This is a genomic window from Luxibacter massiliensis (assembly GCF_900604355.1).
Classification (GTDB): domain Bacteria; phylum Bacillota; class Clostridia; order Lachnospirales; family Lachnospiraceae; genus Luxibacter; species Luxibacter massiliensis.
This window is the reverse complement of record NZ_UWOE01000001.1, coordinates 630,445-745,787: the sequence shown is the minus strand read 5'-3', so window position 1 is coordinate 745,787 and position 115,343 is coordinate 630,445. Positions and strand designations below refer to the sequence as shown.

105 protein-coding genes, 2 tRNA genes, 2 riboswitches and 1 other annotated feature (2 of these 110 only partly in view) are annotated in these 115,343 nt (G+C 45.6%); of the genes, 22 read left to right on the top strand and 85 right to left on the bottom strand.

What is annotated here, in order from left to right:
- The 12 genes from EFA47_RS03645 to EFA47_RS03590 all read right to left on the bottom strand — a co-directional run.
- Nucleotides 1-2,075: the 5' portion of a heavy metal translocating P-type ATPase gene (locus EFA47_RS03645; protein ID WP_122642060.1), read on the bottom strand. Its footprint begins 25 nt before the window's first position; only the first 2,075 of its 2,100 coding nucleotides appear in the window; the start codon lies at nucleotides 2,073-2,075; its stop codon lies off the left edge, out of view.
- Between the two features lie 173 nt (nucleotides 2,076-2,248).
- Complete coding sequence (locus tag EFA47_RS03640; RefSeq protein ID WP_122642059.1) at nucleotides 2,249-2,554, bottom strand: DUF6110 family protein; 306 nt, start codon at nucleotides 2,552-2,554, stop codon at nucleotides 2,249-2,251.
- A gap of 247 nt (nucleotides 2,555-2,801) precedes the next feature.
- Nucleotides 2,802-4,460, bottom strand: a complete 1,659-nt coding sequence (locus tag EFA47_RS03635) for an amino acid ABC transporter ATP-binding/permease protein (RefSeq protein ID WP_122642058.1) — start codon at nucleotides 4,458-4,460, stop codon at nucleotides 2,802-2,804.
- Nucleotides 4,461-6,194 carry an ABC transporter ATP-binding protein/permease gene (locus EFA47_RS03630; RefSeq protein WP_122642057.1) on the bottom strand — a complete coding sequence of 578 codons (1,734 nt, stop codon included), beginning with the start codon at nucleotides 6,192-6,194 and terminating at the stop codon, nucleotides 4,461-4,463.
- Nucleotides 6,184-6,387, bottom strand: coding sequence for a hypothetical protein (locus EFA47_RS03625; RefSeq protein WP_122642056.1), 204 nt, complete (start codon nucleotides 6,385-6,387; stop codon nucleotides 6,184-6,186). The genes EFA47_RS03630 and EFA47_RS03625 overlap by 11 nt, the downstream gene beginning before the upstream one ends.
- Nucleotides 6,374-6,742, bottom strand: coding sequence for a nitrous oxide-stimulated promoter family protein (locus tag EFA47_RS03620; RefSeq protein WP_122642055.1), 369 nt, complete (start codon nucleotides 6,740-6,742; stop codon nucleotides 6,374-6,376). Before EFA47_RS03620 ends, EFA47_RS03625 begins: the two co-directional genes overlap by 14 nt.
- Entirely contained in the window at nucleotides 6,735-7,136 is a 402-nt protein-coding gene (locus EFA47_RS03615; protein ID WP_122642054.1) for a YbaN family protein, read from the bottom strand. The genes EFA47_RS03620 and EFA47_RS03615 overlap by 8 nt, the downstream gene beginning before the upstream one ends.
- Before the next feature lie 146 nt (nucleotides 7,137-7,282).
- A complete protein-coding gene (locus EFA47_RS03610) occupies nucleotides 7,283-7,750 on the bottom strand; it encodes a transcriptional repressor (protein ID WP_122642053.1) in 468 nt (155 codons plus the stop codon).
- Nucleotides 7,689-7,829, bottom strand: coding sequence for a FeoB-associated Cys-rich membrane protein (locus EFA47_RS03605; RefSeq protein ID WP_122642052.1), 141 nt, complete (start codon nucleotides 7,827-7,829; stop codon nucleotides 7,689-7,691). Before EFA47_RS03605 ends, EFA47_RS03610 begins: the two co-directional genes overlap by 62 nt.
- 105 nt (nucleotides 7,830-7,934) lie before the next feature.
- Entirely contained in the window at nucleotides 7,935-10,127 is a 2,193-nt protein-coding gene (gene feoB, locus EFA47_RS03600) for a ferrous iron transport protein B (protein WP_122642051.1), read from the bottom strand.
- Nucleotides 10,128-10,369: 242 nt separating this feature from the next.
- Nucleotides 10,370-10,591 (bottom strand): FeoA family protein, encoded by a 222-nt coding sequence (locus tag EFA47_RS03595; protein ID WP_122642050.1) that lies wholly within the window; start codon nucleotides 10,589-10,591, stop codon nucleotides 10,370-10,372.
- 16 nt (nucleotides 10,592-10,607) lie between these two features.
- Nucleotides 10,608-10,823 carry a FeoA family protein gene (locus EFA47_RS03590; protein ID WP_122642049.1) on the bottom strand — a complete coding sequence of 72 codons (216 nt, stop codon included), beginning with the start codon at nucleotides 10,821-10,823 and terminating at the stop codon, nucleotides 10,608-10,610.
- Nucleotides 10,824-11,593: 770 nt separating this feature from the next.
- Between EFA47_RS03590 and EFA47_RS03585 the strand changes: the two genes are divergently transcribed.
- From EFA47_RS03585 to EFA47_RS03570, 4 genes are all read left to right on the top strand, one after another.
- Entirely contained in the window at nucleotides 11,594-11,953 is a 360-nt protein-coding gene (locus tag EFA47_RS03585; protein ID WP_122642048.1) for a metal-dependent transcriptional regulator, read from the top strand.
- A gap of 265 nt (nucleotides 11,954-12,218) precedes the next feature.
- Nucleotides 12,219-12,731, top strand: a complete 513-nt coding sequence (locus EFA47_RS03580; RefSeq protein WP_122642047.1) for a ferritin — start codon at nucleotides 12,219-12,221, stop codon at nucleotides 12,729-12,731.
- Between the two features lie 93 nt (nucleotides 12,732-12,824).
- On the top strand, nucleotides 12,825-14,888 hold the full coding sequence (locus EFA47_RS03575) for a diguanylate cyclase (RefSeq protein WP_122642046.1): 2,064 nt from the start codon (nucleotides 12,825-12,827) through the stop codon (nucleotides 14,886-14,888).
- A gap of 354 nt (nucleotides 14,889-15,242) precedes the next feature.
- Entirely contained in the window at nucleotides 15,243-15,548 is a 306-nt protein-coding gene (locus tag EFA47_RS03570; protein ID WP_122642045.1) for a hypothetical protein, read from the top strand.
- Between the two features lie 501 nt (nucleotides 15,549-16,049).
- Here the strand turns inward: EFA47_RS03570 and EFA47_RS03560 are convergent.
- The 7 genes from EFA47_RS03560 to ssnA all read right to left on the bottom strand — a co-directional run bounded on the left by EFA47_RS03560 (nucleotide 16,050) and on the right by ssnA (nucleotide 27,527).
- Nucleotides 16,050-16,754, bottom strand: coding sequence for a DUF975 family protein (locus EFA47_RS03560; protein ID WP_122642043.1), 705 nt, complete (start codon nucleotides 16,752-16,754; stop codon nucleotides 16,050-16,052).
- A gap of 137 nt (nucleotides 16,755-16,891) precedes the next feature.
- Nucleotides 16,892-19,456 (bottom strand): selenium-dependent xanthine dehydrogenase, encoded by a 2,565-nt coding sequence (gene xdh, locus EFA47_RS03555; RefSeq protein ID WP_122642042.1) that lies wholly within the window; start codon nucleotides 19,454-19,456, stop codon nucleotides 16,892-16,894.
- 43 nt (nucleotides 19,457-19,499) lie between these two features.
- On the bottom strand, nucleotides 19,500-20,858 hold the full coding sequence (gene yqeB / locus EFA47_RS03550) for a selenium-dependent molybdenum cofactor biosynthesis protein YqeB (protein ID WP_122642041.1): 1,359 nt from the start codon (nucleotides 20,856-20,858) through the stop codon (nucleotides 19,500-19,502).
- Entirely contained in the window at nucleotides 20,855-21,622 is a 768-nt protein-coding gene (yqeC, locus tag EFA47_RS03545) for a selenium cofactor biosynthesis protein YqeC (RefSeq protein WP_164689912.1), read from the bottom strand. Before yqeC ends, yqeB begins: the two co-directional genes overlap by 4 nt.
- A gap of 73 nt (nucleotides 21,623-21,695) precedes the next feature.
- Entirely contained in the window at nucleotides 21,696-23,075 is a 1,380-nt protein-coding gene (gene hydA, locus EFA47_RS03540; RefSeq protein ID WP_122642039.1) for a dihydropyrimidinase, read from the bottom strand.
- 30 nt (nucleotides 23,076-23,105) lie between these two features.
- Nucleotides 23,106-26,099, bottom strand: coding sequence for a putative selenate reductase subunit YgfK (gene ygfK, locus EFA47_RS03535; RefSeq protein ID WP_122642038.1), 2,994 nt, complete (start codon nucleotides 26,097-26,099; stop codon nucleotides 23,106-23,108).
- A gap of 96 nt (nucleotides 26,100-26,195) precedes the next feature.
- Nucleotides 26,196-27,527 carry a putative aminohydrolase SsnA gene (gene ssnA / locus EFA47_RS03530; RefSeq protein WP_122642037.1) on the bottom strand — a complete coding sequence of 444 codons (1,332 nt, stop codon included), beginning with the start codon at nucleotides 27,525-27,527 and terminating at the stop codon, nucleotides 26,196-26,198.
- A gap of 270 nt (nucleotides 27,528-27,797) precedes the next feature.
- Here ssnA and EFA47_RS03525 point away from each other — a divergent pair, with 270 nt between their 5' ends.
- From EFA47_RS03525 to arcC, 6 genes are all read left to right on the top strand, one after another.
- Nucleotides 27,798-28,448: a helix-turn-helix transcriptional regulator gene (locus tag EFA47_RS03525; protein WP_122642036.1), complete on the top strand. Its 651-nt coding sequence runs from the start codon at nucleotides 27,798-27,800 to the stop codon at nucleotides 28,446-28,448.
- A 23-nt stretch (nucleotides 28,449-28,471) separates the two neighbouring features.
- Nucleotides 28,472-29,677, top strand: coding sequence for a diaminopropionate ammonia-lyase (dpaL, locus tag EFA47_RS03520; protein WP_122642035.1), 1,206 nt, complete (start codon nucleotides 28,472-28,474; stop codon nucleotides 29,675-29,677).
- Between the two features lie 113 nt (nucleotides 29,678-29,790).
- Complete coding sequence (locus tag EFA47_RS03515; RefSeq protein ID WP_122642034.1) at nucleotides 29,791-31,101, top strand: YgeY family selenium metabolism-linked hydrolase; 1,311 nt, start codon at nucleotides 29,791-29,793, stop codon at nucleotides 31,099-31,101.
- 92 nt (nucleotides 31,102-31,193) lie between these two features.
- Nucleotides 31,194-32,387, top strand: coding sequence for a knotted carbamoyltransferase YgeW (gene ygeW, locus EFA47_RS03510; RefSeq protein ID WP_122642033.1), 1,194 nt, complete (start codon nucleotides 31,194-31,196; stop codon nucleotides 32,385-32,387).
- 194 nt (nucleotides 32,388-32,581) lie between these two features.
- Nucleotides 32,582-32,965, top strand: a complete 384-nt coding sequence (locus tag EFA47_RS03505; protein ID WP_122642032.1) for a RidA family protein — start codon at nucleotides 32,582-32,584, stop codon at nucleotides 32,963-32,965.
- Between the two features lies 1 nt (nucleotide 32,966).
- Entirely contained in the window at nucleotides 32,967-33,920 is a 954-nt protein-coding gene (arcC, locus tag EFA47_RS03500) for a carbamate kinase (protein WP_122642031.1), read from the top strand.
- Between the two features lie 163 nt (nucleotides 33,921-34,083).
- Here arcC and xdhC read toward each other — a convergent pair whose 3' ends face one another.
- From xdhC to EFA47_RS03455, 9 genes are all read right to left on the bottom strand, one after another.
- Entirely contained in the window at nucleotides 34,084-34,581 is a 498-nt protein-coding gene (xdhC, locus tag EFA47_RS03495; protein WP_122642030.1) for a xanthine dehydrogenase subunit XdhC, read from the bottom strand.
- Entirely contained in the window at nucleotides 34,574-35,461 is an 888-nt protein-coding gene (gene xdhB, locus EFA47_RS03490) for a xanthine dehydrogenase subunit XdhB (protein ID WP_122642029.1), read from the bottom strand. The genes xdhC and xdhB overlap by 8 nt, the downstream gene beginning before the upstream one ends.
- An 18-nt stretch (nucleotides 35,462-35,479) precedes the next feature.
- Complete coding sequence (gene xdhA, locus EFA47_RS03485; protein ID WP_122642028.1) at nucleotides 35,480-37,777, bottom strand: xanthine dehydrogenase subunit XdhA; 2,298 nt, start codon at nucleotides 37,775-37,777, stop codon at nucleotides 35,480-35,482.
- Between the two features lie 72 nt (nucleotides 37,778-37,849).
- Complete coding sequence (locus tag EFA47_RS03480; RefSeq protein WP_122642027.1) at nucleotides 37,850-39,130, bottom strand: amidohydrolase family protein; 1,281 nt, start codon at nucleotides 39,128-39,130, stop codon at nucleotides 37,850-37,852.
- 50 nt (nucleotides 39,131-39,180) lie between these two features.
- Nucleotides 39,181-39,276: riboswitch (purine riboswitch) on the bottom strand.
- Nucleotides 39,277-39,417: 141 nt separating this feature from the next.
- Complete coding sequence (locus EFA47_RS03475; RefSeq protein ID WP_122642026.1) at nucleotides 39,418-40,434, bottom strand: molybdopterin-binding protein; 1,017 nt, start codon at nucleotides 40,432-40,434, stop codon at nucleotides 39,418-39,420.
- 22 nt (nucleotides 40,435-40,456) lie between these two features.
- Nucleotides 40,457-42,379: an NAD(+) synthase gene (locus EFA47_RS03470; protein ID WP_122642025.1), complete on the bottom strand. Its 1,923-nt coding sequence runs from the start codon at nucleotides 42,377-42,379 to the stop codon at nucleotides 40,457-40,459.
- Between the two features lie 140 nt (nucleotides 42,380-42,519).
- Nucleotides 42,520-43,395: an Hsp33 family molecular chaperone HslO gene (hslO, locus tag EFA47_RS03465; RefSeq protein WP_122642024.1), complete on the bottom strand. Its 876-nt coding sequence runs from the start codon at nucleotides 43,393-43,395 to the stop codon at nucleotides 42,520-42,522.
- Between the two features lie 5 nt (nucleotides 43,396-43,400).
- A complete protein-coding gene (locus EFA47_RS03460; protein ID WP_122642023.1) occupies nucleotides 43,401-44,183 on the bottom strand; it encodes a class I SAM-dependent DNA methyltransferase in 783 nt (260 codons plus the stop codon).
- A 92-nt stretch (nucleotides 44,184-44,275) separates the two neighbouring features.
- Nucleotides 44,276-45,517 (bottom strand): [Fe-Fe] hydrogenase large subunit C-terminal domain-containing protein, encoded by a 1,242-nt coding sequence (locus EFA47_RS03455; RefSeq protein WP_122642022.1) that lies wholly within the window; start codon nucleotides 45,515-45,517, stop codon nucleotides 44,276-44,278.
- A 270-nt stretch (nucleotides 45,518-45,787) separates the two neighbouring features.
- Nucleotides 45,788-45,955, top strand: a riboswitch (M-box (ykoK) riboswitch).
- 190 nt (nucleotides 45,956-46,145) lie between these two features.
- Between EFA47_RS03455 and mgtE the strand changes: the two genes are divergently transcribed.
- Nucleotides 46,146-47,477 (top strand): magnesium transporter, encoded by a 1,332-nt coding sequence (mgtE, locus tag EFA47_RS03450; RefSeq protein ID WP_122644396.1) that lies wholly within the window; start codon nucleotides 46,146-46,148, stop codon nucleotides 47,475-47,477.
- 62 nt (nucleotides 47,478-47,539) lie between these two features.
- On the opposite strand, the gene EFA47_RS03445 is transcribed toward mgtE, so the two are convergent.
- The 8 genes from EFA47_RS03445 to EFA47_RS03410 all read right to left on the bottom strand — a co-directional run bounded on the left by EFA47_RS03445 (nucleotide 47,540) and on the right by EFA47_RS03410 (nucleotide 55,885).
- Nucleotides 47,540-48,565 (bottom strand): branched-chain amino acid aminotransferase, encoded by a 1,026-nt coding sequence (locus EFA47_RS03445; protein WP_122642021.1) that lies wholly within the window; start codon nucleotides 48,563-48,565, stop codon nucleotides 47,540-47,542.
- A gap of 204 nt (nucleotides 48,566-48,769) precedes the next feature.
- A complete protein-coding gene (ilvN, locus tag EFA47_RS03440; RefSeq protein ID WP_122642020.1) occupies nucleotides 48,770-49,279 on the bottom strand; it encodes an acetolactate synthase small subunit in 510 nt (169 codons plus the stop codon).
- A gap of 10 nt (nucleotides 49,280-49,289) precedes the next feature.
- On the bottom strand, nucleotides 49,290-51,008 hold the full coding sequence (ilvB, locus tag EFA47_RS03435) for a biosynthetic-type acetolactate synthase large subunit (RefSeq protein WP_122642019.1): 1,719 nt from the start codon (nucleotides 51,006-51,008) through the stop codon (nucleotides 49,290-49,292).
- A 63-nt stretch (nucleotides 51,009-51,071) separates the two neighbouring features.
- Nucleotides 51,072-51,320, bottom strand: a binding site (T-box leader).
- Between the two features lie 635 nt (nucleotides 51,321-51,955).
- Entirely contained in the window at nucleotides 51,956-52,585 is a 630-nt protein-coding gene (locus tag EFA47_RS03430; RefSeq protein WP_122642018.1) for a lysoplasmalogenase family protein, read from the bottom strand.
- A gap of 33 nt (nucleotides 52,586-52,618) precedes the next feature.
- Nucleotides 52,619-53,113 (bottom strand): dihydrofolate reductase, encoded by a 495-nt coding sequence (locus EFA47_RS03425; RefSeq protein WP_122642017.1) that lies wholly within the window; start codon nucleotides 53,111-53,113, stop codon nucleotides 52,619-52,621.
- A 14-nt stretch (nucleotides 53,114-53,127) separates the two neighbouring features.
- The gene (gene thyA / locus EFA47_RS03420) at nucleotides 53,128-53,976 is read right to left on the bottom strand and encodes a thymidylate synthase (protein ID WP_122642016.1); all 849 of its coding nucleotides are present in this window, start codon (nucleotides 53,974-53,976) and stop codon (nucleotides 53,128-53,130) included.
- Nucleotides 53,977-54,067: 91 nt separating this feature from the next.
- Complete coding sequence (locus EFA47_RS03415) at nucleotides 54,068-54,502, bottom strand: MarR family winged helix-turn-helix transcriptional regulator (protein WP_122642015.1); 435 nt, start codon at nucleotides 54,500-54,502, stop codon at nucleotides 54,068-54,070.
- A gap of 87 nt (nucleotides 54,503-54,589) precedes the next feature.
- Nucleotides 54,590-55,885, bottom strand: coding sequence for a homoserine dehydrogenase (locus EFA47_RS03410; RefSeq protein ID WP_122642014.1), 1,296 nt, complete (start codon nucleotides 55,883-55,885; stop codon nucleotides 54,590-54,592).
- 341 nt (nucleotides 55,886-56,226) lie between these two features.
- Here EFA47_RS03410 and EFA47_RS03405 point away from each other — a divergent pair, with 341 nt between their 5' ends.
- The 4 genes from EFA47_RS03405 to EFA47_RS03390 all read left to right on the top strand — a co-directional run bounded on the left by EFA47_RS03405 (nucleotide 56,227) and on the right by EFA47_RS03390 (nucleotide 59,655).
- On the top strand, nucleotides 56,227-56,901 hold the full coding sequence (locus EFA47_RS03405) for a response regulator transcription factor (RefSeq protein ID WP_122644395.1): 675 nt from the start codon (nucleotides 56,227-56,229) through the stop codon (nucleotides 56,899-56,901).
- Nucleotides 56,902-57,026: 125 nt separating this feature from the next.
- Nucleotides 57,027-57,938, top strand: coding sequence for an ABC transporter ATP-binding protein (locus EFA47_RS03400; protein WP_122642013.1), 912 nt, complete (start codon nucleotides 57,027-57,029; stop codon nucleotides 57,936-57,938).
- Entirely contained in the window at nucleotides 57,931-58,743 is an 813-nt protein-coding gene (locus EFA47_RS03395) for an ABC-2 transporter permease (RefSeq protein ID WP_164689911.1), read from the top strand. The genes EFA47_RS03400 and EFA47_RS03395 overlap by 8 nt, the downstream gene beginning before the upstream one ends.
- Before the next feature lie 9 nt (nucleotides 58,744-58,752).
- Nucleotides 58,753-59,655, top strand: coding sequence for a sensor histidine kinase (locus EFA47_RS03390; protein ID WP_122642011.1), 903 nt, complete (start codon nucleotides 58,753-58,755; stop codon nucleotides 59,653-59,655).
- Nucleotides 59,656-59,664: 9 nt separating this feature from the next.
- Here the strand turns inward: EFA47_RS03390 and EFA47_RS03385 are convergent, their stop codons facing one another.
- The 16 genes from EFA47_RS03385 to argS form a co-directional block, all read right to left on the bottom strand.
- Nucleotides 59,665-60,234: a GNAT family N-acetyltransferase gene (locus tag EFA47_RS03385; RefSeq protein WP_178043401.1), complete on the bottom strand. Its 570-nt coding sequence runs from the start codon at nucleotides 60,232-60,234 to the stop codon at nucleotides 59,665-59,667.
- Between the two features lie 262 nt (nucleotides 60,235-60,496).
- Nucleotides 60,497-62,125, bottom strand: coding sequence for an IS1182 family transposase (locus EFA47_RS03380; RefSeq protein WP_122641496.1), 1,629 nt, complete (start codon nucleotides 62,123-62,125; stop codon nucleotides 60,497-60,499).
- Nucleotides 62,126-62,232: 107 nt separating this feature from the next.
- Nucleotides 62,233-62,305: transfer RNA gene (locus EFA47_RS03375), tRNA-Gly, on the bottom strand.
- 184 nt (nucleotides 62,306-62,489) lie between these two features.
- Nucleotides 62,490-63,248, bottom strand: a complete 759-nt coding sequence (locus tag EFA47_RS03370) for a copper homeostasis protein CutC (protein WP_122644393.1) — start codon at nucleotides 63,246-63,248, stop codon at nucleotides 62,490-62,492.
- Nucleotides 63,249-63,393: 145 nt separating this feature from the next.
- Nucleotides 63,394-64,518: an N-acetylglucosamine-6-phosphate deacetylase gene (gene nagA / locus EFA47_RS03365; protein WP_122642010.1), complete on the bottom strand. Its 1,125-nt coding sequence runs from the start codon at nucleotides 64,516-64,518 to the stop codon at nucleotides 63,394-63,396.
- A gap of 268 nt (nucleotides 64,519-64,786) precedes the next feature.
- Nucleotides 64,787-65,491: an SIS domain-containing protein gene (locus EFA47_RS03360; RefSeq protein ID WP_122642009.1), complete on the bottom strand. Its 705-nt coding sequence runs from the start codon at nucleotides 65,489-65,491 to the stop codon at nucleotides 64,787-64,789.
- 39 nt (nucleotides 65,492-65,530) lie between these two features.
- The gene (locus tag EFA47_RS03355) at nucleotides 65,531-66,343 is read right to left on the bottom strand and encodes a PTS system mannose/fructose/sorbose family transporter subunit IID (RefSeq protein WP_122642008.1); all 813 of its coding nucleotides are present in this window, start codon (nucleotides 66,341-66,343) and stop codon (nucleotides 65,531-65,533) included.
- Complete coding sequence (locus EFA47_RS03350; RefSeq protein ID WP_122642007.1) at nucleotides 66,324-67,127, bottom strand: PTS mannose/fructose/sorbose/N-acetylgalactosamine transporter subunit IIC; 804 nt, start codon at nucleotides 67,125-67,127, stop codon at nucleotides 66,324-66,326. The genes EFA47_RS03355 and EFA47_RS03350 overlap by 20 nt, the downstream gene beginning before the upstream one ends.
- Nucleotides 67,128-67,142: 15 nt before the next feature.
- Nucleotides 67,143-68,048, bottom strand: coding sequence for a PTS mannose/fructose/sorbose transporter subunit IIAB (locus tag EFA47_RS03345; RefSeq protein WP_122642006.1), 906 nt, complete (start codon nucleotides 68,046-68,048; stop codon nucleotides 67,143-67,145).
- Nucleotides 68,049-68,061: 13 nt separating this feature from the next.
- Nucleotides 68,062-69,435: an alpha-L-fucosidase gene (locus tag EFA47_RS03340; RefSeq protein WP_235853199.1), complete on the bottom strand. Its 1,374-nt coding sequence runs from the start codon at nucleotides 69,433-69,435 to the stop codon at nucleotides 68,062-68,064.
- A gap of 179 nt (nucleotides 69,436-69,614) precedes the next feature.
- Nucleotides 69,615-70,853 (bottom strand): MFS transporter, encoded by a 1,239-nt coding sequence (locus tag EFA47_RS03335; protein WP_122642005.1) that lies wholly within the window; start codon nucleotides 70,851-70,853, stop codon nucleotides 69,615-69,617.
- A gap of 27 nt (nucleotides 70,854-70,880) precedes the next feature.
- A complete protein-coding gene (locus tag EFA47_RS03330) occupies nucleotides 70,881-71,993 on the bottom strand; it encodes a Gfo/Idh/MocA family protein (protein WP_122642004.1) in 1,113 nt (370 codons plus the stop codon).
- Between the two features lie 246 nt (nucleotides 71,994-72,239).
- A complete protein-coding gene (locus tag EFA47_RS03325) occupies nucleotides 72,240-73,097 on the bottom strand; it encodes an AraC family transcriptional regulator (RefSeq protein ID WP_122642003.1) in 858 nt (285 codons plus the stop codon).
- Nucleotides 73,098-73,173: 76 nt separating this feature from the next.
- Nucleotides 73,174-74,106, bottom strand: coding sequence for a CPBP family intramembrane glutamic endopeptidase (locus tag EFA47_RS03320; protein WP_122642002.1), 933 nt, complete (start codon nucleotides 74,104-74,106; stop codon nucleotides 73,174-73,176).
- Nucleotides 74,099-75,271: an alanyl-tRNA editing protein gene (locus EFA47_RS03315; RefSeq protein ID WP_122642001.1), complete on the bottom strand. Its 1,173-nt coding sequence runs from the start codon at nucleotides 75,269-75,271 to the stop codon at nucleotides 74,099-74,101. Before EFA47_RS03315 ends, EFA47_RS03320 begins: the two co-directional genes overlap by 8 nt.
- Nucleotides 75,272-75,278: 7 nt before the next feature.
- Nucleotides 75,279-77,045 carry an arginine--tRNA ligase gene (gene argS / locus EFA47_RS03310; RefSeq protein WP_122642000.1) on the bottom strand — a complete coding sequence of 589 codons (1,767 nt, stop codon included), beginning with the start codon at nucleotides 77,043-77,045 and terminating at the stop codon, nucleotides 75,279-75,281.
- A gap of 210 nt (nucleotides 77,046-77,255) precedes the next feature.
- On the opposite strand from argS, the gene EFA47_RS03305 reads away from it, so the two are divergent.
- The 4 genes from EFA47_RS03305 (at nucleotide 77,256) to EFA47_RS03290 (ending at nucleotide 80,123) form a co-directional block, all read left to right on the top strand.
- Nucleotides 77,256-78,170: a deoxyribonuclease IV gene (locus tag EFA47_RS03305; RefSeq protein WP_122644391.1), complete on the top strand. Its 915-nt coding sequence runs from the start codon at nucleotides 77,256-77,258 to the stop codon at nucleotides 78,168-78,170.
- Between the two features lie 87 nt (nucleotides 78,171-78,257).
- Nucleotides 78,258-78,671 carry a GntR family transcriptional regulator gene (locus EFA47_RS03300; RefSeq protein WP_122641999.1) on the top strand — a complete coding sequence of 138 codons (414 nt, stop codon included), beginning with the start codon at nucleotides 78,258-78,260 and terminating at the stop codon, nucleotides 78,669-78,671.
- Complete coding sequence (locus EFA47_RS03295; RefSeq protein WP_122641998.1) at nucleotides 78,628-79,326, top strand: ABC transporter ATP-binding protein; 699 nt, start codon at nucleotides 78,628-78,630, stop codon at nucleotides 79,324-79,326. The genes EFA47_RS03300 and EFA47_RS03295 overlap by 44 nt, the downstream gene beginning before the upstream one ends.
- A complete protein-coding gene (locus EFA47_RS03290; RefSeq protein ID WP_122641997.1) occupies nucleotides 79,320-80,123 on the top strand; it encodes a hypothetical protein in 804 nt (267 codons plus the stop codon). The genes EFA47_RS03295 and EFA47_RS03290 overlap by 7 nt, the downstream gene beginning before the upstream one ends.
- A 25-nt stretch (nucleotides 80,124-80,148) precedes the next feature.
- Here the strand turns inward: EFA47_RS03290 and EFA47_RS03285 are convergent, their stop codons facing one another.
- The 10 genes from EFA47_RS03285 to speB all read right to left on the bottom strand — a co-directional run bounded on the left by EFA47_RS03285 (nucleotide 80,149) and on the right by speB (nucleotide 88,383).
- Entirely contained in the window at nucleotides 80,149-80,481 is a 333-nt protein-coding gene (locus EFA47_RS03285) for a branched-chain amino acid transporter permease (RefSeq protein ID WP_122641996.1), read from the bottom strand.
- Nucleotides 80,472-81,176: an AzlC family ABC transporter permease gene (locus EFA47_RS03280; RefSeq protein ID WP_122641995.1), complete on the bottom strand. Its 705-nt coding sequence runs from the start codon at nucleotides 81,174-81,176 to the stop codon at nucleotides 80,472-80,474. The genes EFA47_RS03285 and EFA47_RS03280 overlap by 10 nt, the downstream gene beginning before the upstream one ends.
- Before the next feature lie 67 nt (nucleotides 81,177-81,243).
- Nucleotides 81,244-81,315: transfer RNA gene (locus tag EFA47_RS03275), tRNA-Arg, on the bottom strand.
- A gap of 248 nt (nucleotides 81,316-81,563) precedes the next feature.
- Nucleotides 81,564-82,487 (bottom strand): DUF5688 family protein, encoded by a 924-nt coding sequence (locus EFA47_RS03270; protein WP_122641994.1) that lies wholly within the window; start codon nucleotides 82,485-82,487, stop codon nucleotides 81,564-81,566.
- A 242-nt stretch (nucleotides 82,488-82,729) separates the two neighbouring features.
- Entirely contained in the window at nucleotides 82,730-83,287 is a 558-nt protein-coding gene (gene efp / locus EFA47_RS03265; protein WP_122641993.1) for an elongation factor P, read from the bottom strand.
- Between the two features lie 81 nt (nucleotides 83,288-83,368).
- Nucleotides 83,369-83,881, bottom strand: a complete 513-nt coding sequence (locus EFA47_RS03260; RefSeq protein WP_122641992.1) for a YqeG family HAD IIIA-type phosphatase — start codon at nucleotides 83,879-83,881, stop codon at nucleotides 83,369-83,371.
- Nucleotides 83,881-84,666, bottom strand: coding sequence for a shikimate kinase (locus EFA47_RS03255; protein ID WP_122644390.1), 786 nt, complete (start codon nucleotides 84,664-84,666; stop codon nucleotides 83,881-83,883). Before EFA47_RS03255 ends, EFA47_RS03260 begins: the two co-directional genes overlap by 1 nt.
- A gap of 213 nt (nucleotides 84,667-84,879) precedes the next feature.
- The gene (locus EFA47_RS03250; protein WP_122641991.1) at nucleotides 84,880-85,554 is read right to left on the bottom strand and encodes a peptidoglycan recognition protein family protein; all 675 of its coding nucleotides are present in this window, start codon (nucleotides 85,552-85,554) and stop codon (nucleotides 84,880-84,882) included.
- Nucleotides 85,555-85,848: 294 nt separating this feature from the next.
- The gene (locus EFA47_RS03245) at nucleotides 85,849-87,255 is read right to left on the bottom strand and encodes a YfcC family protein (protein WP_164689910.1); all 1,407 of its coding nucleotides are present in this window, start codon (nucleotides 87,253-87,255) and stop codon (nucleotides 85,849-85,851) included.
- Nucleotides 87,256-87,447: 192 nt separating this feature from the next.
- Nucleotides 87,448-88,383 (bottom strand): agmatinase, encoded by a 936-nt coding sequence (speB, locus tag EFA47_RS03240; RefSeq protein ID WP_122641989.1) that lies wholly within the window; start codon nucleotides 88,381-88,383, stop codon nucleotides 87,448-87,450.
- Between the two features lie 137 nt (nucleotides 88,384-88,520).
- Between speB and EFA47_RS03235 the strand changes: the two genes are divergently transcribed.
- Nucleotides 88,521-88,976, top strand: coding sequence for an Lrp/AsnC family transcriptional regulator (locus tag EFA47_RS03235; protein ID WP_122641988.1), 456 nt, complete (start codon nucleotides 88,521-88,523; stop codon nucleotides 88,974-88,976).
- A 297-nt stretch (nucleotides 88,977-89,273) separates the two neighbouring features.
- On the opposite strand, the gene guaB is transcribed toward EFA47_RS03235, so the two are convergent.
- The 8 genes from guaB to EFA47_RS03195 form a co-directional block, all read right to left on the bottom strand.
- Nucleotides 89,274-90,728, bottom strand: coding sequence for an IMP dehydrogenase (gene guaB, locus EFA47_RS03230; protein ID WP_122641987.1), 1,455 nt, complete (start codon nucleotides 90,726-90,728; stop codon nucleotides 89,274-89,276).
- Between the two features lie 305 nt (nucleotides 90,729-91,033).
- A complete protein-coding gene (gene groL / locus EFA47_RS03225; protein ID WP_122641986.1) occupies nucleotides 91,034-92,659 on the bottom strand; it encodes a chaperonin GroEL in 1,626 nt (541 codons plus the stop codon).
- Between the two features lie 70 nt (nucleotides 92,660-92,729).
- The gene (locus tag EFA47_RS03220) at nucleotides 92,730-93,014 is read right to left on the bottom strand and encodes a co-chaperone GroES (protein WP_122641985.1); all 285 of its coding nucleotides are present in this window, start codon (nucleotides 93,012-93,014) and stop codon (nucleotides 92,730-92,732) included.
- A 154-nt stretch (nucleotides 93,015-93,168) separates the two neighbouring features.
- The gene (locus tag EFA47_RS03215; RefSeq protein ID WP_122641984.1) at nucleotides 93,169-93,495 is read right to left on the bottom strand and encodes a hypothetical protein; all 327 of its coding nucleotides are present in this window, start codon (nucleotides 93,493-93,495) and stop codon (nucleotides 93,169-93,171) included.
- A gap of 216 nt (nucleotides 93,496-93,711) precedes the next feature.
- Nucleotides 93,712-94,491 (bottom strand): GTP-sensing pleiotropic transcriptional regulator CodY, encoded by a 780-nt coding sequence (codY, locus tag EFA47_RS03210; protein ID WP_122641983.1) that lies wholly within the window; start codon nucleotides 94,489-94,491, stop codon nucleotides 93,712-93,714.
- Between the two features lie 96 nt (nucleotides 94,492-94,587).
- Nucleotides 94,588-96,660: a type I DNA topoisomerase gene (topA, locus tag EFA47_RS03205; protein WP_122641982.1), complete on the bottom strand. Its 2,073-nt coding sequence runs from the start codon at nucleotides 96,658-96,660 to the stop codon at nucleotides 94,588-94,590.
- A gap of 44 nt (nucleotides 96,661-96,704) precedes the next feature.
- The gene (gene dprA, locus EFA47_RS03200; RefSeq protein ID WP_122641981.1) at nucleotides 96,705-97,787 is read right to left on the bottom strand and encodes a DNA-processing protein DprA; all 1,083 of its coding nucleotides are present in this window, start codon (nucleotides 97,785-97,787) and stop codon (nucleotides 96,705-96,707) included.
- Between the two features lie 3 nt (nucleotides 97,788-97,790).
- A complete protein-coding gene (locus EFA47_RS03195; RefSeq protein ID WP_122641980.1) occupies nucleotides 97,791-99,323 on the bottom strand; it encodes a YifB family Mg chelatase-like AAA ATPase in 1,533 nt (510 codons plus the stop codon).
- A gap of 293 nt (nucleotides 99,324-99,616) precedes the next feature.
- On the opposite strand from EFA47_RS03195, the gene sigK reads away from it, so the two are divergent.
- Nucleotides 99,617-100,234, top strand: coding sequence for an RNA polymerase sporulation sigma factor SigK (gene sigK / locus EFA47_RS03190; RefSeq protein ID WP_122641979.1), 618 nt, complete (start codon nucleotides 99,617-99,619; stop codon nucleotides 100,232-100,234).
- Nucleotides 100,235-100,443: 209 nt separating this feature from the next.
- Here the strand turns inward: sigK and EFA47_RS03185 are convergent, their stop codons facing one another.
- The 9 genes from EFA47_RS03185 to mtaB form a co-directional block, all read right to left on the bottom strand.
- On the bottom strand, nucleotides 100,444-101,805 hold the full coding sequence (locus tag EFA47_RS03185) for an alanine/glycine:cation symporter family protein (RefSeq protein ID WP_122641978.1): 1,362 nt from the start codon (nucleotides 101,803-101,805) through the stop codon (nucleotides 100,444-100,446).
- 214 nt (nucleotides 101,806-102,019) lie between these two features.
- A complete protein-coding gene (locus EFA47_RS03180; RefSeq protein ID WP_122641977.1) occupies nucleotides 102,020-103,264 on the bottom strand; it encodes a peptidase U32 family protein in 1,245 nt (414 codons plus the stop codon).
- On the bottom strand, nucleotides 103,248-103,973 hold the full coding sequence (locus EFA47_RS03175; protein ID WP_122641976.1) for an O-methyltransferase: 726 nt from the start codon (nucleotides 103,971-103,973) through the stop codon (nucleotides 103,248-103,250). The genes EFA47_RS03180 and EFA47_RS03175 overlap by 17 nt, the downstream gene beginning before the upstream one ends.
- Before the next feature lie 2 nt (nucleotides 103,974-103,975).
- Nucleotides 103,976-105,646 (bottom strand): ribonuclease J, encoded by a 1,671-nt coding sequence (locus tag EFA47_RS03170; protein WP_122641975.1) that lies wholly within the window; start codon nucleotides 105,644-105,646, stop codon nucleotides 103,976-103,978.
- Nucleotides 105,647-105,739: 93 nt separating this feature from the next.
- The gene (locus tag EFA47_RS03165; protein WP_122644389.1) at nucleotides 105,740-106,207 is read right to left on the bottom strand and encodes a Fur family transcriptional regulator; all 468 of its coding nucleotides are present in this window, start codon (nucleotides 106,205-106,207) and stop codon (nucleotides 105,740-105,742) included.
- Between the two features lie 171 nt (nucleotides 106,208-106,378).
- Nucleotides 106,379-106,639: a DUF1292 domain-containing protein gene (locus tag EFA47_RS03160; protein ID WP_122641974.1), complete on the bottom strand. Its 261-nt coding sequence runs from the start codon at nucleotides 106,637-106,639 to the stop codon at nucleotides 106,379-106,381.
- Between the two features lie 64 nt (nucleotides 106,640-106,703).
- Nucleotides 106,704-107,168: a Holliday junction resolvase RuvX gene (gene ruvX / locus EFA47_RS03155; RefSeq protein WP_122644388.1), complete on the bottom strand. Its 465-nt coding sequence runs from the start codon at nucleotides 107,166-107,168 to the stop codon at nucleotides 106,704-106,706.
- Between the two features lie 5 nt (nucleotides 107,169-107,173).
- Nucleotides 107,174-107,437 carry an IreB family regulatory phosphoprotein gene (locus EFA47_RS03150; protein WP_009267897.1) on the bottom strand — a complete coding sequence of 88 codons (264 nt, stop codon included), beginning with the start codon at nucleotides 107,435-107,437 and terminating at the stop codon, nucleotides 107,174-107,176.
- Nucleotides 107,438-107,552: 115 nt separating this feature from the next.
- Entirely contained in the window at nucleotides 107,553-108,884 is a 1,332-nt protein-coding gene (gene mtaB / locus EFA47_RS03145) for a tRNA (N(6)-L-threonylcarbamoyladenosine(37)-C(2))-methylthiotransferase MtaB (RefSeq protein WP_122641973.1), read from the bottom strand.
- Between the two features lie 120 nt (nucleotides 108,885-109,004).
- Here mtaB and EFA47_RS03140 point away from each other — a divergent pair, with 120 nt between their 5' ends.
- Nucleotides 109,005-109,241, top strand: coding sequence for an HPr family phosphocarrier protein (locus EFA47_RS03140; protein WP_122641972.1), 237 nt, complete (start codon nucleotides 109,005-109,007; stop codon nucleotides 109,239-109,241).
- 44 nt (nucleotides 109,242-109,285) lie between these two features.
- Here the strand turns inward: EFA47_RS03140 and thiI are convergent, their stop codons facing one another.
- The 6 genes from thiI to EFA47_RS03110 all read right to left on the bottom strand — a co-directional run.
- Nucleotides 109,286-110,467 (bottom strand): tRNA uracil 4-sulfurtransferase ThiI, encoded by a 1,182-nt coding sequence (thiI, locus tag EFA47_RS03135; protein ID WP_122641971.1) that lies wholly within the window; start codon nucleotides 110,465-110,467, stop codon nucleotides 109,286-109,288.
- Nucleotides 110,468-110,536: 69 nt separating this feature from the next.
- Nucleotides 110,537-111,694, bottom strand: a complete 1,158-nt coding sequence (locus EFA47_RS03130; RefSeq protein WP_122641970.1) for a cysteine desulfurase family protein — start codon at nucleotides 111,692-111,694, stop codon at nucleotides 110,537-110,539.
- A gap of 64 nt (nucleotides 111,695-111,758) precedes the next feature.
- Nucleotides 111,759-112,496, bottom strand: coding sequence for a 16S rRNA (uracil(1498)-N(3))-methyltransferase (locus tag EFA47_RS03125; RefSeq protein WP_122641969.1), 738 nt, complete (start codon nucleotides 112,494-112,496; stop codon nucleotides 111,759-111,761).
- Nucleotides 112,497-112,574: 78 nt separating this feature from the next.
- Nucleotides 112,575-113,528, bottom strand: coding sequence for a 50S ribosomal protein L11 methyltransferase (gene prmA, locus EFA47_RS03120; RefSeq protein ID WP_122641968.1), 954 nt, complete (start codon nucleotides 113,526-113,528; stop codon nucleotides 112,575-112,577).
- A complete protein-coding gene (locus tag EFA47_RS03115) occupies nucleotides 113,515-114,903 on the bottom strand; it encodes an MATE family efflux transporter (RefSeq protein ID WP_206215508.1) in 1,389 nt (462 codons plus the stop codon). The genes prmA and EFA47_RS03115 overlap by 14 nt, the downstream gene beginning before the upstream one ends.
- 97 nt (nucleotides 114,904-115,000) lie before the next feature.
- On the bottom strand, nucleotides 115,001-115,343 hold the 3' portion of the coding sequence (locus EFA47_RS03110) for a MogA/MoaB family molybdenum cofactor biosynthesis protein (protein ID WP_330511828.1). Its footprint extends 179 nt past the window's final position; only the last 343 of its 522 coding nucleotides appear in the window; its start codon lies off the right edge, out of view — the gene reads right to left on this strand; its stop codon occupies nucleotides 115,001-115,003.

Sequence of the window (115,343 nt, the reverse complement as noted above, 5' to 3'; positions counted from 1 at the left end):
CCCGGCAGTAAATCCTGCATACTTTTTAAGCTGATCCCTACTGTTGAGATGTTATGCAGCAAGGCAGAAGTCGCCGGCATAAGGATACCTGCTATCCCAAGTATAATAAGTCCTGTATTAAACCCTACAATAAATCTATAATTTGCATGTATCCTTTTCATTAACCGCCCGCTCAGATGCTTAAGCACTACTATCTCCCGCAAATCATCTGCCGCTATGGTAATATCTGCTATTTCCCTTGCTATCTCGGCTCCGTCGCTGATGGCAATCCCAACATCAGACGCAGAAAGAGCCGGAGAATCATTCATTCCGTCACCTACCATAATCACTTTGCGGCCAGCTGCTTTTTCTGCTTCAATAAAACTTGCCTTATCTTCTGGAAGTACTTCAGAATAATACTCATCTACCCCTACCTTTTTGGCAATAGCCGCTGCCGTTCGTTCACTGTCCCCTGTCATCATCACAATTCTGCTGAGGCCGGTTTCCCTGAGGGCCTCTATGACAGAGGGCGCCTCTTCCCTGAGGGGATCCTCAATACAGATGACAGCCGCAAGCTGATGGTCGATAGCCAAATATAGATGAGAATACTCCTCCGGCAGCTGATGGAACTGCTCCTTATATTCCTCCCGCACAGTACACTTCTCATCCTCAAACACAAAATGGTAACTCCCAATAACTACCTTTCTTCCGTCTATTGAAGAAGAAATACCGTGGGCCACAATATAATCCACCCTTGCATGCATTTCATCATGTACCAGGTTCTCCTTTTTTGCTGCCTTTACCACAGCCTTTGCCATAGAATGAGGAAAGTGCTCTTCCATGCACGCGGCAATCCGCAGCATCTCTCTTTCATCCCCTTCCCCGAAGGAAATGACTTCCTTTACAGTAGGCCTGGCTTTCGTAAGTGTCCCCGTCTTGTCAAACACAATCGTCTGCGCATCGGCAACAGCCTCAAGGAATTTCCCACCTTTCACCGTAATCTGATACTGCCCCGCTTCTCTCATGGCGGAAAGTACTGTAATAGGCATAGACAGTTTTAATGCACAGGAAAAATCTACCATCAGCACTGCCAGGGCCTTGGTCACATTTCTGGTAAGCAGCCAGACAAGAGCTGTCCCGGCCAGTGTATAGGGCACCAGTTTATCTGCCAGATTTTCTGCCCTTCCCTCCACAGATGACTTTAGTTTTTCAGACTCTTCAATCATAGTGACTATTTTTTCAAATCGGGTAGTCCCTTTTGTCTTCTCTACTTGTATAACTATTTCGCCCTCTTCCAGCACAGTGCCCGCGTAGACGTATCCCCCAGGATTCTTTCTGACTGCCAGCGCTTCGCCAGTTAAGGATGCCTGATTTACCAGAGCCTCGCCTTCCTCCACAATTCCATCGAATGGGATCACATTTCCCATATGTACGACAATCTTATCCCCCGGCCTTATCCCAGAGGCATCTGATAGGACTTCCTGTCCCTCCACTTTCTGCCATACTTTCTTCACATTCAGTGACATGCTCCGTGCCAAGTCTCCCACGGACTTTTTGTGGGTCCATTCTTCCAATATTTCTCCAATTCCCAAAAGGAACATGACAGACCCCGCCGTATCCATGTCTCTTCTCAGAACTGACACGCCAATTGCAGCTGCATCTAGCACAGTTACTTCCAGTTTCCCCTGGGCCAGGCTGCGCACACCTTTCCAAATATATTTTAAGGATTTCAGGGCTATATAAGCCATCCGTACAGGATAGGGTATAAACAGTTTCGCCCCGTACCTGAGTATAATTTTCTGCAGTAGTTTTTCCTGGTACACTGCATTGAGCTCTCTGCCGGAATTCTCAGCCATCCCTTCCGGCATTTCTATATGCTGGGGATTAAACCCTTTTAAATCAGAAAGCAGGCCGCCTCTTTCCCCTTCATATAAGACAACTGCATCGGCCGTACGTTCATAGACTCTGGCATCTTTCACGGAAGGCAGTCCCTGCAGATAATAAAGAAGTATATCGGCCTCTTTAAAGGTCATTTTGTCCTTTTTAAAATGAACCCGCATTCTTCCTGTTATCTCATGCTTAATTATAAAATCCAATATAATCTCTCCCTTACTTTATTTCTGGCTGACAAATCAGCTTTTAGTAATAACCCGGCTTCATTCGCCGTTACATAAAACTTCATGGCATACAGCTACATAGAAAAAGAGGGCGGCTGTTCTCCGCCCCCGTCTCCCTTCTTAGTGATAGAAAATATTACTGTACCAGATATCTACTCTGCCTCAGCGGCCACTGGTTCTGCCTGGCTTATCTCTTCTGCCTCTGGGTTTATCTGAGCCTCTTCTGCCCTTGCCCTCTCTTCATTCATCTGCTTTGCTTCTGCCAGTATATCTTCTGCATTCTCCTGAACTGTAGTCGCAGTTTTCATTACACACTCCTTTGCACGCAAAACTGCTGCCGTACAGTTTGTATACACTTTCTTTGCGTCTTTACTAGAAAGCAGTTTAACTCCTGCTGTCCCAAACACAACACCTCCAGCAAAAAGTCCGATTCTCTTTAATTTAAAAATATCCATCATGTCGATTCCTCCTTTAATATCCTGTCTTACCGTAGGTCACAATAAGAAAAATGTTTTACTTATGTTTATACCCTGTATAAAATACCATTACAAAACAAAAAACTGCTGCCCAGGCCCAGAACCTATGCTGTTTCATCTTTCACCACTCCTGTCTGTAAATTGTCGTTTTCTGTCTTACGTACCCATAATAGCAATGCACTTTTATGATAGTCAAACCTAACCTGCATTGCTGATAAATTTTATCATTTTACATATTTATTACTTTATCCGCTACTCCCATTGTAGATTTCCTATGGGACACAAGCACAATTGTTTTCCTAGCCTTCTCCAGTCCCAGGCTTCTTAAGATCATGCCCTCGTTCAGGCTGTCTATGTTGCTTGTAGGTTCATCCAGCAGAATAATCTTGCTGTTATGCAGAAATGCCCTGGCAATTCCAATTCTCTGTCTTTCCCCTCCTGAAATGTTATCCCCAAGTTCTGAAAGTTCTGTATCATATCCCTTTGGCAGAGACAAAATAAACTCATGTACAGACGCCTTTTTTGCCGCCTCCACCACAGCCTCATGGGAGGCGTGTTCATCAGCTAATTTTATATTATTCTCGATAGTATCATGGAAAAGGAAGGTTTCCTGTGTAATATACGAAATTCCCTGCCTGAGAGAATCCGTCAAAATATGGTTCACATTATCTTTCCCATAAATAATACAGCCGCTGTCTGTTTCGTAAAACCTCATCATTAATTTTAAGAGTGTCGATTTGCCACACCCGCTTTTTCCCAGAATGCCGTGGATTTTTCCCGGCTCAAAGCAGGCATGAAAACCCTTCAGGGCTGCATCCTGCCTGTTATCATACCTAAAGCATACCTCTTCGCAATATACCTTACCTTCCCCCAGCACTGCCCCTCTCTCAATATCCACGACTACAGGCTTCTCCTCCAGAAGATTCAGCACCCGGTTTCCGCTTGCCAGTGTGTGGTTTAAATTATTGGAAAGAGCCGACAAAGCCGCCGTTGGCCCAAAAGAACTCATCATAGCAATCACGGCAGTGACTGCCTGGTAAAATTCCATTTGCCCGCTTTGCACAAAGGTTCCACATAAAATAAGCATAAATATGCCCGCCGCCAGTATTGCACAGTCTGTTGAAATTCTCTGAATATTTTCGGCCCTTTTCAGATTCAGGCTTGTGGCTTCCAGATCTTCTGTCTTTTTCTCCATATCCTTCATCCTGTTTTCTCCTTGCTGGTACTGAAGTAATTCAGCAAGTCCATACAGATTGTCCAGAACAGCCGTGTTCAATCTGCCAAAAGAATCCCTGTACTTTCGCCCACTTGCCTGCCCGCTCCTGCCGTTTATGACAGGTATCACGATCCCTACCAGAAGATAAAAGAACGCTGCCAGTATCCCAGCCGCTGGGTGCTGCCCTCCAATAAAAATAACCATAAAAACAGAAGTAATGGCCGCAATAGCAATAGGCGAGATAGTATGCGCATAAAATACTTCCAAAAGTTCTATATCACTTGTAATAATAGAGATCAGATTTCCTTTTTCACTGCCATCAAGTTTAGCCGGCGCCAGGGCCCTCAGGGCAGCAAATACTTGATGGCGGATCCTTGCCAGCAGCTTAAATGCAATATAGTGGTTTAAAGACTGTTCGGCATATCTGAGTATCCCCCTGGAAACTGCAAAAATAACCAATATCAGCGCTCCACTGCCAAATGTAACGCCACTGGGTTCCCCCAAAAGGGCCAGCATAGAATATCCCCCGAATACAGTAATAAAGGTGGCCGCCAGATTTCCCGCACATCCCATCACTATAGCAATCAGCATGAAACCCAAAAGAGGTTTCACCAACCCAATAAGGCCGGCCATTACCTGTAAGGGACTTCTTGTTTTTTCCTTCGGCTGCATTTACCCCGCCTCCCTTCCAGCATACTTCTCCAGCTCCATCTGGCTGCTGTAAAGCCTTGCATAGGCGCCTCTGTTCTCCATAAGCTCCTCATGGGTTCCTGACTCCCGGATATACCCATCCTCCAGCATGAGAATGCATGATGCCTTTTTTACATTAGCCAGCCTGTGAGAAATCAAAAGGACAGTTTTCGTCTGGGCCAGCTCATGAATTACTTTCATAATCTGGTTCTCACTCTCTGCATCAATATTAGAAGTGGCCTCATCGAAAACATAAATGTCACTGTCATGCAGAATCGCCCGTGCCAATGCCAGCCTTTGTTTCTGCCCTCCGGAAAGGTTGGCTGCCTTCTCCGTTAGTTCCATAGAAAGTCCTCCCTTTTCCAGAATGGCCTCATACAGGTTTACCTTTTCCAGTACAGCATTCATCTCTTCCTCAGTGGCGTCACTCTTTCCCATCCTGAGGTTCTCCATGACAGTGCCCTGGAACAGGTGGCTGTCGTGCCGAATCCTCGTCACCTTACAGAGCAGAGCCTCCTCCCCAATCTGGCGTACACTGAGGCCATCTATTTTAACGTCTCCCTCATAGTGAATATAATCCCCCATTAAAAGGGAGGTCATCGTACTTTTTCCACATCCAGATGTCCCCACTATAGCCGTAAAGCTTCCAGCCGGAGCATCAAAATTAATATGTTTTAGCACAGGCTTTTCCTCTTCATATCCAAAAGTCACATTTTGGAACTGTATACGGCTGCCTTTCACTTCCTTCAAAGTCCCTTTTTCCCTGGCCGGTGCATCCAACAGGCGGAAAATTTTATCTGCAGCCGCATTTCCGTTCATAGCAATGTGAAAAAAAGAACCCAGAAGACGCAGCGGCAAGAAGAATTCTGCTGAAATCATAATAATAAAGAAACATTCCTCCAGGCTTATCCTCCCCTTACCATATTCCAGGACTCCCAGAATGATCCCTGCCGCCGCACCCCCATAGGCCACCAGGTCCATAATACTAATGGAATTCAGCTGCATAATTAAAACCCGCATCGTGATTTTTCTAAACTTTTCTGCCTCTTCATCCATTTTCCGGGCATATCTCTCATCTGCCCGGAAAATTTTCAGTGTGGTCAAACCCTGTAAGTTCTCCAGAAAAGAATCCCCCAGCTCAGTATACGTTCCCCAATACTTATTCAACAGCTTTTTGGCAAATTTCTGTACCGCTACAATAGATAACGGAATCAGCGGCACGCACAACAGCAGGACGCCGGCCACTTTCATATCCATGCTTCCTACAATTACAAAAAGCGTGGCCGGAGCCAGAAGGCTATAGAAAAACTGAGGGATATATTTCCCAAAATATATCTCCAGCTGATCTACACCCTCAGTACTAATCTGTACTACCTCGGACGTGGCAGCTGTCTCCTTATACATACTGCCTAATTCCATCAGCTTCATGTAAATGCGCCCCCTAAGGCGGCGTTTTACTCTTGTAGATGCGAGATATGAAAGCCGGCTGTTGGCTGCAGTCATAATCCCCCTGGCTAAAAGGGCGCCCGCCAATATCAGGAGCATTCTCCATGTGTCCTGCGGTGTAAGCTGTAGATTTTTCATTTTTCCAATATAGGCTGCTGCTGACAGCATCAACACTACATTTGCCATGAGCATGGCCCACTGGGAAAGTGTCATTCCTATTACATATTTCCTGTTATCTGGAAATTCCTTCAATAAGCGTTTATGAAACATGTACCCTTTTCCCCTTTCTGATTCTCTTTAGGTACTTTAGTACATGCCTGGCCAACCCTATACAAAATAAAAGGGCAGACACCTTGTGAATCATGGCTGCCGGTATCATATTTCCCATGGGATGAATAAGAAAACCTGATAGGATCATTATGGCTGTTACAATGTAAAATGCTATATCTTTATACTTCTTCATACTTTGTATTCTTGCTCCTTTTTAATTTTGAGGCCAGAGTCACTTTCATATGCCTTATGGCCGGTACCGGATGGTGGAACAGCATCCTTGGCCCCGCATAGCGCATTACCTGGCGTATCTGCTCCTGCATTTCCCTGGAATAACAATGTACACTGCAGGCGCTGCAAAATGTCTTTGTCTCCATAAAGGGGCATTTCTCAGTCCTCATAAGAGCATACTCCCTTAGCGTTTCACACATACCACACAGCCTGCCCTTTTCAGCCTGATGGTTGCCTCTGCAGTACAGTGAGATCATCTTATCCAGCATGTCCTTTTCCTGCTGTCTTTTTTTCTCTATATCTACATTTTTACTCATCTATCATAATCTCCTCACCCCGGACTGGCGCAGTCTTTATTTTAAATGTAAAATAATAAACGTGGAACAGCGCAACAAGCAGAATTACCACTTTAGCCTGCCATACAGGAACCAGAAGAAAACTGATTGAAAAAATCAGGCAAAGGGTAAGCAGTGTCTTCTTTTTTGCCCCCCTCTCCATCTCCTTCTTATTCACCGCAGGCTCTACATACTTCTTATGTAAAGCAGTGGCCGTATACCACCTGTGAAACCTGTCAGATCCCTTCGCAAAACACACCGCCGCCAGTACTAAAAATGGCGTTGCAGGAAGCAGCGGAAGAGCAATCCCCAGGACACCAAGGCCAATAAACAAAAACCCCAGTACTATAAAAATACTATTTACAATTCTTCTCATGACTACCTCCTTGTTTGAAAATATTCAAAGGGGACTCAAAGGGGACAGACCCTTTTGCAAAAGGGTCTGTCCCCTTTGTCATCCATTTTCAGAATATTCAGTTAAAAAAGCGCTTAGTGGGATTTGCTCTCATTAAGCGCTTAGTCTTATTCTTCAATTTTTATAGATGCTACCTTCTGGTCTTTCAGATACCCGCATCTTTTTAATCCTTCTGACACAACCTTATTCCACTTTCCTTCTGTAAGACGGTAAGTCGTATCATCATCCAATACAATGGTACATGCCTCTTTCTCAGAGCAGTCCTCGGCGCAACGGCAGTCTCTGGAACAATTTACTTTATACATATTTCTGCGGTTAATAGCCCCGATCTCCTCCAGGGCACTAACCATTCTGTAGACAGTGGCGATGCCAATCTTTTCGTCTGCCTCTGCGGCCTTGTAATATATCTCTTTACAACTGGAGCATTCATTTTCCAGTATAATATCAATTAATTTAAGCCGCTGCTTTGTAATTCTGCAGCCATTTTCCCGTAATCTCACGACTATCGTATCTTTAGTGTCCACAATGGCCTCCACAATGCTTACAATCTCCGCCGCATTGGATAGACTTACCATTCTTTTTATCACGTATCATACTTCTTACTACAAGTACAACAACACATAACACAATAGCTCCTACCAGGAATGTTCCCATAAAGCTGCCTCCTTTCAAATTGCTGCCTGCCAAAAAGGCAGGCCTGCTCCGGCCTTACTGATTTTGTTCCAGACCTGCTTTTTATTTCTTACAATTATATAAATGCTAATGTCTGCTTGGAGCCCCTGCCATGCCTTTAACGTTTATTTTCAAGGTCCCGCTTTCCCTATAAGGCCTTACCAGCAGATAAATAAATCCAATTATCAGAATAATTGCTACAACAACTCCGATTCCAAAAGCGCCTGTTGTAATAAATGTACCTATCTGATACACACAAAGTGATACTACATATGCCAATAATGTCTGATATCCAATAGCGAACCAGAACCATTTCGCATTGTTCATCTCTCTTTTAATCGCGCCCATAGCAGCAAAGCATGGTGCACAGAGAAGATTAAATACAAGGAATGAATATGCTGCAACGGCTGTCATGCTGCCTGCCAGGGTTCCCCAAATCTCTTCCCCTTCTTCGGCTACCTCAGCAAATCCATAGAGGATTCCAAATGTACCTACCACATTCTCCTTAGCCACTAATCCTGTGATTGCTGCCACTGCTGACCTCCAGTCACCCCAGCCAAGTGGAATAAATATCCAGCTAATTGCATTGCCTATTGCCGCCAGAATACTATGGTCTAATTCCATGTCATCCAACATTCTGAATTGTCCGTCTATCCATCCAAAGTAAGATGTGAACCAAACAAGTATGGTGGAAAGAAGAATAATAGTACCCGCTTTTTTAATAAAGGACCATCCGCGCTCCCACATACTGCGCAGTACATTGCCCACAGTGGGAAGATGGTATGCAGGAAGCTCCATGACAAAAGGCGCCGGATCTCCCGCAAACATTTTCGTCTTTTTCAAAATAATACCGGAACATATAATTGCCGCTATACCTACAAAGTATGCACTCGGAGCAACCCACCAGGCTCCCTGGAATAAAGCGCCTGCAATCAGGGCAATAATCGGTAATTTTGCTCCACAGGGGATAAAAGTGGTGGTCATAATTGTCATTTTACGGTCACGGTCATTCTCAATTGTACGTGATGCCATAATCCCCGGTACGCCACACCCGCTTCCTATCAGCATAGGAATAAATGATTTTCCAGAAAGGCCAAATTTGCGGAAAATTCTATCCATTATAAATGCAACTCTGGCCATATATCCGCATGACTCAAGAAATGCAAGGAAAATAAACAGTACCAGCATCTGAGGGACAAACCCAAGCACCGCGCCTACTCCGGCCACAATACCATCTAATATAAGTCCCTGAAGCCAATCTGCACACCCCACAGCATTCAGGGCAGATTCTACAAGCACCGGAACCCCCGGGATCTGTAGGCCAAAGAGGCTCCACCCGTCTCCAAATACGCCGTCATTTGCCCAGTCTGTGGCCCAAGTTCCGACTGTTGTGACGGAAATATAATATACAATCACCATCACAATCGCAAAAATGGGGAGTGCAAGAAATCTGTTTGTCACAATCTGGTCAATCTTATCAGAAGTTGAGAGTTTCTTTCTGCTGCCCTTTGTATAACAATCATTTATGATAGAAGAAATATAAACATATCTTTCATTCGTAATAATACTTTCTGTATCATCATCCATTGCTTTTTCTATTGTTTTTATTTCTTCTGTCACATCAGGAACCTGTGTCATCTGGGATTCAATCTTGTCATCTTTCTCCAGAAGCTTAATAGCAAAAAATCTTTTCTGGTTCTCAGGAATGTCACTGCCAAGCTTATTCTCAATGAGATCCAGGGTATCCTCGACCTCCTGCCCAAATTTATGTACTGGCAGAGCTGCATTCTTCTTGTCTGCGGCCTTCACTGCCTTATCAGCAGCCTGCATAACACCCGTTCCTTTAAGGGCCGAAATCTCAACAACCTGGCACCCAAGCTTTTTGCTGAGCTTATCAATATGGATTTTATCGCCATTTTTCTCCACGATGTCCATCATATTTACCGCCATCACAACAGGTATGCCCAACTCCATAAGCTGCGTGGACAAATATAAATTTCTTTCTATATTTGTACCATCCACAATATTTAATATTGCATCTGGTTTTTCATTAATCAAATAATTTCTGGCAACAACTTCCTCCAGGGTGTAGGGAGAAAGCGAATATATGCCCGGAAGGTCCATGATAATAACATCTTTATTCCCTTTCAGCTTCCCTTCCTTTTTCTCCACTGTAACGCCCGGCCAGTTTCCCACAAACTGATTAGATCCGGTCAGTGCATTGAACAATGTTGTTTTTCCGCAGTTTGGATTACCTGCCAATGCAATTTTGATAGCCATTTTTTCTCCTCCTGACAAAACTTCATTCTGCTTTTCTATACTTATTGAACTACTAATGTTCAATAAGGTATACCCAAAGGACACCCCTTAAAGCATGCCCCAAGGGGGCGGGCGGACTGTGTCCGATAAGGTATAATTAAATAACTTCACAACTTGATTGAATACTCAGCGCATCAGCATGAATAATTATTCATGCCCATGGGGTTAGTTAAATCTAACCACCATCCAAAAATATAAAATATCTACTCCACACAAATCATTTCTGCATCTGCTTTCCGGACAGATAACTCATATCCTCTCACAGTCACTTCTACTGGATCTCCAAGGGGCGCCACCTTTCTCACAAAGACATCTACCCCTTTCGTGATTCCCATATCCATAATGCGTCTTCTTACAGGCCCCTCGCCAGTTAACTTAGTTACTTTTACCGTCTCCCCACACGGCACTTCCCTTAAAGTTTTCATCCTGTCTCCTTTCCTATTAGCCAACCATAATTTTATTTGCCATGTCTTTCCCAATGGCAACCCGGGAGTCTTTCACATTCACAATCATATTGCCCCCCGTTACAGAGACAACTGTGACAGTTCCGCCTGTAACAAACCCCAGGTTTTCCAGAAATCTTTTAGTTTCTTCTTTCCCTCCGATTTTACGGATTATGTTTGGTTCACCTTCTCTTACCATTGATAATGGCATCATAGTTCATCTTCTTTCTTTGTATAATGATAATTCTTTTCAATTACATCGTTAGTATATTCTAACTCTTTTTGATTGTCAAGCAGATTCCCAATATTTCTCTCTTAAATTATTGATATTTTTTCTCAATAAAACCATATTATCATTCAGCAGATAAAAGCCGCCTTTTTTACAGGAAATTTGAAAATTAATTAGTTACTTTTATATCGTCATCTGCTATTCTCTGTATGCCGCTTACCTCCATCACAGCGCCAATCATGCAAAAAATACCTAATTGAACATTAGTAGTTCAATAAGTATGCCTATGTACACAAGGACGGTTCCGTCGTCAGCAGTGGGAAAAAGCACTGGCAGGATACCGGTTCAAAAGAATATCAAGATGCGGCTGGAGAACCTTAGGCTCTCCCTAAATGGACCAAATGATGAATCCAATGATATTAGAGATGATTTGACAACACATTAAATGTCATAATACTTGATCTATCATTCGATGTACGCCTGGCACGGATGCCAGTCACAAGGACATTCATATAAAGAGTACATCTACAATAAGTTTTAATGTGCTATACTTAAAAGCGCCATACGGTGAAAACCTTGAAAATCCAGGAGTTTTGGTAAATTGGATTTTCTATAAAATATTTATAATTTATCTCCCCACATTTGCCCTGCTGTATAAATTATGCTATACTATTTACGTAATTTAAAAGTACTGCTTAAAAAGTATGCAGTACTTTTATACTATATTTTAATTCAAAAATCGAGGTGAATACCCATTGAAAACAAACGAATCTGCAGAAAATTATCTGGAGACTATACTGATCCTCAGCAATAGCCAGCCTTCCGTACGTTCTGTGGATATTGCCGAAGAACTTGGCTTCAAAAAGTCCAGTGTCAGTGTAGCCATGAAGAATCTCCGGGAAAAAGAACACATCACAGTATCAGGAGAGGGACATATATTATTGACAGACACAGGGCGCGAAATAGCCGAAATGATTTATGAGCGCCACCAGCTGTTGACAGAATGGTTGGTACGGCTTGGAGTAGATAGAGAGACTGCTGCCCAGGATGCCTGCAAAATCGAACATGTCATCAGCAAAGAAAGTTTTCAGGCCATAAAAGAACACATTAAATAGCACAAGACAAAGCTCATAATCACAAGCCTATTATATTCACAGCTTAAGATGCCCTCCCATTTCCAGAGTATGTATTAGGCACTTGATTCCCTTAGGCATACTGTGTGGCAGATGCCTTAGCCAAAGACCCCGGCGGAGGCATACGGGACTTCAAACTAGCAGCGGTGCAGCATCGGGGATTAGACCCTCCCGGCAGCCGTCAAATGAACATGTAAACATATCCCCTGGGCCCGTTGCCGGGGGAATTTAGAAAGGAGTTTTTACTATGTTAAATGAAAAAGTTTCTACGTTACTAAACACACAGGTTAATAAAGAGTTTTACTCTGCATATCTATACCTGCATTTCGCTAATTTCTATGTGGAGCAGGGATTGAATGGTTTTTCCAACTGGTATCACATCCAGGCCCAGGAGGAACGCGACCATGCAATGCTTTTCCTGCAATATATGCAGAACAACGATACACCTGTAACATTTGAACAAATTGACAAACCAGATGTATTGCTCAGCAATAACATGGCCCCTCTCGAAGAAGGATTAAAGCATGAAAAATATGTGACTGGTTTGATCCACAATATTTATGATGCCGCTTATTCTGTAAAGGATTTCCGTACTATGCAGTTTTTGGACTGGTTTGTCAAAGAACAGGGGGAGGAAGAGACAAGGGCCAAAGACCAGGTTAAGAAGATGGAACTGTTCGGAAGCGACCCAAAGAGCTTATATCTACTGGATCAGGAGATGGCTGGCCGCACATATGCCGCCCCCTCCCTTGTATTATAGAATAGTCGCTGTACATGATTATCCATAATACCCAAATAGCTTGCCCGAGATTAGAGATAGTTTCGCCATTATTAAATATGGAGGTACTCCGCCATGAATTCGAAACCTACAGTTCTTGTAGTAGACGATGTTGAATTAAACAGGGCATTTTTAAATGATATGCTTAAAGATGAATATCATATTATAGAAGCAACAGACGGGCTGCAGGCCGTCAATCTTTTGGAACAATGCAGGCAGCAAATTGATGTAGTTCTATTAGATCTGGTTATGCCGGTAATGGATGGATTTGAGGTATTGGAAATCATGAATCAGAAGCACTGGATAGAAAATATCCCCGTTATTATGATTTCTGCTGCCACCTCCTCCAATTATACGGACCGAAGCTTTGCTCTCGGCGTGGTAGACTATATTAGCCGCCCCTTTGATTCATGTATTATACGGCACCGGATTAAAAATACTATTATGTTTTATTCAAAGCAGCATGCGCTGCAGAAATTGGTCCAGCAGCAGGTACACGAGAAAGAAAAGTATAATTCATTGATGATTGATGCACTCTGCTCCATTGCAGAATTCAGGAATGGAGAATCTATTTCCCATATCAGAAGAGTACGTACCATTACAGAGATCCTTTTAAAGGCATTCATAGAAAAACATCCTGAATATCCTCTGACCAGTTCAGATATCACCGCAATTTCTAATGCTGCCGCCCTGCATGATATTGGGAAAATTGCCATCCCTGAAGAAATCCTCAATAAACCCGGAAGGCTGGACCCTGAAGAATTTGAAACCATGAAGCGGCATTCTGCCATTGGAGCCGATATAATCACACAGATGCATCTAAAGAATCATAAACTGTTGATTCGGTATGCACACGACATATGCCGGTGGCACCACGAAAAATGGGACGGCAAAGGCTACCCGGACGGACTTTCCGGAAATGAGATTCCGCTCTGTGCGCAGGTAGTTTCTCTTGCCGATGTATACGACGTACTTGTAAATAAACGGGTCTACAAACCAGCGTATAGCCATAAAAAAGCTATGCAAATGATTATGGATGGTGAGTGCGGGCAGTTTAATCCTGAACTCTTGAAATGTCTTATAAGCAAAAACAAAATATTAAGTGAAGGATTCATGGAGGATACAGATTCCTACCAGGCGTCCTTTGATGTGGAAGAGATATCAAAAGAACTTATCGGGCAGAAAGCTCCCGAAAGTCCCTCTGACAGGACTATGCTCCTGCTTGAGAGAGAACGGGTAAAATACCAGTTTTTAGCCTCTCTCTCTAATGAAATTCTTTTTGAATACGATACCAAATCAGATGCCCTCACCTTTTCTGAGCAGGGCCACATTGAACTTGGATTAGAGATATTTATTAGTAATGTCAGGCAGCGGAGGGGACAGATACATATACTCAGTGAAAAAGATGCGAAAGATATATGGGAGAAAATATTCAGCACTACTGTAGATAACCCTCTTTTAAAGTTGGAATATCTGGTCAATACACCTTCAGGAGAGCAGCTCTGGTATAAATTTATCATCCGTTCTCTCTGGACAAACGATCTGGAACCTCTGTGCATTGGTTTTATCGGAAAGATGAACAATATCCACCATCAGAAGCTGGAAGCAGACCGTCTGCGAAATCTGGCGGAAAAGGATTCTATGACAGGTTTATATAACAAAGCAACGGCCAGGCGTCTTGTAACCTCTTTACTGTCAGGACTTTCCCTGCAGCAGTCTGCGGCACTCTTGTTTTTTGATTTGGATAATTTTAAACAGGCAAATGATACCCGTGGTCATGCCTTTGGAGACAGCCTGCTTAAGCATGTAGCCGAAATACTCCATACAAATATCCGGCAGGATGATATTGCCGCCAGGCTGGGCGGAGATGAATTTATGGTATTTTTAGGCAGAATTCACAGCCGTGCAGACATAGAGAAAAAGGCGGCTCAGCTCTGCAGCGCCTTAAACAGTACTTTCGAAGGCTATACCTTCTCCGCGAGCATCGGAATTGCTGTCTATGACCAGGATGGGGACAGTTTCGACCTGCTGCTATATCACGCAGATATCGCCTTATATGATGTCAAACGAAACGGGAAAGGGAAATATATGTTTTACCAGGGCGGCGGGGACACCACCATACGTAAACCGTCCTCATAAAGCCACTGGCACTAGTTGGGGGTCTTCATAAATTATTTTTTATATGTTAACAATTCATTCAAAAATGTATCACATTTTTTACACATATAAATCTTATACTATAATTGTTCAAATGATATGAACACTTTTTCATAAACTTTTTCCCCCTTTGAGTCACATATATTGTGGCTCTTTCCTTTTGCCCATTTTCGCGTCTTTTACCGGTTCCCAATAGTATCAGGCATTTACCCCCTCAAAATGTACATTGGCACAGTGTCCTCTAGGTACTGCTCCTGCAAACTTTTCTTTATTGTGTTATACTATGTATAGGCCTGCATACAGGCTTAAGAAGTAATATATAAGGAGCATAAAGAAATGATTGATAAAAACCTAATCCCCGTAGGCGGGTTGAAGCGTGAACCCTTTTCGGGCAGCCACAACGGAATGCGTTATTATTTTAAAATGGATGAAAGTAAGGAGACTTTTACAGTAAGTGTTTATCCTGAACCCTGGTCCTTCGAGAAAACGCCTGACGAAATAAAGAACCATGCCTCCTTCCCCATGACAGATGCTGGCATGGATTCTGCCATGGAATGGCTTCTGGATATGTATGAGAATAATTTAGAAAAGTGGCAGGACTCTGCAAAAAATAGCATGCATACAGTCTATCACAGCCAGTAACCCCTGCTCTTCATTTTACCTTAAGAATTTTTATAATTTCTTCCAATTCTTGTCACAATACATTCACAATTATCTGCTATTCTTAGAATATGAAAAACAGAAGACGGCGGCTGCACTTACAGCAGGTATATGTGGCCGCTGGACTTCGCCTAAAACAGACAATTTCAAATTTATAGATAGATTTTTCCCTTTTCTCAGAGCTGCTGCATATATATGGAGCAGCTCCTTCCTTTTATCTATATAAAGCAAACCTGGCCATTCTGCATTCACTCAACGGCCCCTTTTAGCAATAGATATTTCACTGGATATTTTTTCATAGAAACAGGCAGAATACTGAAATTGTATTCTGCCCCAGTTAAAGTCCAGATACAAGCATACGGTGCATCAAACTAGCAGCGACGCAAGCATCAGGGTATTAGACTCTCCCGGCAGCCGCCAAGGGGACATGTAAACATGTCCCCTTGGCCCGTTGCCCGCGGAAATATAATATCATCCTCAACCCTACCTGATATATCCATTCTGGTAAGCCATTGCCCGGTTAAAGGTATATAATTCTGAGAATGTGGCTTCTATATAAGGTTCCACATAGAAAACCCCTAGGATACCAAATGTGGCTATCTCCAAAATCCTCCACCCGAGAAAAGACAGGTCAAGCACAAAAGCTTCCCATTTCTGGCCCATCATCATCTTCTTACTGATTAAAAATGCTTCCTCCCTGCTCATAGCCGGATTCTCTGCTATAATATATGGTACCATAAGGTACTCATAATATTTAATAATGCCAGGCACCACCAAAAGCAGAGTCCACAGAAATGTAAACAAATCCCTAAGGAACATCACCAGCACAATATTTCCATAATGGCCGCTTCTGAATCCGCAGCCAAGAACCGCAGGATTAGCCGTCTCTGTCTGGTTCAGGATGAAAAACCGGCTCCCCCCTACCATGAGGACATTGCCCACAAAAATATTCAGCAGTATAATCCCCAATCCCAGCACAGCAGAAAATGCACCGAGTATGGCCCACAGCAGAGAATACTCCGAAATATAATATCCATGCCGGGAATTATATCCTCTTAAATTCCTGGAGTTAGAGACACTGACAATTGTTGATACAACAGACATAACCAGTCCAACAATGACAGCGCTCCAGTAATTTCTCTGAAATGCCACCTTTCCCCTCATCTTTAAATCTGCTCTTGTCCACATAGCGTCAACCTCCCAGTATATATAAACTATTCATTAAGTATTTGTTTATTATACTCCCGACGCGCTTTAAATACTACCTTCTTTCGTATTTCTTAAGCTAAAATTAACTTTATATTTAACCGGCTGTTCTTGTCCCGTTACCTCTTTACTGTCTTTTTTTCATATGGAGTCCCTGTCAGAGGCAGCTTTGTCTGGAACTCTCCGCTCCATTTATAGTAGGCGCCTGCTATGGCAGGGGCTGTTGGTATGGATGTAATCTCCCCAATTCCAATTGCACCATATCCCACATCTACCCCAGGCTTTTCTATAATGATAGATTCCAGAGGGGGCACCTTGTCGGCTTTCAATAATCCCAGGGTCCCAAATCTTGATACGGGATATCCTTCTTTGATCTCATACTGCTCTGTCAGGGCATACCCCATCCCCATCACTACCCCGCCCTCAATCTGCCCTTCTACACTGATTGGATTGACAGCCTTTCCCACATCGTGGGCTGCGGCTATGAGCTTCACAGTTCCGTCCTCATTCAGAACACATACCTGTGTTGCAAATCCATACGCCACATGGGATATTGGGTTGGGTACATCACTTCCCATCTTGTCCGTCTTGGCAAGATATTCTCCCAGATACTCCCTGCCCTCCAAATCTGAAATACCAGTCTCCTGTAGTTCTTTTTTCAGTTTCTGCGCCGCCCTCCTGGCGGCTTCACCAGTAATCAGTGTCTGGCGGGATCCTGATGTGGTGCCGGAATCAGGCGAATCTGCAGTACTCGGACGGCAGTACATAATCTGCTCTGCCGGCAGCTTTAGTGTCTCTGAGACAACCTGCGTGAGCACTGTCCCCAATCCCTGCCCAATACAAGATGCACCTGCATGTATCTCCACCTTCCCATCTTTTACCAGCAGGCGGCACCTGCCCCAATCCGGCAGGCCGACGCCCACCCCCGCGTTTTTCATTGCGCAGGCGATTCCTGCATAGGGTTCTCTCTCATAAAGTTCCCTGACAGCCTCCAGTGTCTCTGCCACTCCTGTGGATGCATCCGCCACCTGGCCGTTTGGAAGCACCTGGCCCGGGCGTATGGCGTTTCTATAGCGGATTTCCCAGGGAGAAATGCCAGCCATCTCAGCCAGCAAATCCAGATTCCTCTCCGAACCAAAGCAGGTCTGAGTTACCCCAAACCCACGAAAGGCCCCTGCAGGCGGGTTATTTGTATATACTGCCTTCCCGTCTATGTCAATAACCTGGAAATTATAGGGCCCTGCCGCATGGGTACAGGCTCTTTGCAGTACAGGCCCTCCCAAGGAAGCATACGCGCCTGTATCTGAAACCACAACTGCCTTCATGGCTGTCAGGTACCCATGTTCGTCACAGGCTGTAGTAATATCCATCCACATAGGATGCCGTTTAGGGTGCACCACAATACTCTCCTGGCGGGACAGTTTGACTTTTACAATCCGCTTCGTCAGATATGCCACCAGGGCGGCATGGTGCTGGACACTGACATCTTCTTTCCCCCCGAATCCGCCTCCCACCAGTTTGTTTTCTACAATCACCTTTTCCCGGGGCAGTCCCAGCATAATGCTGCACTCATACTGGGTATCGTAAGTCCCCTGGTCAGTAGAATAAATAAATACGCCATCATTAAAAGGCATGGCCACCGCACACTCCGGCTCCAGGAACGCATGTTCTGTCCAGGGTGTCTCATAATGCCGCGTAACTGTATATTTGGACTGTGCAATCACTGCATCCGCATCCCCTCTTACAAGATGCTCATGGGCCAGAATATTGCCTGAAGCATGGATTTTCGGTGCCTCCTCCTCCATGGCATCAAAAGGACTGAGCACTGGCTCAAGCACCTCATATTCCACTCTCACAAGGCGCTTTGCCTGTTCTAAAACCTCTGCTGTCTCTGCTGCAACAATACAGATGGCATCTCCCAGATAATGGGTCACTTCCCCCACAGGTATCATAGTATCCCAATCCTGCTTCAGGTGTCCGACCTTGATATTTCCCGGTATATCTTCTGCCGTGAATATGCCCACAACCTGATCCAACGCTTTTGCTTCCTCTGTATGTATGGCAAGCACCCTGGCCCTTGGATATTCTGCGCGCACCGCACTTGCGTATATCATCCCCTCCAGATAAATATCATCCGGGTATTCCCCTGTCCCCAGCACCTTCTCCTTTGCGTCAATCCGCTGCAGTTTCATTCCCACAGGGGCAATCCCTGTATGTCCCCCTACATCCAGATTTTCCCGAAATACCCTGGCCGCCAGAAGGACAGCCTCTATGATTTTCTTATATCCCGTACAGCGGCATATATTATTACGTATGGCCCCCACAACCTCCACAGGAGCAGGATCTGGGTTTCTGTCAATCAGTCCCTTCGCACACATAACCATCCCGGGAATGCAAAAACCACACTGTACGGCCCCCGCTGTCCCGAAGGCATAAGCATATACCTCCTTTTCACGGCTGCTCAGTCCCTCTACTGTCACGATAGATTTCCCCTCCATCTTTGAGACCATGGGTATACAGGCTCTTGTAGGTCTCCCATCCACCAGTACAGTACAAGTACCGCAGGCCCCCTGGCTGCATCCGTCCTTTACAGAGGTCAGATGCAGTACGTCCCGCAGAAAACGCATCAGTTTATCATCCCGCCTGGTTTGATAGTCTCTCCCATTTACATGCACTGTGAACATAGGCCGCCATCCTTTCCACAGGACATCCTGCTGCCCTGAAATCTTATTCTATAATATCTGTCCTTAAATCAATATCTTTCAATTCTTCAGGCTGGGTTTCCACCAATCTGCACCTATCCCTAAACCTGGCTATAATTTCCTTCCCACCTTTGTCCCCTGTCAACCCCATAAGATCCGGGAAAAACTCTTTATCCCACAAAACCGGGTTCCCCATTTCCCCCTCGTGGGCCGCACAAATAATATGCCCTCTGTGCAGGGCCGCCTCATTTAATATTTGCTGGATCGTGGAAATATGCACATTCGGTTGGTCACAGACCGAAAAAAGAATCCCTTCTATTTGAGGATAGCATTTAAGACAGGCCTCTATCCCTTTTCGGATGGAATATGAAATCCCCTTCCAAGGCTCCCTGTTCACTACAGTATAAAATCCTCTCTCCTGGGCCGCCTGTATAATTTCATCATAGCCTGTCACAAAGAATACGGGATATGCCTGAAATGCACACATTCTATCCAATGTATGTTCATATAGCTTTTTCCCGGAAACTACGGCACACAGCTTATTTTCACCGAAACGTACACTGCCTCCTGCCGCCAGGACAAGGATTGCATATTTCCCCCTCATGTATCCAAATCGGGACACTGCTTCTAAAACACCGCCCCCCACTGCACGAGCTTTATCAGAAATAGTAAAACAGTGGGATCTTTCACTTCTCACATCAATATCACCTATTTTCAGGTTCTTACTGACTCTGGCTCCCTGCTGCAGCATCCCCCTTACAACACCGCTCATTTGTGCATACACCTCCGCCCCTCCTGTGCGGGCCACTGCCTGTCCTCTTTCCACCCTGTCCCCAATGGCTACCAAAGGTTCCATCTTGCCATCTTCTGCTGCCCTTATCAGTCTCTCTGTTGTATAGCCTCCCACATTTCCAGGCACCCCGGTGTTGGGAATGGCACTGCCTTTATACAGCACACTTCCCAGCGTATGCCCCCGTTTTGTCTCAACCACACAGTGGCAGTCCTCCCCCGCCGTAAATCCCGGACCCACACCGATTACCAAAGGGGCATCTGTAATTCTAGTACCTAAATTTCTCTTAGCCAGGATCGCATCCACCAGGACATCTGGCTTGTAGTTTATGGAAGCCTCCGCCCTTTCGTCCACTAGAATAGGAATATCTCCTTGCTTCTGTACAATCTCTGCCTCTTCTATTGTATGCGCCAACACGCCTGCCATATCCTCCACCGGAGCCGTCTTTTCATACACGGCCCTGGAAAAAGCCGCCATCCGCCGCACTGTAAGCGGCGTCTCTTTTTCTGTCATTAAAAGCTGATGCCCGCTGTGATATAGCCGTGAGGCAATCCCTGTTGCCAAGTCTCCGGCCCCTCTGATCAAAATTCTCATTGCTCTCTCTGCCTTTCTGCCGCTGTCACAGTTAGGTCGCCAAATCCCTTCTCCCAGGCCATCATGCCTATACGCAGGGCACTTTTTTCCCGGGCAGCATTATCCGCCTTATTTAATACAATTTTATATGGAAGGACTGCAGCCGCCCCCTTCCTCCCGGACTGCCTGCTAAGTGCCAGGGCAGCAATATCTCCCTCCTGCAGAATATCCTCTGTTTTTTTCCCAAGCAGCTCTGCTGCTCTGTCCCCGCGGAAACATACTTCAGAAATTCTTTTTCCAATAGCATCCAGTCCATACACATTGAGTACATGGGTTGTCTGGGGCAAGAGTACTGGTTCATGTCCCGCCGGGGCCTTTATCGGAAGGCCCCGGGCGCCATCCGCTTCGATCAGTACCGGGACTCCATATCCCAGCACCCATTCTAAAAATTCCCGAGGCAGAATACCCATTTTACGGACTCTCCTGTTTATATGGCTGCAAGAACCCCCTCCTTTATCCCTCCCTTCCTGGGACATGCCAATCTGGGGTATGCCAATCCAAGCCATGCCATACTGCCCAAGAAGCTTCTTTACCCCCTCGGGGGATGGTGTGAGGAGGAACCAGGGCAGGTTTTCTACCAGCATATGGGTTGTTGTTGTTACAATTACAGGTATCCCCTTACTTTGATATTCCTCTGCCAACGCCCTTATAAGTGTGGTTTTTCCTCCTGCCCCTATTACACTAACCACAGGGGTTTTTATATTTTCTATCTGAAACGATTTCATAAGAGAATCCTGGATGGCCAGGCCGCAGGATTCAAATTTTTTGACTGTATATAGAACTGACAATTCTTTTTACTTACCTCTCCTCCGGATGTATGCCATGCCTAACATAGCATCCTGTGTTTTCTTCTATGATCTGTCCATTTTCTGCCACAAGCCGTCCCCGTAAAAATACTTTTTCAGCCCTTCCCTTTATCCGGGTCCCCTCCATAGGGCAGTAATCAATATTTGCCTGCTGTGCTTCCCTGGTCATAATCCATTCTGTCTCTGGATTCCATACAACGATGTCCGCATCACTCCCAGGGGAGAGCGTCCCTTTCTGGGGATACAGGTGATACAGCTTTGCCGGGTTTTCTGACAAATACTGGCACATTTGTTCCAATGTAATCCTGCCCTCATTGACGCCAAACTGGTATAACAGTGCAGGGCGCTCCTCCCCTCCTGGCATACCACAAGGCGTACAGGAAAAGTCCTCCTTTCCAGCGCTTTTCTGGGCCAGGCTGAAACTGCAGTGGTCTGTGGAAACAGTCTGTATCTGCCCCTCATCCAAAGCCATCCACAGTACTTCCTGGTCACTTTTTGTCCGCAGGGGCGGTGCAATCATATATTTCCTTCCCTCCCCCTCTGGGAGGGCATACAAACTTTCATCCATGACTAGATACTGGGGGCAGGTCTCTACATAAACCGTCTGTCCGCCCTCTCTTGCCCTTAAGATTTCCTCATATCCCTGAGCCGTACTTAAATGTACCACTATGACAGGGGTATCTACACATTTTGCAATCTTCAGCAGCCTGCTTATTGCTTCCGCCTCTGCTTCCGGGGGCCGTGTCCATGGATAGTCCTCCACATTTTTCCTGTTGCCTTTCTGTCTCGCTACTTCCTCCAGGCGGGCATCCAAAATCCCTTTATTCTCACAATGGACGCCGGCAATCCCTCCCAGCTCTTTCAAACATGACAGCACTTCATACATGGTTTTGTCATCTACCATAGTATCATATGTCATATAGAGCTTAAAGGATGAAATCTCATTTTTAACTATCTCCTCCAATTCCCTGCCCACATCCTCATTCCAGTCTGTAAGTGCCAGATGGAATGCATAATCACAGGAGCACTGCCCGTCTGCCTTTCTGTGCCAGTTGGCCAGGGCCTGGGACAGAGATTCTCCTTTATACTGTGTAGCAAAGTCAATAATACAAGTGGTGCCTCCTGCAGCCTCAGCTTTTGTGCCTGTATCGAATTTGTCTGCGGTTACTGTATTGCATACTTCCAGCGCCATATGGGTGTGGGCGTCAATAAACCCCGGGAAGAGCAGTCTCCCACGCACGTCCTCAATGGCCGCGTCTCTAAATGCCAGTTCTTCCCCAACAGCCAGTATCTTTCCCCCTTTTACCAGAATATCCAGCTGTCTTATCCCGCTGCTGCTTACAATCCTGCCGCCTTTAAATAAACGTTTCATATTTAGTTCCCTCTTTCTATTCTCTATGGACTATGGCAAAATATATGGATATTCCTTTACCACAGCTTCTATCAGGCATTTCAGGCCTTCTGGGAGCCGTGTTTCCTCTCCTTTGGTATAACTAAAACGTTCCCCCAGATACCGTACGGCACAGGTCACATTATCTTTGTCAAGTACAGCAAACCCTTGATTTTTGCTTTCCTCCATATCCCGCTCTGATGCAAATACTGTGAATTTATCCAAATAGGGGGCACTGTCATAAGGACAGAAGCTCCTGCAGTTGCCACACTCATTGCACATAGAGTCTATATGGATAATCTGATGTTTTTCCATCCCCGGGACACGGACTGAAATATTTGCACGGTTTGGACAGACTTCCGTACAGTTCTCGCATATTGCAGAGCAGCTCAAGCAGCGCCCTGTCTCTGCCGCCCCCTCCTGTGCCCCTTTTAAGGTTCCCTTTCTCCCATAAATTCGTTCTTCGTTATTATCGCAGCTATAATCATCAGCCAAGTCTCTGCCTACAATGGCCTCCGCGGCTTTCCTCCCATCACGTATCCCCTCTGCCACAGTTGCCGGGCCGCCCAGGCCATCGCCTACTACATAGATTCCAGGCTGGTTTGTCTCACAGGTTTCCTGGTTCACCACTGCCCTGCCCCATTCATTGACATGGATTTTATTTGTTTTATATAAATCCTCCGGAACTCTCTCACCTACTGCGGCAATTACAGTATCTGCAGGTATCCGGCGTATCTCTTCTGTTCCTACGACACCTCTCCTGCCCGATTCATCATACTCCCTAAGCCTCATCACCCTGCAGTCCAGCAGTTTGCCTGAGAACTTTACAGGAGCCAGCAGTTCCAGAATTTCCACTCCGTCTTTCTCCGCCAGAAGCAGTTCTTCATAATCTGCAGGCATATAAGGCTTTGTCCTTCTGTACACAAGAAAAACTTTCTCCACACCAGATATCCTTTTTGCTGCCCTGGCAGTGTCCATGGCAGTATTGCCCCCTCCAATTACCGCCACCTGCCTCCCAATGTCCAGCTTTCCACCTGATTTCTTGTATTTCCTGAGGAAGCAGAGGGCATTCATTGCCTCGCCTTCTTTAAGTTCTAATACTCCTGGTTTATATGCCCCTACTGCAAATATGACTGCTGTATAGCCTTCTTCCTTTAACTTTTCTGCATTTTCAATTTTGGTTCCATACCGTATATCCACTCCCACTGCCTGCAGGATGGCCACATCTTTATCGATTGCATTACCTGGAATCCTGAATTCTGGGATACTATGTCTGACCACACCACCAAGAGAGTCAGACTTTTCAAACAAAGTCACCTCCATGCCGGCCTTTCTCAGGAAATAAGCTGCGGACATACCAGCCGGCCCACCCCCTATAACTGCGGCCCGGCCTTTTTCTGTGATTGGGGCCGGCGTCACTTTTTGCAGCCATGCGCTATACCCCTCTTTGGCTATTTTTAGCTTCACTGCACGGATATGTACTGGTTCCTCATAAAAATTCCGGGTACATTTACCCATACAATTATGGGCACATATTGTACCTGTAATAAATGGCAAAGGATTTTTTTCCGCAATCACCTGCATTGCCTCTACATATCTGCCCTCCCCCGCCAACTGTAAATATGCCGTAATATCCTGATGAATGGGGCATCCCTCTTCACATGGGGCCATAAAACAGTCGAGCAGCGGGACCGTCTGCCTGATCTTACGGGATATATCAGGCCTCCCACCCTTTATATGGCGGGGACTCGTTTGGGCAGCCTCCGCCAAAGCCTTGGCAGCTGTTTCGTTTACCCTCTTAAAGATAACCCCCTCTTCCTCTACTTCTCCTGCTATCTGGGCCATCCTCTCATATCCCCCTGGCTTCAGCAATGTGGTGGCAACAGTAACAGGCCAGATCCCTGCATCTACAATCCCTTTTATGTTATAAAAATCCGCCCCTCCTGAGTAGGAAATCCTAAGCCTCCCTCTAAATTCCTCAGCCAATTTAGCGGCCAGGGAAATTGACAGCGGGTACAAAGGCCTTCCTGACATATACATCTCATCACTGGGCAGTTCATGGTTCTTTACGTCCACTGGAAACGTATTTGTGATTTTGACGCCAAATTCCAGATTTTTCTCCCTGCATACATCCATCAGGCGGGTGAGCATCGGTACAGCATCCTCGTACTGAAGGTCATCCTTAAAATGGTAGTCTCCAAAGGCAACATAATCATACCCCATATCATCCATAGTCTTTCTGGCAAATTCATAGCCCAGCAAGGTAGGATTACATTTTATAAAAGTATGGAACCCCTTTTCCACAATGAGATACATGGCTATCTTTTCAATTTCCTGGGGAGGGCAGCCATGGAGGGTCGAAATTGTGACAGAATTGCATATCTCCCCCTGTATCCCCTCAATATCCTCCTTTGTGATTTTTTCAAACATGGACAGATGCCCTAGAAGATGCTGCCTGCAGTATTGGAATATTTCTGAATTTCCAGCATTTTTCATAGTGTTTAGAAAATGGTCGATCTTTGGAGACTTTATCCCCTCCAAGTCATACCCCACACTTATATTAAACTGAAAGCCATCCATACTGCCCAATCCAAATTCTTTTGCAAGCACCTTGAGCAGGAACCAGGCCTTAATATACTCCTCCATAGCCTGGGAAACATAGAGCTCTGTGGACCACTCACAATTATAACACTCATCCTCAGCCTTAATACAGGGTTTATTTACACAGGCCGCCAGCTGGGCGCCATCCATAACCTGTACCGTCTTTAGTTCAAAAAAACGGCTACCAGTATAATAAGCCGCCACAATATTCTGCGCCAGCTGGGTGTGGGGACCTGCCGCCGCCCCCACCGGAGTTTCCAGCATACGGCCAAAAATAGTCCGGGCAAACTTGGGATCCCCCTTGTAAGGGTGCCGCTCTCCAAACACTGTGCCATACTTTTTATATTCCACCATAATCCAATTTAATAACTGTCCAAAAGATATTGGGGACATAACATCACTCATGTGTGTAACCCTCCTGATTTATCTGAATATTCTGAAAATGGTGATCAATAGGGACAGTCCCTTTTGCAAAAGGGACTGTCCCCTTTTTACTTTATCTCACCCATTAATCCTTCCCCACAGGCCAGCAGCCGCCTGTCTGCAGTCAGCCATCACTTTGGCCACATCAATATGTAAAAGTTCTCTGTCTCTCATAAGCACTTTACCATTTGCCACTGTTGTAACTACATCCCGGCCATTCATTCCAAATAGTATGTGCCCATTGCTGTTGTCAGCCCCCATCGGTGTAAGGGGATCGTAGTCTACAACAATCACATCCCCGGCCGCCCCTTCCTTCAATACTCCCAGCTCACAGTTAAAGCAGCGGGCGGCAATCTGCGCATTCCCTTCAAAGAGCATCTGGGGAACTTCTGACCATGCCGCCGTGGGGTCACAGAGATGATGTTTATGGAGCATATTGGCCGCCTTATAGGATTCCGTCATATCATGTGTATACCCATCTGTGCCCAGTCCTATGAGTATCCCCCTGTGCGCCATTTCCATGGCCGGCGGGCACCCACAGGCATTGCCCATATTGGATTCTGGATTATGCACAACCATTGTATTCGTATCCTTAATTAAATCCATCTCATGGCTATTGATATAAATACAGTGCCCCAATACTGTTTTTTCCCCCAATATCCCGCAATCCATAAGGCGGTCTAATATTCTTTTTCCGTAATGCGCCAGGCAGTGATGCAAATCCTCTATCCCTTCGGCAACATGAATATGGTAACCCACACCTTCCGGTTTATTAGATGCCGCCAGCTCCATTGTTTCATCTGAAACAGTAAACTGTGCGTGCATCCCCATCATACCGGCAATCATACCGCCGCCATCTGCCTGGGCATGTCTGATAAACTCTGCATTTTCCATGACAGATGCCCTGGCTTTCTCTTTTCCATCCCGGTCTGAGACCTCATAACAGAGGCAGGAACGTACCCCCGTCTCTCTGGCAGCTTTTTCGATCTCAAACAGGGAACCCCCTACTGCCCCAAAGCTGGCATGATGGTCAAAAATAGTAGTTACACCATTTTTGATACAGTCAATGTAAGTTGCCATTGCACTCAGATATGTATCTTGAAGTGTCAGTTTTCTGTCAATTGCCCACCACATTCCATCCAATATATCCAGAAACCCCTTCGGATTATATCCTTTGACTGAAAGTCCCCTTGCAAATGCACTGTAAATATGCTCATGTGCATTGATAAAGGCTGGCATAATAACCTTTCCGCCTGTATCTATGTACTCTGCCCCTGGATATGCATCCTTCACCGCATCCAGTCCGCCCACCATCTTTATGATATTCCCTTCAATAGCAACTGCACCCTTTTCTATATATGGATTTGCCTTATCCCTTGTGATTACCCTCCCATTCCCCAAAATCAGCATACCACACCTCTCCTTTTTTCGATATTAATTTTGTATATTCTTTAACAAAATAACCCATATTTTTTCTCACACATATTTTTAACACCCTATGTTGTCTATAGAATATCATCAATATTTGATAATTGCAATACAAATCCTAAAAGTTTTTAAGGCTACCTAATTTTTTTTAAGGAAAAGTATTGCTTTTAAATATTTTTATGCTATGATGAGCTTACAGGCAAAAGTTTTGGGGTAATTTCCCAAACTCATAACGCGAAAGGATTGATGACTTTGAGCCAAAGACTGGAACTCCTCAAACAGATCGCCCACGGCCTGGCCGTACAATTTGGCAGCTCGTGTGAGATCGTTATTCATGATTTAAAGAAGCTAGAGCTGGAAAGCTCCATTGTCTACATTGAAAACGGGCATGTATCCAATAGAAAACTGGGAGACGGGCCATCCAGTGTAGTATTTGAAACCTTAAACAGTGATGCCTCAAAGGTACAAGACCGGCTCTCCTACCTTACCAAGACTGAAGATGGACGCATCTTAAAGTCCAGCACCATGTTCATCAGGGAAGAGGATAATCATATTTCTTATATTTTCTCTCTGAATTATGATATTACCGCGCTGCTCACTGTAGAGTCAGCTATTTCATCTCTGATCCGTACAGAACCCAAAAAGGAAGAGGGCCAAAATACACAGCCACAGACTATTACACATAATGTAAATGAACTGCTTGACACCTTGATAGAGCAGGCCCTGTCTCTTGTGGGCAAGCCAGTGGCCCTGATGAATAAAGATGACAAAGTTACTGTTGTCCAGTATCTGAACAATGCAGGTGCTTTTCTGATTACCAAATCCGGTGACAAAGTTGCCTCCCTTCTGGGGATTTCGAAGTTTACTCTCTACAGCTATATGGACGCCGGCAAAGAATCATGAACATAAAAGGAGGTTTTTACACCATGGAGACAATTAAATGGGCCATAAACCATATGCCTAAAACGGAGGATGCGCAGTTAAAAGTCATGGCTCTTTCAGAAGTCAAAAAAGCCCGGGCCTTTCATGAGAGTTTTCCCCAATACAGCGTGACACCTCTTGTCCGCCTTGGGAACATGGCCTCACGGCTTGGGTTAAAGGATATCTATGTCAAGGATGAATCTTACCGCTTTGGGTTAAATGCATTTAAAGTCCTAGGCGGCTCCTTTGCAGTGGCCCGCTATATAGCGCAAAAAACAGGAAAGGATGTTTCAGAGCTTCCATACAATATCCTCACTTCCCCAAAGTTAAAAGAAGAATTTGGCCAGGCCACCTTTTTTACAGCTACTGACGGAAACCATGGACGGGGTGTTGCCTGGGCCGCAAATAAATTGGGCCAAAAGTCTGTGGTGCTTATGCCAAAGGGGACTACCCCTGCCCGGTTAAATCACATTTTAGCCGAGGGGGCAAAAGCTTCCATTGAAGAATATAATTATGACCAGTGCGTACGTATGGCTGCAGATATGGCCTCCAGGACAGAGAATGGGATCATGGTACAGGATACGGCCTGGGATGGCTACGAGGAAATCCCGGCCTGGATCATGCAGGGATATGGCACCATGGCTGCCGAGGCAGATGACCAGCTCCATGGCATGGACTGCCAACGCCCCACCCATGTATTCATACAGGCCGGCGTCGGCTCTCTTGCAGGCGCAGTTCAAGGGTATTTTGCCAACCGCTATCCTGAAAATCCGCCCAAGGTCATTGTAGTAGAGGCCAGCGCCGCTGCTTGTCTGTACAAAGGGGCCATCCACGGAGACGGCAGTATCCAGATGGTCGGCGGGGATATGGCCACAATCATGGCCGGACTGGCCTGTGGCGAACCCAACACCATCTCCTGGGATATCCTGAAGAACCATGCAGACACATTTATTTCAATTCCTGACTGGGCGGCAGCTAAGGGCATGCGTATGCTGGCGGCACCAATAAAAGGGGATGCGCCCATAACCTCCGGCGAATCAGGGGCAGCTCCTTTTGGGGCATTGGCCTGTATCATGTGTATGGATGAATACCAGGAACTAAAAAAACTCCTGGGGTTAGATGAACAGTCGAAAGTACTTCTCTTCTCCACAGAGGGCAATACCGACCCAGAAAGATATGAGTCAATTGTGTGGGATGGAAATACCTACTAATAAATATCTGACCATTCACAGCTCTTATCTGGGAATCATCATCAACCAGGGACATAAATGATTTGACACAGCCTGGATACCTATAAATAATACATAATTAAAGGAGATATAAAATGGATTTTAGTAAAATCAAAGAAACGGCCCAAAATTACGAGGCGGATATGACAAAATTTCTCCGTGAAATTGTAAGATATCCCGGTGAAAGCTGCGATGAAAAAGCGCATATTGACCGGATTGCAGAGGAAATGAGAAAGCTGGACTTTGACAAGATAGAAATTGATCCACAGGGAAATGTTCTGGGTTTTATGGGGACAGGGGAAAAAATCATCGGCTTTGATGCACATATAGACACCGTGGGAATTGGCAATATTGACAACTGGGATTTTGACCCATATGAAGGCTATGAAAACGATATAGAAATCGGAGGCCGGGGTGTATCTGACCAATGCGGCGGTCTGGTTTCTGCAGTGTATGGCGCCAAAATTATGAAGGATTTAGGCCTTCTCAGTGATAAGTACACTGTCCTAGTAACTGGCACAGTACAGGAGGAGGACTGCGACGGCCTATGCTGGCAATACATTATTAACGAAGACCACATCCGCCCTGAATTTGTTGTCTCCACGGAGCCTACTGATGGAGGCATATACCGCGGCCAGAGAGGACGTATGGAAATCAAGGTAGAAGTCAAAGGAGTTTCCTGCCATGGTTCTGCCCCGGAACGGGGCGATAATGCGATTTACAAGATGGCTGATATTCTCCAGGATGTGCGTTCGCTTAATGAAAATGATGGGGGAAAAGAAAAGGCAGTTAAAGGCCTCGTAAAAATGTTGGATGAAGAATACAATCCCCAGTGGAAGGAGGCCCGTTTTCTCGGAAGAGGGACTATCACGGCATCGGAGATCTTTTTTACATCCCCAAGCCGCTGCGCGGTTGCAGACTCCTGCTCTGTTTCACTGGACCGTCGCATGACAGCCGGCGAGACCTGGGAGAGCTGCCTGGATGAAATACGAGCGCTGCCCAGTGTAAAAAAATATGGCAGTGATGTAAAAGTATCCATGTACAATTACGGCCGCCCTTCCTATACAGGACTGACCTATCCAATCGAATGCTATTTCCCCACATGGGTAATCCCTGAGGACCATCCTGTGACAAGGGCGCTTGAAGAAGCATATAAGGGTCTTTACGGGGATACCCGGATAGGAACCAGTGAAACCAAAGCCATGAGGAAAACCCGTCCCCTTACAGATAAATGGACATTTTCCACAAATGGCGTGTCCATCATGGGACGCAATGGAATTCCCTGTATCGGATTTGGCCCTGGGGCGGAGGCGCAGGCACATGCCCCAAATGAAAAAACATGGAAAGCAGATCTGGTAGTATGTGCGTCTGTATACGCTGTTCTGCCTACACTTTATTGTAAATAAGCGCAAAGGGGTCAGTCCCTTTTGCAAAAGAGACTGACCCCTTTGCCTTCCATTTTCAGAATATTCGCATAATTTAGGAGGACTTTATTCATATGAAAACATTGCAGGATTATATTGATAAGCTGAAATCTCTGAATTTTAAAGGCATGTACAATGGGGATTTTTTTCTGACTTGGGAAAAAACTGATGAGGAACTGGAGGCAGTATTTACCCTCGCTGATGCGCTCCGGCTTATGAGGGAAAACAATATTTCTACGAAAGTTTTCGAGAGCGGCCTTGGTATCTCGCTATTTCGTGACAATTCCACACGTACGCGTTTCTCTTTTGCTTCAGCCTGTAATCTGCTGGGCCTGGAGGTACAGGATCTGGATGAAGGGAAGTCCCAGGTGGCCCACGGCGAGACTGTAAGGGAAACCGCAAATATGATATCCTTTATGGCCGATGTTATCGGCATCCGTGACGATATGTATATTGGCAAAGGAAATGCCTACATGCACGAGGTCGCGGACGCTGTAACCCAGGGAAATAAAGATGGGATCCTAGAGCAAAAGCCAACCCTCGTAAATTTGCAGTGTGACATTGACCATCCAACCCAGGCCATGGCAGACATGCTCCACATGATGCATGAATTCGGAGGCGCCAAAAATCTGAAGGGCAAAAAACTAGCTATGACATGGGCCTACTCTCCTTCCTACGGCAAACCCCTGTCTGTACCCCAGGGGGTTATCGGACTGATGACACGCTTTGGCATGGATGTGGTACTTGCCCATCCCGAAGGTTATGAAGTATTCCCAGAGGTAGAAAACATTGCCGCCAAAAATGCAGAGAAATCCGGCGGTACTTTTAAGAAAACAAATAATATGGCAGAGGCCTTTAAGAATGCGGATATTGTCTATCCCAAAAGCTGGGCGCCCTTTGCGGCCATGGAAAAACGTACAGAGCTCTATGGAGCGGGGGATTTTGACGGCATTAACAAGCTGGAAAAGGAACTTCTCGCCCAAAATGCACAGCACAAAGACTGGGCCTGCACTGAAGATCTGATGGCCTCTACCAAAGCTGGGAAGGCGCTCTATATGCACTGCCTGCCCGCCGATATTTCTGGAGTGAGCTGTAAGGAGGGAGAGGTAGCTGCAAGCGTATTCGACCGATACAGGGATTCTCTTTACAAAGAGGCAAGTTATAAGCCATACATCATAGCCGCCATGATCTTCCTGGCAAAATTTGCCGACCCGGCAGATATTTTAGAAAAACTGCAGAAAAAGGGAACTCCCAGAATTTTCAAATAGCACCATAACGCCCCTGTTTTGTGCCGGCAGTTTTACAGATTCACTCCTCTTTTTAGCCAATGGGATACAGGACTTTCCTGGATCTTATAGCCTGCCCCCTGCAAAATACAAGCCAGAAGTTATCCTTTAGGGTATAGTTTCTTTTAGAAAAAACTGGTATGATAAACTAGAATAAATTTTAGGAGGTATTTGACATGTTAAATTATGTTGAGACAAAAAACGCACCAGCAGCAATCGGACCATATTCACAGGGAATTGTAGTAAACGGCATTGCTTTCTTTTCCGGCCAGATTCCCCTCTCGCCAGAGACCGGGGAAGTGGTAGGCACCACAATCCAGGAGCAGACTGAACAGGTTATGAAAAATATTGCCGGACTTCTGGAAAGCCAGAATGCAGATTTTAAAGATGTAGTTAAAGCTACCTGTTTTTTGGCAGATATGGGGGATTTTGCTGCTTTCAATGAAATATATGCAAAATACTTCGTGGGAAAGCCAGCACGTTCCTGTGTGGCTGTAAAAGAACTGCCGAAAGGAGTTTTGTGTGAAGTAGAGACCATCGCATATATGGGAGGAAAATAATATGGCCAAAAAGCAGCGGATTGTCATCGCACTGGGAGGGAATGCACTGAGCAATACCCTGCCGGAGCAGATGGCGGCCGTAAAGATTACTGCATGTGCCATTGTTGACTTGATTGAGGAGGGCTGTGAGGTCGTGGTTGCCCACGGCAACGGCCCTCAGGTCGGAATGGTAAATAACGCAATGCTTGCCCTTGCCCATGAGGATCTTAAACAGCCCAACACCCCTTTGTCTGTCTGTGTGGCAATGAGCCAGGCGTACATAGGGTATGATTTACAAAATGCTCTCAGGGAGGAGCTTTTAAACCGCAAAATCAAAGATATACCTGTAGCCACCATGATTACACAAGTCCGCGTGGATCCTGATGATCCTGCATTTAAAAACCCCTCAAAGCCTATTGGGCGTTTCATGGATCAAGAGCAGGCAAAGGAGATGGCCGCCCGGTATGACTATATTATGAAAGAAGATGCGGGCCACGGCTACCGCCGTGTTGTGGCCTCCCCCAAACCCCAGGAAATCATCGAGATGGGCACCATCCGCACAATGGTGGACTCTGGACATCTTGTCATTGCCTGCGGAGGAGGCGGAATCCCGGTCGTCCGCCAGGGCAACCATTTACAAGGCGCCAGCGCCGTCATAGACAAGGATTTTGCAAGCTGCCTTCTTGCCAGGGAGCTGGACGCTGACTTTCTGATTATTCTGACTGCTGTTGAGAAAGCCGCTGTGAATTTTGGGACACCCGCTGTAAGATGGCTGGATAACATCTCTGTCAGCCAGGCCAGGCGTTATATAGAAGAAGGCCATTTCGCCCCTGGCTCTATGCTGCCCAAGGTACAGGCCGCCATAGAGTTTGCGGAATCCAAGCCAGGGCGCAAGGCGCTAATCACCTTACTCCAAAAGGCAAAGGAAGGCATACAGGGAACTACAGGCACATGCATCAGCTTAGGCCATGTCTGATGATTTGTTGCGCTTTTTCCTACACTTCACTGCCGCCGTATATAATCCAATGCTTCAAACAGTCTCTTATGCACTATCAGTTTCCACACATATTGCCTTAGTTTACCCAGCCATTCCGGGTAAACTACAGGGCACTTTTACGGCAAATCAATAACAAGCATATTTAAAGACTCTTATTTCCAAGTCTCTGATGCATAGTTTTCTCCACAGCATTCAATATATTTTCATACCCTGTACAGCGGCACAGATGTCCGGACAAAAGTTTTCTCAGTTCATCCCTGGTATAGTGCTTGCCCGATTCCAGGATTTCTACCGCACTCATGATGATGCCGGGAGTACAGAAACCACACTGAACCGCCGCTTCATCCATAAATGCCTGCTGAATGTCTGACAATTCCCCGGCAGGGTCCATCAGGCCCTCCAGTGTCCGTATTTCTCTGCCATCTGCCCAAATGGCCAGATAAATACAGGAATTATAACACTCCCCGTCTATGATTACATTGCAGGCGCCACATTCGCCTACCTCACACCCCTTTTTTACGCTGGTCAGCCGGTAATCATTCCTGAGCATATCTGTGAGGGATGCCCGTACATCCACCATCGTCTCCCGCTTCTTGCCATTGATTGTACACCGTACCAGCTTATACTGCCTTTCACTCATAAACCACACCTCCTGCCAGCAGGACAGATTCCTTCAGCGCCCTGTTTAAGAGCACACCTGCAATATGCTCCCTGAAAGCCTTGCTGGCCCTCCAACTGTCTCTGGGAGTGATATCTTTGAGAACAGCCTTTCCTGCCCTCTCAATGGCCTCCATAGACACTGCCTGCCCCCTGGCCTCTGACTCTGCACATACAGCGCGCAGGGGGACCGGGCCTGCCACACCATAGGCAATCCTAACATCCTCCATATACTTCTTATCTTCCGACAGCTTTACATTAACTGAACACCCAAGAGTGGCAATATCCATTGCATTTCGCATTGCATACTTAATATAATGCCCACGGTATCCGTCATACGACTCCCTAGAAATTAAAATTGCAGTCTGTATTTCCCCGGGCCTTAGGTCTACCTGTCCGGCCCCTACATAGAACTTCTCAATAGGCAGGCGGCGTATTCCTCCGGGGCCAGTCAGCTCCACCACAGCGTCCCAGGCCAGAAGTGTGGACGCAGAATCTGCAGATGTAACACCGTTGCAGGTATTGCCGCCTATTGTGCCTATGTTCCTGATCTGGGGCCCGCCTACCTTATCCACGGCCTCTCCCAATACAGGAATATATTTTTGGATCAGAGGATCCCGGGTAATATGGGAAAAGCTAGTCAATGACCCTATCTTAAGCGTCCCATTCTCTAAAAGCGTAATTCCCCTCAGCTCCTCCAGGCCGAAAATACTTACAAGCTCCACGCCCGCCCTTCTGCCCTCCCGTATCTGGACCAGGACATCGCTGCCCCCGGCAATAATCTGGGCCTGTGGGTGTTCCTCCAGCAGCTGTATCCCATGGGATACACTCTTGGCCTCATATAGTGCTTTTATATCATACATACTTTTCTCCTCCTCCCCCTATATCAGGCCCTCCTCCCTGAAACGCTCAAATAGTATATGAGGAGTCAGGGGAATCTCATTTATCCCTATTCCCACTGCCTGCATAAGTGCATTCCTGACAGCAGGAGCCACAGAACAGACCGGCGGCTCTCCGAGAGCCTTGGTCCCATATGCACTGGTTGGCTCATAATTCTCTATAAACTGCCCTTCCAGATGGGGATGGTCCATAAATGTAGAAAGCTTGTAGTCCAGCAGATTATTGTTCAAAGGCCTGCCGCTCTTCTCATCAAATAACAGACGCTCGGAAAGTCCATAGCCGATTCCCATGCTCATGCCCCCGTGTACCTGCGCAAGAGCAAGAGACGGGTTAATGAGCCTGCCGCAGTCATGGACATTGATAATCTGAGCCAAAGTCACCCTGCACGCTGGTATATCCACCTCTACCTCTGCAAACGTACAGCCGAAAGAATATGCATTAGACTTGGCCTGGTATGTACTCTCCGCCGTCAAATGCCCGTTATGCGCCAGGCTGTACAGCTTTCTGGACGCCAGCTCCTCCAGGCCCATCACGGCCTCCTGGCCCTCCATACGGACAATCATGCCATTGACAATATCCATGCTGCCCTTCGCCTGTCCTGTCAATTCCTGTGCCGCTTCCAGAATACGGGTTTTTAAAAGTTCTGCCGTCTGCTGGATAGAAAATCCTGCCATATATGTCTGCCTGGATGCATAGGCCCCTGTCCCAAAAGGAGTGACGTCCGTGTCCTGCACACTTATCACATGAATCTGCCCAAATGGGATGCCCAGCGTCTCTGCCGCCATCTGGGCAAAGGCTGTATCCGCCCCCTGCCCGATTTCTGTCTCCCCCACCTGCACCTGGACAGATCCATCCTGGTTCAGCACCATCCGGCAGGAAGATGTCTCCAGGGAAATAGGCCAAACCCCTGTATTATACCAAAAAACCGCCATACCAACGCCCTTTTTTATTTCTCCGCTTTGCCCCGCATAATCCTGCAATTTCCGGTCATAGTCTATGTAATCCTTTCCTTTCTCCATACACTGGTGGAAGGTGTCATAATAATTTACATTTTTAGAAAAGTCATCTTTATATCCCTTGGGCATCAAATATTTCCAGCGAAATTCATAGGGGGACATCCCCAGCGCCGATGCCACATCATCTGTATGGCTCTCCACCGCAAACATAGCCTGGGGAATGCCATATCCTCTCATGGCCCCTGACACCGGCTTATTTGTAAATACTGTATAGGCATCAGCTTCCACATTGGGACAGGGATATAGCTGGGGAAATGCGCCCATGCCTTTCGCCGCAATGCTATGCCCATGTGATGCATAGGCCCCCTGGTCAGAAAAACATTCCATTTTACGGGCTGCAAAACTCCCGTCTGGCCTGACATAGGAAATAATATGGGTGCGCACTGCATGGCGGACACGGTTTGAAACAAAAGTTTCTTCCCGCGGCACATCCAGCTTCACCAGTCTCCCTCCCACTGCTTTACTTAAATATGCGCACAACGGCTCATACAGTATATCCTGCTTATTCCCAAATCCGCCCCCTATATAAGGCTTAATGACCCGTACCTGCCCCCAGGGCACGCCCAAGGCCTGGCCTGTCACCCTGCGGCAGATATGAGGGATCTGGGTGGATGAGACAATCACATACCGGCCTTGCTCCATATAGGCATAACAAATAAAGTTTTCGATGTGGCAGTGCTGGACTGTAGGCGTGTCATACCATCCCTCTACTTTAATCAATCCAGGTTCCTGCCTGGCTTTTTCATAATCTCCATTTCTTATGGATGTATGCTTTAAAACATTCCCCGGAAATGTATCGTGTATCTGGGGCGCGCCATCTTCCATAGCTTTTTGTACATCCAGCACCAGGGGCAGCTCTTCATACTCTACCCTTATGGCCTGCAAGGCCCGGGAGGCGGCAACTTCGTCCTCTGCCACCACAGCGGCCACATCATCCCCGTAGAAACGGACATGCTTTGTCAAAAGCAAGCGGTCAGCCACATCCTGATGCTCAGGATCCGTGGACCAGGGGTGCCCTGCAGTCGGAAAATAATTTGCAGGCACGTCAAAGCAAGTCACAATCTTGACCACACCCGGTATTTTTTCTGCCTGTGCGGTAACAATTGATTTGACGATTCCATGGGCCACCGTCGAATGCAGTATTTTGGCAATGTATGCACTCTGATCACAGATATCATCCGTATATTTGGCCCGCCCCGTCACTTTCTCAAAGGCATCAACACGCTTTACACTCTTCCCTATAATCCGATCCCTCTCTGTCATATTCTGCACCCCGCCTTTCAAACATACGCCAGCTTACTGCCATGGAGGCTTTGGCACCCATGCCTTCCCCTTTCAAAAAAGTCTGGCACCCTTTACATACTTTGCATAAATTTCCCGGTCATCTGAAAAATAAACCATACGCTCCAAACGCTTCTTTACATCCATTTCCATAGGTGTCTTTAGTCTGGAATCATCCAGCACAACCGCATCCATCTCATATCCAGGCTCAAAACTTCCCACCTTTCCAAAAAATTCTCCTCCTCCCTTGGTGGACATATAAAATACTTCCTCCACGCCCAGAGGCTTCAGCGAAGCATCCTGAAGCCTCCACCTCAGCTTAGAGGCCTGGATGGCATGTGCCATGGCGGCAAAAATGCTCTCTGTAGATCCCCCCGCCACGTCACTTCCCAGGCCGATATGCAGTCCTGCATCCAAGAACTTCCTTACCGGAGCCACACCGGAGGCAATATTCATATTTGACTCCGGGCAATGAGCCACAAAAACGCCATTTTCCTTCATTCTCTGAATTTCTCTGTCATCCGAATATACACAATGGGCCATCACTGTATGGCAGTCTGCCCCGAATAACCCAAATTTGTCATAAGCATCCCCATAAAATTCAGACCACGGGCACAATTGCTCCACCCATGCAATCTCCCCGGGATTCTCAGATAAATGTGACTGCAAAGGCACCTGATAGCGCGTCTGTATCATTTTTAGCTTTTCCATCAGGGCATCTGTGCAGCTTGGCGTAAAGCGGGGCGTCAGAATGGGTTCTGTATGTTTATATTTCTTATGCCGCACATCCTTAATCCATTCCACCGTCTCAAGGGCCGAATCTTTTGCAGAACCCTCCCTGATATAATCCGGGCAGTTCCGGTCCATATTCACTTTCCCCACCATGGTGGCAAGTCCCGACTCCTCCAGCATATCCATCAGAAGCAGCGTCGCCTCTCTGTGCACTGTGGCAAAAATACAGGCTCTCGTTGTTGCGCTCCCCTTTAAATTTTCCACAAAAATCTTATAGGCCTCCCGGGCATATTCCAAATCTGAAAACCTGGCCTCCTCAGGGAATGTATTTGTCTCAAGCCACTCCAAAAGTTCCATATCCATCCCCAGCCCCCGGTAAGAATACTGAGGGGCATGCACATGGAGATCTGTCAGGCCAGGAATGACCAGCCTGTTTTCATAATCAATGACAGGATACCCGCCAAATGCAAAAGGCAGAGTCTGGTACACCCCTTGTACAAGTCCATTTTCACAGACAATATACCCGTGTTCAATGATTTCCAGCTCCTCTGCACTTTTACTATAGACTATATTTCCTTTTAAAATAAAAATAGATTCATTCATCTTCCTGCGCCTCCTTCTTTACCTTCCAGCAATACAAGTAACTGCAGGGCCTTCACCCTGCAGAAACTTATAGTCAACTATTCCGGTAGTTGGTAGAAACGTCCATCCGATTATGAACCTATATAAGTATCATTGCTATTCAATTATTTTCTTTTTATTATACTACCATTCCTGCTATTATCTGTCAATATAGATTCCAGCCGGTTATACCAAAGGACATCCCATAATTCATGCCCCTTATGGGGCGGGCAGGCTACGCCTTATAAAGAATGCCTTTGGATATAATTTCACTTCCCAAACCCACAGTTAGGGTATGTACAGACAGGGCAGGAGAGGCATAACCCACCTTCCCCAAGGCTAGTAAAATCTTCGCAGGCAAGCCGTTCACCCGCAGCAAGCCTGGGCAATACGAGGTCAAACACCGTCCTTTTTGCATACATTACACAGCCTGGCAGTCCCACAACAGGAATGCCCTTTGCATAGGCCAGCATAAACATGGCCCCTGGCAGGACTGGAGCGCCATAGGTAATTACCTGATCCGACACATTGCGGATAGCCAGGGGAGTCCTGTCATCCGGATCAACACTCATCCCTCCAGTGCATACCACCATATCCACATCTTTGGCGAGCCACTCCTGTATCGCTTTTTCCACCATTTCAGGATCGTCGCTGCATACTGTATGCCCAATTGCCTCGATACCAAATTCCCCCAGCTTTTCCTCCACAACTGGTGTAAACTTATCCTCTATACGCCCATAATATACTTCATTTCCAGTAGTCACAATCCCTGCCCGCCTGCAGATAAATGGCAGAATATCAAAAATAGTTTCCCCTTCACATGCCGCCTGGGCCCGTCCCATTTTTTTCTCTTCTATCACCAGAGGGACCACCCGCATTCCGGCAATCTTATCCCCTTTTTTTACAGGAAAGTCCCCATGCCTCGAAGCAATTACAATTTCTCCCATAGCATTTAGGGACTCCAGCTTGTCCCGGCTAACCTTTAAAAGTCCGTTTATCTGGGCCGTCAGCTCTATTTTCCCTTCTTTCGGCTCTGACGCTTCCATGAAACTGCCCTGGCATACTTGGCGCAGGATCTCCGCCGCCTCATTTTCATGGAGCATCCCTTCCTGGTTCTCCCATACATATAGATTTTCTTTTCCCACAGAGAGCAGGGTTGGGATATCCTCTGCTTTTACCACATGGCCTTTTCTAAAAACCGCATCTTTTGTAACACCGGGTATAATTTGGGTGATATCATGGCAGAGCACGCATCCTTCTGCCTCCTCTGTTTTTATCAGTTTCATAAGTGCCTTGGCCTCCTTTCCGTCAGTCCGCCTGTGATATCGCCTCCAGATCTTTCATCCACAGGGCCACACAAGCATCGCTGGGCATCCTCCAATCCCCTCTTGGGGAAAGCGCCACCGTCCCCACTTTCGGGCCGTCAGGCAGGCAGGAACGTTTAAACTGCTGTGAGAAGAATCTGCGGCAGAAGATTTCAAGCCACTTTAGTATGGCGGCTGTACCATATCTGTCCTCAAATGTTTCTGCGGCGATCCTGTAAATCTTACTTGGCTCATAGCCAAACCGGAGCATATAATATAAAAAGAAATCGTGCAGCTCATAAGGGCCTACTAAATCTTCCGTTATCTGGGCAATGCTGCCCTCTTTCGGAGGAAGCAGTTCTGGACTGACAGGTGTATCCAGCACATCATACAGCACTTCCTGAAGCTCCCTGTCCTTCGCCGTATCTGCAGCATACTTCACCAGATGACGAACCAAGGTCTTAGGCACAGAAGCATTGACACCATACATGGACATATGGTCTCCATTGTAGGTTGCCCATCCCAGAGCCAGCTCAGACATATCCCCGGTGCCAATGACCATACCGTTTTTCTCGTTGGCAATGTCCATCAACACCTGCGTACGCTCCCTTGCCTGGGCATTTTCATAGGTCACATTGTGATCCTCAGGGTCATGCCCTATATCCCTAAAATGCACATTTACGGCATCTGCTATTCTTACTTCTTTTAACTCTGCCCCCACCTGAACGGCCATTTTACAGGCATTCTGGTATGTCCTGTCTGTTGTCCCAAAGCAGGGCATTGTCACTGCAATGATCCTCTTCTTCTCCCATCCAAGCATATCAAATGCCTTTGCAGCCACCAGCAGGGCCAGGGTAGAATCCAGGCCTCCAGAGATCCCTACCACTGCAGTCTTAGCCCGGGTATGGGCAAGACGTTTTTTCAGGCCCATGGCTTGAATGGTAAGAATTTCCTCACACCTTTCCTCTCTCTCTTGTTCATTGTCCGGGACAAAAGGCATTTGGGAAAAGCGCCTCGTAAGCTCTGTTTCCTCCAACTCAATATGAAACGGTATTCTGGGAAGTTTTCTCTCCTCTGGGGCTTTAAAGGTAGTATTTTTTCTTCTCTCTCCTACCAAACGATATATATCAATTTCCGAATAAATAATATTGTTCCTAAAACGCTCTGATTCCTTGAGGACAACTCCATTCTCTGTTATCAGGTTGTGGCCCCCGAACACCAAATCTGTTGTAGACTCTCCCTCTCCTGCATTGGCATATACATACCCTGCAATCAGCCGTGCAGACTGGCCCCGTATCAGATTCCTGCGATATCCATCCTTGCCGATTGTCTCGTCACTGGCAGAACAGTTCACGATCACAGCCGCGCCTTCCATGGCAGCATATATGCTGGGCGGTATAGGGGACCATACATCCTCGCACACCTCAGCGGATACGACCAGTTCTTCCATAGAAGCTGCCTGAAAAAGAATCTGGGGGCCAAATGGAACCCTGTTCCCCTCGAAAAGAATCTCCTGGGCGTTTTGGGGCCCCGGCGTAAAATGGCGCATCTCATAAAACTCTCCATAGTTTGGAAGAAATGTTTTAGTGGTAAACCCAAGCACTTCCCCTCTGTTCAATGCCGCCGCCACATTGTACAGCTTCCCATCCACACTGAGGGGAGTTCCCACAAACACAATCATATCCTTATCTGATGTAAAAGAGGCAATTTTCAGCAATGCATTGCGCGCCTCCCGAAGCAGTACCTCCTGTGAAAACAAGTCCCCGCATGTATACCCTGTGATACATAACTCTGGAAATACTACAATCTTGGCTCCTTCACTTGCTGCCTCCCCCATCGCCCCACATATTTTTTCCGTATTATATGCCACATCCGCCACCCGGATATCTGGCGTGGCCGCAGCTACCTTTACGAATCCCTGTCTCATATCTGACCTCCTTTTTTTATTCCCGCGAGCAACGAGCCAGGCGGACATATTTACATGTCCATTTGGCGGCTGCCGCGAGGGTCTAATACCCAGATGCTTGCATCGGGGTCTTTGACTTTGCTGTCCCCTGTATCTATAGGCTAATGGCTCTTCTCCAGCAATACCTTGAGTTCATCTACAGAATATTGATATGCTGTATTGCAGAAATGACATTTCACCTCAATGTCCTCACCGTCATTGATCATAGACTGTATATCTTTTTTTCCTATACTGATTATCGCTTTTTCAATCCGTTCCTTTGAACAGCTGCAGTTAAACTGTGCTGCAAGAGTATCCGTGACCTCCATATCAAATCCTTTAAGTACCTGGCCCAGCATTTCCTGAGGCGTATGCCCGCCATCCAGCATAGTGGTAACCGGGGGGATTTCCTGTATATTTTCTTCCAGCCTGCCAAGAGCCTCCTCTTCAATAAAAGGCATGACCTGTACGATAAACCCGCCTGCACACCTGACAGTATTATCCTTCTCCATCAGCACACCCAGTCCCACAGAAGAGGGGACCTGCTCAGAGGCGGCAAAATAGTATGTAAGATCTTCTGCAATCTCACCTGTCTTAAGAACTGTCTGGCCGCAATATGGTTCTTTAAGTCCCATATCTTTAATTACATTTAAAAATCCCGCTCCAAGCGCTCCGCCTACATCTAGCTTTCCATTCTTTGGGGGGAGCATCACATCTGGATTGTTGACATATCCCTTCACATTTCCTTTGCTGTCGGCTGTCACTGTCATGCCCCCTATAGGACCTGCACATTTTACCTGCAGAGTCAGCATGTCACTGGGATTTTTCATCATACTCCCCATCATCACTGCCCCTGTCAGAAGCCGTCCCAGGGCAGCCGTCCCAACCGGACTTGTGTTGTGGCGCCTTCTCGCCTCCTCCACCAACTCTGTGGAATCCACTGCAAAGGCGCGGATTTGCGCATTCGCCGCTGTAGCTCTTACTATATAATCTGACATTTCTGTCACTCTCCTTTTCCTGCTATCATATAAATTCTTTCGCTCTTCTCTGACGGGGCATTTTGGGTGAATGCATCAAAGGCTGCCAGAAAACGTAGTCCTGATTGTTTCACCAGCCTTTTCATCTCCACAAAAGTATAGGCCCTCTGATAATGTGTCTCCTCATATTTTCTGTACAGAGGCTCTTCTGCTATATCCTGCTCTTTAATGAACAGGCTCAGCTCATATTCGTTAATCTTCTCTTCCTCATAATAATAATTATCCCAAATAAAGCTGCATTCCTCACGGTTTTCTGCAATTGTGCGCTGTCCTAAAACCTCACGGTATTTATATTCCGTATTGAAATCAAAAATAAAAATTCCGTCTGGATCCAGATAATTGTCTGCCCATTTAAAGACCTGCAGTATCTCTTCTGGTTCTGTAATATAATTCAAAGAATCACAAATACTATAAATCGCCCTCACTGTTCCATATAATTCAAATTCTCTCATATCCTGCTGCAGATAAAGAATATCATGGCCAGAGCGGATCCGCTTGTCTAGGGCAATCTCCAGCATGTCCGCTGAACTGTCCACTCCAATCATATCATACCCGGCCTCTGCCATCAGCTCAGCCATAGTGCCTGTCCCACATCCCAAATCCAGCACAAGGCCTTCCTTTATATGATATTCCTCCAGAAGTCCCCGCAGATACAGGCACCATTCTTCATAAGGGACATTGTCCATAAATGTATCGTACACTTTTGCAAAGCTATTATAAGCTGCAGGCCCGCATGTGGTGTCCTTCATCCTATCCTCTCCCTTCACGGCCCATACAGTATACCACATTTTATTATAAGAAGTCCACCCGGCTGCAAAGGGCATACCTGACAGAATACTTTCTAAAACCGGCGTACAAACAAGCTTTCATCCTCCAGCAATTCTTCTACTGTCCCGAATCCCAATTTCTCCATCAGCTTCATGACATATGGGTTTTCCAGAGGTGTTTTAAAGGCTGCCTCCTGCACATAACCTTCTACATTTTTTCTTCCCTGTTCTCTGTCTAATATGGCCCTGGGGCCTCCCACACAGCCCCCCGCGCATCCCATCCCTTCAAAAAAGTTGGCTGTCACCTCACCTTTCATAAGCCTTGCCAGCAGTTGGCGGCACCCCTGGATGCCGTCGGCCTGTTCTGCTTCTACATGGAACGTCCCATCCTCCTTGAGCTGCCCGGCAGTTATTTTGACAGCCTCACTTACCCCGCCAGTATATGCATACATGCGTCCCGCCCCGGAGGAATGGTCTTTCTCGCTTTCCGGCAATGTTTCGGGGTGGATATGGGCAGCCTCAAAAATATCCTTTACCTCCTGGAAGGTCAGGACATAATCTACTGCATCTGCAATGTCAGGTTCCCTGGCCTCACTCTTTTTTGCCATGCAGGGCCCTACAAACACGGTGACTGCATCTGGATGCAGGCGCTTAACCACCCGCCCACAGGCAACCATTGGGGACACTGCCCCCGGCACATGGGGGAGCAGTTCATTGTATACCTTTCTGATCATAGCGATCCATACAGGGCAACAGCAGCTGGTCAACTGGAAATCTCCCTTCTGGTGTATATGTCTGTTAAATTCCAGGGCTTCTTTCATTGTCAGGATGTCTGCAAACAAAGCCACTTCCACCATCCCCTCAAATCCCAGGGCCTGAAATGCAGCCCTTAATTTTCCTGCCGTTGCCTGTTCCCCAAACTGCCCTAGAAAAGCGGGGGCTACAAGAGCATAAGCTGGGCCCTTCCCTTCACGTACCCTCTTCATAGCGGCCAATATATCCCTGCCGGCTGTCAGTTTTCTATTCTCACATGCCTCCACACACACAGCACAGCCGGTACATTTATCAGGATTGATATGCAGCTTTCCATCTTCCGATTCCTCAATGGCGTCAAAGACACAGCTATTGCTGCAGGCTCTTTCAAAACTGTCTGAACACTCACTGCAGCTCTCTGTATAGATGACCGGGGCATATTTCTCTGGATGGAGCAGGCAGTCCAAATGGCGGGGATCGTATCCTGGAGGGAGCGGTTCATCTAAACAGACCTTTCTGTTAAGTATATCCTTATACAATTCTTCAAAGCTTTTATCCTGCATACCATATCCTCCTTTTAGGCCATGATTTTTTACATGAGCCTTTAATACTATTATTTAAGTATGGACCAAAGGACCATCTGATATGCGCGGCGGCTTCTTTATTTAATTGCTATTCTCCGCAGATGGCATTACTTTCTCCATATTCTTAAATATTTCCGGCTCTTCAGGCAGCGCAGAGGTTCATAACTACAAAAGTATTGGCAGGTATGCCTGAAAAATATTTTTCTTGACATCAATTTCCCTTTGCACTACAATAAGTTGAGAAATAAATAATTATTTCGGTAGGTGAGGCTACCACAGGGATTTGGTTTTTCCTGAGATTGCTGCCGCAGAATTGTGGAGACACAATGAGCTGGTTAGCAGGCTATGTCGTGAAGGCATAACCTAATGCAATTGATATGCCCTGTGATGCTAAAGCTTGAACGATGCACGCATTCAGAGGATTATTATACTCCGTCATTGTTCAGGCAGTGACGGAGTTTTTTATATCCTAAAAAGCAGATCTGATTGAACGGCAAATGTCCAGTCAGGTATATCGAAAAGAAAGGTGGTGAGGTTATGGACGCAGGCGCCAGTTATCATTCGTGGTGTAACCAGATAATCAATACAGATTGGAGATGTAATTATGATGGACAAAATTATATTTACAGATCTTCTCCTGCAGCATCAGTATGTCGCTGCGAGAAGTATTCTGGAAGTTATGAACGAAGTGGACATAGCCTCCCTTCTTTCCGAATTAAATGACAGGGAGCTGGCAATTGCCTTCCGCCTGATTTCTAAAAATAAGGCAGCGGAAGTGTTTGCCAACATGAATAATTCCATGCAGACTTACCTAGTGGAAGTCTTCACAGAAAAAGAATTAAAGGATCTGCTGGATGATCTATATATGGACGATACTGTAGATCTGCTTGAAGAACTGCCCGCTAACCTTGTAACCCGGATTCTGGATACAGTCAGCCAGCCTGAAAGGAACCTGATCAACCTGCTCTTAAACTATCCAGATGACAGTGCAGGCAGTATCATGACAACTGAATATGTGGGACTTAGGAAAACCATGACTGTGGCTGAATCCATGGCCCATATTAAAAGGACAGGGATACATAAGGAAACTATTTACACCTGCTATGTCACAGACAGAAGGAACCTGGCCGGCATCGTGACCGCCAAAGACCTGATGACAGCAGAAGATGATATACTTATTAAAGACATAATGGAAACAGAAATTATATCTGTCAATACCCACACAGACAAGGAGGAAGTTGCACAGCTTTTTACCAAATATGATCTGCTGGCCATTCCCGTGCTTGATGCAGATAACCTCATGGTTGGCATTGTCACTTTTGATGATGCCATGGATGTCATGGTGGAGGAGGCAACCGAGGACATCACAAAGATGGCTGCTATGAGTCCCAGTGAACGCCCGTATTTTGAGACATCTGTATTTGCCCATGCCCGGCACCGTATAACCTGGCTGTTGATCCTGATGTTTTCCGCCACTATTACAGGCACGATTATCACCCGCTACGAGGATGCCTTTTCTGCTGTCCCTCTCCTTGTCTCCTTCATTCCCATGCTTATGGATACAGGGGGAAACTGCGGGTCCCAGAGTTCAACTTTAATTATCCGTGGGATTGCCCTGGATGAAATACATTTTGGGGACATATTTAAGGTCATGTTCAAGGAGTTCAGGGTTTCTCTTATCGTAGGCGTAGTCCTGGCAGCAGCAAATGGCATACGAATTCTGATTATGTACAAAAATACCAGCCTTGCCCTGGTTATCGGACTGTCACTGGCCGTTACAGTCATTTTATCTAAGCTTATCGGCTGTATACTGCCGCTGGCCGCAAAGAAGTTACACCTGGACCCTGCAATTATGGCCTCGCCGCTGATCACCACACTGGTGGATACATGCTCCATCCTGGTATATTTTAACATAGCTACCCGGATATTTACCCTGTGAAAATAAATTCAAGCCAGAAAAAGGAAAATACTTTGCACTTTCCTTTTTCTGGCTGCATTTTGTTACCTGATTACCTTAATCCAACCCTTTGGAGCTTCAATATGGCCCATCTGGATTCCTGTCAGTGTATCATACAATTTCTGTATTGTTGCGCCCATTTTCTCCATTCCGCTTGGGAAACAGATCTCTTTTCCATGATCCACGATTTTCCCTACAGGAGAAATTACAGCCGCCGTACCGCAGAGGCCACATTCAGCAAAATCTTTTACCTCTTCAAAATACACATCCCTCTGCTCTACTTCCATGCCGAGATAGTGCTCTGCCACATAAAGAAGTGAACGCCTTGTAATAGAAGGCAGGATTGTATTCGAATGCGGCGTTACTACTTTATTATCCTTTGTGATAAAAATAAAGTTTGCCCCCCCTGTCTCCTCCACTTTGGTCCTGGTGGCTGAATCCAGGTACATATTCTCATCAAAACCATTTGCATGTGCTGTTACAATAGCATGAAGGCTCATAGCATAATTGAGCCCCGCTTTAATATGCCCTGTCCCGTGGGGTGCTGCCCTGTCAAAATCAGATACGCACAGTGTAAGAGGTTTTGCTCCCCCCTTAAAATATGGCCCCACAGGTGTAGTGAATACCCTGAACTGATATTCATCCGCCGGTTTTACGCCAATAACTGGGTTAATCCCAAACATATATGGCCGGATATACAATGTGGCGCCAGATCCATAAGGGGGGACATAGTCTGCATTCGCCTGTACGACCTGCTCCACAGCCTCCACAAACCTTTCTTCAGGAAACGGCGGCATTTCCAGCCTTTTTGCAGAGTCTGCCATCCTTTGCGCATTCAAGTCTGGCCTAAATGCCACAATATGGCCGTCCTCCGTGGTATATGCCTTCAGTCCTTCAAATATTGTCTGCGCATACTGTAAAACTCCTGCACACTCATTCATGACAATATTCGCATCCCCGGTGAGGGTACCTGCGTCCCACTTTCCATCCTTATAGTTGGACACATATCTCTGTTCCGTCGCAATATAACTAAAACCCAGATTTTCCCAGTCAATATTTTTCTTGTCCATCTGTATCTCCTCCAATCCCCTGCCTTATGGCAGCATGTTTACTATCCTGAGGCCATTATAATACCTAAATCCCCAAAACACAAGAGCGCACTCTGTTTTCGAATCTAAATTAACGAAAAACCTTTTTACCCTGCATATAAGCCAGCCCCCTGGCTTTGCAAACTAGGCCGGACTGTGTCTGCCCCCATATAAGTACAACCAAAATTACCGCTCCATCATGCTGATAGATTCGATCCCTACACTTCCCCCACGGACAACTTCGATGTTTTTGAACTCTTCCTTCATAAGTTTGATAACTGCATCATTTTTTGTGGCGGTCTGCACGAACTCCAGCAGCAGGCTGTCCTTTCCATAGTCAATGACCCTGGCTTTAAAAGTATCTGCAATCTGGAACAGTTCTACTTTATCTTCCTTTGTGCACTTCTTTACTTTTACATATAAGATCTCCTTCATACGTACAAAAATATCCGTAAAGTCAATAACCTTAATAACTTCCACAAGACGGTTCAGCTGCTTCTTAATCTGCTCAAAGGTTTCATCATCACTGACTGTCGCGATTGTCATCCTGGAAACTGTGAGATCCTCCGTGGTTCCCACAGTAAGGCTGTCCAGGTTGTATGACTTTCCAGAAAAAAGGCCGGATATCTTGGACAGGACCCCCACCTGGTTCTCTACATATAATGAAATCCATCTTTTTTTTGTATTATTCTCCATACCCATCCTCCTAGCAATCCATAATCATCTCTTCTAAAGTCCCCCCCGGCTGGATCATTGGATATACCATCTCTTCCGGGTCAATGATAAATTCTATCAATGTTGGAGTCTTTGTATTCTTCTTTGCCTCTTCAAAAGCCGCCCCTATCTCCTCTCTGCGTGTAACCCTGATCCCTTTGGCGCCATAGCTCTCAGAAAGCTTTACAAAATCAGGCGTATAAGGAGGCATTTCTTTTCCTTCTGTACGGCGGGTTAAGGCTCCTGACCTGAGGTTCGTCATACCATATCTTTTGCCATAAAATAATTTCTGCCACTGACGCACCATGCCAAGATAGGTGTTATTAAATACACAGAGTATTAAAGGAAGCTCCTCCAAAACTGCTGTGGCAAGCTCCTGGATATTCATCTGCATGCCTCCGTCACCAGAAATAGCAATAACAGGTGTGTCCGGATTCCCCAACTTCGCCCCTATGGCTCCCGGGAACCCATATCCCATCGTTCCCAGTCCCCCGGACATGATAATCCGCTTTTTATTTGTAATCTCCGTATACTGGGATGCAAACATCTGATGCTGCCCAACGTCTGTCACCACAATGGCCTCCTCGAACTGCTGGTTGATTTCATCAATTATATCTTTTGGCCCCATCTGGGCATGCTTCTTCATCTGAAGCGGGTGCTCTTCTTTCCATGCCTGTATCTGCTCCAGCCACTTGTCAGTGCTGCACGGCTCCACATACTCTGCCATCTTCTGCAGCGCCTCCTTGGCGTCTGCCACAATGGGGATATCTACATGGATATTCCGGGAGATAGAAGCAGTGTCAATATCAATATGCACAATCTGTGCCTTTGGGGCAAATTCATGCAGCTTGCCTGTAATCCGGTCATTAAACCTGGTTCCAATAGAATACAAAAGATCACACTCACTTACCGCCATATTTGCGGCATACGCGCCATGCATCCCCAAATTTCCAATAAATAGCGGGTGGTTGGTAGGGATGGCCCCTCTTCCCATCACAGTTGTGATGACAGGGATGTTTGTTTTCTCAGCCACCTCAGTAAATAGGTCATTTGCCCTGGCAATGTTGACTCCGCCTCCTGCCAAAAACAGGGGACGGCGCGCCTTGTGCAGCATTTTGATAGCTCGTTTGAGCTGTCCAATATGGACGCTCGTATTAGGCTTATATCCCCGTATATTTACTTCAGAAGGATACTCCGGACTTCCCAGTTCCCCCATAACATCTTTTGGCAGGTCGATGAGCACCGGCCCCGGTTTACCTGTTCTTGCTATATAAAAGGCTTCTTTAATAATACGTCCCAAATCCTCCCGGTTGCGCACAGTCACTCCATACTTGGTGATACTCCTTGTTATCCCGACAATATCAACCTCCTGGAAAGCATCGTTACCTATCAGATGCCTCGCCACCTGCCCTGTAAAGCAGACAAGGGGCACACTGTCATAGTTGGCTGTTGCAAGCCCTGTCACCAGATTCGTGGCCCCCGGTCCGCTTGTCACCAGGCAAACGCCCACCTTACCTGTTGTCCTGGCATAGGCATCAGCCGCGTGTACCAATGCCTGCTCATGGCGCGGCAGGATGACCTGAATATCATTCTGCTTATATAGCTCATCACTGATGTCAATCGTACAGGCCCCTGGATAGCCGAACATAATATCAACGCCTTCCTCTTTCAAGGCCTTTACCAATAATTTGTTTCCTGAAATCTGTCTCATACATATACCTCCTTCATACTGGAAACTTCCCCTGAATACAAAAGAAACCCTAAGCTGCGATCAGCTTAGGGCGAATCTTCATCCGTGTTACCACCTAATTTCAGAGAACGATCTCTGCACTCTGCCAGTACGGGATACACTCCGATACTGCCTCCCTGTAACGTAGGAGCCACGTCAGAGCCTACTTAGGCAATCGCCTGTTCGGTCCGCTGCTCAAAGGCTACTTCCATAATCCCTTCACAAGGACTTACACCATCCGTCCTCTCTCTTGGCATCGGGTAATTATGTACTCCTCCTTATCACTGCATTTATCTTACAATTTCGATAAATTTATATTTATTATAGTGTGTGTTTTTAACTTTGTCAATGACGGTTCCTTGATGTTTTTTAAGTATATTTTTAATTTAAGAAACCATATCTGCACTACGCTAAAATATATACGCTTCTTTTGCCCTTGAATATGCTTATTAGATGTAGTTCGCCCGCCCCCATGGGACGTGCATTGAGTTGGCATGTCTTATTAGACAAAGTCTGCCTTACCCTGTCCTATCCATGGAACCAGCGCACGTAATAAGCACTCCCTTTTCACTTCTGTTTGGTCATTTAAAATGAATTAGTTTATAGTTGGCCAATCGTTTGCTGCAAGGCAATGCGTCAGCACTCTTTACAAGACATGGGATAATACGCCCCTTACATATGGCAGAAAAAATCATCAGCAATACAATTTTAACATCAAATGGCGCTTTAATAATAAAGTACGGTGTTTTTTTATTGCTAAGATTTGCCACAGCCATATACGAAACGGAGGTTTAATAAAATGGGACAGATTTATGGATATGTCAGAGTTTCAAGCCTGGGCCAAAACAAGGAACGACAGATTATCGAATGAAAAATTTCGCCTTACTAACGGAAAATGATTTAGCATTCACTATGAAAAGCTAGGCCTTTCAAAAGTACAGCCTGGCAGCAAAAAAATACACTGCCATATAGTACAGAATAAGCAGAACCGCACCTAGTCCCCTTTTTTGCTGACCACTCAGATAATTCCAGCCAAGGATGGTATCTGATGCCAGGAAACAAACACCCCCTAAGCCTAAAAGGATTCCAGAAATACCCCTGCAGCATATGCCCCCGGCCACTGCGCCTGCCGCTACCGCGCAGAGCAGCACAGCATATAGCATTCCCGGGAACAGCAGTCCTTTTAACTTTCTGAGATATTTCTTTAGGGCCAGGAACATTCCGCTATAGAATATGCTAAAGCATACAGCCATAACCTTCCAGGAAATGTTTCCATATAATAAGCTGGCAAGAATACAGATATGGCCCGCCCCAAAAACTGCTACACCCGTGAGAAGCCAGATTTCCAACAGCACATCAGCAGCCATATAACAAAGAATTCCCGCCAGAGTCAGCCATACACTGGCACCGCCATATTCCGCCCCATAAAAACCTGCAAGGACAGCGGGCATCAACGTAGCCAATGCCTTAAAAGCCAGAAACTTTCTTCCGCCCCTTTCTTTTCCCTGAAAATAAACCGTTCCAAAAACTGCTGTCAACAATGCAGCGCCAGCCAGCATATGCCCCTCCCAATATCCGGCCTGGGAGAGTACCTATCTCTCCTTCCGCCTGTATTTAGTGAACCTGTACTCTAAATCAAAGCAGGTCTGTTCCTCGCTTTCCTCTGTCAGTTCCCAGTCTCCATCTGCATCCAGATCAGGAAAATACGTATCCGCCTGGAAAATATGGTCTATTCTAGTAATATATGCGGTATCACAATGGGGAAGAAGCTGCTTATATATGCTCTCCCCTCCGATAACAAAAATCTCATCAGAATCATATTTTTTCAGTTCTTCTAAAAGCTCTTCCTCAGAATGGACAAACACCGCATCTTTCACCTGGTATTCTATATTTGTGGTCAGCACAATATTTGTGCGGTTTTTCAAGGGCAGGCCATTGGGAAAGCTTTCCAGAGTCTTTCTCCCCATGACGACCACCTTCCCTGATGTGGTCTCCCTGAAAAATTTCATGTCTGACGGAATACTCACCAGTAATTTATTTTGAAATCCAATGGCCCAATTCCTGTCTGCCGCTGCTATCATGTTCATTGCTTTTCCTCCTGTCACACCGCGATGGGTATATTTTTTATCTGCGGATGGGTCTCATAATTATCCAGCCTTACATCATCTGTCGTAAATTCATAAAAATCCTTAATTTCAGGATTCAGCCAGAACTGCGGCCCCAAAAGTGGTTCTCTGGATATCAGCTCCTCAACCAACGGAATATGCCTGTCGTAAATATGGGCATCAGCTATCACATGTACAAGCTCTCCAACCCGCATCCCACATACCTGGGCAAACATATGGAGTAAAACCGCATACTGGCAGACATTCCAGTTATTTGCTGCAAGCACATCCTGGGAACGCTGGTTTAAAATCCCGTTCAGCGTCAGCCTGTCGCTGCCATTCTCTTTTGTCACATTAAAAGTCATGCTATATGCACAAGGATAAAGGTTCATCTCATGGAGATCCTGATGCACATAAATATTGGTCATAATCCGCCTGCTATAGGGATTATGCTTCAAATCATACAGCACTCTGTCCACCTGGTCCATCATACCTTCCTTATATTGATGCTTCACCTGCATCTGGTAACCATACGCCTTACCGATAGACCCACTTTCATCTGCCCAGCTGTCCCATATATGGCTGTTCAAATCATGGATATTATTGGACTTCTTCTGCCATATCCACAACATTTCATCCACACAGCTCTTAATTCCTGTGCGGCGCAGCGTCAGCGCCGGAAATTCCTCCGCCAGATTATATCTATTTACAATTCCAAACTTCTTAACCGTATAGGCCGGCGTCCCGTCCTCCCATACAGGCCGAACCTTCTCCCCCGCTGTACTCGTGCCATTGTCTATAATATCCCGGCACATATTAATAAAAACCTTGTCTGCGTAACTCATGAAAACTCCTTTCTATAATGCAAGGGGGTCTGTCCCTTTTGCAAAAGGGACTGTCCCCTTTGCCCTCCATTTTCAGACTATTCTGTTAATTTTATGGGTCTGCGATATTATACAGCATCTTTTCTAATCCTCTCGTCAGTGCCGCCACTTCTTTTTTTGTCATGCCGCGTGTCATCTGCCTGTCCATCTTTTTCCGGTCAGCTTCCATCCGGCGTTGTATGTCATATGCCTTTTCAGTCAAATATATTTTTTTCTTGCGTTTGTCTGTGGCGTTTTGGACACACAGGACGAAGCCTTTCTCATCTAGCCGTTTTAACAATCCTGTCACAGTGGGATTTTTAAGGCTCAGGTGCCGCTCCACATCCCGCTGGCTTACTTCTTCTTTATTTGTATGAAATAAATAGTCCAGCACAGCGCACTGTGATGATGTGATTCCAATGGTCTTAAGCTTCTCATTTAAGTCCTTTTCAAATACATTATTAATCTGCTTCACTATAAATCCAATTGGCTGAACCCGGTTCTCCATATAATGGCCTCCTCTCTTCAGTCCCCCTGCATATACATAGCTTGCTATATACTTTATGCCTATTTATTATATCCTGAAAGGCATCTCTTAATTCTGGTGTGCATACTCCCGTATGATACTGCTGATCTCAATGATATGATCCATGTCTTCAAGTTCTCTGACAGCATCCTTCAGATGATACTCTTTTACGCTTTCTGTCACAATGACCAGCTCCGCCTGATTATCCCTTGCATGTTTCTGAACCACTCTTGCAATACTTACTTTATGGTCGCCAAACACCTGGGCAATACGGGCCAGCACGCCGGGTTGGTTTTCCACCTGCATCCTCAAGAAGAATTTATTCTTTACTTCCCCAAACGCCTTCACTGGAATTTCCCTGTAGCAGGTACAGCTGATACGGCCTGTACACTGGTACTGCAAGTCTCTCGCAACATCAATCATATCCCCCATCACTGCACTGGCTGTAGGAAATTCCCCTGCTCCCCTGCCGTAAAACATAGCATCATCCACCGCATCCCCATGTACGAACACAGCATTAAAGGAGTCCCTCACAGAAGCCAGAGGATGCTCCCGGTTCAGCAGCATAGGGTACACCCCCACCTCAATCCCGCTGTCTGTATTACGGGCAATTCCCAGAAGTTTTATCACACTGTCAAATTCCTTTGCGTAAGCAATATCCTCAGATGTAATTTTTGTAATCCCTTCTGTATAGACATCTCCAAAAACCACTCTGGAATGAAAAGCTATGGATGCCATGATTGCCACTTTTCTGCCTGCGTCAAGACCCTCCACATCGGCCGTAGGATCTGCCTCCGCATACCCCAGCTCTGTGGCCTTCGCCAGAGCATCCTCAAACCCCATATTTTCCTCAAACATTTTCGTCAGTATATAGTTAGTTGTACCATTTACAATTCCAATCACCTCTGAAATCTCATTCCCTGCCAGACATTGTTTAAGTGGGCGTATGATAGGGATCCCTCCCGCTACAGCCGCCTCAAAAAGCAAATCACATCCCCCTTTCTCCGCTGCGTCTAAAAGCTCCCTGCCATATTCAGCCACCAAATCCTTATTGGCCGTGACAACATGCCTTCCTGACTTAAGCGCTTCCAGGATCATTGTACGGGCAGGTTCGATCCCCCCTATTACCTCCACTACTATTTGTATATCATCATCCTCCAAGATTTCTTTCCAGTTGTCCGTCAAAAGAGAGGTATCCACGCCTTCTCTTTTCTTGCTGACATTGCTGACCAAAATCCGGGAAATCTCCATATTGGCACCTATGGTTTTTTCCATCACGTCTTTTCTCATATCCATCAGCTTATAAACGCCCATTCCCACTGTACCAAGTCCAAGAAGGGCCACTTTGATATTCCTTTTCTCCATTGTATCACCTCATAATTAAAATAGCCTTGTTCTCTCCGTTGGGTCATATTATAGCATACCTTATTAGACGAAGTCCACCCGCCCCTTTAGGGGCCTGCATTATGGGGTGCCCTTTGGGTATACCTTATTGGACGAAGTCCACCCGCCCCTTTAGGGCCTGCATTATGGGGTGCCCTTTAGAATACAGAATTTACTATATTATTGATATTTACAGGCCTCCCACATCTTCCATTTCTCCTAATATTGTGCTACAGTACCCTAAGTGGGCAGGTACTAAGCAGAACTCTATGTCCACTGGAAAGGGAATTGTTTCTGAAAAGAAACACAAAGGAGAGTCAAATATGGTTAAAATTCTTATTATTGAGGATGATACAGATATTAATAATATGATATATGAATTTCTGCATAAAAATGGTTTTCAGGCCATCCAGGCTTTTTCTGGCACAGAAGGCCGGCTCCGCCTGCATATGGATGGGGATTACAGTTTGATAATTATGGATCTGATGCTTCCCGGAATTTCCGGCGAGGCATTGCTTTCAGAACTCCGCCGCACAAGCCAGATACCTGTCATTATCTTGTCCGCCAAAAATGCGCTGACCGATAAAGTGGAGCTTCTGGCTGGAGGGGCGGACGACTATTTAACTAAGCCTTTTGAGCTGGAAGAGCTTCTTGCCAGGATCCATGTCCAACTGCGCCATCAGTCTGCAGTCCCTTCCAGCCGCCCCCTCATATACAAACGTTGGAAAATAGATACAGATTCCCGCCGCCTTTTTGTAGATGATATCCCGGTAGAACTTACGGCCCATGAATTTGCCATTATCGAGCTTCTTCTCAGACGGCCTGAAAAGGTGTTTACAAAACAGGAAATTTATGAATCTATCTGGGAACAGGAATACGCCATCGAAGATAAAACAATCAATGTCCATATCAGCAATATCCGTACAAAACTAAAAGACAGCGGCACTTCTGAATATATCCGCACCATCTGGGGAATTGGTTTCAAAATAGGCCATTGAAATCTTTACAGTTTCTTAAACTTTTCTTTGCGATTTCTGGAACCTTGTGCGGGATAATAAATACAGCCTAGACAAAGGAATACAAAAAAACTTTCCTTTGGGGCCAGAAGGAGGATATACTGATTATGAACATAGCAGAGCTGTCTAATGTCTCCAAGGTTTACAAAAAGAAAAGAGCTGTAAGCCATTTAAATATGACAGTAGAAAAAGGAGATATTTTCGGATTTATTGGAAGAAACGGAGCCGGGAAATCCACTACTCTAAAAATGATATGCGGCCTTGCCGCTCCCTCTGAAGGGGAAATCCGCCTCTTTGGAAAACCAGTAACAAATGATACCGCCCGCCGCAGAACCGGCATGCTCATCGAAAATGCCGGGATCTACCCTGGTTTCTGCGCAAAAGAGAATTTAATGCTAAAGGCCCGGTGCTTAGGGATCGTGGATGCTGAACAAAGAGTAAAAGAGTTGTTGTCCTTTACCGGGTTAGAAGATGCAGGGAGTAAAAAGACAAAGCAATTTTCCATGGGCATGAAGCAGAGGCTTGGGATTGCCATGGCGCTGCTTGGAACCCCTGACCTTCTTATACTGGATGAACCTATCAACGGCCTGGATCCCGAGGGAATACAGGAAATCCGCCGGATGCTCTTGCATCTGAATGAGGAGCAGGATATCACTATCATTATAAGCTCCCATATCCTGGGAGAATTAAGCAAGATCGCCACACGCTACGGTATCATAAAAGACGGGCAGATGATCCAGCAGATCCGTTCCGAAGAATTAGAACAAAAATGCCAGAGCTGCCTGGTTGCAAAGGTCGAAGACGCTAAGGCCGCTTCCGTCCTGCTGGAAGAAAAAATGAACCTCACAGATTACGAAGTTCGGCCTGATGGGGAAATCCGTATCTATGCCCCCTGTGAGCCTCAGTTCCTAAACAGCGTATTTGCTGAAAATCAGGTGGCCGTAGGAGAAGTGTACTATCGCCACCAGGATCTGGAGTCCTACTTCCTAAAGCTGATGGGAGGTGATGACAATGACTGATTTACTCCGCATGGATTTCAGGAGAATCATCAAAAGCAAATCCACCTATATATGCTTTCTCGCCCTGCTTGCCACTATCATAATATGTGTGCTGCTTTTAAAGGTTGTTGCAGATCCTCAGCTCCGTACAGCCGCCCAGGGCCAGGGCGTGGCTATCAATGTCAATGAGGATGCGGCTGTAGAAAGCCTCTTTAATATTACTTACACGGATGCATTCTCTTCCACCATATTCCGCGGGGGTATATTCTTTGTTGTTATATCATCCCTCTTATCACTATGGATCTGCACAGACTTTGACAGTGGTTTTGCCAAAAATATTTTTGCCATCAGAGCCTCAAGGTGGAGTTATATCCTCAGCAAATGGGTTGCAATACAGACTGTATCCCTGCTCTATATCACAGCGCTTACAGGTATTTTTCTCCTGGCATGCCAAGCCATGGGCCTGACATTTAAGGAGGCACCTGCCGAGGATTATGTAAAATTTATTTTAATCTATTGGATACTCGGGGGCGCCTACGCGGCAATGCTCACAGTCCTGTCTGTACTGCTGAGAAATAAGGCCGCCTGCATCGCATCAGCCCTGCTGCTCGGAAGCGGTACAGTCCTGACTGCCGTGGATGCTATCCTGACAGCTCTGCGCATAAATGTATATAACTTTTTTGATTATACTCTGTATGGCTGTGTGCAGGATATCATCTTTCCTGTCACCCAGGAGAAATTCACCCTATGCATAGTAATAGGGATAATCTGGCTTATATTCTGGTTGTTTTTATCCATATTCATTATTCATAAAAAAGATATATAGGAGGTTCTTATGACAATTCCATTTCTGGCTGTGATATTGCTTTTTCTGATATGCTCAATTTATCTTGTGAGGATACATCTACAGATAAACAGGTGGGCAAAAGACCTGGAACAGACAGAAGGGGGAAGTAACCTGCGGCTGACCTCCAGCGTTCGCACGCCATGTATGCAGAGCTTATGCCGCGCCTTTAATACAAGACTTTCCAGAGAGCAAAAAACATGTATCCGCCAACAAATGGAAGGGAAAAACCTAAAATATACTATCTCCTGTATATCACATGATATCCGCACTCCGCTCACTGGTGCTTCTGGTTATCTTGAACTAGCCTTAAGCACCAGTGACAAAAAACAGGCTGACCATTATATGGAAATCATCCAGAAAAGGCTGAAAGACCTGGAATCCCTTTTAGAAGAACTTTTCTTATACACAAAACTGACCCAGGCGGAATACACGCTGGATTTAAAACCCGCACAGCCATATCAGGCATTGTGCGGGCAGCTTGCCGCTTACTATGACCGCATTGAGTCTGCGGGATTCGCCCTGGAATTAGAATTCCCCCAGGAAGGACTTACGATAACCGGAAATGACGAAGCGCTCAGGAGAATCTTCTCCAATCTTCTTAAAAACGCACTTCACTATGGAAAAGACACGATATCCATTACACAGCAAGGATACAGCCTGACCTTTGCCAATCCAGTTCCTGACCGCTCTAACATAGATACGCTCCGGCTTTTTGACCGTTTTTATAAAGCAGATACATCCCGCCATGGAAATGGTTCCGGCCTGGGATTATCCATCGTAAAACAGCTCATGGAAAAAATGGGAGGGGGCGTCTCTGCAAGCCTGGACAGCGGGCGCCTAAAAATTACGTTGTCCTTTTCTTGTTATCCACAAAAGGACAGCGGGCAATAAATCCAGCCTCTACATATTCAATATACAGCTCATTTCATGCCACTGGCTGCCTCCCCAGTCAGAGTCAGCAACGCCTCTGTCATAAAACCCCATTTTCTCATACATCTGTATCTTAGATGGAAGGCATGTAAGCAGCAGCATATGCCTGCCTTTTTCCCTCTCTCTGCAGATGTACTGGCATACCAGTTCCCTGGCCAGTCCCTGCATACGGTACTCTGGAAGCACATCCAGGCCAAGCAGCATAATATTTTTTCCATTTGGGTTGTGAAGGCCTGCATCTATAAAAAACTCATCACGGAAAGCATGTTCATCTGTAGAGAGTCCATTGAGAAACCCAGCCATTTGCCCCGTGCCTCTGTGAATTGCACACAAAAATAATTCCGGCGCCTTTTTTGCCCTCTCCAACATCATTTTCTTTGAACATGCCTGGCTGGGAGGAAAGCAGATCCTCTCTATCTCAGCAGCCTGCCCTGCCTCATCTGGACGGATATTCCTAAACTCAAAATTTATATATATCCCGGAATGGGAGATATGCCGGTTTAAGCCTTCAACTGTTTTCTTTTTTACTCTGTCATCCATTATAAATATATCCTTTCTGTGAGCAGCCTCCTGCTATACTGTCATGCAGCCTCTATTGAGCTGGCATCTGGAATGTATTTTTAGCAGATAAAAAAGGTGCTGTCGCATCAATGATTAATAAATCATAGATGCGGCAGCATCTTTTTGCCTTTTTTATACTAAATTGTTCTCGTATTTCATTCTTCCTATAAAAAAGGCAAACTTTAATAGACCTTTTCTGGAAAAAGGTTCATTTTCTGGATTTACTTTTGACCTGTCAAAATCAGGCGTGTTCTTTGAGCGGAAATAAATGCTGACCTGTCCTTTCCCCCTGGATTTTATGGTGAAGTTTATTCATGTTATATCCAATTGCCAACAGGATACTCTGGGCGGTTACATTTGCCTTCCCACGATACAGATATCGTCTGAATCCCATATCCTCTTTGATGTTTGCAAAACTTCCTTCCGCCTGGATGCTTCGGTTCATCCGTAGCTGGGTCCCGTAATCACTGGTGATCCGTTCCAGTGTCTCCCGGCGTTTCTCTTTCATTTTTTTCGAAACATACAGTACTTTCTGGCGGTCTTTCATTGGCGTTTTACAGTTATTCCCCTTTATACATTCGGTTTTGTAAGGACATCCACTGCAGTTGCTGCTCCGATATACGGTAACCGTTCTCCGGTAACCGCTGGCTGTCTTTTCTTTCTTCTCATACTGGGCTGTCAGCGCCTGTCCATTTTTGCAGTAATAACAGTCCGCTTCCTTATCATACTCCATGTTTTCCATACGTCCGATATTCTTCCGATATTTTCGGGTTTTGGAAATCTCATAGTTTTGCGGTTTGATATAGGATAGCTGACCATTCTCTTCCAAAAACAGATAGTTTTCTTCACTTTCATATCCTGCATCCGCTACAATCTCCTGATATTTAAACGGAAGGTAGCATTCCATATCTTTCAAAAACGGGATCAGTGTTCTTGTATCTGTAGGCCGTGCACTGATATCCAGCCATGTGATGTATTCTGAATCCACTCCATGCTGAAGATTATACGCTGGTTTGAGCTGCCCGTTGAGCATCGCATCTTCCTTCATCCGCATAAAAGTCGCATCTGGATCGGTTTTGGAATAACTGTTGCGCTCTCCACAGATATGGAGCTTTTGGTTGTATTCTTTCAGTTTTGCTATGTAACTTTCCAGGGTTTCTAATGATTTCTGAAGGCGAGTTTTTCGTCGTCCGGATCCATAAGAAAAGAGAATCCCCTCCTCCTGCTTGATCCTGTAAAGTTTTTTACGCAGTCTTTTTAAAGTGTGAAGGGAAACGTTCCCATTATGAACAATTCTGAATCCGTAAAGAGTTTCACATTCTTCTACGAGGACAAGGATTTTATCCAAAAGTTTTGCCTGATTTTTCGTAACAGCCTTTCTCCAGACAAAAGTATATTTGTTCGCGACGGATTCGATTTTTGTCCCATCAATAAAGATACTTTTTCCTGAGATTTCTCCAAGGGAATATAAGAATTCCGTTACATCGGCTAATATGTTTTTTGAGCATTGTGCGAAATGAAGAGAAATAAAACGGGCAAAGGTTGCGTGATCAGGTACGGGTTTTCCCTCCAAAAGATACATGAAATTGATATCTCTGCGGCATGCGGTTTCGATATCCCGGCTGGAATAGATTCGGTTCATGCTGGCGTAGACCATGATCTTAAACAGCTGCTTCGGTGTCGCCTGATTTTTCTTTATCTTTCCATAAGTCTGATAAAGATCGCTGAGTTCCATTCCCTCCACAAATGCACTCAGAAGGCGGACCGGATCATCTGCTGGAATCAAAATCTCCACATCCAGCGGAAGTTTGATTTGATAATACAGAGAAGATAGAGTATAATCTTTCTGTAAGATTTTATTTAGTCGCATAAATAAATTTTACACTAAGAGCCAGGCCTTGCATAGACCTGGCTCTTAGTCTTTGTAATAAAAAGTGCTGCCGCACTAATTAGTGCGACAGCTCCTTCCTCCAAAAGAGCGATAGACGGGATTCGAACCCGCGACCCCGACCTTGGCAAGGTCGTACTCTACCAACTGAGCCACTATCGCATATAGTATTTATTTCCTGACCGGAACAATAAATACTATACTATATGTGTCTAAGAATGTCAATACTTTTTTATGATTTTTTCTTCAGCTTTTTTCTTCAGATATTCTCTCTTCAATATGCACTTTTCTATTCCTAAAATATATTGATTTTCTAATTCATAGCACATATCTTTCATTTTACATCTTATAAAGCTGCCGCCTGCTTTTCCAGTATCTCCCTGGCCTCCCTGATCTTTTCCCGGGATGTTTTCCATATAATATACTCATCCCTTTCTGGAAGTCCCATGCTTGCACCCTCTTTTCTATATTTAAGGGCACTGTCTACTTCTATTTTCCCAGACATATGGTAGGAGGTAATCCCTGTGAACGGAACTAATTTTTCTATGGGCCCTGCCCCTATCCCTCCTGCTGCCAGTATTTCTATCCTTCCCCTGCTTTTTTTCTCCAGGCTGGCAAGCAAATCCCTTCCCTCCCAAGCCGTGCCGCACTGGCCGCCTGTGAGTATCGTTTTCATTCCCAGGCTGGCTGCCTGTTCCATGGCCTCCATTGGATCTACACACACATCAAATGCACGGTGGAGGGCCACATCAATCCCATCTGCGGCCTTTATAAGCTCTGCCATTCTGCCTGTATCTAGAGTTCCGTCTGGATTCAGCATCCCGATTACCACACCTTTTGCCCCATACTCCCGGTACATCTGCACTTCCTCTTTTAACTGTTCAAACTCGTATGAGTTATAACAATAATCTCCATACCGGGGCCTGAGCAGCACACGTATATCTATATCTGTATATTTTTTTACCAGCTTAAACAATGCGCTTCCCGGCGTCACCCCGCCAATTACCAAATTACTGCACAGTTCTATTCTGTCTGCCCCTCCCTCCTGTGCCGCAATGGCAGATTCTACACAGTCTGTACACGCTTCTAATACATATTTATCCATACTTTCTCTCCTCTGCCCTATATGAAAGGGCCAGTACTTTTCCATTTTTTCCTTCTGTTCCTGCCGCCTCAGTATATAAACCTCCTAGGATTTTTTGCGTCTCCCTCCCAGTGATACAAACTGCAGGGCAGTTACCGCTAAATGATTATGCCAGGCTCCCCAGACTGATTGTCTGCATAAGGCCAAATTCTGCATCCATCACTAAAATATCCGCATCCATACCTTCTTCCAATCCGCCTTTTTTCTTCAACCCAAATTCCCGGGCCTGATTTACGGAACTCATCCTGACTGCCTCCTCCGGCGCTGCGCCAGTAAATTCCATCATATTTCTAAAAGCCTTATCAAAGGTCAGCACGCTGCCCGCAATGGTGCCATCCTCAAGCCGGGCCGTCCCATCTTTCACATATACTTTCTGCCCTCCAAGCTCACTTAAACCCTCCGGCATCCCTTTGGCACGCATGGAATCTGTAATTAGTTCAATCCCTTCACTTCCCCGTACCCGGTACGCCAGCTTCACCATCTCAGGAACTATATGGATACCATCACAAATTATTTCTGCTTTAACCTGAGGCATCAGCATCCCAAACCCTGTCACACCTGGCTCTCTGTGCTTTAATCCCCTCTGCGCATTATATAAATGTGTGACATGGCTGGCCTGGCTGTGTTCCAGCTCCTGATAGACTGCATTTGAATGCCCGGCGCTCAGTACAACTGCATGTTCCTTGCACCACTGTTCGAACGCAGCATCTGCCTCCTCCGGGGCGTAGGTGACGAGCCGTATCAGGCCACCGCTTAGCTCATTCCATTTCTCTAAAGCCTTCTCATCCGGCTTTTTGATGTAAGAAGAATCCTGTGCCCCCTTAAAGACCTCAGAAATAAAAGGCCCTTCGACATGGATTCCCTGTATAATAGGATTCATCCTTGCGGCGGCGCCAATATTCTCCATGGCCCTCTCAATATTAGCATAAGTCTGTGTCATTGTTGTACAGAAGTACGTAGTAATCCCTTCATTCCTGGCCATTTTATTCACCATGCCGCTGATCTCTTCTGGACTGGCATCCATGCTGTCCATTCCATATCCGCCATGGCTGTGCACATCAATAAATCCTGGAATCAAAATTGTCCCGTCAGACACAATCTCCTGGTCCTCTTCCCTTGCCGTAAATTCCCTCATCTCTCCTACTTCCGCTATCTCCCTGCCAAAACGGATATAGCCGTCAGAGATGACACGTTCCCCTGTATAAATCCTCTTATTTTTCAACAGTTTCATAGTAAAACCTCCTTCTGCCTTATTCTCTATAGCCTGCCCTTACTAGCGCCTAGCGATACATCCTTTTGCAGCATGATACAGAGTTACCCTTATCATACAAGGCCTCCTCAACTGGGGCAACCCTAAAAATGAGGAAAAAGAGGGTGCTGCAAAATCATTTTCTCCTGGCAGGCGTATGCCAGATTTGGGAGTTTAAAAGCCTGCAGCTCCCAAATCCAGTATCCTGCTTTGAAGAAATAAGTATTTCACAACACCCTTCCCTCTTCATTTAGATATGCCAAATCCTATCCCCATATTTTTGCTCCAGGATATTATTGAACTCTCTTCCACCGTCAATATTTGCACTTTTATATACCGGCGGTTCGTACCCTTTTTCCACCATATCCTTCACAGCCTCATAAATTGTCTGCTGTAAAAGCAGGCAGGTGCTGAAAGAAGAAGTCCCGCATACACGTGTATCCAGCCCCTCTATCTCAAGGGCAGCGTCCCCAAACATTGACTGGTTATCCAGGACAACATCTGCAAACTCATAGAGCAATTTTCCTGAGGAATGCCTGGACGTAGAATTTTTGGATACTTCCAGGGCCGTCACAACAATCAGCTTGTTTCCCTTTTTCTTAATATAATCAGCCATTTCTATGGACATAGGGTTTCTCCCTGAATTTGAGATCAATATAATGATGTCATTAGGCTGAATATCTACTGTACGCATCAGAATGGGGGCATTGCCTTCCACACTCTCATACATTCCCTCTGCCTTGTCCTTAATCACCTTGCTTGGAATCAGCCCTCCGGCCCTTCCGCACACCTCGATGGCCCCTGCATAGGAATGGCCGCTGCCAAATGCCTGCAAAATACCGCCGTTCCTAATGGACTCAGAGATTAAACCTGCCGCTTCATGGATATGCTCTCCCTGGGTCTCCTCCAATTTCTCCATTATCTCTTTTGCCTTATCAAAAAATTCTAATCCCATATGCCCTCCTTTATCAGTATCACATTTTTATCCTGAATATTATCCTAAAAATCCTATTGCGTAGAAGATAATGGATGCTGCCATAATAATCAAAACTGCTTTTGTGGATGTCATTTTCTTCTTACCTAACAACAGGTAGATTCCAACAACTACAAGGACAGGCACCAGGCTTGGCATAATCTGATCCAAGATTTCCTGACCTTTCAAAGTTACGTCACCGGATTTGAAATTAGCAGCTATATTCGCCTTAACAACTGTAGGGATCAAGGCGCCCACAACTGTAATACCAAGCAGTGTTGCTGCATGGGTCAGCGCATCCAGTTTATCCTTAGCGGATGTGACCAGCTTCGTACCTTCTTTATAGCCGATTCCAGTTGAAAGATAACGGAGCAGCAAAACTGCAAGGTTTACTATCAGCCAGATAATCACTCCAGTTACATTTCCATTCTGCCCCATATAAGCAGCAATAGATCCAAAAATTGTAGGAAGCAGTACACCAAAAATTGTGTCGCCCACACCAGCAAAGGGGCCCATCAAACCTGTCTTGATACCATTGACAGCTTCCTTTACATCCTTACCGCCAGATTCTTCCGTCGCAATATCGATTCCAAGAATCAATCCGCCCATATGAGGTGTAGTGTTAAAGAACTGCATATGGTTTTTCATCATTTCTTTTAAATCGTCTGACTTCTTATATAATTTCCTCAAGATCGGGAGCATGGCATACAGGTAGCCAATGCCCATCATTTTCTCATAATTCCAGGTAATCTGAGATGCCATGATCCATCTCTTGCTGACTCTCTTAATGTCCTGTTGTGTAATCTTTTCCTGATTAGTCTTCAAATTCTCCATCTAACAATCCCTCCTGAACTGCTTCTGTATTTACCACAGCTACTTTCTGATTTTTCTCCAGATATTGCTTAAATGCTAAAACTGCCATTGCCGCGCCTAAAATTGCCACGCCTACCATAGGGACGCTCAAGTATGCGGCTGCAAAGAATCCGATTAACAGATAAGATATATAACTTTTGACCGGAAGATATCTAAGCAGGATAGCAATACCCACTGCCGGGAGAAGTCCGCCTGCCACTGTCAGGCCGCCCATCAGCCAGTCCGGCATATATTCCACAATAATATTGACAAGATTTTGTCCGAAAATCAGCATCAGGAATACCGGAAGCGCCCTGGAAAGTCCCCAGGAAAGAGAACCCAGCCATGTATTTCTGGCAATCCCTTTAAAATCCATTCTCTCTACTGCAGCTTCCACTCTTTTCGCAAAGAATACATTACAGAATCTTGCCAGGACATCCAGCTGGACCATCAAAAGTCCTACCGGGACAGCCAAGCCGATACCAAAATCCATTCCTTTTCCAGAAGCCACTGCAAATGCTGTACCAATGATAGACCCTGTCATATAATCTGGCATAGAAGATCCGCCGTATGTGCCGACCCCCAGGATCATAAGCTGCAATGTTGCTCCAACAGCCAGGCCCATTTTCATGTCTCCCATGATAATCCCGGCAATCGTCCCAATAAATACAGGATGGTTTACCAGTACTGATGTAGATAAGTTTTCACAAATTGCAAAGAATGCCAATGCTGTCAATGCAATAATTTGCCACATTTGAATTTCCATTCCCTTGTTCCTCCTTTATGCATTTATATAAGATGCAAATCTTTTCTTTTCATCATTAGGCACCATCTGTGCGAAAACGGTGACTCCCTTTTTCTCAGCAGACAGGAGTGTCTGTATTTCCTCATCTGTGCAGTACACCGACTTTTTCACTTGCTTTCTGCCGTCTTTCAGTCCCATGTTGCCTATATTTACTTCTTTTACCTTCACGCCGTAATCTAAAAGTCTTACGATCGAATCGGGGCTGTTTACAATCAAAAAGACTCTCTGTCCCGCATAAATGCCTTCATTCAGTCTTTTTGCAGCATTTTCCACTGTCAGGACGCTTAGTTTGAGCCCTGCCGGCACCGCAGCCTTCAAAGCATCTTTTGCGATTTCGTCCTTGACAATCTCATCTCCAACCACCATAATTCTGGTTGCCCCAAGAGTACGTGTCCAGTAGGTGGCCACCTGCCCATGGATCAGACGTTCATCCAGCCTAAAGTTCACGATTCCGTTGTTTTCTACTGGTTCTGAGGATACAGCCTTTTTTTCTTCCTTTGCTTTTGCTGCATCTGTCTTTATGCCCTCTCCAATAATTGTTTCCTTTGCCTGTTCCATGGCGCTGGCCAGAGTATCTCCCGTATTCAGCGCAATCAGCATACCTAAGCAAAGGCCCGATACAAGGGCAATATTTTTATTTTCATGAATCACTGGCGCAGCGGCGTTGTAAGGAGTCCCTCCTGGTACGTCTGTGATGATTGCCTGGCATTCACCGGCGCCATGTTCCTCCAAGATTTTTTTGTAAGCCTGCTCTACAGATTCCTTTGTCATGTCCTCTGTAAAGGTGACAACATAAAACTGCGGCGCATCTCCTGTAATCATTTCACAGCTCTTTTTACAAGCCTTTGCATATTCTCCATGTGAAGCAAGGATATAATACATACTTCTTCCTCCTCTAGTCCTTTAAAATAAATTCAATCACGGGGACAAGTACATTCGGCCTTTGGACAGGCAATGTGACAAGCAGGGCATTGTCATCGAACTTATCCTTGATATGAATCTCCGTCACCTCTGCATTCAGGTCTTTATGGGATTTTCTCTTGCCTGAAAGTCCCTCATCCTGAATATATTTAATTTCAGAACTGTCATTCAGCAGTCGTGCATACTCTACCTTTCCTCCCAGCTTTTCAATCAAGAGCGTGCGGTATGGCCAGGAAAAGAGGTGGAGATAAAGGCGGTTCCCATTCTGTGTAAATCTTGCGTCAGCAGGCGCCTCATATTCACTCGGGCCACAGTTATAAATTGCCTTTGAATGCAGCCTCATCCATCTGCTGACCTGCCCCAGTACATCTTCTGTCCTTTCATCCCACTCTCCCCGGGCATTGGGCCCGATATTCAAAAGCAGGTTGCCTCCTTTGGACACCGTATCTATCAATAGTTTTGTCACCATCTCTGGTGATTTCCAGTCCAGGTTATCACGGTCATACCCCCAGCTTCCATTGAGAGTCTGGCATGCCTCCCAGACAAGCTGCTTCTTGCCGCTTTCCATCCTCGCATTTCTTTGGTACTGTTCCGGGGTCCCGACCCCTCTGCCAAGGTCAAGGCGGTCGTTCAGGATAATATCTGGCTGCAGGGAAAGAATCATCTTTTCGAGCTCTTCAGATCCCCAGTCTTGTCTGCCTTTTCCTACGGAATCTCCCCAGTCTCTGTTCGCATAGGAAAAATCAAACCACAGATAGTCTATTTTGCCATAACCAGTCAGAAGCTCTCTCACCTGTCCATGCATAAACTTCCTGTACTCCTCCATATTGCCCGGATGGTTCTCAATATATTCTTTATTATTTCTCTCAGGATGGTATCCATCTACCAGAAAATCCGGGTGATACCAGTCGATCAGCGAAAAATAAAGTCCGACTTTCAGCCCTTCTGCCCTGAAAGCCTCCGCATACTCAGCTATCAGGTCCCTTTTAAATGCTGTATTTGTAATCTTATAATCGCTGAGCTGTGTATCCCACAAAGCAAACCCCTCATGATGCTTTGCTGTAAGTACGGCATATTTAAACCCTGCCTCCTTTGCCTTTCTGGCCCAGGCTTTCGCGTCAAACAGATCCGGATTAAAATGGTCAAAATATTTCTTATACCCTTCCCTGCCTATTTGTTCCAGTGTCATTACCCACTCATGTCTGGCCGCTGCCGAAAACAGTCCGAAATGTATAAACAATCCATATCTATCCTGAATGAACCATTCGGGACTGCCGTAGCCTTCCGGCCATTCGTAGTTCATGTCCATCTGCCATGTCTCCCTTCCTGAAAAATCATCATATATCATATTTCGTCTCCTATTATAAACAGATTCATTTTCACACGTATAAAATTTCGCATTTTGGAAACTTCTTTATGCAATCTGCATTTTTTTATTATAAAAATTTTATGCAATTTTAACAGAAATTTATCAGGGCATGCTTGAAAATCACATTTTCAAACACGCCCTGATATGAGTCATGTTATCTATTTTACAGATTTTATAGGGACGATGCACAGCGCTGACGCCGCTACCACAATTACCCCAAATACAAAGATAGAAGCATAATTCTGCCCTGTCAGGTTCAGCAATGCAACTGCGATGAGAGGACAGAGCGCCTGAGGTGTATTCTGCGCGATAGTCAGCACCCCCAAATCTTTCCCTGCATTTTCCCCGCTGTTTGGGAGTACTTCTATAAGAAGCGCATAATCTACGGCAATATAGGTTCCGTACCCTAATCCCATAAACCCGGCATAAAGCAGCATACCCGTTACGCTTGGGATTAACAGGGGCATAACAAGGGCGCAGGCCATAATAGCCGCTGCAAATATCACAAACCGTTTCCTTTTCTTAAAATAATCGGACAGCCAGCCGGAGCAAAGACTGGAAATCAGCAGGCCCACCATCATCACTGCCGACACCCTCCCGATAACATGGTTGGATTCTGCATTGCTCAGTCCTATATAATTCCTCAAAATATAAAGCTGGTACGCAACTGCACCCTGATACCCGATATTCATTAAAAACCTTGCAAAAAATGCCCAGCCAAAATCAGGGTATTCTTTTGGATTCACCCAAAAACCTTTTATAAATTCCTTCAGATTGAAGGGTTCCATCTCCATATCCTTAGACGATGGTTCTGGGTTCGTAAGGCAAAATAGGATGCAGGCTATGGCAATGGCGGCTGCAAAGGCCAGATATCCCATGCCAAGCCGTCCTGCCAGATACCCCGCGATGACTATCCCAAGGGAACCCGCCGCCGTCTGTGCAGCACCTGTAACTCCAGATACTCCCCCTCTTTCTTCCTCCGCAAACCGGTCCGCAATGGTAGTGACCAAAGGCCCGTTCATGGCATTGAGGGAGACAGCCGCCAGGATCCAGAAAACCGTCAGTCCTGCAATCGTAGTCTGAAAAGACATTAGATACAGTCCTGCCGCACCCAGCACGGCTCCCCCCACGATCCATGGGGTCCTCCTTCCAAACCTGCATCTTGTACGGTCAGACAATGCACCTACGATAGGCTGTATAAACATGGCGAACAACATTTCCACTGTCATGACCACCGCCAGATTAGAGGCAGCCCTCTGGGCATCAATGTTAGCCACCTGATTTGGTATAAAAACTGAAATTACCGCGTTATATAGGGCAAATAAGACTGAGAGATTCAACGCAAGGGAAATCATAAGTTTCCAGTTACGTTGTACTTTTACACTACTTTTTACCATATCTTGCCTTCTCCTCCTTTTACAGATTTAAGAAAGCTGGATATTTCTTTTACTCAGAATATCCTGGACTTTTACGACCTGGTTCGTCCTCAGGGACTCTGCCATTGCTTCTACCACAGCCATTGTATGTACACCTTCGCGGATATCCGGAGTCGGAGTCTCCCCTTGGTTCAGGCAGCGTGCAAAATATTCCAGATAATTCTGATACTCTCCTGCATGGTGTGTCTCTCCCTCAAACCGGAAGTAATAGCCATGCTTATCCTGGAAGGTTTTATGTTCCATCCCCTCATGTGAAGAGTGGTCAGGTCCGGCAGATTCTGCGTTGAAGTTGGTATCATATTTCAGCCTGGGATAACCCGCCTGGGATATTCCCTTTGTCCCTCTGATTGTACAGGAAATTGTCTGCTGGACATCTGTATCCAAAGCCGGGGTTGTATAACCGCCTTCCACCACAGCCGAAAGTCCCTGGCCGTTCTTAAGGATAAATGCCAGCATATCTGGCACATTGACTCCGTACTCTTTTGTATTCTCTGTTGTCCTGCCTACCCCGTATACCTCAGTTACATCCCCCAGATACCAAATGGCCAGGTCAATAGAATGCACCATGCACTGATACAGCCATGTAAAATCAGGATTCCTGCACCAATCCCTTGTAAACATCCATCTGTGGTCGCCTATATAATGAGTCTCGATCATAGCAATCTCACCATGTTTCCCTGCCTCATAATCAGCTCTTTGGTGGAGCATTGGCTCAAAATAGCGGGAGCTCTGCCCTACAAACACTTTTTTCCCACTTTTTTTCTGGGCCTCCAGCAAATCAATTGCCGGATCCAGGCTGTCCAGAAGTGGTTTTGTACAGATAACATGCTTTCCCGCCTCAAGGGCCATAATAATGTGCTTTGCATGAAGCTGATCCGGGGTATAGATCCCAATCACATCAATCTCCGGATCTTTCAGCATCTCTTCATAATCTAATGTATATTTATCAAAATGAAATTCTTCACATCTTTGTTTACATAATTCTTCATTTAAATCACATATGTTCCCCAGCCTCCACATATCACTTGTAAGCGCTGCAGACATAATGCTCCTTCCCTCTCCAAGACCAAGTACTCCCAGTGTAAAAATATGATTATCCATTTCCAATGACCTCCTGTATCATCCCGTATTTTCTACCTGCATCCTGGGCGCCCCGCCGGCCTCACCGCCCATGTGCTATACGAAAATACTAACACAGCACTGCCGCCATAACTGCCATAATCATTTTTAAAACTGATACTATTTTATGATTTTTGTACATTTTAGTATTTTTACTGCAAAAATCACCGAAAAATTCATATATACTGCACTAGAGGTGACTTGTTATTTCATTGGTACGACTGCTTTCTATGAAAACAACTTCTTTTTCCGGTATTCCCTGGGAGTCATGCCAGTCTCTTTTAAAAACTGCCGGTTAAAATAAGATAGATTATTAAACCCAGAAGCAAAAGCAATCTCCGACACAGATAGGTCAGAAGATGTAAGAAGCAGCGTGCAGTTATCAATACGTATCTGCTGGATATAATTAAAAGGCCGCATTTTCATTACTTCCCGAAACACGGCCTCGAAATGCGGAATACTGAGCATGGTCCTGGCTGCCAGGACATCCAATGTAATATTTTCTTTAAAATTGTTATGGATATACTCTACAGCAGGCCGGATTTTTTCATAATCCTTCCTGAAAGTTATCTTTCCTGCCTCTAACCCTTCTTCCTGCTCATAATATCTGCATACTCCCACCAGAAACTGTGTTATCTGGGCCTTAATCATGGTCTCCCAGCCTTTATCCTGGGTCTGGTACTCCCTGAGCATACCGTAATAGCATAACAGCAGGCCCTGCCTCTCCTCCTCCCTCAGCCTGACCACATGAGAAAAAGCAGAGCTTCTTTTAAAAAATGGGGCCAGAAATTCCTGCTCATTGGCATGCCCCAGTAAAAGCCTGGCATCAAATACTGTGACAAGGCTCACATAGCCTTTATCAGGTATAATGATATGCCGCTCCAGGTTATTGATAACCACAAAATCACCCTGTTCCACTTCATATTCCTGTTCTTCTATCAGAAACAGGCCGCTCCCAGATTCCACATAATTTAATTCCAGGCAATCATGGCTGTGCACTACCGTCTGATGCTGGGCCCTGAATATCCTTATAGGAATTTGCTGATGAAGCGCTATCTCCTCATGGATTGAATCTTTCGTATGCATAGGCCTACTCCTTATATTTAATAGCAGCCAGCAGAAAATCCCCCTTCTGCCGGCTGCCGTCTGTATAACTCATGGACTACCGGAACATGTCCGGTGATATATTGCTCTCCTCAGAGGGGCCCCCTCCGTCTGGCTTTTCATTAATTTTTTGGATCAGCACAAACATAGCCGAACCTGCAAATGCACATATAACTGTCACGATGCCCATCCTCAGGGGTTCATCAGACAACCATGTAAGCGCCCCGGTGTCTGTCAGTATCAAAGAGATCATATTTACCACAATGTGCAGCACAACCGGCGCTTTAAATGAACCAAATTTCTCATACGTATACCCTAAAAACACACCTAAAACAAATGTATAGATAAATTGTACCATATTCCCATGAGAAATACTAAACAACAGCGCCGCAAGCAAGGCTGCCTTCATGGGACTATTCTGCTCTCTGAACCGCCTGAACAGTATCCCTCTGAACATAAGCTCCTCCGTCACCGGAATAATCACCCCCAGGCAGATATACTGTACGGGCAGGGATGCTGAATAAAAAATCTCAGATACTTCCTGATAGGCACTGCTGGCAAAAGCCAGGTTAGTCATAATAGATAGACAGTTCATCCCCGTACATAATGCCGCCCCCAGAACCACAATCTGAACATACCTCCATGTATCAGCCTTTTTATTCTGTGGGATCTGAAATGATTTCTCTCTTTTTCTGTCCATGAGAAACAAGGTGAGTGTCAGCGGGATGGTACATATTGCCGCTGCTGTCAGGATCTCTACCTGGTACTGCTGAAGTATTGTATACACCTTTTCGGCATTCTGCATGGCTAATTCCATGATTTCATCCTGAGTTAAAGTGCCCGTAATCTTGTTTTCTGCCACGATCTCCCCTATATGGGGGATAATTACAATAATCTCAGCAAAGAACCTTATGACAAACTCTATGCCCCAGTATAGAAGAAGAGGCCCGCAAAGGCGCCAGAACTGCTTCGAATTCGGATTTTTATACATTTAGTATCTCCTTTCCTTTCTTTTGCATCCACGCCCTCATTTCATCCTTACTGCCTTGTGCAGATCCCTGTACCATCTCTGGCTTTCCGCCCCCACGTCCGCCAAACTGCCCATGAAACTCTCGGGCAAGAGGGCGCATATCCACGGTCCTGCTCCCCATTACGTAACGGAAACTTTCAACCCCTGTTTTCTGGAACACAACACAGGCTGCCCTTCCATTTTCTAAAATCAGGTTCATCAGGATCCTTGGCCCATCCCCCTCCAGTTCTTCTTCAAAAAGGCATACAAACTGCTCTGTCTTTGGGATCTCTTGTGCTTTGTACTTAAGCAATATTTTCTGCATCTGTGCAAGCCTGGCCTTCTGCCGTGTATGTTCTTCTTTCAAATGCACCACTGCATCAGCAACCCGGTTCTCCCTGGCACACAATAAAGAGGATATCTGCCTTGTCTGTTCTTCCTTCGTCCTATAATCTGCCAGGGCCCGGTATCCGCAAAGCATCGTTACCCTGGCTCCTCCCTTATACCGCTGGACGTTAGTAAGCTTAATCATCCCTATCTCACCGGTTCTCTTTACATGGGGCGCACAGCAGGCGCACACATCATACCCCGGTATGGTGACGATCCTCACCTGGCCCTCTATCTCGATTTTACTTCTGTATTCCAAGCCAGCCAGCTCACTTTCTGCAGGATAACTTACCAGAACCTCGAGATTGCTGACTGCCGCTTCATTCGCAGCCTGCTCAATCTCCATAAGTACCTCCCGTGTAATCTCCCCGTCAAAATCCATGGTACAGTCCCCGCTGCCCAGATGGAAGCCTACATTATTATATCCCAGCCGTGCATGGACCAGACCCGAGACAATATGCTCCCCTGTATGCTGCTGCATTTTCATAAAACGTGTTCCCCAGTCAATACGCCCTTCTACCTCCGCCCCCACAGGGAGGGGCCCATCTGTCAGATGATAAATAAGGCCACCCCTTTCCCTTGCATCTGACACCAGTACATCCCCGAGCCTCCCTGTATCTGCATACTGTCCCCCGCCCTCGGGAAAAAAGGCGGTTCTGTCAAGAACCACCTCATACCTGTCATCTCTTGGACGGCATAATTCAACTACTGCCGTAAATTCTTTTAAATGGCTATCCACATAGAACAATTTCTCCGTCATATTCTGCCTACATCCTTTCCGGTGCATCGAACCCAAGCAGGCCGATACAAATCTCCAGAATCCTCAAAATCATCTTAAGCAGCGCAATATATCCCTCTCGGCGCGTTTTATCCTCCTCAGCCAGAATTTTTGTCTCATGGTAGAATCTATTAAAAGCATTGGAAAGGTCAAATAAATAAGCACAAATTTTGTGGGGGGCCGTCTCCATATATGCGGTATTGATTACATCATTAAATTTGGCCGTCTCCAGCATTACTGTCTTTTCATATTCACTGCAAGGCGGCTGAACGGCCACTCCCTCAAACTCTCCGCCGTTTTCCTGATATTTATTCAGGATTGATTTAATACGCACCATTGTATATAAAATATAGGGGCCGGTGTTCCCTTCAAATGAAGTAAATCTGTCCACATCAAATATATAATCTTTAGATGCCTGATTCGATAAATCCCCATACTTAATTGCGGCCAAGCCTACTATTTGAGACGTATCCTCAGCTTCTTCCTGGGAAACAGTACGGTTCTCTGTAATCTTCTTATACATCTCCCCGTTAATCTCACTGATCAGCTTCTCCAGCCGCATCACACCGCCATCCCGGGTTTTAAAAGGTTTGCCGTCCTTCCCGTTCATTGTCCCAAAACCTAAGAATTTCAATTCCACTTCCGGGCGCACAATCCCTGTCTTCCTTGCACAGCGGAACACTTGTACAAAGTGCAGCTCCTGGCGCTTATCTGCCAGATAGATGATCTCATCCGGTGAATACAGCTTTTCACGCTCTACGAGTGTTGCCAGGTCTGTCGTGTCATAGAGGGCTGCCCCGTCTGATTTCAGTATCATGCACGGAGGCACTTCCTTCTTGTCCCCTTCCTGGCGCACATCCACCACAAGTGCGCCATCATCGTAGTAAGCATACCCCTCCTTCTTAAGCATATCCACCATGCCGGGAATATACTCCTGTACATCTGCCTCACCTTTCCAGAGATCGAATTCCACCTTAAGTTTCTGATAATTCTTTTTTAAATCCTCCACAGAGATGCCCATAATATGTTTCCAGACCGCACGATAGCCAGGCCGGCCATTCTGCAGCTCAAAAGTCGCCTTAAGTGCTTCCTCACGGTATTTTTCATCCTCCTTCGCCCTGGCACTGGCGGCAGGATAGATTTCCTCCAGTTCTCCGATAGTAAACGGCGCTTCTTTCGGATACTCCCCTTCAAAAGACGCATCAAAATATGGGAGTCCCGGCTGACGGCTTTTAAGTTCAGTAATGATAAGCCCCATCTGGTATCCCCAGTCTCCCAGGTGGATATCCCCAATCACATGATTGCCTTTGAACCGTGCAATACGTTTCACGCTTTCCCCAATAATAGCGGAGCGGAGATGCCCCACATGAAGAGGTTTTGCTACATTCGGGCCGCCGTAATCCACTATGACTGTCCTGGGGTTTTCTTCCCGTTCCACCCCCATCATGCTATCTAAGGCCATATCACAAAGATACTGCGCCAAAAAGCTTTCTCTAGCCTTCAGGTTGATAAACCCCGGGTTTACCGCCTCTGTCATAGAAAAGCAGTTACATCCCTTCAGCTGCTCTGCCACCTCCCCTGCAATCACAGCGGGAGCTTTTTTATATGTCTTGGCAGCCGCCATGGCACCATTGCACTGATACTCACATAAATCCGGGCGGTTAGACAATGTCACCTTTCCAAACGCCTCCTCGTATCCGGCATTCTTAAATGCTTTTTCTACCTCTATTGTAATCAGTTCCAGCAATGTCTTCACTTTAATTCCACTCTCCGTTCTTTTTTTCTTTCATTTGGCTATTTTATCATGTATAATCAGTAAGAGCAAGTGATATTAAGGGAACAAAGGCTGAACATTCCCCATAATATTTGCCCTTACTGGCAGGTGGGAACTTTGTTATCTTATTTACCTATAAATGAAAGGAAATACCCTGATGTAAGTTTTTACATTTCAGGGCAGGTACTATGTATGAAGATTGGATCACACGTCGGAATGAGCGGTAAGGACATGCTGTTGGGTTCCGCAAAAGAAGCGGCCTCCTATGGAGCCAATACTTTTATGTTTTACACTGGCGCGCCTCAGAACACACGGCGCAAAGAGATCAGCGAACTAAATATTGGCCCTGCATGGGAATACATGAAAGAGCACGGCATTGATGAAATCATTGTCCATGCCCCATATATTATTAATCTTGGAAATGCCGTGAAGCCTGAAACTTTTGAACTGGCTGTAGAGTTCCTAGATAAGGAGATACAAAGGACCATAGCCTGCAAAAGCCACATCCTCGTGCTCCACCCCGGCGCCCATGTGGGAGAAGGCACTAAGAGGGGCACCCAGCAGATTATCCAGGGTTTAAATGAAGTTCTGCAAAGCGGCACTGACTGTCTGGTCGCACTGGAAACCATGGCCGGAAAAGGCTCTGAAATCGGACGCTCCTTCGAGGAGCTTGCCTGTATTTATGATGGGGTGACTCACAATGATAAGCTCCGGGTCTGCTTCGATACCTGCCATACAAGTGACAGCGGTTATGATATCATTCATCATTTTGATGATGTCATAGCCAAGTTTGACCGGCTGTTGGGCAAGGAACAGATTGCCCTTTTCCATATCAATGACAGTAAGAATGTGCCTGGTGCGGCCAAAGACAGGCATGCCAATATCGGCTTTGGCCATATTGGCTTTGACGCTCTCCATAATATCGTGCACCACAAAGATTTTGCAGATATACCCAAAATCCTTGAGACGCCGTATATACCATCCCCCACAAAGGAAAAGAAATCCTATGCTCCCTATAAATATGAAATTGAAATGCTGAGAAACGGATGCTTTGACCCCGGGATGCCCGACAGAATTATCAGGGACAATGAAAAGAACGTACTCTAAGTCTTGACATCTCTCTATGTCCATTGTATTATTGTACTATATAGATAATACAGTCAGGAATATAACATAGAAAAAGAGGTGACTGAGATGCCATGGGATTTAGAAAATGACCGTCCGATTTACCTTCAGCTGATGGAACGCATCCAGCATGATATCATCGCCGGGATTTATAAACCTGGAGACAAGCTGCCCTCGGTCCGTGATCTGGCGCTGAATGCTTCCGTAAATCCAAACACAATGCAAAAGGCCCTGTCTGAGCTGGAACGCAGTGGCCTTGTCTACTCACAAAGAACCAGTGGCCGTTTCATAACTGAGGATAAAACCATGCTGCAAAAGATGAGGCTGGAACTGGCCTCCCAGCATATACAGCAGTTTTTTGAAAAGATGAAGCAGCTAGGTTTTCAGGAGGAAGAGACTTTAGAATTAATCCGTGAAGTATTAAAGGGGGACAGTGTAAATGAAACCGATTCTGGAATGTCAGGGATTAACGAAAAAATATAATAACTTCTTTGCCCTCTCTAATCTCAGCCTAACTCTGGAGAGAGGCCAGATTGTGGGACTTTTGGGTCCCAATGGAAGTGGAAAGACCACTTTGATCAAACTCATCAACGGACTTATCACCCCCACTGCCGGCAATGTCATGGTAAACAGCATGGCTCCGGGAGTTGAGACAAAGAGCCGGGTATCCTATCTGCCGGAACGCAGCTATCTGAATGACCATATGCGGGTCAATGAAATATTGGGATATTTTACAGATTTTTATAATGACTTCAGCCTGGAGAGGGCAAAGACCATGCTCCTTGACCTGGACATAGACCCCGGCGCGCGCCTGCACACTCTTTCCAAAGGCACACGTGAGAAAGTACAACTTATCCTTGTCATGAGCCGGGATGCCGAACTTTATATACTGGATGAACCTATCGGGGGAGTGGATCCCGCGGCACGCGACTATATTCTCCAGACTATCCTGACTAACTACAGCGAAAACGCTACTATTTTGCTGTCCACTCATCTGATCACTGATATTGAAAATATTTTAGACCGGGTTTTATTCCTACAGAACGGACAGCTCACCCTCAACGCTTCTGTAGATGAAATCCGGACAGAGCGTGGGAAATCTGTAGATGCATTATTCAGGGAGGTATTCAAATGTTAGGAAAGCTCATCAAATATGATTTCAAATATGGCTGCCGCATTTTTGCCATACTGCACATTATGTTCCTGGGAGCCTGCCTTCTTGGCCGCCTGCTCTATCTGGACAAGATAGACTTCCAGGCCCCTGCCAATGTCCTGGTATCTACATTGTCCATATTCATCAGCGTATTTACCCTCCTGTTCAGCGCAGTCTCTTTTGGGGTAGCAGCGCTTCTGGCTGTCAGGTTCTATAAGAATCTTTTCACGGATGAAGGTTATCTCACATGGACCCTTCCGGCCACCCACGTACAGCAGCTCTGGGCCAAAATTATATCTGGTTCGGCCTGGTATATGCTGAATATCACTATTGCCGCTGCCGGTATCTTGATATTGCTGACTGGCCCCAATGTAAAAGAAGCTTATGCCATGGTGGCCCCGGAGGTCACAGATATGCTTGGGATGCCCTTAAGCACTGCTGCAGTATATCTCCTGGTTTTTTCACTGTTCAGTACCATAAGCAGCGTCATCATGATATATGCAAGTATTGCTATCGGCCAGCTTTTCCCAGGGCACAAGGTTCTCTGTTCCATCATTACGTATTTTATTTTATCCGCAATTATACAGATCATCCTTGTATTTGTGATGCTTGCCCTGAATCTTTTCCCTGGAGGGGAAATGTACGCCCCAAACAGCAGCCGTGCTGTGGGTGGCTATCTGTTTTCAACCTTCAAACTCAGTGGAATCGTGTTCTTTTTCAGCACAATCCTCCTCTACCTGGCCACACACTATATCACAGGCAGGAAGCTGAACCTGAACTGACATAGTTCCCTTCGGGAGGTTTCACCTAAAATACGGCCTGCACAAGAAACATATACAAAATTGTGCCGCCCCCAATACTCAAAAGATTGTTCCGCTTCCACAGATGAAGCAGGACCACCGCCAGCACTGCCGCCGCCTCAGGAATCCCATGAGGCGCTGAAACTATCGGGGTGTCCTTCAGGCAGTATATGACCAGCATGCCGATAACTGCAGGGGTCAGGACCCTGCCCAGATACTCTACTGTCTTGGGGACCGGCCTGCCCTTTGGGAATATCAGGAAGGGCAGAGCCCTGGTTGCAAATGTGGTCAAAGCCACTGCCAGTATGACCAGCAGAGAAGCAGCTGTATTTAGAGGCATGTCCCCACCTCCTTCTCCAGGCGTTTCCTGGATGCAAATAAGATCAGTATACTCAGTATCATCGTGGGGAACACAAAACTCCCGCTCCCGAATATCTGCAGGCATAAAAGAGCGGAACCTGCGCCAATGACAGCCGGCAGCCTGTTCTTCCTTTCCATCCACTGTTCTATAAATATAACTACAAACAGGGCAGTCATTGCAAATTCAATCCCCTCCGCATTAAAGGGAAGTACGCTTTTAAGTATTCCGCCTATGGCAGATCCAATTACCCAGTAGCTTTGGTCCAGCGCAGATATGGCAAACAAAAACTTCTCTTCTTCCACTTCTTTTGGCACCTTTGCCGTACAGAGAAGAGAATATGTCTCATCCGTCAGGCCAAAAATCATATACCATCTCTTTTTCCCTATCTTATTAAATCTTTCCAAAAGAGAAAGCCCATAGAATACATGGCGGATGTTCACCATCAATGTCATGAAAATAACCTGTAAAAAAGAAATTCCCGGCACAAAAAAATTCACCGCCAAATACTGCCCTGAACCTGCATAAACCAGCAGGCTCATCAGCACGGCCCACCAAGCTGAATACCCTTTCTCCGCATACATTACCCCGAATGCAATCCCAATGAACAGATATCCTGTCAATACCGGAATTGTATAAGGGAAAGCTTTTTTAAACGCTGTCCTATACCCTGACATACCTCACTAGTTCCTTTATCTCTTATTATCGCTGTGTAGAATCCCTGTCTCCAGGGCATAAAAAATACACGTCTGGGCGGAGTCGAACCGCCGCACATGCCTCCGGAGGGCATTGCTCTATCCACTGAGCTACAGACGTATAATCTCTGCAATCCTGTATTAGGGCAAAAGCCTTACCAGAATGCCTTATAATTTTAGCACTAATTTCTAAAAATGTAAAGAGGGAATTTTATTGCAAAAGGAGATTTGCAGGCCCCTTAATTTTCTCTGCATTAAAGGCCAGCGGTCCCGCCGGCGGACTGAGATTTTAAGCCTTTTAGCTGGTAATTAGGCCCGTCCAATGTCCACAGATGGCTGGAACAGTGGTCCGGGCCAATCCACCCTGCTTTATTGGATATCCCGGCCTATCTGAAACTGGCCCTTAGTCCTGCAGTAATAATACGCATGGCTGCTCAGCACATCCTCCGGCTCTACCTGTGTCTCATTAATCTCTGCTATCATTTCATCTAACTCAGCCTGCCCTATATCTATAGTCTCAGGCATTATAATCACTTCATGGACACTGCTGGGCAGTATATAAAAATCTTTTCCCAGAATCTCCCCTATCATCTCAAGCAAATATGGATATGCCAGGCAAGATGCACCGTAGCAGCGTATAGGGTTGGTGAGCACATACATGATATCCCCCTTTCCCTCCAACCCTTCTGTAAGAATATCCCCCCCATTCCCACTTGCACTATCCAGCATCTCCTCAATTGCATGGCGCATGGTGAAAAACTCAGCAGGCAGAAGAACGGGCATATTTCTAACGGCATCTTTAATGAGTTCCTCTTTCTCTATCCCCCACATTTGTAAATGACTGTTTGTAATCTGCATAACTGCAGTCCCACACTCATCTGCATCTACAAGAATACAAAATATAAGAGACAAATCCAGAATTTCCACACAAGGCACCTCCTTCAATACCTCTTTGTTCTTTCCACTGTGGACAAGCCGGAATATTACCTTCTCCTTGACGAAATCATACTCCTCAAATTGGCTGGGGTCCCACATTTTACCGCCCCTTGCAGTTTCATGAAAACGAAGGAGTTCCAGCATCAGCCCATCCAGAGATTCCCCTTGCTGGTGGCGTTTATAGGTATCCTCCAGGTAAATGGCCTGTGAGGCCATCATCCCCTGCTCCTCAAACATAATCCCCTGTTTTTTACTGCCATTATTTTTTGTGGCAGTATAAGTACATACCTTTATCCCCTCCTTAACTCTTTTATTTAATTCTTTTTCTAAAGTACACAAAAACTCCTGATATTCCATTAGTTTTCCTTTCTTTCATTGTGTACTCACCAAATAAATTGAGAATATTGACACGACCTGCGTCTAGATAGATATATTGATTTGAATCATATTATGTGACATGATTATATCTGAATATACAATCAAATGCAATCCCCCTGCATGCAAAGAATCGTTGCACTCTAACCCCGCCCAGTAAAAACAAAACAAGTCCCCGCCCGGCGCCTGGTTCCAGGGCCAAAACAGGGACTTCCCCTTTAATCCTAAACACGTGACAGATATTCACCTGTCCTTGTATCAATCTTCAGAACATCTCCCTGCTCCACAAACAATGGAACCATAACAGTAGCGCCAGTCTCCACTGTAGCAGGTTTTGTGGCTCCCTGGGCAGTATCACCCTTGAAACCTGGCTCTGTCTCTGTGATTGCCAGCTCCACGAACAAAGGCGGTTCAACAGAAAATACATTCCCTTTGTGGGAGCAAATTTTTACTGTCTCGTTTTCTTTCACAAATTTAAGCGCATCGCCTACCACATCTTCATTCAAGGCAATCTGGTCATAAGTCTCCACATCCATAAAGTTATAGAGATCGCCGTCCTGATATAAATACTGCATATCTTTTCTGTCAATGTGGGCTTTCGGGAATTTCTCAGTGGGCCTGAACGTCTTTTCAATGACCCCTCCATTTATAATATTCTTCAGCTTTGTCCTGACAAACGCTGCACCTTTACCTGGTTTTACATGCTGAAATTCCAATACTTGATAGATATTTCCCTCAATTTCAACAGTTATTCCATTCTTAAAATCACCTGCTGTAATCATTGTAATCCTCCTTCAAACGTGCATTTCTGCACTTCCCTGTTTTTACACTGCTTATAATTCTATAATAATTCCCAGCATTTTTCAACCTTTTTTAGAACCTCTTTTTTTCTTTTTATAAAAATACAGTACAATTTTCTCCAGATAACGCTTCAGCACAATCTGGATCTCCTCCTTGGGATGAATGGGCCTCACAAGTATATTTCTGATGCCAGTCCTTTTTGCCCCCCATACATCAGTAAATAGCTGATCCCCCACAAAAAGTGTATTCCCACAGTCTGTCCCCATAATCTCCATTGCCTTTTTGTAATTCTTTGTGGAAGGCTTATGGGCGTCAAAAATATAATTTGTCTGTATATCTCTGTTAAACATCTGAACCCGGGGTTCTTTATTATTTGACAGCAGGCAAGACTGAATCCCCAGGCTTTTAAGCCTGGCAAATAGCTTTATGGCCCGTGGGTCGGCAGGGGCGCCATGGGGAACAAGTGTATTATCAATATCAAAAATAACCCCCCTGACCCCCTCCTTATATAACTCTTCAAACGGAATGACATAGACAGACATCTTATAGTCATCCGGGAAAAACCTATCAAACATTATTCTCCCCCCAGCTCCATCAGCCTTGAAATCAATTCCTCGCAGACCTGCAGTATACTCTTATCATCTGTCTGGATCACAATATCTGCTGCCCCCTCGTATCTCTCCCGCCTCTTCTCCATCATACAGGCTATAGATTCCAGGCTGTTGTTATCCTTTAACAGAGGCCTGTCATCACTGCCCTTTACCCGCTCATATACAGTCTGCGGACTGGCAGTCAAAAGTACGACACAGCCATTTTTCTTCATATGGACAATGTTCTCTTCCCTGAGGGCAGCGCCCCCGCCGCAGGAAATAATTACATTCTTATGCATCTCCAACTCTTCCAGAAGCCTTGTCTCCTGCCCTCTGAAATATTCCTCTCCATATGTGGCAAAAATATCTGGGATGCTCATTCCTTCCCGCTCTGCTATCTCCTGATCCATATCTATCATTTTCATTGCGAGCATGGTGCTCATATATTCAGAAACACTTGACTTCCCAGCTCCCATAAACCCAATCAGTACTATGTTCCCTGAAAAGAGCTTCCTGGCCTGGATCCGCTTGCTGTTGCGCACAATGCGCTTGAACACATCATATATCTCTTCCTGATATTTATTCCCATGAAGCCTGCCTCCCAGCCTGCGCTCCTGCTTTTCTTCCTGCATTGGCTGGAGGATAGGCATTCCATACTCTTCTTTATATGCCATTATTTTTTCTATAACGGCGTAACGTTCTACCAAAGCATCAATAATCTTATCATCGCACAAAGCAAGCTGTTCCCGGTACATTTCTAAATCATTCATTATCTGTTTTCCACCTTTTGTATTCAAAATCATTCCCAGAAGCACACCGCCGCCCATATCCTCAGGCTGATGGCTTCCTCCCTAAAGAAATGCCCTTAGGGCCGTATGTTTTATTATAACAATTCTTATCCCTGATATCAACAGCCTATGCCTTTTCATATTACAGGTCTGGTTTTGTCTGTTCCTTAGAATTATTTCTGCACCAGTCCAATATTATTCCTTACTTTTTTGGAGCGCCGCCTTTACATCCCCCTTAAAAAGATTCCATGCCTGTTCATCCTCCACAAAATACTTTGGGCATATTTTACCTGTGACATCATAATGGCGGATAACGTCCTCCTCGTCCAGGCCAAATTTGGTGCAGAGCCAGGCAGTCAATTGTACTAAAGATTTATATGTATCCTCTGTAAACTTCCCGCTCTCGTCTGGATGGCATGTCTCAATGGACACTGTATCATTGTTTCTCTCATTGGACGCATACGCAATCTCCCAGGTGGGCACACATTGAATAATCTCCCCGTCTAACCCCACCACAAAATGGCTGCTCACAGAAGTCTCATGGCTGTCCTTCAGGCCTTCAAAATAATCTCTGTTATTCTGCGCTGTACTTCCAGGATTTGCTGTGTAGTGGACAACAATTCCGGTTATAGGATCTGACTCAATCCCAGGCCTGGAATATTCATTTACATCCAGCAGCTGGACATCAATTTCCGGTTTGGATGCATCCACTTTAATTCCTGTATTCTCTTTATTTCTATATCTATCTGCCACACATGAGTATATCCCCAGAACTACCGTCAAAATAACCAGTACAACAATACCGCCATAGATAAATGATTTCCTGTCTACCTGGATCTTTCTTTTTGTTGATTTACGCAATTTCTTCATCTGTACACCTTCACACACAATCTGATATTTATTTTATCATATTTGCCAGCCGGAAGGTTAAGGTTTTCATAATAATTTTATAAATTTTACGGCTTATCCCTATAACATACTTATTATTCCTCCACACCCCCCTGATATACTAACAGAGGTGCATCCATTAGCAGACAGATTCTAAAACAGCAGGCACTATTCATATTAGAAATAGTACCTGCTGTTCAATCTACATATTTGACCAAGTCTGCCACAACTCTTTTCCGATTCATCATGCCCTCTGCCCCATGACAAACAAGACTTCTAAAAGGGCCCTAAATGTATCATTACCCCTATACTTACAAATACGGCACACACACCCATAATAATCAGAAATAGAGGCCCGAAAAAGCGGAACCATTTTTTATAGGGAATGCCAGCTACCATTAAAATCGCAATCAGGGAGCCATTGGTGGGGTATATAAAATTAGAGAACCCATCTCCAAATTGGCTGGCAAGGCAGGCTACCTGGCGTGTCACATTTCCCATATCTGCAAGAGGTACGATAATAGGGATCGTTATGGCCGCCTGCCCGCTTCCTGAAGGAATTAAGAAATTTATGATTGTCTGCATGACCAGCAGCAGATTTGCCGTCACCAAAGAGGATTTTCCAACAACCAATTTTGAGAGAAAAGAAATAATTGTATCTATCACCATTGCCTCTTCCAGAATATACAAAATGGCCCGGGCAAACAGCATAACCATTGCCGCATAGAACAAATCCTTCATCCCCTCCCCCATCATATCGCAGATTTCATTAATGCCACTGCCATATGCCAGTCCTGTAGCGAACGTCATTGCCACAAAGCAGGCAGCCATCTGGGGGAAGTCAAACCCCATTTGCACAGTACCGTATAATAAAAATAGAAATACAGCCAGAAATGCCACTCCAGCGCGGATCAATGGGGGTGAAAACTTAACCTCTTCTTCCTGTATTGCCTCATATTTGCTATTCATTCCCTTTACGAGGCTTTTGGAGGGATCCTTTTTTATCCTCGATGCATACCGCATTAGATACAAATAACAGACCAGCAGGATTACCACAAAGCAAACTGCCCTGTATCCCAAGGCCGAATAAATAGGCAGTTCAGCCAGTTTATGGGCAATTGCCGTAAACAGAGGATTTGTCATTGCCGCCCCAAATCCAGCGCAGGCCGCCAGCATTACAATCCCGGCGCCAACCATAATATCATACCCCAAGGCCAGCACCAGAGGAATGACCATAGGTATAATCACGACACTAAGCTCCCACATGCTTGTGAAGGCTACCTGAGTGCCAATAGCAGCCATCAGTACAAATGCCACAAGATGAAAACTAGTATGCTTTAACTTATGTGCCAACGACTTAATTGCAGTTTCCAGCAGTCCGATTCTTTTAACCACCCCGAAAGCCCCTCCTGCAAAAAAGAGCATGGCCATCAGGCTGGCAGCATTGTTAAACCCTTGATAAAACGAGAGAAAAAAATCCGATACTCCCACATAATGCTTCTTTACATATTCAAAACTATCCGGGTTCACAATCGTCCGCCCGTCCGATGTAATCCTCTCATATGCGCCGCTGGGAATAATATTTGCTACAAGAGTCGCAATCACCAGAATAACCAATAAGGCAAAAAATGGATTCATCTGTGATTCTTCTTTTTGTTTATTTAACATTCGCCGTTTTACCATATATTTCCCTCCTCCATTCCTTTTGAAACGATACCTTGGAGGGTACCCATAATGTATGCCCCCGTGGGGCATGCTTTATAGGGTGCCCCTGTCAGTAGTTCAATCAGTATAACCTTGCCGGACATTAGACGTTCCACAAGTATTTGTATCTAAAGTCCGATCTTTTGATTTTGGATACTATGGCCAGATATACTACTTTTTATTTTTCATGATCTGCCCCATCAGGTTTAACATTGTCATCGCCGCAACTCTGCTGGTGATGCCGGCGGGATCGTACTGGGGCGCAACCTCTACTAAATCGAACCCTACAATCTCTCCCATTTGGCATATACCTGCGAGCATTTCCGCCACCTCATCATAATACAATCCTCCCGGGGACGGTGAGCCGACTCCTGGGGCAATAGATATATCATATCCATCAATATCTAATGAAATAAAATATTTATCTGCTTTGGGAATCTTTTTTAATACGTTCTGTGCCCCCTCCTTATGTACTTCACTGGCCGGTACCAAAATACTGCCGTATGCCCGGGCGTCCTCAAAGTCCGACCTCTTACTAGATCCCAGTCCTCTCAGTCCGATTTGTATCATCTTTCCAATGTGCTCCATCTCTGACAGCCTTCTCATAGGACTTCCATTCCCATAGTACTGAGGCCCTACGTGATCTGTCCAATCCAGATGTGCATCAAAGTGCACAATACAGATCTCACTGTCCAGGCATGCCAAAGCTCTCCCCACCGGAATCGTGATGGAGTGATCCCCTCCCATAATGGCAGGTATGGCGCCCTTTTGCAGAATCTTCCTGACCGAATCTTCTATATGGCTAAAAGAATATTCTATATCACCGTGGAGAATATCTGCATCCCCACAGTCCACAATACGGATCGGCGCTGCCAGAAGCTGTTCTTCATTCTCTGGGTCATAAAACCCCGCCTCCCCTCTCGCATAATGTGTAGAAACTTCCCTTATCCTCCTGGGGCCAAGCCGTGCCCCTGACAGAAATCCAACCCCAAGGTCATAAGGTACGCCCAGCACGGCAATATCTGCCTCCAACTGCTCCAGGTCAGTACAGATTGGGTATTTAGCAAATGAACAGATTCCAGTGATTGGCTGATTTAATTTTTCCATTTTTTGCCCTCCTTTTTTTAATTTAGTATACAATTTTACATTTTTATGGTATATAATTTAAAAAAGGAAAATCGTGAAAATCAGTACGGAAATAAAGAAAAAGAAGAACATTATATTTTTTAATAAAAGGAGATTTTATGGACAGAACAGATTTACATATTTTAAAAATACTCCAGCAAAATGCCAGGACTACTATTAAGCAAATTAGCAGGGAAGTCAATTTATCCCCGCCTTCCGTCACAGAACGGATACGCCGCCTGGAGGAGGCAGGTGTCCTGCTTGGTTATCATGCCCAAGTCAATCCGCTGAAATTATCGAAAAATTTGATTGTATTTATAGGGGTTGATGTTGTTCCAGAACGCTATGCCACTTTTACAGCCTTCTGCAAATCATCCCCCCTGATTCTGGCGCACCACAGAGTCATTGGTATACATAATGCCATGCTTCTTGCTGCACTGCATGACTCTTCCGAACTGGAAAAACTGATAGATAACCTAAAAAGGTATGGCACTACCAGCTCCTCTATTATTTTATCCACAGTTTTTGACAATAAACCTTTATCTGATATAACAGAAAACCAGCCTGATAATTAGGCTCCCTGTACAACGCTATAATTTTAGGATGAGCAATATAATCCCCCTTAGCCGCCGTAGGATCCGGCACGGAGCGCTCTTTTATTGCATAGGAAATTCTGTTGAATTTCCTATGCAGTCAAAGACCCCGATGCAAGCATACGGGGCATGAAACTGGCAGTAATGCAAGCATCGGGGTATTAGACCCTAGCGGCAGCCTCCAAATGGACATGTAAACATGTCCGCTTGGCCCGTTGAGCGCGGGAATAAAAAGCTCCGCAGTGTGCATACACACTGCGGAGCAAAGTTATATAGCCTTTATTCATCTACACTATAATTGGGGGCCTCTTTTGTAATATGTATATCATGGGGGTGGCTCTCCTTCAGAGATGCTGCCGAGATTTTTACGAACTGTCCTTTTTGTTTCAAATCCTCGATCGTAGGAGTCCCACAGTATCCCATGCCTGACCGTATTCCTCCCATAAGCTGGAACACAGTGTCTTCCACTGTTCCTTTATATGCCACACGGCCTTCCACTCCTTCCGGCACCAGTTTCTTTGCATCTGCCTGAAAATACCTGTCTTTGCTTCCGTTTTCCATTGCTGAAATGGAACCCATACCACGGTATACTTTATATTTTCTTCCTTGATATAATTCAAAGCTTCCTGGACTTTCATCACAGCCAGCAAAAATACTTCCCATCATACAAACATTGGCGCCGGCCGCAATGGCTTTTGTCATATCGCCAGAATATTTAATCCCGCCGTCTGCTATAACTGGAATCCCATATTCTTTCGCCACTTCATAACAATTTATAATAGCCGTAATCTGTGGGACGCCGATCCCGGCAACCACCCGGGTAGTACAGATGGATCCAGGCCCTATCCCCACTTTCACTGCATCCACGCCGGCCTCAATCAATGCTCTCGTGGCCTCCCCCGTGGCCACATTTCCTGCAATCACTTGGAGATCGGGGTATTTTTCCTTGACCATCCGTACAGTACGGAGCACATTGGCAGAATGGCCATGGGCAGAATCCATAACAATCACGTCCACCTTTGCCTCCACCAAAGCCGCCGCCCTTTCAAGGCAGTTAGCCGTGATTCCCACAGCCGCGCCACAGAGCAGCCTTCCCTGGCCATCCTTGGCAGACAGAGGATACTTTATCTGCTTTTCAATATCCTTAATTGTAATCAGTCCCTTTAGATTCCCTTCGTCATCTACAATGGGGAGCTTCTCTTTCCTGGCCTTGGCAAGGATTGTTTTAGCCTCATCCAGCGTGATCCCCTCTTTTGCTGTGATGAGTCCCTCTGAGGTCATAGATTCCTTTATTTTCTTAGAAAAATCTTCCTCAAACTTTAAATCACGGTTTGTAATAATCCCTACCAGTTTCTTTCCCTCTGTAATGGGCACGCCTGAAATACGGAACTTAGCCATTAAATTATTCGCGTCCTCCAGCGTGTGCTCTGGAGATAAATAAAACGGATCTGTGATTACCCCATTTTCAGATCTCTTCACTTTGTCCACTTCTTCAGCCTGCTGCCCGATTGGCATATTTTTATGAATAATACCGATCCCCCCCTGACGGGCCATGGCAATGGCCATACGGTGCTCCGTAACTGTATCCATCCCTGCACTCATCATTGGAATATTCAGTTTAATTTTTTTTGTAAGATTTGTTGACAAATCGACCTGATTTGGAATTACCTCAGAGTATGCCGGCACTAAAAGTACATCATCAAAGGTGATGCCATCCCCGATAACTTTTCCCATGGTTTTGGTTCCTCTCTTTCTCCAACTGTGAATTCAAATATTTTAATTGATATGGTACAAAACTCCGGCTGTATTGTCAAGTAATTACGCTGCAGGACTGTGAATTCAGTATTGATTTATTTTAAACCCCATTATTAAGTTATGCTTATAAGTAGTCCGTTTATATCAATTTTGTAATAAACTCTTACTGAAACAGAAGATATAACAACTCTCCAAAATGATTATCTCTTGGCACAGGCATTCCTGCTATGCAAAAAAGAGGATACGGCAGCCATACTGATTACCGTATCCTCTTTCGTATTAAATTACATCATTCCCATTCCACCTGCGCCGCCTGCTGGCATAGCTGGTGTATCTTCCTTAATTGTAGCAACCACAGACTCTGTAGTCAGCAGTGTAGAAGCCACACTAGTCGCATTCTGCAATGCGCTCCTTGTCACCTTTGCAGGATCCAGGATTCCTTCTTTTACCATATCTACATATTCTTCTTTATAAGCATCGAACCCAACTCCTGGTTCAGCTTCTCTTACTTTATTAATAATAACCGCACCTTCCAGGCCAGCATTTGTTGCTATATGGTACAGAGGTGCCTCCAGGGCTTTCAGAAGGATCTTCGCTCCTGTTTTCTCATCCCCTTCCAGAGAATCAGCAAGGGCAACAACCTCTTTTGCAGCATGGATATATGCGGAACCGCCTCCAGCAATGATGCCTTCCTCTACAGCAGCTCTTGTAGCATTCAGGGCATCTTCCATACGCAGCTTGGCTTCCTTCATCTCTGTCTCTGTGGCAGCCCCTACACGGATAACTGCTACGCCGCCTGCCAGCTTAGCCAGCCTCTCCTGTAACTTTTCTTTATCAAATTCAGATGTTGTCTCTTCAATGGCCTTTTTAATCTGGGAAACTCTGTCCTCAATTGCCTTCTTCTCGCCATATCCATCTACGATTACTGTATTTTCTTTCTGGACTTTAACAGATTTTGCACGTCCTAACTGCTCCATGTTTGCTTCCTTCAGATCCATCCCCAATTCTTCAGAAATCACCTGGCCGCCTGTCAGAATCGCAATATCCTGCAGCATCTCTTTCCTTCTGTCACCATATCCAGGAGCCTTTACAGCCACCACATTAAATACACCGCGCAGCTTATTGACAATCAAAGTTGTGAGGGCTTCTCCTTCAATATCCTCAGCAACAATCAGGAGCCTTGCGCCTGCCTGCATTACCTGCTCAAGGAGAGGAAGAATATCTTGGATATTGGAGATCTTCTTATCTGTAATCAGGATATATGGTTCTTCCAGGTTTGCTTCCATCTTATCCATATCTGTAGCCATATAAGCAGAAATATATCCGCGGTCAAACTGCATACCTTCTACCAGATCCAACTCTGTAAGCATTGTCTTAGACTCTTCGATGGTAATAACTCCGTCGTTGGAAACTTTCTCCATGGCATCTGCCACCATCTGCCCTACAGACTCATCTCCAGATGATACAGCTGCGACTCTGGCAATCTGCTCTTTATCCTTTACTTTGCTGCTCATCTTTGCAATTGCCTCAACGGCAGCATCTGTTGCTTTCTTCATACCCTTGCGCAGTACAATCGGATTCGCGCCTGCTTCCAGGTTTTTCATCCCTTCATGCACCATAGCCTGTGCCAGCACTGTAGCTGTTGTCGTGCCGTCTCCGGCAACATCATTTGTCTTGGAAGCCACTTCTTTTATTAACTGTGCCCCCATGTTCTCAAATCCATCCTCCAGCTCAATCTCTTTCGCGATTGTCACGCCGTCGTTTGTGATAAGCGGTGAACCAAAAGATTTATCCAGTACTACGTTCCTTCCTTTTGGCCCTAATGTCACTCTTACTGTATCAGCCAGCTGGTTTACACCTTTCTCCAATGCTGCCCTGGCTTCTGTCCCGTATTTAATTTCCTTTGCCATGTCTAATCACTCCTCTTTTTATACTTATTCTTTTCAAGCTCTGCCGGAATACTCCTTATCCGGATCCTCTTTACTCAACAACTGCCAAAATATCACTCTGCTTAACGATGATATATTCCTGTCCCTCAAGCTCAACCTCTGTGCCTGCGTATTTGGAGTATATTACTTTATCACCGTTTTTCACCTGCATAACTACTTCTTTACCATCTATATTTCCACCAGGCCCCACTGCAATTACTTCTGCCTCCTGTGGCTTTTCCTTCGCCTGCCCTGGCAGGATAATACCTGACTTTGTAGTTTCTTCTGCTTCTAATTGTTTTAAGACAATCTTGTCACCTAATGGTACTAATTTCATAGTAATTCCTCCTTAATCTTTACTTGTTATTAGCACTCATTTCTTCTGAGTGCTAACCTCATGAATATAAAATAGCACTCTGCTTCCATTTTGTCAACAGAGTTTTTTCAATTTTATATTTAGTTTATAAACACTTTGGCACCTATATGATGCATTATTTCCTCTTCACAGGTTTTTTTACACCTGGCACGCTGTAAAATCCATTTTCAATTTTCATCACAAGCATATTGCCATTCTCAGACTGGTAGCGCTCCTTTATAACTCCATTGCAGTAGAGCAGCTCTTTTTTGGAAGAAATATAGCACTGGTATTTTGCATCCAGTGAAATGGCCGTCATATCCTCCTCTTTAAGCTGTAGGTATATATAATCCTCTTCCAGGTCATACCTGAACACCTGGCAATGATGTGTGGCATCATCAAATATCCCGTCTGTGGAAATCACTTTTTCCATCTGCAAATCTACCCGGTTCCCTTCGTACATATTTCCTGCCTCCTATCTTATGTTCATCACGGTTATACCCCTATGGCTTCCGCCATTTACCATAAAAAGAACCACCGCAAAATGTGAAATTCAACCAGATATGAGGTAAAATGTATTCGGATAACCCCACTGTATCTTGTATGAAAAATCCATTCTGCGGCAGTCCCTTCTCCAATCCATGCCCTTTAACGGACTTTATTTTATTATGGAACCTGCCTACAGCCGCTCCTTCTTAATCCTGTCCAACTCAGTAAACACATAATCATTGAGCACTTTAATATAAGTTCCCTTCATCCCAGAAGAACGGGACTCTATGACGCCAGCGCTTTCAAACTTCCTAAGTGCATTTACGATTACTGACCTGGTAATTCCCACCCTATCTGCAATCTTACTTGCCACAAGTATCCCTTCCGTACCATCCAGCTCCTCAAAGATATGGACAATGGCTTCCAGTTCTGAAAAAGAGAGGGTGCTGATAGCAGACTGCACAATCTGTTCTTTCCTCGTCTCCTCAGCGCTCTCCTCATTCACAGACCGCAGCATCTCAAGTCCCACCACTGCAGTGCCGTACTCACTCAGTATAATATCATCAATCTCATATACTGAATCCTGTTTATAAATGAAAAGTGTCCCAAGCCGCTCCCCTGCTATATCAATAGGTGTAATAATGGCCTGATATCCCTTCACCGCATCCTGCGAAAAGCCAAGGGTTTCTAAATTTACATTCTCCTTCGTAGAAAGTATGCTCAGCAGCCGCTCATTCAACATATTGTCGATATGAGATCCTACAGATTCAGCAATTAATTCCCCTATGCCATCTACCTGGCTGCATTTACTTACCCCCAGAATCTTTCCCTTCTTACTCACTACCAGAACATTCGAATCCAGTATTTCCGTAAGGACAGCACAAATATCATTAAAAACCACCTTGCTGGAATTATTGTTGTGGAGTAATTTGTTGATCTTTCTTGTCTTATCCAATAACTGTACGCTCATAGATTTCCTCCGCATCTAATTGTCTATACAACTCTCTCTAAACGACCCGATATATTTATGCTATCATACAAATCCCGAAATTTCAACGTCATTTCCTCAGTTTTTTTTCAGATTTCGGACATATCCACACTTTTCATCTGCACAAACCAGTTTATTCCCCTTTTCTACCATATAGTTGCCGCACTCTGGACATTTCTCCTTTGACGGCTTTTGCCAGGACATAAACTCACAATCAGGATTATCCTCACAACCGTAATATTTACGTCCCTTCTTTGTTTTCCTGATAACAACCTCTTTGCCACATAGCGGGCAAGGTACCCCTATTTTTTCGAGATACGGCTTTGTATTTTTACATTCAGGAAAACCAGGGCATGCAAGAAACCTGCCATGAGGCCCATACTTGATAACCATATTGCGGCCGCACTCCTCACAGATAACATCTGTCACTTCATCTTCAATCTTTACACTTTCCAACTCCTTCTCAGCGATCTTGACCGCCTCGTCCAGATCTGGATAAAAATTCCTGATCACCTCTTTCCAGGGAACCTTCCCCTCCTCAACCATATCCAAGAGCCCTTCCATATTTGCCGTAAAATTCTCATCTACAATGCTGGGAAATGACTGTTTCATAATATTATTTACAACCTCTCCAATTTCTGTCATGTAGAGGTTTTTAGCTTCCTTGGTCACATAACGCCTGCCCAGAATGATCGAGATCGTGGGCGCATAGGTACTCGGCCTCCCGATTCCCAGCTCTTCCAGAGTTTTTACCAAGGTTGCCTCAGTATAGTGGGCCGGTGGCTGGGTAAAATGCTGTTTCGTATCAAAAGCCTCTTTTTCCAGCCTGGAATCCATGGAAAGTCCATTCACCAGTACGTTGCTCTCTTCTTTTTCTTCCTCAGCTTCTGTGTATACACAGCGGAACCCGTCAAACACAACTTTTGAGGTAGACACCGTAAAACGGTACTCGCCGGCGCCTATCTTGACAGAAATAGTTTCATACTTTGCCGGCTGCATCCTGCTTGCCGCAAAACGTTTCCAAATAAGCTGATACAGACGGAGCTGATCCCTGGAAAGGGAGTCTTTCAATGACGCGGGGGTCCTGGCCAAGTCAGTCGGGCGGATAGCCTCATGGGCATCCTGAATCTTCTGCTCTGCCTTTTTGGCCTTTACACCTGCCGCCACGTAATTATCTCCATAGTTTTCTGCAATATACTGCCTTGCATTGGCATCTGCCTCCTCTGAAATACGGGTGGAGTCTGTACGCAGATACGTGATGACACCAACTGTCCCATTCCCTTTAATATCAATCCCTTCATAGAGCTGCTGTGCAATCCGCATGGTTTTCTGGGTACCGAAGTTCAAGGCCTTGGCAGCTTCCTGCTGCAGGGTGCTGGTTGTAAAGGGCAAAGGGGCCTTACGTATGCGCTCCCCCTTCCTGATATCTGTAATCTTATATTCCTCGTTTTCGATCTCCCGGAGAATCTTTTCCAACTCTTCTTTTGAGCCGATCGTAACTTTCTTTTTGTCCGTCCCATAAAACTTTGCAGTCAGGGGCCGCCTCTCCCCTTTCACCTTTAAAATGGCGTCTAATGACCAGTATTCTTCAGGTATAAACGCATTAATCTCTTCCTCCCGGTCGGCAATCAGACGCAGGGCCACAGACTGGACCCGCCCTGCACTCAGTCCCCTCTTAACCTTTGCCCAGAGCACGGGACTGATCCTATAACCCACGGCCCTGTCCAGGACGCGGCGGGCTTGCTGGGCATCTACCAGGTTCATATCTATATTTCTAGGCGCCTTTAAAGATGCCTTCACTGCATTTTTTGTAATCTCATTAAAAGTGATACGGCGCATTTTCTTTTCATCTAATTTCAGGGCCGTAGCCAGATGCCAGGATATTGCCTCCCCCTCCCGGTCAGGGTCAGTTGCCAGAAAGACTTTATCTGCTTTTTTTGCCTCCTTCCGCAGATTAGCCAGGATATCCCCTTTTCCTCTGATGGTAATATATTTGGGTTCATAATCATGCTCCACATCTATGCCTAGCTGGCTCTTTGGCAGATCCCTTACGTGTCCGTTAGATGCCGCGACTGAATAACTACTCCCCAGAAACTTTTTGATTGTTTTCACCTTGGCAGGTGACTCCACGATAACCAAATAATGCGCCATAAAACTTCATTCCTCCAATTGGCTTGTATGCCTCTCTCTTCTTGCTATTTAATCTTTATATAATAATTCTTAGAAATTTCTTTAATATACCCCTGTATTTCCAAAGAAACCAGGAGTGCTGTCACCTTTTCTGCCGGGAGGGCAGTCTCCTCTAAAAGCTGGCTAATGTTCTTCGGATACAAATCAAGTCGACTATACACCATATTTTCGGGACTTTCAAGCACTTTTTTATTTTTATCCTTTTTTGTGTCCATAGAAATCCAGGAAACCCCAAGCTCCTCCAGCAGCATTTCAGGAGATAAGAGGATACCTGCCCCCTGCCGGATGAGCTGGTTGCACCCTTCACTTAAGCTGCTGTTTATGGGCCCAGGAAGGGCATATACATCGCGCCCCTGTTCCAGCGCCATGTCCGCTGTAATCAAAGAACCACTTTTCTTTCTCGCTTCCATAATTAAGACCACATCTGCCAAGCCGCTGATGATCCGGTTTCTTCTGGGGAAATTTTGAGCCAATGGAGCTGTCCCCGGAGGGAATTCCGACAAAATTCCACCCCCTTGTTCTAAAATATCAACATACAATCCAATATGTTCCCTTGGGTAGCAGACATCTGTGCCGCATCCTAATACTGCAAATGTGTCCCCTTTGGCCATCAGTGCCCCTCTCTGCCCTGCACCGTCGATCCCCCTCGCCAGGCCGCTAATAATTCCAACCCCGTGACGGGCCAGCTCCTCCCCAAAATGTACCGCGTATTTCTCCCCATAAGGCGTACAGTTCCTAGCGCCCACTATAGCAATGGTCTTTCTCTCCCCGGCGGGGAGCCTCCCTTTCACATAAAGTGCATAAGGCGGATCATCTATGTCTGCAAGCCGGCCTGGGAATTCCTGTAAGAACCAGGGGATAAACTTAATTTCCTTTTTATTCAGCTCTTCAAAATCCCTGTCTAAACTGCCAATGTTCCTTGCATGTATGATTGCACCGATCTCTTTTTCACTGAGGATCTTTGATTTCCTTAATCTTGTTTCTTCTATATAATATATACATTTACCCGATCCAAATTCTTTTCTCAATACATATTTTTTCCGGTCAGATAATTGTTTAACACAGGCGAACCAGTACTCATATCGCATCCTCTATCTCCCCCAATATTTTTTATCCATAGTACGATAACCAATAGCCTCCTGGATATGCTCCTCCTGGATCCTGCCAGCGCCTTCCAGGTCCGCAATTGTCCTCGCTGTCTTCAGTATCTTATAGTAGGTCCTTGCTGTCAGTCCCAGCGCCGTAAATGCCTGCTTTAACAGCCTATTCTCTGACGGACCAAGTTCACAGTACATTTCCAATTCTTTTCCACCCAGCATAGAATTTGTAAGAATCTCCGTCCCCCTATATCTTCTGTTCTGAATTTCCCTTGCCATACATACTCTGTCCCTGATTGCTGCTGAACTTTCTCCTGTCCTTTTGCTTAACAGCACTTCATACTTTACTTGGGGCGCCTCCACACAGATATCGATTCTGTCCAAGAATGGCTGGCTTATTCTCCCAAGATAGCTTTGAATCTGCAAGGGCGTGCAGATACATTTGTTCATATCGGGATAACAGCCGCAGGGACAGGGGTTCATGGCGCCTACAAGCATGAAATTGGCGGGATAGGCATATATCCCATGAGTCCGGGTAATCCGTATTTTATGCTCTTCTAAAGGCTGCCTCAACACCTCCAGCACCTCCCTGCGGAACTCAGGGAGTTCGTCTAAAAACAACACGCCGCCATGGGCCAGGCTGATCTCTCCCGGCGATGGGATTAAGCCTCCCCCTACCAATGCGGCCTTAGTCGCCGTGTGATGGACACTTCTAAAGGGCCTCCTTCCAATCAGGGGACTGTCCCCATCCAGCATTCCCATAATACTGTATATCTTCGTTATTTCCATACTTTCCTCTGCTTCCATGGGGGGCAGAATCCCAGGAATCCTCTTGGCAGTCATAGATTTCCCGCTTCCAGGGGGGCCAATCAGCAATAAATTATGGCCCCCGGCAACCGCTACCTCCGCCGCCCTTTTCACCGCTTCCTGGCCCTGGATATCATTAAAATCCAGCTGGGTGCAGGCTGGGGCCTTCCCTGCACAACCCTGCCTCCTCTTCCCTTCCAGGTGTAAGGCGCCTGTCAAAAATGCATATACCTGGCCAAGATTTCTGACCCCGATCACCCCAATGCCGTCCACCAACGCCCCCTCTGCAGCATTCGCTTCTGGAACAAGGCACTTTTGGAATCCCGCGTCTCTTGCCGCCATCACAACAGGCAGGATCCCAGGCACCTTCTGCACACAGCCGTCAAGTCCTAACTCCCCGATTATCAGCATACCCTCCACACTCTGCGCGCTTATAAGCCCCAGAGATATGAGAATTGCCGCTGCAATGGGCAAGTCAAAAGCCGCTCCCCGCTTCTTCACCGTAGCAGGGGAAAGATTAATAACAGTTCTCTTGGCAGGATATTCTAAACCCGAATTACGTATGGCTGTGCGTACCCTTTCTGCAGCCTCCTTTACCTCGGATGATAAATACCCCACCATCTGAAAGGCCGGGAGTCCGTTGCTGACATCCGCTTCCACATGGACAAAGTCCACCTCCAACCCCTGAAGGGATGCAGATATTACTGCGCTGAAACTCATTCACACACTCCTTCCCTATTAAAATGTCTACTGCATATGTCATGTGAATACTGGCCGAAATGGCCGAAAATTGATTTAGCAAAGAAGAATTCTTTGTCTGACAGATACATCATATCCTACCGTTTCAGGTATGTCAATTAGCTTTCACATAAAACGGTTATAAAAATTATGAAAAAATAATAAAGTACCATCCTATAATTCTGCCCTGCTCCTTTGTCCTTCTTTCATGTGGAAAAGCACAATTTTAACAATCCTCACATAGACTATATCAAATGTGCTAAGAGGTGCTGTTCTTGAAATCATTTCCAAATCCCCTCACCCCAGCAGAAGAAAAATACTACATGCAAAAATATACAGAGGGCGACCTTGAGGCAAAACATGTTCTGATCGAACGAAATCTGCGGCTCGTTGCACATGTTATTAAAAAATATCAATATCTGGATGAAGATCCTGAAGATTTGATCTCTATTGGAACTATCGGCCTAATAAAAGCAGTTGTGACCTTTAACCCGGACAAAGGCAACCGTCTTGCAGCCTATGCTTCCAAATGTGTGGAGAACGAAATTTTAATGTACCTTCGGGCCAAGAAGAAAACAAACAAAGAAATTTCCCTATATGAACCTATAGGTACGGACAGAGAAGGGAATGAAATCAAACTCTATGATATCATAGAGACTGATGAGGCAGATGTCCCCGAAAAAATTCATCTCAAAGAAAATATCCAAAAACTTTATGAAAAAGTAGAGACAGAACTTTCCCAACGTGAAAAGTTGGTACTTAAAATGAGATATGGCCTATATAATGGGGAAGAATATACGCAGCGGGAGATTGCCAGACAACTCGGAATCTCTCGCTCCTATGTGTCACGGATTGAGAAAAGCGCCGTAGAAAAACTTAGAGAGTTCTTCTGATCTCCCTATAAACCTAAAAATATACCCTCAGCTTACGAGAAAACATATTTCTTATGCCGCCGGCAGGAACCGAATTTTAATTCAACATGCCGTAACATAATGTCCTCTTGTAAACTAAGGGTATAAGTCCCTCCAGATACCACAGCTTCTCCCATAGGACATGATATCTGGAAGGGATTCTTCAAATCTTTTCAGCCTCCACGGACTTCTTATTTTTTCTTAACATTCTTAAAATAATCCGTATGTACCTGCTTGATTGTCTTGCTTAAGAAGAACAGGCCGATAATATTCGGAATTACCATCATGGAGTTGAAGCAGTCCGCCATATTCCATACAAGGTCAACTTGTGCAAGTGATCCAAGGACCACACAAACTGCAACCAGCACAGAATAAATTTTTACTGCCTTAGGGCCAAATAAATATTTAATATTTGCCTGCCCAAAGAAGTACCAGCCTATAATTGTTGAAAAAGCAAAGAAGAACATACAAATAGCTATAAAAATGTCTCCTCCTTTTCCGTATAAAGTTGAAAAGGCATATTGGCTCAGCTCTGCACCTGTAAGTCCTGTTGGGATAGATTTTGTTGTAATAATAACCAGGGCAGTCAGATTAAGAACCACAAATGTGTCGATAAACACGCCTGTCATTGCCACAAATCCCTGCTCAACCGGATGCTTTACCTTGGCAACTGCATGGGCATGGGGTGTGGATCCCATACCTGCTTCATTAGAAAAGAGTCCCCTCGCAACCCCCTTTGTGAGCGCTAATTTCACTGTGGCGCCTACCGCACCGCCGGTAATTGCAGATGGATTAAATGCACCGACAACAATTGAATAGAATGCATAAGGGATATTTTTATAATTATAAAAGATAACAATCAATGAGCCAATGATATAAAATGCGGCCATAACCGGTACAATCAACTCTGTAACCTTTGCAATTCTCTTCATGCCGCCCATAAATACAAATAAGGCGATGACTGCGACCGCGATTCCCGTAACTACCTGAGGGATACCAAAAGCTGTATAGAAGGATGCAGCTATGGAGTTGGACTGAACTGCATTGCCCATAAATCCAAGGGCAAATATAAGCAGTACCGCAAAGATGCCCGCCAGGATTTTTCCGAATGTCCCCTGGAACGCCGCACGGATATAATATACCGGGCCGCCTGTCACTTCTCCATCTTTTCCGACCTGTTTATATTTTTGTGCCATCAATGCCTCTGCGTAGATCGTTGCCATTCCAAGGAAAGCTGCAACCCACATCCAGAAGATGGCCCCAGGTCCGCCAATGGCTATCGCCGTAGCCGCACCTGCTATATTGCCTGTGCCTACCTGTGCTGCAATGGCCGTTGCAAGCGCCTGAAAAGAGGACATGCCGTCAGCCCCAGCCTCACCTTTCTTGCTGAACAGTCCCCCGAAGGTTCTTCTCATACCTTCTCCGAATCCCCGGACCTGAATGAATCCCAACCGGATCGTAAACCACACGCCACCTCCCAGCAAAGCAATGATCAGAATATAATCTGCCAGATAATGCTGAATTGTCAAAACTATTTCGTTTAATTTATCCACGCTGTATCCTCCTTTATTGATGTTTTGAATAAAATAATTGGATGTATCTATCATAACATTTCTATAATTTTTAATCAATATTTATCAAGTTTTTATATTATCTTTATGTATTTTTCATAAATTTTCTTTTATTTCTTAAATAAGCACAAAAAAAGGAAACAGCAAAATCCTTTATTTTACGCTGTTTCCTCTTCCTTACTAAATCTTTATTTGGTCAAATTGCCAAATTTTTATCAATCTCTTGTCTTCTCAGTATATCATATTTCTCCGGTTTCTCACTGAATCCCACATATAAGACCTGCTTGGGATGGGGCGCACTTTCCTGAGATACACCCTCCTCGTTCAAAATCTTGAGTACTTCTGTCGCTATATTGTCTCCGTTTGGCTTCATGATTTCAATACATTCGCCCACAGAAAATTTATTTTTCTGCTCGATCTTATATAGGCCGTCCTTTTCTCCCTCTATAATACCCAGGTACGTATACTCTTTCACATAAGTATTACTATCATATATCTGCGTTGTCTCATCGGATTTCCCAAAGAAGAACCCTGTCGTAAACTGCCTGTATGTGCAGTTGGAAATCTGGTCCAGATACCAGGGCATGTTCCTTTTGTACAGCTTTGGATCCCTCCTATAATCATCAATCGCTTTTCGGTAGGTCCTGGCCACCGTGGCCACATATAGGGCCGTTTTCATACGTCCTTCTATTTTCAGGCTGTCGATCCCTGCCTCTAAAAGTTCAGGAATATGCCCAATCATACAAAGATCTTTGGAGTTAAAAATATATGTCCCTCTTTCATTCTCATATACAGGCATATATTCCCCCGGCCTAGTCTCCTCCACCACCGCATATTTCCACCTGCAGGGGTGCGTACAAGCGCCTTGGTTTGCATCCCGCCCTGTAAAATAATTGCTGAGCAGGCATCTGCCTGAGTAGGAAATGCACATGGCCCCATGGACAAATGTCTCAATTTCCAGATCCTCAGGAATATGGGCCCTTATCTTTCGGATCTCCTCCATAGAAAGCTCCCTGGCAGTAACGACCCGGCTGGCCCCCTGCCTGTACCAGAAATTATAGGCTCCGTAATTCGTATTATTTGCCTGGGTGCTGATATGCCTTTCAATCTCCGGGCATACTTCCTTTGCTATATCAAACACACCAGGATCTGCTATGATCAATCCGTCCGGCTTAATCACCCTTAGTTCCTGGAAATAGGACTTTACCCCTTCCAGGTCACTGTTATGGGCTATAATATTAGCCGTAACATATACTTTAACCCCATGTGCATGGGCAAATGCAATCCCTTCTTCCATATCCTCCCTGGAAAAATTTTTTGCCTTTGCCCTCAGTCCAAATGCCTCGCCCCCTATATACACCGCATCGGCGCCAAATATCACTGCTGTTTTTAATACCTCCAGGCTGCTGGCCGGAATTAACAGCTCAGGATGTCTCTTCATTTTTATTCTCCTCTATTTTATCCACATCTGTATTAAGATCCAGGCGCCCGGCATCTGCCGGATCCCCTTTTCTTCTTGTACTCACAGCAACCCCATCCCCCAGCGGCAGGATGGCTGTCACCAGGCCTTCTGTGTGCTTCAGCTGATAAAGATATTCTCTCATGCGGCTGTGGATTGTTCTATTCCTGCGCTCCACCGCAAAGCGGGATTCTATAATATCTCCGTCCTGGAGTACATTGTCAGACACCAAGGTTCCTCCGGGGGTTAAAACCCTCATGGCCTCTGGCAGGTAATGGATGTATTGTCCCTTAGCCGCATCCATAAAAATGAAATCATAACTTCCCTGAAGGCCTTTCAGCACTTCCAGGGCATCTCCCTCTATCAGCGTAATCTGCCCTTCCTTCCCAGCCCGGCTGAAATTATTACGGGCAATGGGAATCCTTTTATTATAATTCTCAATCGTTGTTATGGTGCACCCTTCCGGTGCATATTCACTCATCAATAACGCAGAGAAACCTACGGCAGTCCCCACTTCGAGTATGCGCATAGGTTTTTGTATTGTCAAAAGCACTTTAAGAAAGCTCTGCATTTCTTTTCGTATGATCGGCACAAAGGCCTCAAGAGCCTCTCTCTCTATTGCCTCCAATATTCGGCTGTTCTCTGTCTCCATTGAATTGATGAATGTAATAATACGCTCATCTACTATCATACTTATACATCCACATCCATGATAATCGGAATAACCATGGGCCGTCTCTTTGTTTTCTTCCAGATATAGTCGTTCATTGTATCCCGGATCACCAGCTTAATTTTATTCCAGTCTGCATATCTGTTAGAGAGACATTTCTCCAATGCGTCAGACACCACTTTCCGTGCCTCTTCCATCAAACCTTCAGATTCCCGCACATAGACAAATCCCCTGGATACGATATCAGGCCCCGCCAGCAGGCGGTTCGTCCCTTTTTCCAATGTCAGTACTACAATCAGTATTCCATCCTCTGCCAGATGCTGCCTGTCCCTGAGGACAATATTGCCCACATCTCCGACTCCCAACCCATCAACAAGAATTGCCCCTGTGTGGACTTTGTCTACGATCTTGGCCTCCTGTTCACTGATTTCAATTACATCCCCTGACTGAATAATAAAGATATTCTCCTTGGGTATCCCCAATGACTGGGCGATGCCTGCATTGGCCTTCAGATGGCGGTATTCACCGTGGACTGGGATAGCATATTTCGGTTTTACCAGGGAGTAAATCAGCTTCAGTTCTTCCTGGCAGGCATGGCCTGATACGTGGGCATCCTGGAAAATAACATTGGCCCCCTTGGCAGACAATTCATTGATAACACGGGATACCGATTTTTCATTCCCCGGAATCGGATTAGAGCTAAAAATAATTGTATCGTTAGGCTGTATAGTCACCTTGCGGTGTACATCTGCCGCCATCCTGGACAGCGCCGCCATAGACTCTCCCTGGCTTCCGGTTGTAATTAAAACCATCTTCTCAGGGGGATAATTTTTCATCTGGTCGATCTCGATTAATGTATTCTCGGGCACATCCAGATATCCCAGCTCTGACGCCGTAGATATGATGTTCACCATACTCCGGCCTTCCACAACCACTTTACGCCCGTATTTATATGCAGAGTTAATCACCTGCTGTACACGGTCCACATTAGACGCAAATGTGGCAATGATAATCCTGGTATTCTGATGCTCTGCAAATATATGGTCAAAGGTAATCCCCACTGTTCTCTCTGACTGCGTAAAACCTCTGCGCTCTGCATTCGTGCTGTCCGACATCAGGGCAAGCACACCTTTTTTTCCAATCTCTGCAAACCGCTGCAGGTCAATAGCATCTCCAAATACCGGCGTATAGTCTACCTTAAAGTCTCCTGTGTGCACCACAATCCCTGCCGGGGAATAAATTGCCAGTGCCGATGCGTCCTGAATACTGTGGTTTGTCTTAATAAATTCAATTCTGAATTTACCAAGGTTAATCGATTGCCCATGGCGCACTACTTTCCTCTTTGTGCTGCGCAAAAGGTTATGCTCCTTGAGCTTGTTCTCAATAATCCCCATAGTCAGTTTAGTCGTATATATGGGAAGGTTAAGCTCCTTGAGCACATAGGGCAGCGCCCCTATATGGTCTTCGTGGCCATGTGTAATCACAAATCCCTTAACTTTTTGGATATTATCCTTTAAATATGTGACATCTGGTATGACTAAATCAATGCCAAGCATATCATCCTCCGGGAAGGCTAATCCGCAGTCTACTACGATAATACTGTCCTCAAATTCAAAGGCCGTAATATTCATGCCAATCTGCTCTAAACCTCCAAGAGGGATAATTTTTAATTTTCCACTATTCTCTTTTTTCAATAATTTTACACCTCCATGTTTTATGTACCTGTTTTTCGGGCATGAAAAAAACAGCAAGCTTATGCTTACATGATCGCAACATACTGGGACAGATTATTCGCCTTTACGCAGACATTCCTTGCATTGTCCGTAAAATTTCAGCTCATGGTCCAGCACATGAAAACCTGCATCCTCCTCAATATGCTTCTCCAGCTCATCCAGAAGGTCATCCTCAAAAGGAAAGACACTTCCGCATGTCCTGCATATCAAATGATGATGGTTGTGCTTTGTATCACCTTCAAATAAATGTCCGATCTCATATCTGACACATCCATCATCCAAGTTAATGCGGTCCACCAACTGCATTTCAAGGAGAAGCGGCAAAGTGCGGTAGACAGTGGCCAAACCAATTTCAGGGTAATCCGCCCTGATCAGCTCATATATATCTTCTGCTGTCATATGTCTGCCGCTGTGCCCTGCCAACGTCTGCAGCACAAGCAGCCTCTGCTGTGTTACTTTTAATCCCTTTTCTCTTAACTTAACCTTCAGCAGTTCCTGCACTTTTTCCTGTCTCATTGCCATACTCCAATTCATTTACAGCGAACAATTTATTTTAAACATTCTTGTTTTTCCTGCGAAACAATGAGCCAAGCAGACATGCCTGCATTTAGATTTGCTGCTGCAAAAACCAGATGCCTGCACCTACTTAACTGCAAATTTAACGCCCCTTTGCATTACAGCGGGGTATGGGACTTACATTTCAATATCAATATCCTCCAGCAGCTCTTCAAATACTTTAGATACTGCCAGAAGCTCTGTATCATCCTCTACGGCTTCATATATGCTCTCTGTATCGTCATCCGGGCATATGTCCTTCAAAATAAGGCATTCTGCGTCATCTTCTTCTGAGTCTGTCACCAGTATGTATACAGCGCCATTAATCTTTGTCTGCTCCAGCACAAAAAAATCTACTGTCTCACCGGTATCTTCAAAAGTAAACTCAATCTTCTCCATTTAAACTATCCCCTTACTGCAGCCAGCCATCTTCCCTATACCAGCCGGAATATGGCATCCGTAATTATCCCAGTAACAAATCTCCCTGCTTCTCATCCCTTTTCTTACTATTGTACACTGAATCCAAATATCCCTGCAGTATAAATACTGCAGCAATTTTGTCAATATACTGCTTCCTGTTTTCCCGCCTTACGTTGCTTTCAATTAAGGTCCGCTCTGCCTCAACAGTGGTCAGGCGTTCATCCCACATAATTACTTCCAGCCCTGTCCTTTGTATCAGCTTTTCTTTAAACTCGAGAGTTCTCTCTGCACGTTCCCCAATGTCGTTATTCATATGCTTGGGAAATCCAAGCACAATCTTTCCCACCTCATACTGTGAAATCAATTCCTCAATACGGGCCAGAGTCCGGCGGAGCTTGTTCTCCTCTTTTCTCTGGATCGTCTCCACTGCCTGGGCCGTAAGCCCCAGCGCGTCGCTGACGGCAACCCCCACAGTCTTTGTCCCATAATCCAGTCCCATAATCCGCATATTTATTATTCCCACGAATTATGCTGGATATACGCCTTCAAAAGTTCCTCCACCAGTTCATCCCTCTCAACCTTCATCACAAGGCTCCTGGCCCCGTTATAACTTGTAATATAAGTCGGGTCGCCGGACATAATATAGCCGACAATCTGATTCACCGGATTATACCCCTTTTCTTTCAATGCCTTAAACACAATTTCCAGAATATCCTTCGCAGAAATCTGTGGCCCCGGCTCTACCTGAAAGAACTGAGTGTTGCTTAAATCGCTCATTTCTTATCCTCCGTTTGTGTCTCATGTTAAAAAGTGTTGTCCCCATCTACAATAAAAAATCTGGCAGAAAAGCCAAATATCCTATTTACAATTTTAATATAAACCTTGCCAAAATTCAATGAATAATTTGTAAATCACTTTCAATTTGAACTTTTACGATACTATTTTGGAGATTTTCAGTTCCTTCTAGTGCAATTTTCATATATTCCTTTGTATGTCCCACCTGCACCTTCTTTCCGCAAAGCGTTGCCTCCTCCTCAATGAGTACCTCCACCTCTTTCCCAATAAAACCTGCTTCATACCGGCTTCTCTGCCTCTTATTCAGTTCAAGGAGAACCTCGCTTCTGGCAGCCTTCACCGACTCCGGCACCTGCCGTTCCATCTGGGCGGCCTTTGTCCCCTGACGTTTGGAATACTTAAACACATGAGTCTCATAGAATCCCACCTTCTCTATAAATGCCCTTGATTTCTGGAACTCCTCCTCAGTCTCCCCGGGGAACCCTACGATTACATCCGTTGTCAATGCAGGGTTGGCAAAATATTTTCTCAGGAGCTGGCATTTCTCATAATAATCATCGCTGGTATATCTGCGGTTCATCCTATGAAGCGTCGCATCACACCCGCTCTGGAGAGACAGATGAAAATGAGGGCAAAGTTTATCCAGGGTGGCGGCTGTCCTGACAAACTCTTCTGTCATGATTCTGGGTTCCAGGGAACCCAGCCTGATTCTTTTGATGCCTTCCACCTGATGGACGGCCTGGATCAGGGAGAGGAGATCTTCTTTCTGTTCAAAGTCAATCCCATATGAGCTCAGATGGATGCCTGTCAACACAACTTCCTGATAACCATTTTGGGCCAATGCCCTCACCTCGTCTACCACATCCGCCTTGCCCCGGCTCCTGACCCTGCCCCGTGCAAATGGTATAATGCAGTACGAGCAGAATTGGTTGCATCCATCCTGCACCTTAATATAAACTCTCGTATGGCTTCCTGTCCTGGATAGTTTCAGTCCCTCATACTCTTTCTCACATCCAATATCCAGAAGTTCACGCCTGCACCCCTTTGGGACAGCGCTGCCTTCTGCCCCTATTGCAGCCTGCTTTTTAGCCTGGTAATCCTCAAGGACAGACAAAAGCTCCTGTTTTTTATTGTTGCCTATGATAATATCTATACAAGGGTCTGTCTCCTGCTCCTCCTTGCGCGCCTGTACATAGCACCCAGCCGCCACCACAACTGCCTGTGGATTCAGCTTCCTGGCTCTGTGCAGCATCTGCCTGGACTTACGGTCCGCTATATTTGTCACAGTGCAGGTGTTAATGATATAGATATCCGCCCCTTCCATAAACGGAACGATCTCGTACCCTGCATTCTCCAGCATTTCCTGCATGGCTTCCAGCTCATACGCATTTACTTTACAGCCTAAGTTATGCAGTGCAACCTTCTTCATAAATTTATTCTCCTATTCCCTTGATTTTCCTTCTTTGTTCCTTGACTTTTAAACATTCATCTCGTAGAATATACATAGGCAACGGCCGACAAACGTATATTATTAAGGAGGGATTACACAATGAAAACCGTTCAGATTTCTTTAAATTCTATCGACAAAGTAAAATCATTTGTAAATGAAATCACAAAATTTGATAATGATTTTGATTTAGTATCTGGAAGATATGTGATAGATGCCAAATCAATCATGGGCATATTCAGTCTGGATTTATCTAAGCCAATCGAATTGAACATCCACGCTGAAGGAAATGTGACAGACGAAATTCTGAGTGCATTAGATTCATATATCATCAAATAATCGTACATCTAAGCAGGAATAGCTGTCTCACAGGGGGAGGCAGCTTATTTTATTTTCAGTATCTCTGTCGTCTCAATGGCCGATCTCATAAGTTCATCAATCTTCTCTTCTAAATTTTTCTCTGACTTCTCTATCCGTTCCAGATTGGGCTTCGTAACCGGATGCTTAGCCACAAATATAGTACAGCAGTCCTCAAATGGCTGGATCGATGTCTCGTACGTATCAATCTTTTCTGCAATGGCCACAATCTCCCGTTTGTCCAATCCGATCAAAGGCCGGTACACTGGCAGCGTGCACACTGCATTAGTCGCCGCCAGGCTCTGCATAGTCTGGCTGGCCACCTGGCCAATGCTCTCACCGGTAATCAGGCCAAGACATCCATTTTCCTCCGCAAAATGTTCAGCTATTTTCATCATATAACGGCGCATGATGATTGTCAGTTCTTCATGGGGGCACTTTTCGTAAATATAAAGCTGGATGTCCGTAAAATTCACCACATGAAGCTGGATGGGCCCTGCATATTTTGACACAAGCCTGGCCAGTTCAACCACTTTCTCTTTTGCCCGCTGGCTTGTATAGGGCGGTGCATGAAAATAGGTCGCATAAATCCCCACTCCGCGCTTTGACACCATATAGCCTGCCACTGGACTGTCTATCCCTCCTGACAGAAGCAGCATGGCGCTTCCGTTAGTCCCAACAGGCATCCCGCCCGGCCCTGGAATAATTTCTGAATACAGATAAATCTCTTCCCGCACTTCCACATTCAGGCGGATATCCGGGTTGTGGACATCTACTTTCATATCGGGGAATGCATCCAGTATGATCCCGCCAAGCTCACAGTTAATTTCCATAGATGTGAGGGGATACTGCTTCCTGCTTCTTCTCGCTTCCACCTTAAAAGTCTGGTTCCCCTGGGGATACACTTCCCTCATATATGACAGGACATCCTGGGCAAGCTGATCAAACCCATTGTCCTTAACCCGGACAACCGGGCATATTCCCACAATCCCGAATACCCTCTTCAGGCTCTCAATGGTTTCCTCATAATCATACTCGCCCTCACAGTCCACGTATACTCTTCCCTGCGCCTTGTGGACATAAAAACTTCCATCCACTGCCTCCAGGGCAAACCGTATCTGACGCACAAGGGCATCCTCAAATAAATACCTGTTTTTTCCCTTTATCCCAATTTCTCCATACTTAATCAAAAATGAATGAAACTTCATCCTCAGTCTCCTTTGTGTAATCGTTCCCCGGCTTAGCCGGGGACTCACTTTATATGATTATTGTTCATTTTACCGTCTGGTATATTTTCTCAGCATTGGAACACAATTATATAACGTCTCCAGAGTATAGTCAATTTCTTCTTTCGTGGTAAATTCCGACATACTAAATCTCAAGGTAGCATCCAGATATTCCTTCGGCGCCCCAATCCCCTTTAAAACCCCGCTGACTGACGGGTGATTAGAAGCACAGGCTGAACCTGATGACACATAAATCCCTTTTTCCTCCAGCGCGTGGAGCAATACCTCGCTGCGCACGCCTGCAATCCCCACACTTACAATATGGGGGGCGCTGTTCTCATCCGTCATGCCGTGTACAGCCGTATTTTCGATTCCTGCTATACCTTCCAGGAAATATGCTTTTAGTTCCCGCATCAAAGCAGTTTTCACATTCAAATCCTGGTATATCATCTGGGCAGCCAAGCCAAGTCCCGCAATGCCAGGGACATTTTCTGTCCCGGAACGGATATTTTTCTGCTGCTCCCCCCCAAAGACAATCGGTTTAATCTTAACTTTCTCATTGATATATAGAAAGCCGGTCCCTTTAGGGCCGTGGATCTTATGGCCGCTTGCCGTGAGCATATCAATCCCCTGCCGCTTTGGATAGATAAAGTATTTTCCAAAACCTTGGACCGCATCCGTGTGGAATAAAATAGACGGGTTATATTGTTTCACGATCTGGGCGGCCTCATCCACAGGCTGGACGGACCCAACCTCATTGTTCACATACATAATAGATACAAGTATAGTCTCGCTGCAGAGCGCTTCCTCCAGAGCTTTCAGTTTTAAGCGCCCTTTAGCGTCAACCGGCAGATAGCTGACCCGGAACCCTTCCTCTGCCTCCAGATATCTCATAGTATTTAAAACAGCCGGATGTTCGATAGCTGTCGTAATCAAGTGGTTTCCACTGCGCCGGTTCGCCCTGGCGGCCCCGATTAAGGCAAGGTTGTCGCTCTCAGTCCCCCCTGAAGTATAAAATATTTCTTTTGGGTTTACCTTCAGGATTCTGGACAGCCGTTCCTTTGAATCTCTGATATAATGCTCCGCTTCCACGCCTTTTTTGTGCATAGAAGATGGATTGCCATAATCCCGGCACATGACTTTATAAACTAAATCCCCAACTTCAGGATAACATCTGGTTGTCGCTGAATTATCTAAATATACTTCCATCTTAAACTTCCTTTGTCATTTCTTATTATTAAACTATGCCTGTAAAGCGGTGAATGTTCAATCTCTAGCTCTCCAGATGATACATCAGGACAGATAATACTGCCAATCCCGCTGTCTCAGTCCTGAGAATTCTCCTCCCCAAGGTGACAGCCTCTGCCCCCCGGCTGACAGCCGCCCCCACTTCTTCATCCTCGAACCCACCCTCAGGCCCTATGAACACAGCCACTGATTGGCCTGGTTCAAGACCCTGGATAATCCGCCTGGTCTTTTCCATTCCTTCCGCCATCTCATAGGGAATCAACACCACATCTATATCTCCAGCATAGTCCACCGCCTCTTGAAATGACATAACCGGCTTCACCAAAGGCACGGCCTTCCTGCCCGACTGTTTGGCAGCACTGAGGGCAATGGCATTCCACCTTTCGGTCTTTTTCTCCGCCTTTTTCTGGTCCAGCCTCACCACACAGCGCCTTGTGGCCACAGGTATGATCTGGTAAACCCCCAATTCCACCGCTTTCTGTACAATCCATTCCATCTTGTCCCCTTTAGGAAGTCCCTGGAAGAGATAAATCCTGCTCTTAAGTTCTGTCTCTCTCTGGGAAACAGACTCAATATCCAGCAGCACTCTCTCACCGTCGTACTTGCTGATCCTGCAGATATATTCATGTCCCCCTCCGTCGCTGACACCCACCATCTCTCCCGGTTTCATACGGAGCACATTTTTCATATGGTTTACATCCGGCCCATCCATATATATCCCATGTTCCTGTATATTGGCAGGCTCTGTGAAGAAGTGACGCATAAACTAAACTCCTTTACTCTAACTAAATCCCCGCTGTCTCCCAGAGTATATCTGATGAGCAGGCACAATCTGAGACACTTAATTTTTCCTGGCAGTGACAGACACCCACTCCCCCTGGTATGTCACCTCTAAGACTTCCAGTCCGGCTCTCTCAACTGCATCTACAACAGTCTTTTCCTTGTCGTCAATAATACCGCTTGTAATATAAATCCCGCCCTTTTTTATATGTTTTACAATAACAGGCGTGAGTTCTGTCAGCACATCCGCCAATATATTAGCCGCCACAATATCATACTTCTCACACCCCACCTTATGCTGGATCTCTTCATCATCTATAATATTGCCTGCTATGACCTCATACTGATCCGGCCCAATCCCATTCACTTCCATATTTTCATGTGTTGCCTCAATGGCACAAGGATCCAGGTCTGTGCCCACAGAATAAGAGGCCCCAAACTTCAGGGCAAGCATACCTAAAATACCGCTTCCACAGCCCACATCCAAAATCTTTGTCCCAGGGCATGTATATTTTTTAATCTGCCGGATACACAGCTGCGTTGTTTCATGCATGCCTGTCCCAAAAGCAGTTCCTGGATCGATGTGGATGACCAGCCTGTCGGTATCCTCAGGCTTTACTTCCTCCCAGGATGGGATAATCAGAATATCATCCACATAAAACTGATGGAAATACTGTTTCCAGTTATTTACCCAGTCCAAATCTTCAGTCTGTGACTCCTCAATCAGGCACTCTCCCAGATCCACAAAAGCAGACATTTCTTTTAGCTCTCTATTTATATTTTCTAAGACCGCGCTGGCATTTTCTTCTTCCTCCAGATAAAAACTCAGATAAGCCACCCCGTCATCTTCCCCCATATCTGGCAATATATCCACGAACATCTGCTCCTTGTCAGCCTGGGTAAGGGGTACCTTATCTTCGATTTCCACCCCCTGGATCCCCAGATCCATAAGCATGCTGCTTACAATATCTTCTGCCTCTGCTGTAGTTTTCAGCCTAAACTTATTCCATTTCACCTTTCTTATCCTCCTGAAACAATCCTCCCAGCCTTTTCATCACATAGAAATAGGCGGGTATCAAAAATAAGTCCGCTGCTATCCATGCAATGCCATTTCCAAAGCATACCGCCGTATACCCAAATGCAGGCACCAGCACAAAACCGACAATACTTCTTCCAACCATCTCGCATACCCCTGCAAGTATTGCGAACATACTATACCCCATCCCTTGTATAAGAAAACGCAAAATATTGACAAAAGCCAACAGCATATAAAACACTGCATTGACAAGCAGGTACAGGTATATCTGTTCCTGGATGCCGGCCTGGCCGCTGCTTACAAACAGGCGGGCAATGCCCCGCCCCCACAGCAAAGTAATCCCTAATGCCGCTGCTGAATATACAGCGCCGATCATAAGGCAGCTTTTTAACCCTTTTCCAATTCGGTCCAGTTTCTTTGCCCCTACGTTCTGCCCTCCATAAGTCGCCATAGTAGATCCCATGGCGTCATAAGGGCATCCCAACAGCATCTGGATCTTAGATGCGGCCGCTACCGCCGCCACGGCCATGGAACCCAGAGAGTTCACTGCAACTTGCAGGATCACACTGCCAACTGCCGTAATAGAATATTGAAGTCCCATAGGGATGCCGATTGCAAGAAGGGGCCCCACATATCTCCTGTCTAGATTCCAGTCTTCTCTTTTCAGCCTCAGGATTGGGAAATGCTTAACCATATAAAAGAAACACAGAATTCCTGACACAGCCTGTGAAGCTACTGTGGCCCATGCGGCTCCTGCCACCCCCATATTAAAAGCCACAATAAAAATGATATCCAGCACAACATTGAGAACAGAGGATATTGTCAGGAAAACAACCGGCGTCCTGGCATCCCCCAAGGAGCGCATATAGCTGGACAAAAGATTATACAGGTAGGTCGCCGGTATTCCGGCAAAGATAACTACAATATACTGATAAGCGCCCTCTATAATATCCCCAGGAGTATTCATCCAGACCAGCATAGGGCGGCAGAGAAGTACCGTCGCGGCCGCCATGGCCAGTGCAAAGACTAAGGCCAGCAGTCCGCTGTTTCCCACAAAACGTCTCAGTCCCTTTTCATCCTTTGCCCCAAACTTCTGAGCCACTGGAATTGCAAACCCATTGCAGATACCCATACAAAATCCTATCACACAAAAATTAACGGATCCGGTGGCGCCCACAGCCGCAAGGGCTTTGACCCCGAGAAACTGACCGACAATCACTGTATCCGCCATATTATATAGTTGTTGGAATAGAAATCCAAACACCATAGGAAGAGTAAATTCCAGAATTACTTTCATGGGACTCCCCTGAGTCATATCCTTCATCAAAGTTTTTTTCTTTTTTATATGTTCCATTTTCATGCTCCCGCTGTATTTACAGCCAATATCCAACTCATTTTCAGCAATCCAATGTCAACTATATAACTTTTCAGAACCACATGCAAGAAAATTTTTAACTTTTTTTCATGTCCTCCTCTGCACACTCTCCTGCTGTTCCTGTCAGGATTTCCAGTCCATGGGACAGGGAGTTTAAGATATATTCCAGATTCTCCTTAACTGCCTTGGGACTGCCCGGCAGATTAATAATCAGGGTCCTTCCCCTGATCACAGACACTCCCCTAGAAAGCATGGCCCTGGGCGTAATCTGGAGGGATGCATACCTCATAGCCTCTGCAATTCCTGGAGCATTTTTCTGGGCTACAGCCAGTGTCGCCTCAGGAGTACAGTCCCTCTCTGAAAAACCAGTGCCTCCCGTGGTAAGTATCAGGTCCGCCTCCTCTCTGTCACAGATTTCT

Coding starts and splice junctions, on each gene's coding strand:
- EFA47_RS03425 (WP_122642017.1), bottom strand. CDS start 53,113: ATGAACATGATAGCAGCGGCAGACAGGAATTGGGCCATTGGATTTCAA.
- ygeW (WP_122642033.1), top strand. CDS start 31,194: ATGAAAACATTGCAGGATTATATTGATAAGCTGAAATCTCTGAATTTT.
- EFA47_RS03330 (WP_122642004.1), bottom strand. CDS start 71,993: ATGGATAATCATATTTTTACACTGGGAGTACTTGGTCTTGGAGAGGGA.
- EFA47_RS03445 (WP_122642021.1), bottom strand. CDS start 48,565: ATGGACAAGAAAAATATTGACTGGGAAAATCTGGGTTTTAGTTATATT.
- EFA47_RS03150 (WP_009267897.1), bottom strand. CDS start 107,437: ATGAGCGATTTAAGCAACACTCAGTTCTTTCAGGTAGAGCCGGGGCCA.
- EFA47_RS03315 (WP_122642001.1), bottom strand. CDS start 75,271: ATGACGGAGAAATTGTTCTATGTGGATAGCCATTTAAAAGAATTTACG.
- EFA47_RS03410 (WP_122642014.1), bottom strand. CDS start 55,885: ATGGAGAAAAGGAATATCAAAGTGGCCCTTCTTGGACTTGGTACAGTG.
- ruvX (WP_122644388.1), bottom strand. CDS start 107,168: ATGCGGATTATGGGACTGGATTATGGGACAAAGACTGTGGGGGTTGCC.
- EFA47_RS03625 (WP_122642056.1), bottom strand. CDS start 6,387: ATGAAGAAGTATAAAGATATAGCATTTTACATTGTAACAGCCATAATG.
- mgtE (WP_122644396.1), top strand. CDS start 46,146: ATGGACAAAATTATATTTACAGATCTTCTCCTGCAGCATCAGTATGTC.
- hslO (WP_122642024.1), bottom strand. CDS start 43,395: ATGTCAGATTATATAGTAAGAGCTACAGCGGCGAATGCGCAAATCCGC.
- ilvB (WP_122642019.1), bottom strand. CDS start 51,008: ATGAGACAGATTTCAGGAAACAAATTATTGGTAAAGGCCTTGAAAGAG.
- EFA47_RS03620 (WP_122642055.1), bottom strand. CDS start 6,742: ATGAGTAAAAATGTAGATATAGAGAAAAAAAGACAGCAGGAAAAGGAC.
- EFA47_RS03370 (WP_122644393.1), bottom strand. CDS start 63,248: ATGGATAAATATGTATTAGAAGCGTGTACAGACTGTGTAGAATCTGCC.
- EFA47_RS03605 (WP_122642052.1), bottom strand. CDS start 7,829: ATGGGAACATTCCTGGTAGGAGCTATTGTGTTATGTGTTGTTGTACTT.
- thiI (WP_122641971.1), bottom strand. CDS start 110,467: ATGAAGTTTCATTCATTTTTGATTAAGTATGGAGAAATTGGGATAAAG.
- dpaL (WP_122642035.1), top strand. CDS start 28,472: ATGGAGACAATTAAATGGGCCATAAACCATATGCCTAAAACGGAGGAT.
- ygfK (WP_122642038.1), bottom strand. CDS start 26,099: ATGAGTGATGTTATGTCCCCAATATCTTTTGGACAGTTATTAAATTGG.
- EFA47_RS03320 (WP_122642002.1), bottom strand. CDS start 74,106: ATGTATAAAAATCCGAATTCGAAGCAGTTCTGGCGCCTTTGCGGGCCT.
- EFA47_RS03180 (WP_122641977.1), bottom strand. CDS start 103,264: ATGAAGAGACATCCTGAGCTGTTAATTCCGGCCAGCAGCCTGGAGGTA.
- EFA47_RS03390 (WP_122642011.1), top strand. CDS start 58,753: ATGACAATTCCATTTCTGGCTGTGATATTGCTTTTTCTGATATGCTCA.
- EFA47_RS03140 (WP_122641972.1), top strand. CDS start 109,005: ATGAAAACCGTTCAGATTTCTTTAAATTCTATCGACAAAGTAAAATCA.
- EFA47_RS03260 (WP_122641992.1), bottom strand. CDS start 83,881: ATGTTTGATAGGTTTTTCCCGGATGACTATAAGATGTCTGTCTATGTC.
- EFA47_RS03505 (WP_122642032.1), top strand. CDS start 32,582: ATGTTAAATTATGTTGAGACAAAAAACGCACCAGCAGCAATCGGACCA.
- arcC (WP_122642031.1), top strand. CDS start 32,967: ATGGCCAAAAAGCAGCGGATTGTCATCGCACTGGGAGGGAATGCACTG.
- efp (WP_122641993.1), bottom strand. CDS start 83,287: ATGATTACAGCAGGTGATTTTAAGAATGGAATAACTGTTGAAATTGAG.
- EFA47_RS03250 (WP_122641991.1), bottom strand. CDS start 85,554: ATGAAGAAATTGCGTAAATCAACAAAAAGAAAGATCCAGGTAGACAGG.
- EFA47_RS03615 (WP_122642054.1), bottom strand. CDS start 7,136: ATGAGAAGAATTGTAAATAGTATTTTTATAGTACTGGGGTTTTTGTTT.
- EFA47_RS03340 (WP_235853199.1), bottom strand. CDS start 69,435: ATGATATATGATGATTTTTCAGGAAGGGAGACATGGCAGATGGACATG.
- thyA (WP_122642016.1), bottom strand. CDS start 53,976: ATGAGTTACGCAGACAAGGTTTTTATTAATATGTGCCGGGATATTATA.
- EFA47_RS03245 (WP_164689910.1), bottom strand. CDS start 87,255: ATGGTAAAACGGCGAATGTTAAATAAACAAAAAGAAGAATCACAGATG.
- EFA47_RS03195 (WP_122641980.1), bottom strand. CDS start 99,323: ATGAGTTTCAGCGCAGTAATATCTGCATCCCTTCAGGGGTTGGAGGTG.
- EFA47_RS03460 (WP_122642023.1), bottom strand. CDS start 44,183: ATGAAGGACACCACATGCGGGCCTGCAGCTTATAATAGCTTTGCAAAA.
- guaB (WP_122641987.1), bottom strand. CDS start 90,728: ATGGGAAAAGTTATCGGGGATGGCATCACCTTTGATGATGTACTTTTA.
- EFA47_RS03270 (WP_122641994.1), bottom strand. CDS start 82,487: ATGGAATATCAGGAGTTTTTGTGTACTTTAGAAAAAGAATTAAATAAA.
- EFA47_RS03470 (WP_122642025.1), bottom strand. CDS start 42,379: ATGAGACAGGGATTCGTAAAGGTAGCTGCGGCCACGCCAGATATCCGG.
- EFA47_RS03630 (WP_122642057.1), bottom strand. CDS start 6,194: ATGTTTCATAAACGCTTATTGAAGGAATTTCCAGATAACAGGAAATAT.
- mtaB (WP_122641973.1), bottom strand. CDS start 108,884: ATGAAGAAGGTTGCACTGCATAACTTAGGCTGTAAAGTAAATGCGTAT.
- topA (WP_122641982.1), bottom strand. CDS start 96,660: ATGGCGCATTATTTGGTTATCGTGGAGTCACCTGCCAAGGTGAAAACA.
- ilvN (WP_122642020.1), bottom strand. CDS start 49,279: ATGGAGAATAATACAAAAAAAAGATGGATTTCATTATATGTAGAGAAC.
- EFA47_RS03385 (WP_178043401.1), bottom strand. CDS start 60,234: ATGGATGACAGAGTAAAAAAGAAAACAGTTGAAGGCTTAAACCGGCAT.
- EFA47_RS03430 (WP_122642018.1), bottom strand. CDS start 52,585: ATGCTGGCTGGCGCTGCATTGTTGACAGCAGTTTTTGGAACGGTTTAT.
- xdhC (WP_122642030.1), bottom strand. CDS start 34,581: ATGAGTGAAAGGCAGTATAAGCTGGTACGGTGTACAATCAATGGCAAG.
- dprA (WP_122641981.1), bottom strand. CDS start 97,787: ATGCGATATGAGTACTGGTTCGCCTGTGTTAAACAATTATCTGACCGG.
- yqeB (WP_122642041.1), bottom strand. CDS start 20,858: ATGAGAATTTTGATCAGAGGGGCCGGAGACTTGGCAACAGGGATTGCC.
- EFA47_RS03400 (WP_122642013.1), top strand. CDS start 57,027: ATGAACATAGCAGAGCTGTCTAATGTCTCCAAGGTTTACAAAAAGAAA.
- EFA47_RS03305 (WP_122644391.1), top strand. CDS start 77,256: ATGAAGATTGGATCACACGTCGGAATGAGCGGTAAGGACATGCTGTTG.
- EFA47_RS03360 (WP_122642009.1), bottom strand. CDS start 65,491: ATGGGATTAGAATTTTTTGATAAGGCAAAAGAGATAATGGAGAAATTG.
- EFA47_RS03160 (WP_122641974.1), bottom strand. CDS start 106,639: ATGGAGAAGATTGAGTTTACTTTTGAAGATACCGGTGAGACAGTAGAT.
- EFA47_RS03350 (WP_122642007.1), bottom strand. CDS start 67,127: ATGGAAATTCAAATGTGGCAAATTATTGCATTGACAGCATTGGCATTC.
- EFA47_RS03220 (WP_122641985.1), bottom strand. CDS start 93,014: ATGAAATTAGTACCATTAGGTGACAAGATTGTCTTAAAACAATTAGAA.
- EFA47_RS03255 (WP_122644390.1), bottom strand. CDS start 84,666: ATGAATGATTTAGAAATGTACCGGGAACAGCTTGCTTTGTGCGATGAT.
- EFA47_RS03560 (WP_122642043.1), bottom strand. CDS start 16,754: ATGTGGACAAGAGCAGATTTAAAGATGAGGGGAAAGGTGGCATTTCAG.
- speB (WP_122641989.1), bottom strand. CDS start 88,383: ATGGAAAAATTAAATCAGCCAATCACTGGAATCTGTTCATTTGCTAAA.
- EFA47_RS03345 (WP_122642006.1), bottom strand. CDS start 68,048: ATGTATTATATCCTTGCTTCACATGGAGAATATGCAAAGGCTTGTAAA.
- EFA47_RS03610 (WP_122642053.1), bottom strand. CDS start 7,750: ATGGTAAGTCTATCCAATGCGGCGGAGATTGTAAGCATTGTGGAGGCC.
- groL (WP_122641986.1), bottom strand. CDS start 92,659: ATGGCAAAGGAAATTAAATACGGGACAGAAGCCAGGGCAGCATTGGAG.
- EFA47_RS03295 (WP_122641998.1), top strand. CDS start 78,628: ATGAAACCGATTCTGGAATGTCAGGGATTAACGAAAAAATATAATAAC.
- EFA47_RS03515 (WP_122642034.1), top strand. CDS start 29,791: ATGGATTTTAGTAAAATCAAAGAAACGGCCCAAAATTACGAGGCGGAT.
- EFA47_RS03335 (WP_122642005.1), bottom strand. CDS start 70,853: ATGGTAAAAAGTAGTGTAAAAGTACAACGTAACTGGAAACTTATGATT.
- EFA47_RS03355 (WP_122642008.1), bottom strand. CDS start 66,343: ATGGAGAATTTGAAGACTAATCAGGAAAAGATTACACAACAGGACATT.
- nagA (WP_122642010.1), bottom strand. CDS start 64,518: ATGAAACTGTTGAAAAATAAGAGGATTTATACAGGGGAACGTGTCATC.
- EFA47_RS03475 (WP_122642026.1), bottom strand. CDS start 40,434: ATGAAACTGATAAAAACAGAGGAGGCAGAAGGATGCGTGCTCTGCCAT.
- EFA47_RS03325 (WP_122642003.1), bottom strand. CDS start 73,097: ATGCATACGAAAGATTCAATCCATGAGGAGATAGCGCTTCATCAGCAA.
- xdh (WP_122642042.1), bottom strand. CDS start 19,456: ATGTTCACAGTGCATGTAAATGGGAGAGACTATCAAACCAGGCGGGAT.
- EFA47_RS03115 (WP_206215508.1), bottom strand. CDS start 114,903: ATGGAACATATAAAAAAGAAAAAAACTTTGATGAAGGATATGACTCAG.
- xdhB (WP_122642029.1), bottom strand. CDS start 35,461: ATGTATGATATAAAAGCACTATATGAGGCCAAGAGTGTATCCCATGGG.
- EFA47_RS03455 (WP_122642022.1), bottom strand. CDS start 45,517: ATGCAGGATAAAAGCTTTGAAGAATTGTATAAGGATATACTTAACAGA.
- EFA47_RS03395 (WP_164689911.1), top strand. CDS start 57,931: ATGACTGATTTACTCCGCATGGATTTCAGGAGAATCATCAAAAGCAAA.
- ssnA (WP_122642037.1), bottom strand. CDS start 27,527: ATGCTGATTTTGGGGAATGGGAGGGTAATCACAAGGGATAAGGCAAAT.
- yqeC (WP_164689912.1), bottom strand. CDS start 21,622: ATGAAATCGTTTCAGATAGAAAATATAAAAACCCCTGTGGTTAGTGTA.
- EFA47_RS03590 (WP_122642049.1), bottom strand. CDS start 10,823: ATGATGCCATTATCAATGGTAAGAGAAGGTGAACCAAACATAATCCGT.
- xdhA (WP_122642028.1), bottom strand. CDS start 37,777: ATGACAGAGAGGGATCGGATTATAGGGAAGAGTGTAAAGCGTGTTGAT.
- EFA47_RS03175 (WP_122641976.1), bottom strand. CDS start 103,973: ATGATAGTAGATGAGCGTATTATTACATTCATCAATTCAATGGAGACA.
- EFA47_RS03130 (WP_122641970.1), bottom strand. CDS start 111,694: ATGGAAGTATATTTAGATAATTCAGCGACAACCAGATGTTATCCTGAA.
- EFA47_RS03280 (WP_122641995.1), bottom strand. CDS start 81,176: ATGTCAGGGTATAGGACAGCGTTTAAAAAAGCTTTCCCTTATACAATT.
- EFA47_RS03580 (WP_122642047.1), top strand. CDS start 12,219: ATGTTAAATGAAAAAGTTTCTACGTTACTAAACACACAGGTTAATAAA.
- EFA47_RS03380 (WP_122641496.1), bottom strand. CDS start 62,125: ATGCGACTAAATAAAATCTTACAGAAAGATTATACTCTATCTTCTCTG.
- EFA47_RS03415 (WP_122642015.1), bottom strand. CDS start 54,502: ATGGAGAACCGGGTTCAGCCAATTGGATTTATAGTGAAGCAGATTAAT.
- hydA (WP_122642039.1), bottom strand. CDS start 23,075: ATGAAACGTTTATTTAAAGGCGGCAGGATTGTAAGCAGCAGCGGGATA.
- codY (WP_122641983.1), bottom strand. CDS start 94,491: ATGAGCGTACAGTTATTGGATAAGACAAGAAAGATCAACAAATTACTC.
- EFA47_RS03405 (WP_122644395.1), top strand. CDS start 56,227: ATGGTTAAAATTCTTATTATTGAGGATGATACAGATATTAATAATATG.
- EFA47_RS03635 (WP_122642058.1), bottom strand. CDS start 4,460: ATGCAGCCGAAGGAAAAAACAAGAAGTCCCTTACAGGTAATGGCCGGC.
- EFA47_RS03300 (WP_122641999.1), top strand. CDS start 78,258: ATGCCATGGGATTTAGAAAATGACCGTCCGATTTACCTTCAGCTGATG.
- EFA47_RS03125 (WP_122641969.1), bottom strand. CDS start 112,496: ATGCGTCACTTCTTCACAGAGCCTGCCAATATACAGGAACATGGGATA.
- EFA47_RS03595 (WP_122642050.1), bottom strand. CDS start 10,591: ATGAAAACTTTAAGGGAAGTGCCGTGTGGGGAGACGGTAAAAGTAACT.
- EFA47_RS03575 (WP_122642046.1), top strand. CDS start 12,825: ATGAATTCGAAACCTACAGTTCTTGTAGTAGACGATGTTGAATTAAAC.
- EFA47_RS03285 (WP_122641996.1), bottom strand. CDS start 80,481: ATGCCTCTAAATACAGCTGCTTCTCTGCTGGTCATACTGGCAGTGGCT.
- EFA47_RS03480 (WP_122642027.1), bottom strand. CDS start 39,130: ATGAATGAATCTATTTTTATTTTAAAAGGAAATATAGTCTATAGTAAA.
- feoB (WP_122642051.1), bottom strand. CDS start 10,127: ATGGCTATCAAAATTGCATTGGCAGGTAATCCAAACTGCGGAAAAACA.
- EFA47_RS03290 (WP_122641997.1), top strand. CDS start 79,320: ATGTTAGGAAAGCTCATCAAATATGATTTCAAATATGGCTGCCGCATT.
- EFA47_RS03235 (WP_122641988.1), top strand. CDS start 88,521: ATGGACAGAACAGATTTACATATTTTAAAAATACTCCAGCAAAATGCC.
- EFA47_RS03215 (WP_122641984.1), bottom strand. CDS start 93,495: ATGTACGAAGGGAACCGGGTAGATTTGCAGATGGAAAAAGTGATTTCC.
- EFA47_RS03570 (WP_122642045.1), top strand. CDS start 15,243: ATGATTGATAAAAACCTAATCCCCGTAGGCGGGTTGAAGCGTGAACCC.
- EFA47_RS03640 (WP_122642059.1), bottom strand. CDS start 2,554: ATGATGGATATTTTTAAATTAAAGAGAATCGGACTTTTTGCTGGAGGT.
- EFA47_RS03165 (WP_122644389.1), bottom strand. CDS start 106,207: ATGGCAATGAGACAGGAAAAAGTGCAGGAACTGCTGAAGGTTAAGTTA.